Raw genomic sequence first — 115,343 nt, 5'->3', positions numbered from 1 at the left:
CTGGCCGCCGCCCATCCTCATGTCTGCGCCCTGGCCAACAATCATGTGCTGGACTACGGCCGCCGCGGCCTTGAGGAGACCCTCGACGCCCTGGCGGACGCGGGGCTTCGCTCGGCAGGGGCGGGGCGCGACGCCGACGAGGCCCGGCGTCCCGCGATCGTGCCCGTCGCAGGCGGCCGGCGCGTCCTGGTCTTCTCCATGGGGATGGCCTCCAGCGGCATACCCCGCAGCTGGGCCGCCACGGCACAGCGCAGCGGGGTCGACTTCGTCGCCGAGCCGTCGGAAGCCGCCGCGGCCGGGATCGCCGCCCGGCTGCGCCCGGCCAAGCGGCCGGGCGACATCCTCGTCGTCTCGGTCCACTGGGGCTCCAACTGGGGCTACCTCGTCCCGCGTGACCGGATCCGCTTCGGCCACGCGCTCATCGACGGCGGCGCGGACGTCGTGCACGGGCATTCCTCGCACCATCCACGGCCGTTGGAGTCGTACCGGGGAAAGCTGATCATCCACGGCTGCGGCGACCTGATCAACGACTACGAGGGCATCGGAGGCTACGAGGAGTACCGGGACGAACTCCGGCTGCTGTATTTCGTCACCGTCGACCCGGACGACGGCAGTTTCCACGTGCGTATCGCCCCGATGCGGTCCCGGCGGATGCGGCTGGAGCGCGCGACGGCCGAGGACTCGCGGTGGGTGCAGGGCGTTCTGGGCCGGATCAGCCGGCCCTACGGCTCACGCGTCGAACGGAACCCGGACGACACCCTCACCGTCCGGCCGTCCCAGGGGCCGCCGGTGCGAGCGGGACCATGCCGACGGGCGGATCACGGCGATCATCGCAACGCGTGATCATTACAGTCACCCAAGGTCTCGCCAGGTGGGGAGCATCCCTCGGGCGGGCCCTGGCCACTCGGGATCGCCGGTGCTAGAAAGGTTTGCATGGCGAGTTTTTTCGCCCATTTTCGACGCCTATCGTTCCGGCCGCTGGTCAGCAGGAGCCCGCGAAGCGTAGCCGGGCAGGTGTTCGTGCTCCAGGTGGCCGTGGTCGTGATGCTCGTGGCCTGCGCCGTGTTCGCCCTCGTCCTGCAGTCCGAGCGGGACACCAAGACCGAGGCCACGCGCCGCTCCGTAGCCGTGGCGCAGACCTTCGCGCACTCTCCCGGTGTCCTGGCGGCACTGCGGAGCCCCGACCCGACCAGGATTCTCCAGCCGCTCACCGAGGCGGGGCGCAAGACCGCCGGCGTCGACTTCATCGTGGTCATGGACACCAAGGGCATCCGCTACACCCACCCCCTGCCGGACCGGATCGGCAAGCGGTTCGTGGGCACCATCGGACCGTCGCTGGCAGGGAAGGTCTACACGGAAAGCGTCCACGGCCCGCTCGGCCGCGAGGTGCAGGCCACCGTCCCTGTCGAGAACGCCAACGGCAAAGTGGTGGCCCTCGTCTCCGCCGGGCTGACGGTCAAGAACGTGACCGTTCAGATGGACCGGCAACTACCGATCATCCTGGGCGCAGGGGCCGGGGCGCTCGTGGTGGCCACGGGCGGGACGGCGCTGGTGGGCAGGCGACTGCGACGGCAGACCCACAGCCTGGCCCCGGACCAGATGACCAGCATGTACGACCACCACGACGCGGTACTGCACTCCGTGCGCGAAGGGGTACTCATCGTCGCCGGCGACGGACGGCTGCTGCTGGCGAACGACGAGGCCAGACGGCTGCTGGAGCTGCCCCCTGACGTCGAGGGACGGTTCGTGTCGGAACTGTCGAACCTCGACCCCGAGACGGTGGCACTGCTCGCCTCCGGACGCGAGGTCACCGACGAGGTGCACCTCGCCGGAGAGCGGCTGCTGGCGGTCAACCAGCGGCCGACGGATCGCGGCGGAGGTCCCAAGGGAACGGTGGTGACGCTGCGCGACTTCACCGAGCTGCGGGCCGTGACCGGCAAGGCCGAGATCGCACGGGAACGGCTCAAGCTGCTGTACGACGCCGGACTCGGCATCGGCACCACCCTGGACGTGCTGTACACCGCCCAGGAGCTGGCGCGGGTCGCCGTCCCTCGCTTCGCCGACTTCGTCACCGTGGACCTGGCCGACGCCGTACTGCATGGCGAGGAGCCGACCCCGGCCACGACGATCATGCGACGCACGGCCGTGCGCGGGATCCGGGACGACCATCCGCTCTATGAAAAGGGCCGGCTGATCGACTTCCTGCCCTCCACCCCCCAGGCGCGCGGCTACGGCAGCGGCCACTCCGAGCTGGTGACCGACCTGTCGACCGCCACGGGCTGGCACGCCCAGGACCCGGTGCGCACCAAGGAGATCATGGACTACGGCATCCATTCCCTCATCGCGGCCCCCATCAAGGCCCGCGGCGTCGTGTTGGGCATGGCCAACTTCTGGCGCTCCGGGCAGCACGAGCCCTTCGACGAGGAGGAGCTGTCGCTGGCGGAGGAACTGGTGGCCCGTGCCGCGGTCAGCATCGACAACGCCCGCCGCTACACCCGCGAGCACGCCGTGGCGGTCACCCTCCAGCGCAGCCTGCTGCCGCGGGCCCTGCCCGAGCTGAGCGCCCTCGACATCGGCTACCGCTACCTCCCCGCCCAGTCGGGCGTGAGCGGAGACTGGTTCGATGTGATTCCCCTGCCGGGGAGCCGGGTGGCGCTGGTCGTCGGCGATGTGGTCGGCCACGGCCTCCACGCCGCCGCCACGATGGGGCGGCTGCGGACCGCGGTGCACAACTTCTCCACGCTCGATCTGCCGCCCGACGAGCTGCTGAGCCACTTGGACGACCTGGTCGGCCGCATCGACCAGGACGAGGACCAGGACGAGGTGGGTGCGGACGGTGTCACGGGCGTCGTGGGGGCCACCTGCCTGTACGCGATCTACGACCCCGTGACGCGCCGCTGTGTCATGGCGAGTGCGGCGCACCTGGCGCCCGCGCTCGTCCACCCCGACGGCACCGTCACCTACCCGGACCTCCCGACCGGGCCTCCTCTCGGCCTCGGGGGCATGCCGTTCCAGACCGCCGAGCTGGAGCTTGCGGAGGGCGCCCAGCTCGTCCTCTACACCGACGGCCTCATCGAGGACCGCAGGCGCGACCTGGACGTGGGAATGGAACTGCTGCGTGATGCCCTCGCGGGCCACCCCGACCGGACGCCCGAGGAGAGCTGCCAGGCCGTGCTGGACGAGCTACTGCCCGGGCGTCCCCAGGACGACGTCGCCCTGCTCATCGCCCGCACCCGGGGACTGCCGCCCGACCGGATCGCCGACTGGGATGTGCCGCTCGACCCGGCCGCCGTCGCGGGGATGCGCGAGGCCGTGTCCCAGAAGCTCGACGAGTGGGGCCTGTCCGAGCTCGCCTTCAGCATGGAACTCGTCCTGAGCGAGCTCATCACCAACGCCATCCGCTACGGCTCCGAGCCGATCCACGTACGGCTGATCCGCGACCGTACGCTGATCTGCGAGGTGGCTGACGGCAGCAGTACCTCACCGCATCTGCGGTACGCCGCGACGATGGACGAGGGAGGCCGGGGCCTGTTCCTGGTGTCGCAGATGGCCGAGCGCTGGGGGACCCGGTACACCCCCCAGGGAAAGGTGATCTGGGCCGAACTGGCACTGCCGGAGGACAACTTCACTCCCGGCACGAGCAGCTCGCCGTACCCCCTCATGTAGCCCCAGCCGGGATTTCCGCGCGCCAGGCGCAGCAACGCCGCCAGGAACACTCGGTCGGCCGACTCGAACTGCGGCCTGTTCCCGCCCAGTTGTCGCTCCAGCACCGTGACCTGATGGCGCAGCGCCAGAGTCTCCACGGTCTTGTCCCGGTCCGTCGCCACTGCGTCGTCCCACCGCCGGGCCCTTCACAGAGGCCGCTCAGTAACTTGCCGCCTACTTCGCCGGTGCACGCAGACGCAGTTCCCGCTGCCGTCACTCCGTGTTGGCGTGGGCCTTCCGTGCCGTCTCGTTGTCCACCGACAGCAGTCCGGCCAGCCGCAGCGCCACGACATCCAGGGCGATGTGGGTGGCCTGGTCGAAGAGGCTGGACAGGGGCTGGACGCTGGCGGCCTCGCCGGGGCGCCGGTACTTGGTCGCCGCCGGGACCACCAGCGTGGTGGCGGCCGACCGGCCGAGGGGGGAGTCGGGTGCCGTGGTGACGGCGTGCACCCGGGCGCCCGCCCCGACCGCCTGCTCGGCGACGCGGACGGTGCCCGCGGTGGTGCCGGAGCCGGAGACCGCCACCACGGTGGCGCCGGCGCCGACCGCGGGCGTCGTGGTCTCACCGACGACGTGCACGGGCAAACCGAGATGCATCAGCCGCATGGCGAAGGCCTTCGCCATGAATCCCGAACGCCCTTCCCCGGTCACGAAGATCCGCTCGGCGTCGAGCAGGACCTTGACCAGGGACTCCAGGGCGCTGTCGTCGAGGGCCGCGAGGACTCCCTCGATCTCGGCGAGGATCCGCGTCTTGAGGGCATCGGTGGTGGTGTGGTCGGTCATGATCGTGCGACTTCCGTTCCTGTGTCGTGCAGTGCTGTGCGCGTGCTGTGCCGGTGGGGTGTCGTACGTGTCCTGTGTCCTGTGTCGTGCGCGGTGCGTACGTCAGTCGCGGCCTGCCGCCCGTGCCAGGCGCTGGGCCGCGGCGGCGGGGTCGGCGGCGCCGGTCACGGCTGAGCCGACGATCGCCCGCAGGTCGCCCGCACCTGCGAGGCCGGGCAGGTCCTCGGCGGTCAGTCCACCGGCGACCGCGAGCCGTCGGCCGGCGCTCCACGCGCCGAGCAGGGAGGCGGGGTCGGTGCCGGCGTGCTGGGCGTCCTTGCCGATGTGCGCGGCGAGTACCACGGACGCGGGCAGTCGCGCTGCGAGTTCGGTACGCCGTGGCCCGGTGGTCTCCATCAGGTCGACCACGGCCTCCTTGCCGTGCTCGGCGGCGAGTTGCACCGCCTTGTCGAGGGTCGCGTCGGCGGCGATGCCGAGGACGGTCGCCGAGGAGGCGCCCGCCTCGTAGGCGAGGGCGAACTCGAAGACCGCGTCGTCGGCGGTCTTGAGGTCGGCGAGGACGGGCACGCCGGGGGCCGCGGCCACGACCTGCCGCACCGACTCCATACCGAACTGCTTGATCAGGGAGGTGCCGACCTCGATCCAGTCGGTGTGCGGGGCCACGGCCGCGGCGATCCGCACCGCGCGCTCCAGCGGGATGCGGTCGAGGGCGATCTGCAACTGCAGGGCCATGTAAGGGTTCTCCTGAAGGTGAGGGCTGAGGGCTGAGGGCTGAGGACTGAGAGGTGAGGGGTCGGGGGGGGGGTGGTTCAGGCGGCGGCGTGGGTCTTGAGGAATTCATCGAGTTCCGCGCGGGTGGGCAGGCCGTCGCTGTCGCCGCGCCGCGTGGTGGCGAGCGCGCCGACGGCGGCGGCACGGCGCAGCGCCTGCGGTGCGCCGAGCCCGTCGAGGTGGGCACTGATGAGCCCGGCGGCGAAGCCGTCGCCGGCGCCGACGGAATCGACGGACCGTACGGTGAAGAGGGGCTGGACCCAGCAACCGTCGTCCTGGAACAGCCGGGTCGCGCCGAGCCCGCCGTCCTTGACGACGACGCGGCGGGCTCCGGCCGCCAGATAGTGGCGCGCCACGCCCTCGGCGTCGTCCCGGCCGGTGAGCAGCCGGCCCTCGCCGAGCCCGGGCAGCACCCAGTCCGCCCGGGCCGCGAGGTCGCCGACGACCCGCACCATCTCGTCCCGGTCCGGCCACAGCGCGGGGCGCAGGTTCGGGTCGAAGGAGATCGTGAGGCCCGCGGCACGGGCGGTCTCCATCGCCTCGTACGTGAACTCCCGCGCCATCGGCGACAGGGCGGGCGGAATGCCGGTGACGTGCAGATGCCGGGCGCCCGTCAGCCGGGCGGTGGCGGCGGGGGAGGAGGCCAGGCGGCTGCCCGCGGAGCGGCTGCGGAAGTACACCACCTCGGGGTCGCCCACGTCGGCGCGGCCCTTGAGCTGGAAACCGGTCGGAGCGTGCGGATCGACGTCGACCGCGCCGGTGTCGATGCCCTCGCCGCGCAGTGCGGAGACGACATGGGCGCCCAGCGGATCGTCGCCGACCCGGCCCGCCCAGGCCGTGGCGTGGCCGAGGCGGCTCAGCCCGATGGCGACGTTGACCTCCGCCCCGGCGAGCGCCCGGGTGTAGCGGTCGGCCTGGGAGAGGGGGCCGTTGTCCTCCGCGCGGAACATCACCATCGCCTCTCCGAAGGTGACCGCGTCCAGGCGGGACGGCAGTTGGGCGGGGGGCGTCAGGGGCACGGGGTCTCTCCTGGGTGGGACGGGTGGTTGCTGTGGATCACCGGGTTGGCGAGGGAGCCGATCCCCGCGACCGTCGCCTCGGCCTGCCCGCCCGGACGCAGCGGTCCGAACTCGCCGGGGGCGCCGGTCAGGACGACGTCCCCGGGGCCGAGCGGCAGATAGGCGGCGAGGTGGCAGAGGATCTCGGTGACGCCGCGGGCCAGGTGCGCGGTGGAGGCCGGGCGCAGCGGCCGGCCGTCGATGCTCAGGCCCACCTGGACGTCGGCCGGGTCGAGGTCGGTCTCCACCCAGGGGCCGAGGGGCGTGAAGCCGTACTGCCCCTTGGCGGTGGTCCACAGCGGGTCGGAACGTTGCAGATCGCGGGCGGTGACGTCGTTGGCGACGGTGTAGCCGAGGACCGCCTCGTGCACGGTCTCCGGGGTGTGCCCGGTGAGCGGCGCGCGCAGGACGACGGCCAACTCGGCCTCCGCGTCGACACGTTCGGACATGGATGGCAGCGGGATGGGCTCGCCCGGCCCGACGACCGAACGGGCCGGCTTCAGGAAGGCCTGAGGCGGCAGCCGCCGGTCGTCGGGGCCGGTGTTGTGCGCCATGCCGACCACCGTCCTCGGGACGACCGGGGCGAGCAGCCGTACGTCGGCCAGGGCGATCCGGCGGCCCAGCGGGACGGGGTGCGGGGTGGCGAACGGGTCGGCGACCAGTTCGGCGACCGCGCCGTCCGGGGCCAGTACGGCGTAGTCCACCCCGTCGGCATGGGCGACACGAGCGATGCGCATGGGGTTGCTCAGGCCTTTCCCGGTTCCGGCAGGGTGTCTGCCTCTGCCTCTGTCTCTGCCCTCACCGGCGCCGGCCGGACGGCGAGGGTCAGTGCGGCGGCGCCCGCCAGGCATGCGGCCATGGTCAGGAACGAGGCGGCGGTGGAGCCGGTGACATCGTTGAGCATGCCGATCAGATAGCTGCCCGCGAAGCCGCCAAGCGCGCCGAAGGAGTTGATGAGCGCGATCGCCGCGCCGCTGACGTTGCTGGGCAGGAACTCCGGGATCGACGCGAAGAACGGGCCGTACGGCGCGTACATGGCGGCACCCGCGACGCACAGCAGCGGGAACGAGAGCCAGAAGTCGTCGCCCAGCAGGTAGGAGCCGTAGAAGGCGAGGGCGCCGGTCAGCAGCCACGGCCACACGAACCGGGCGCGGCGCCCGGCGCGGTCGGAGGCACGGCTGTTGAGCAGCATGGCGATGCAGGCGAAGAGGTAGGGCGCGGCGGAGATGAGACCGGTGGTGCCGATGCCCTCGTCACTGCCCTTGGCGACGATCGACGGCAGCCAGAACACGAAGCCGTACACGCCGAGGCTCCACAGCAGGTACTGCGCCGACAGCAGCAGGACGTTGGCCGAGCGCAACGCGGTGCCGTAGCCGGTGACGGGGCGCAGTCCGCGCTGTTCCGCCTCGAGCGCGCCGTCCAGGTCGGCCCGTTCGGTCTCGGTGAGCCAGGCGGCGTCGGCGGGCTTGTCGTCGACGAAGCGGTGGAAGACGAAGGCCCAGGCGACAGCCGGGACGCCCTGCGCGATGAACATGCCGCGCCAGCCGACCCACTCGACGAGGTAGCCGGAGAGGACGGTCAGCCACAGGACGGTGGCCGGATTGCCGAGGATCAGCCAGGTGTTGGCCCGGCCGCGTTCCCGTGCGGTGAACCAGTGCGTGATGTAGATGACCATCGCGGGCAGGACGGCGGCCTCGGACATGCCGAGGACGAACCGCACCGCCATCAGGGCGTGCACGTTCGGGATCAGGCCCTGGGCGGTGGCCAGCACACCCCAGACGGCCAGACAGCGCACGATGAGCCGCTTGACGCTGCGCCGCTGGGCGTAGAGGGCTCCGGGGATCTGGAAGAGGAAGTAGCCGAGGAAGAACAGCGAACCCAGCAGGGCCGAGACCGAGCCGGTGATGTGCAGGTCGTCGGCCATGCCTCCGGCGGTGGCGACGGAGAAGTTGGAGCGTTCCAGGTACGCGAAGCTGTAGGTGACGAAGACGATCGGCATCAGCCGGGTCCAGCGCCGGGGACTGAGTGCGACGGCGGGTGATGCGGGAGCGGTCGGGACCGCGGAGGGTCGGGGCGACATCGGGGCCTCTTTCTTCCGGGCGTCGTTGCCATCGGAGGTGCCACATGGGGGTGCCATCGGGGGTGCCACACAGGGAAAGCACGGCTTTCCGCGATGTGGCAAGTGATGCCGTAATTCGAGAAGAGTGTGAAGTTGAGTCGACGGGCATGTCAATGATCGATTTCAAATGACGGCAATTCTTGCCACCATGCGGAAAAACTGTGGGAGGATGGGCTCATGACAGCCCCAACTCCGGCCTCCGACATGGTCGGCAAGGCCCTCGATGTCCTGAAGCTGCTCGGTGAGCACCCCTCGGGTGTCACCCTGTCCGAGCTGGCCCGCGTGTCGGGCTACCCCACCAGCACGTGCTACCGGCTGCTGAAGTCGCTGGGCCGCGACCACTTCGTCGAGTTCGACGGACGTACCAAGCACTACACGCTCGGACTGCGGGTGTACCAGCTTGGGCAGCGGGTCTCGCAGGCGCACGGGTTCAGCGGCGTGGCCCTGCCCGTGATGCGCCGGCTCGCCGAACTGTCCCGCGAGGCCGTGCTCATGTCGGTGCTCGACGGGGACAGGCAGCTCTACATCCACTATGTGCAGGGGCCGCAGCAGGTCAGCGTCCGCGGCGAGCCCGGCAAGCACGGGCCGGTGCACTGCACCGCGATGGGCAAGGCGCTCGTCGCCTTCGCCCCGCGCGAGGTGCGCGAGGAACTCCTCGAGACCCTCGAACTGGAGCCGCTGGGCCCCAACACCATCACCGACCGCGCGCGTTTCCGGGCCGAGATCGAGAAGGTGCGGGCCGACCGGTACGCCGTCGCGGACGAGGAGCACGAACCCGGCATCCGCGCGCTCGGCGCCCCCGTCCTGGGCCCCGACGGCGTGGCCCGCGCGGCCCTCTCCATCGCCGCCCCCGCCTTCCGCACCTCGCTTCCCGACCTCGTCCGCCTCCACCCGGCCCTCACCGGCGCGGCCCAGGAACTGTCGTTCGCGCTGCCCACCGGGACGTACTGACGCTCCGTCATGAACGGACGGGGTACCGGGGGTCGCCGGGGTGCGGGGGCACCGGCAGGAACCTGGCAAGCGTTCGAGCCACCCCTTCCCCGCATCGCCCGCCGGCGCGACAGCGCAGGGTCTTGCCGGATGATTCCGAACGGGCCCTGCGCTGGAAGGCATGTCTGGCCGAAACGTGCCCAGATCCCGCTTCGTGGCAGGCGTAGGTGGAACGCGGCGCCGCCGTCCGGTCCGTCGGTCACGATGAGGACGCTTCCGTGGCGTTCGGCGAGAGTCGGGCGATGGCGATGGCGATGGCGATGGCGATGGCGAGGCGCGCCCCCTCGGCCCGGCAGCAGGCCGGCGTGTCGGGCCGATGAGTTTGCTGGTTGCCTGAAGTCTTCCCCGTGACAATCCCGCCCCGTCGGCGGATCACGAAACGCCGGATCCCGGCGTCATGGAGGGGAGAGGGAGGCCAGGATGAACAATCCGATTCGGCTGTATATGTCGATGTCGCTCGATGGCTTTATCGCCGGCCCGGACGATAGGCCGGGGCAGGAACTCGGACGCGACGGTGGACGGCTCTTCAACTGGCTGGACGACCGGGAGTCCGACGGTCCGAGCGGCCAGGTCTACCGCGAGGCGTTGGCGACCGGCGCGTTGATCTCCGGCCGTCGGACCTTCGAACTCGCCGGGCGCTGGCAGGGCGATCACCACGACGGCGTGCCGATCTTCGTCCTCACCCACCAGGTGGATGACGGGGACGTGCCACCCGGCCACGCGCGTTTCGTCACCGATGTCGAGGACTGCGCCCGCCAGGCTCGCGCGGCCGCAGGGGACCGGCCGGTCATGGTCCATGGGGCGGGGGCCGCCCAAGCACTTCTCCGCGCCGGGCAGTTGGACGAGATGGAGATCCACCTCGTGCCGGTCCTCCTCGGGGACGGTCGACGGCTGTTCGACCACTTGGGCGGCGATCACATCGAACTCGACCTCGTCCGACGGCTCGAGGACCGAGACGTCACGCATCTCCGCTACCGGGTGCACCGCCCCGAGGGGGCCGCGTGAAGACGCTCTTCGTCTCCTATCGCGTCACCGACCTGGACCGCTCGCTCGGTTTCTACACCGCCTTGGGGTACGCCGAACTGGGCAGGGTCGACGTCGGCGACGCGGCTCGCCTCGTGATCCTCAAGTTCCCCGGCGAACCGGCGGCCTCGCTCGAACTGGTCCACCGCCCCGGCGACGGACCGGTCGACGTGGGCAGCGGTTTCGACCACCTCGCGATCCAGGTGGAAGCGTTGGCCACCACCCTGGAGACGCTGACCGAAGCCGGCCTGGAGCCGGAGCCTGTCCAGTATCCGGGTGGCCCTCACGGCCCGAAGACGTCGTGGCTCACGGACCCGGACGGTTACCGGATCGAGTTGGTGGAGTGGCCGTCCGGACATCCCGACGGCATCACCGCAGCAGACTTCTCCTGAGGGCGTCACCGACCGACCCGAAGCCGCTACCTGTACCAGTCGTCCCCGCCGCTCCCGAGTGCGCTGCGCAGATACCGCTCCAAGGACGGTGCGACCCAGATGCGGCTGTCGGTTTCGTGGTCCCAGACGAAGACGTCGTCACGGTCCGGGGTGCGCACGAACGCGAACTGGTCTCCGCCACCGTTGTCTCCGAAGAACATCAGTGCGTCGAATGGCATGTAGAGGCTGCGGAATTCTTCGTCGCTGCGAAAGGAGCGATTCTCTTCGAGGATCTTCTCGGCCGTCCAGGCCACCTCGGTTCCGTAGTCCGCCTCGATCCCATCGGTCTCCAGCAGCAATTGGCGCAGAGCTTCGGGCAGTGGCTGGCCGAGTTGTTCCTCGATGGCCGCCAGGGAGTCGGGAGCGGCCGGGTCCTGCAGCTCGACGTCCGGGAATTCTGAGGCCAGTTCACGCCACATCTCGGCCTGTTCTCCATTTTCTGTCGATCATCTGATGCGAGGATTGAACCAGTTGCCCAGGCTATCATCCACGTGTGTGACGTGGTCCAGTACCTCTTGCCGCGTGGGGTTGGGATGGGTTCTGTAAAACTCGTTCCAGGACACGCGGATCTCACTGAGATGGATTCTGCTGTTGATATCCCCTTTGGGGATCCCGCGCAAGTTCTCGAGCGAGTGTATTTCGTTCGGGGAGAACAGGCCCGGGTAGCGTTTCAGGACCTGCTGCTCGATGGCGTGATGGACAACCACCTTGCCTTTGAGTTCCGGGTGTTCGTCGAAGAACGTCTGCTTGTAATTGTGGTTCGTCGTACTGCCGACAGACGCCTCGTCACGGGTTGGTATTTCCTTTCCGAGAGGGGTCGTCTTGTCCGCCTGGGCGTTCTTCGCCGCGTCTTCGCAGGGCGTCAGGCCCAGCGGATCGGCCCACAGGTGCGGGTTGTGGACGTATACGGACGGGTTGGGGGCCGGGGCGAGTCCGAGCGGGTCGGAGGTGAGATAGCGAGCGGTTTCCGGGTCGTACTGGCGGAAGTGGTTGTGGTGCAGGCCCGTTTCGGGATCGAAATACTGTCCTGGGAAGCGCAGCGGGGTGTAGGCCGAGTTGCCGACGGCCCACGCCGTCGTGCCCCACAGGGTGCGCCGGGTCCGCCAGGCGATGTCGCCGTCTTCGTCCACGAGCGTCGTGGGGGTGCCGACCAAGTCGGTGATGATGGCGAAGAACCGGGCGTCGATCTCGCTCTGCCGCGTCTCCGCATTGATGACTCTCTCGGTCTGTGTGATCGGGTGCAGGCCGCGGTGGTCCCAGGTGAGGATTACTGGGTGGGGGGCGTGTGCGGAGACAGTGGTCTGTTCACACAGGGTGGTGCCGTCCCAGGTGAAATCGGTGCGCTCGATGACGGTTTCGCCGTCATCGGCCAGGCGTACCTTGCTGGTGCGGCGCCCGAGCGGATCGTAGGTGTAGCGCCAACGGGTGCCGTCCGGCGTGACGGTGCCGATCAGTCGGTCCTCGGGATCCCACTCGTAGCGCCAGGTGTCCGGCTTGCGGGACAGCCGGGGCTTCTGGCGCAACGTGACGCGTCCCTGAGCGTCGTGCTCGTAGCGGACCGTGCCGGCGCCTGTGAGCCGAGTCCCGGTGTAGGAGCGGGGGCCGGTGGCCTCGTGGCCAGGGTGGTTCGGCGGCCACGAGGCGAAGACCTGATTGCCGGCCTCGTCATAGGCGTAGGTCTCGCTCCAGTCGGTGGCCTGGATGGCCGTGACGCGGCCGGACGGGTCGAGGCTGATGCGCCGTGGTCCGTCGGATTCGTCATCTATGCCCGTGAGGTGGCCGTCGGCCCGGTAGGTGTAGGAGTGCTGTTGGATTGGGCGGCTGCGTGTGCTCGCCGCGACGGTCCGGGCCGTGAGGCGTCCGACCTCGTCGAACTGGCTGTTCCAGGAGAGGGATTCGCCGATGCGGCGGGAGACTTCGCGGCCGGCCGCGTCGTAGGCGAAGTCGATGGTGCGGCCCGCGGCGGTCATCCGGGTCGGACGGCCCACCGCGTCGTACTGCCAGGTGGTGGTGGCGCCGGACGGAGTGGTGCGGCCGATCTGCCTGCCCCACTCGTCGTACGTATAGGAAATGGTGCGCCCGTTGACGGTTTCGGAACGCAGACGGCCGAAGCGATCACGCAGCAGTGTCAGCGTGCAGTCCGGGCTGGTGGCCTGGGCCAGCTGATCGGTGAGGTCGTAGGCGAATTCGGTGACATGCCCCTCGACATCCTTGCGGGTCACCTGTCCGAGGAAGTCCCGTTCGTAGCGCACGGTCTGCCCGGAGGCGTCGGTGCTGGACGTCAGGTGGCCTGCCGCGTCGTACGTGTAGTCGAGGCGACGGCCGTCGAAGTCGGTCTCGGACATCAGATTGCCCGCGGGGTCGTAGACGTAACTCCACGTCAGACCCTGTGGGTTGACCACGGCGGTCAGGCGCAGCTCCGTGTCGTGGCGGAATTCGTGGCGGGCGCCGTCCGGGCCTGTCCGAGCGGAGAGCAAGTCGAAGTGGGTGTACTCCGATCGCGATGTGCCGCCCAGTGCATCGGTGTGGCTGGTGCAGTTCCCTTCCCCGTCGTAGGTCCAGGATTCGACTGCGCCGTCGGGCGCGGTGTAGCGACTGAGGTGGCCCTCGCGTGTCCAGGCCAGCTGTGCCGAGGCTCCGACCGGGTCGGTGATCGTGGTCGGCCTGCCGAAGGCGTCACGCTCGTAGCGTGTCACCGCTCCCAGCGGGTCGGTCACTTCCACGGCCAGACCGGCCCGGTTGGAGTGGATCGTGTTGCGGTGCCCCATGGGGTCCGTGACGGAGGTGAGCCGCCCGGCCTCGTCGTAGGTGTAAAGCTTCTCCTGACCGGGCCCGCTGCCGACGGAGGTGCAGTTGCCGCGGTCGTCGTAGGTCTGCCGGGTGACGGTGCCGTCCGGACCGGTGACCTTGACCGGAAGCCCCACGTCGTTGTACTCGGCGCGGGACGAGCGTCCGTCGGGGCGAGTCACGGTGACGAGGTTGCCGGCCTCGTCGTACTCCAGTCTCATCGTGTGGCCGAGTGGGTCTGTGTGTTCCAGGAGGCGGTTGCGGGCGTCGCGTGCGAAGCGGGTGGTATGGCCCGATGGATCGATCCGCGCGACCACCTGGCTCCGTTTGTTGATCACGAACTGTGTGTCGTGGCCGAACGAGTCGGTGATGGTGGTCGTTCTCTGCCCTGTCGCGGCATCGACGGGACTGTAGGTGAAGACCGACCGCTGGTGTCCGGCCTCCCCGGATTGGGAGCTGCAGCGATTCTGCTCGTCGTAGGCATAGGTGAAGGAACGGCCGTTGGTGTCGGTCCAGGTGGTGATCCTGCCGCGCTCGTCGTAGGTGAACTCCGTGGGGTGAGCGCAGGAGTTCACGATCCCGGCGAGGTGCCCGCCGGAGCTGTAGCTGTAACTCAGGAGCTCTTGATCGCTTCCCGCGGGCCCGGCACCGACGAGGTAGAGCGCTGTCACACGTCCTTCGTCGCACGACATGGTGAGGCGATAGCCGGCGCTGTGTTCCAGGGCGCGAGGAGTGCCGTCCTCGTCGTACTCGAAGCGGATCCAGTTCCCGTTGCGATCGTCGAGCTGTTGGAGCAGCGCGGTGCCGTGCGTGGTGTCCTCGAAATGCCACGTGCGACCGCCGGCAGAGTCGGTGATGGTGTAGGTGTCCGCCTCGCGATCCAGAGGCCAGCGTGAGCTGCCGTGTCGAGGCATCGTGGGTACGCCCGGAGCAGGATGAGGGTAGGTCAGGAGGAGGCCGTCCTCACCGACGAAGGTGATCCCTTCCGCGTCGATTTCCAGGCGTTGGTCGATGGTGGAGGACCAAGACGGGCCGAACCATCGTCCCGAGCGGTAGGCGGAGGAGAACTCGCGCTTGAGGACGAGCGGCAGAACCGCGGGCAGGCTGACATCGGTCTGGGACAGCAACACGCAGCCTGTGGCGACATCCACCGGGTCCTTCTCGCAGGTGCGCTCCCCAGGATGCCGCGAGGTGGCGTGCGGACTGCGTTCGGCGGCGTCGCGCGCCTCGCGGCGCACCGCGTTCTCGGCACCTTTTTCAAGGCCTTCCTTCGCCGCGGTCTTGAGCCCGAGCCGCAGTCCGCTGCGGGCGAGACCGGCGCCCTTGGTGCCGATGAGTTCGGGGATGAGGCGGCCGACGAATTCGGAGGGGTCCTTCTTGAAGCCCTCGATGGCGGTGGTGACGATGCGTTCGGGGTGGGCGGCGGTGGAGACGAGGCCGGAGAGCGTCATGGAGACGTTCTGCATGTACGCGGCGGGGTGGGTGAGGTTGTAGGGGTCGGTGGGGTTGAGGCCGCGGGCGAAGTTGAGCAGACCCGCGGTGCCTTTGAGGGCGCCGCCGACGACGTGGGCGGTTTCGATGTTGTAGGCCTGGTAGGCGTCGAGGACGGTGTTGCCGAGCCGGTCGAGCGGCGGGGGTTCGGCGGGGGCGTGGGCGAGGGCGGCCTTGACCTTGCCCTGGGCGTCGGACGCGGCGGTGTTGCGCTGCTTACGGGCCTCGGCGAGGGTCTCGTGGGCCTTCTTGATGTCGGCCTTGCCGGGATCCTGGAACGGTTCGGGCTTGGGCCCCGGGTCCTCGTTCGCCGTGATCTTGGCGTTGTAGGCGTCGGCCTTCTTGTTGTACGCGTCGACCGCGTCCTTCGACGCCGTCCGCCCCTTCTTGTAGAGCGCTACGGCCTCCTTGGCCTTGCCCTGAGCCCACCTCACCGCGTCGGCGTACGCGTCCAGGGCGCCGGCCGCCTGCTCGCAGGCGTCGGCGGCCTCGGCCCACTTGGTGGGGTGCACGCCGAACTTCTTGCGGAACGCGTCCCCGCCCTCGCCCGCCCAGCCGGACGAGTCGACCCTCTTCATCCCCTGAGAGACGTGGTCGAAGGCGGTGTGGAAGTCCTTGAGGTGCTGGGCGGACTCGCGGATCTTGTCCGGCTTGCCGTGGACGAGCTCGTCGGCCTCCTCCGTCTGCCCGAGCTGCTGCTCACCGGGGGTGGCGCCGAGGTCGGAGGCGACGTCGTCGCCCCAGTCCTCCACCGCGTCGGCGGCGTCGTGCAGGCCGACGTGGTCCAGACCGTCGCCGACCTTGTTCGTGGCGTAGTCGACGCCCTCGCCGACCTTCTTCTTGCCCTCGTCGATGAGGTCCTCACCGACCGAAAGCCCTTTGTTGATACCGCCTTTGACGCCGTCGACGATGTCGCCGAGCCCCATCAGCCCTCGCCCCCGCCCTGCTGCTGCTCGGCCGCCTTCGCCCGTTCCTCGGGGGAGGGGCCGAAGGTGTCGTCGAGCCACTTGTTGTACTCGTCGTCGGAGACCCCGGCGGCGCCGTGCAGGTTCTCCGGGTTCAGGCCCCCAGGGCCGACGGTGTGCGAGGTCATGACGTCGCGCCCGGCGTCCTTCCAGCCCTGCGCACTGTTGGTCATGGCCTGGTCGAAGGACTCCTTGCTGTAGTCCACACCGCCGTACGCCCCGGACTTGGCGATGTCGCCCCAGCCCTGCTGGGTGACCTCTTCCTCCGTCGCGTAAGGGTTGCCGATCGCCGAGTTGGCGACGACCTTGAAAGAGCCCTCCACGTACTGCTCGGTCTCGTGGTAAGTGCCCGCCGACAGGCCGGTCTTCACGGCGAACGCGTTGCCCTCGTTCACCAGGGAGCGCACACCCCACTCCCAGCGCTCGCAGAACGACTTGAAGTCCCCGGTCATCCCCTCGTGGCCCAACTCCAAGCCGGACAGGGCGATGTCGGAGAAGCCGCGCCCGGCCCCGGCCTCGCCAACCATGCCGAGCTCCTTCAACTCGGCCAGCGCCTCGGTCAGTCCCTTGGCGATCAGCCCCAGACCGGCTGCCTTCAGATCCTTGCCGCCACCGCCGCTGCCGGTCATGCGACGTCCCCCTCGCCCTCGTCGATGTCACGGTCGACCGCCGCCTCGTCCGGAACGATTCCCCTCACTGGCGGGAACACCATCCCGTCGGGTCCGTCCGCACAGTCAAGGGCCACACCGCACGGCACACCCGCCGCCGGCACCGCCACGTCCAGCAGCCTCGCGCCGAGGACCGTGCGACAGGACCACTCGCGGGAGAACTCGCCACGGGCCCGCGCGTAACGGGCCAGCGCCTGCTCGTCGGAGAACGCGAGGATGAACCGGATGCCGTTGAAGTCGGCGGTCAGCAGCCCGCGTTCCTCCTCCGGGCCCGGTTCGTCCGCCAGCGGCACGAGTACCGCCGTCCGCCGGAACTCGCCGAGTATCCGGGCGAACGCCCTTCTGCGCGCGGCCACTTCGGACTCCTCGGCCGCCGGATGCGGGCCAACCGGCTCGGGGGCCGGGTCGGGCGCCGCCTGTGCGGGCGAGGGTGGCTGCGGTAAGCGATCGGGCTGCCCTGGCGTCGCGCCCGAGCCTGTGGCAGGTGCCCCGCTCATCTCCGCGTAGTCCGCGAGACGCGACCTCGGTACGCGCCGCGGCTCGCCTGCCGCACCCCCGTGCTCAGCCATGCCATCCATCATCACCACCGCATATCGCCCATCGCAACGGACTCTGCGTCACACCCCTGTCACAGATTGAGGCCGTGCTCGGCACGCCGGTGACCTCCTTCTGATCGGCAACACGGCAAAATATGGAGGAAAATATGAACATGCATGCGTATTTCCCCTACTTCTCCTTGATGCCGTCCTCCCACCTGGTGACCGGTTGGGGTGCGCGGCGTCGGCGTGACGTTCCGTATCGGGGAACTGGATGATGACTCGGCCCAAGGACGAGCAGGAGGCTCAGCACCGGTCGCCGGGGCGGCGCCTGGGATCCCTGCTGAGTGCGCGCACCGTCGCCGGCCAGGTGTTCCTGCTGCAGATCGTGACCGTGCTGCTACTGGTCGCCGCCGCAGTGGTGGCGCTCGTGGTGCAGGTCCGGCACGACACCACGCAGGATGCCCGCCACCGGTCGATCGCCGCCGCCGAGGCGTTTGCGCACGCCCCGGGGATGGTGCCGGCGCTCCACAGCCCGGACCCGACGGCGGTGCTGCAGCCGCTGGCCGAAGAGGCCCGTAAGGGGGCCGGTGTCGACGCGATCGTCGTTTCCAGCACAGCCGGGATCCGTTACACCCACCCCGACCCGAACCTGATCGGAAAGCACATCGTCGGCCCCCGCAAGCTCTTCGAGGACGTGGTGGCCGGCAAGACCGTCACAGCGACCTTCTCCGGTAGTCAGGGCCCCTCGGTGATCGCCGCCGTCCCCGTCACCAGGGCCGACGGCTCGGTCGCCGGGGTCGTGTCCGCCGGGGTCAAGGTCGAGACCATGAACGAAGCCCTCGTCAGGCACCTGCCGGTCATGTTCGCCTCCGCCGTCGGCGCGCTGGCCCTGGCCACGGGCGGGTCGGCGCTGGTCGGCCGACGGCTGCGCCGGCAGACTCACGGCCTGGACCCGGCGGAGATGACCCGGATGTACGAGCACCACACCGCGGTGCTGCACGCCGTGCGGGAGGGAGTGCTGATCATCGGGGGTGACGGGCAGCTGGTGCTGGCCAACGACGAGGCGCGGCGCCTCCTCGACCTGCCGGCGGACGCGGAGCGGCGCCAGGTCGGCGAGCTGGGCCTGGAGCCGGAGATGGCCGGTGTGCTGGTCTCGGGGCGCTCGGCCACCGACGAGGTCCATCCGGCCGGGGATCGGCTGCTTGCGGTCAACATCCGGCCCACCGAACCGCACGGGGGCGGGCCGGGCATCGTCGCGACGCTGCGCGACACCACCGAGCTACGGGCGCTGGCAGGCCGGGCCGAGGTGGCCCGGGAGCGGCTGCGGCTGCTCTACGACGCCGGGGTACGGATCGGCACCACGCTGGACGTGACACGCACCGCCGAGGAACTGGCCGAAGTGGCGGTCCCCAGATTTGCCGACTTCGTCACCGTCGAACTCCTTGACCCGGTCCTGCGCGGCGACGAGCCGGCCGGGGGGTACACCGAAATGCGCCGCACCGCCTTCCGCGGCATCCGCGACGACCCGCCCCTCTACCCCGTGGGGGAGCTGATCCGATTCCTGCCCACCAACCCCATAGCCGCCGGCCGCGCGGTCCTCATGGCCGACCTGGCCACCTCCGACGGCTGGCACGCCCAGGATCCGGAACACGCCCGGAGGGTCCTCGACTACGGCATCCGTTCCCTGATCTCGGTGCCACTGCGAGCCCGCGGCGTGGTGCTGGGGATAGCCGATTTCTGGCGCTCGGACCATGAACCCTTCGAGCACGACGACCTGTCCGCCGCCGAGGAGCTGGCCGCCCGGGCGGCGTTGGCGATCGACAACGCCCGCCGCTACACCCGCGAGCACAACATGGCCGTCACCCTCCAGCGCAGCCTGCTGCCCCGCGCTCTGCCCGAGCAGTCCGCCCTGGAGGTGGCCCATCGCTATCTGCCCGCCCGCGCCGGGGTGGGCGGCGACTGGTTCGACATCATTCCGCTGCCGGGCGCGCGGGTGGCCCTGGTCGTCGGGGACGTGGTCGGGCACGGCCTGCACGCCGCGGCGAACATGGGGCGCCTGCGCACCGCGGTGCACAACTTCTCCGCCCTGGACCTGGCTCCCGACGAGCTGCTCGGCCACCTGGACGAGCTGGTCGCCCACATCGACAGCGACCAGGCCGCCGCCGATCAGGACGGACCGGGGGTCACCGGCGCCACCTGCCTGTACGCCGTCTACGACCCCGCCACCGGGCGGGCCGCCATCGCCACCGCCGGCCACCTGGGCCCAGCCCTGGTCCGCCCCGACGGCACCGTCACCTTCCTGGAGTTGCCGGTCTCCCCGCCGCTGGGCCTGGGCGCCAACCTGCCGTTCGAGACCGCCGAACTGCAGCTGCCCGCCGACTCCCGGCTGGTGTTGTACACCGACGGGCTCATCGAGGACCGCGACCGCGACCTCGGCACCGGCCTGGATCTGCTGCGCACCGCCCTGGCCGGCCACCCGGAACGCACACCCGAGGAGACCTGCCAGGCCGTACTCGACGCCCTGCTGCCCGAGCGCCCCCGCGACGACGTGGCGCTGCTCGTCGCCCGCACCCGGCTGCTGGACCCCGAGCGGGTCGCCGCCTGGGACGTGCCCTCCGACCCCGCGGCTGTCGCCACCGTCCGGGCCGAGGCCGCACGTCAGCTGGAGGCCTGGGGCCTTGCGGAGATCGGATTCACCACGGAGCTGATCGTCAGCGAGCTGGTCACCAACTCCATCCGGTACGGCACCCAGCCCATCCGGCTCCGCCTGCTGCACGACCGCAACCACTTGATCTGCGAGGTCGCCGACGGCTCCAGCACCTCGCCCCACCTGCGGCGGGCCAAGGCCACCGACGAGGGCGGGCGCGGACTGTTTCTCGTCGCCCAGTTCGCCCGGCACTGGGGTACCCGCTACACCACCCGCGGCAAGATCATCTGGACCGAACAAGCCCTCGGAGCCACCGAACCCGGCACCGACATGGCCGACGTCTTCCTCGGCCAATGGGACGAATGAAGTGACCCGTCGAGCAGACCGAGCGTGACCGGCCCGGCTCACCGGTCACAGATCCGGATGCTTCGTCGCCACGTGGCAGTACCCCGAGTGGAACACCAGTGGGGCGCCGCCGTCGGACTCGCACTGTTCGACCTCGCCGAGGAAGATGATGTGGTCACCGGCGTCGAGGCGTTGGACGGTGCGGCATTGGAAGCGGGCGACGGCGCCGTCCAGCCTGCTTCAGCTCGCCGATCAGCATCCGCTCCGACACCGGCTGGAAGAACCGGGCCTCCGTCAGAGCGTTCAGCCGCTCACGCACCCACCGGGAGAGCAGCAGCCGGGACGCGGCGTACCCGGCCGGCCCTCGCGTCCCCTCCTCGACGGCAGGCGGCACCGCGTCGTCGATCTCCACCGCCCGGCGGCACCACGCGTCGAGGAGTTCGGCCTCCAGTCCGTGCTCCACATCGCGCTCGTTCCACGCCGGGAGATCACCCGACAGCGTCCCTGGCTCGACGAAGAAGTACCCGTAGCACGCGCACGCCACGGCCTCCGCCTGCAGAGCCGTCCCGGTGGCCAGCCTCACCCCGTCACGGAGCGCGGCACCCAGACGCAACGACAACAGCTCCGGCCCCTCGAACTGCTGAGCCACCCCGTGCACCAGCACCACCCGCGCCACAACAGCCCTCCCCCCCCCGGGTCCCTGCCCAACTACCCCCTCGGACCAGGGGGCACGCCCGTACCGTTCACCGGTTGATCGTGAATTCGACGACCGGCACCCCGGTGAACGCGGTGCAGTCTTCGCCTTGAGGGGCCAGGGGGAGCCCCGGTTCCTTGACATGTCCAGGTTCAAGGAGCACCCTCACGGCAGCCTCCCCCCATGCTGGCCAACCGCCGAAGACAGGGGATTTGCCGTGGGCACGAGCACCGCACCCTCGCCCGACACACGCAGCCACCGCAACCGAGCCGTCGTCGCCAGCACCGTGGGCACCGCCATCGAGTGGTACGACTTCTTCCTCTACGGCACGGCCGCGGCGCTCGTCTTCCCGCATCTGTTCTTCCCCGGCCAGTCCGCGTACACCGGTGTTCTCGCCTCCTTCGCCACACAGTTCGTCGGCTTCGCCGCCCGCCCCGTCGGCGCCGCGATCTTCGGACACTTCGGCGACCGGGTCGGCCGTAAGTCCACCCTCGTCATCACGCTCGTCATGATGGGCGTGAGCACGGTCCTCATCGGCTGCCTGCCCACGTACGGGTCGATCGGTCTCGCCGCGCCGGTCCTGCTCGTCGTCCTCCGGGTCGTCCAGGGCATCGGTGTCGGTGGCGAATGGGGCGGCTCGGTCCTGCTCGCCATGGAGTGGGGGACGAAGAAACGCCGTGGCCTGATGGCCAGTTGGCCGCAGATGGGTGTGCCGCTCGGACTCCTTGCCTCGACCGGCATGGTGCGCTGGATGACCTCGGCCACCGGCGACGGCTTCGAGAGCTGGGCCTGGCGCATCCCCTTCCTGGCGAGCGCCGTCCTCGTCGCCGTCGGCCTGTACGTCCGCCTGCGGGTCGTGGAGAGCCCCGACTTCGCGGCGGTCAAGAGCGCCCAGGCTGTCGTGCGGATGCCGGCCTGGGACGTGCTGCGCCACCAGTGGCGCGAGGTCCTCACCTCGGCGTTCGTCCGCCTCTCCGAGCAGGCCCCGTTCTACCTCTTCATCACCTTCGTGCTCACCTACGGGACGGAACACCTAGGCCTCGAGCGCGGCGAGCTCCTCGACGACACGCTCGTCGCGGCCGCCGTCGGACTCGTCTCCATCCCCGTCTTCGGCCACCTCTCCGACCGCATCGGCCGCCGCCTTATGTACGGCATCGGGATCGCCTGCGTCGCCGCCTTCGCGTTCCCGTACTTCGCGCTCCTGAACACCGGGTCGGCGGGCCTGGTCCTGCTGGCGATCGTGCTGTCCCTGGCCTTCCACGACATGCAGTACGGCCCCCAGGCCGCGCTCATCGCGGAGGGCTTCGGCACCAACGTCCGCTACAGCGGCGCCGGCCTCGGCTACCAGCTCGCCTCGGTCATCGCGGGCGGCCCCGCACCACTGATCGCCGCGGCGATCCTTGAGGACACCGGATCGAGCATCGGTATCAGCGTCTACATCGTGGGCTGCTGTGTGCTCTCCTTCGTGGCGCTGCTGCTCATACCGCGACGTACGGGTTCCGATCCGGAGCCGCGGAACCAGGAGCGGCAGGCGGCGCAGAGGGAGCAGACCGGAACCTGACCAACACCTGCCCTGCGAACGGGGGCGTGTCCGGATCGGCTGATGCACCGACCTGGCCTCGGCAACGCCGCGTGGCGCTGCCGAGGTCAGGGCGTGGAATTCCCTGGGTTCGGATCGGTGCGGAGCGACGTGTCACGCTCGCGCGGCGCTGCGTCCTGCTCGGCGGCCGAAGAAGCTGCCGTCGCCGAGCGAGGCGCCACTGGCATAGCCCCAGGCGGCGATGCCCGCGGTCGCCCGCCCCGCTGCGAACAGGCCGGGGATCGGCTCCCCGTTCACATGCAGTACCTCGGAGTCCGTACTGGTGGTGAGTCCGCCGAGGGCGAAGCCCGAGGTCATCCCTCGCAGGTCCACGGCACCCAACGGGCCGCGCAGCGGCCGCACCCAGCGCGAGGCCTTGTGCAGCAGCGGGTCCTGGCCCCCTTCGGCGTGCCGGTTGTAGACCTCCAGCGTCGCCTCAAGGGCGCCGGGCGGCAGCCCCATCTCGCTCGCAAGCTCCGCCGCCGACTCGCACACCCATTTAGGCTGCAGTTGCAGGATCTCCGGCGCGGCGGAGGCCTTGCGGGCCTGCTCGAAGCCTTCCTCGTCGAGGACCAGGAAGGTCTGGTTCTCCTGCTTGTACAGGGCGGCCTGGCCGATCCGGCCGGGGTAGGTGTCCTCGTTGATGAACCGCTGGCCGCGGTCGTTGACCACGATCCCGCGGATCAGGTACTGCGGGTCCATGTGGATGGCGACCTCGCAGGCGTCCATGTGCGCGATCCCGGCGCCGAGCGCCTGCGCCAGTCGGACCGCGAGCCCGTCGTGCTCCTCCACCGCCGAGCCGGGGCGGTCAAGGAGCAGTGGGGCGTGGGCCGCCAGCATGTCCTCGTTGTAGGTGAAGCTGCCAGAGGCGAGCACCACGCCGCGCCGGGCCCGGACCGTGACCCGCTGCCCGTAAGTACGGGCGACGACGCCGCACACGCGGCCGTCCTGTTCCACCACCAGCTGCTCGACCCTGGTGTCGTAGCGAGCTTTGACGCCGAGTCGCTCGGCTGTCTCCACCAGTGGCTTCATCAGCATGTACCCGCCGCCGCGCTCGCCGGTGCGCTTGTCGCTCATCTGCGGGAGGTGGCCGCGCGGGGCGGGCTGGGCGATCTCGTCGAACGGGTGGGCGTTCTCGCCGCCGGAGTACATCAGGCCCTCGTCGGCGGCGGGCTCCCACGCGGGCTCGCCGTAGAAGACCGGCTTGAACGGCACGCCGCACTCGACCAGCCAGTCGAAATGCGCGACGCTGCCCTCGCAGTAGGCGGATATCTTCGCCGCGTCGGCCCCGGGGCCCATCGCCGCCATCAGGAACGCGGACATCGCCTCGGGTGAATCGTCGAACCCGCAGGCCTTCTGCAGGGCGGTGCCGCCGCCCAGGTAGATGAAGCCGCCGGCCAGGGCGGCGGCGCCGCCCCAGCCGCCGGCCCGCTCCAGGACCAGCACCTCGGCCCCCTCCGTCGCGGCCTCCACTGCGGCCGCGGCTCCCGCCACGCCGTACCCGGCGACCACCACGTCCGCGGTGAGGTCCCAGGTCCCGATGTCCCTTGCTGCGCACGGGCGGACCGTACCGGTGGCACTCATGTCGTCGTCCCCTTGCCGTCGGCGGATGAGAGCAGGACCGTAGGGCGGCCGTGCCGGGCGACACACGCCGGATCTCCCGGTAGCCGGGAAAACGCCACTCGCGGAGCGAAAGGAGCGTTCCCGGCGGATTGACGCCCTGTGGCCGGAACCTTACGTTCCCTCATCAAGCAAACGTTTGGTCGGTCGAGCGCGTCGGCGCGTCCCATCCCGACCACTGTGGCCACCCCCTGTCTCTCACCGCTCGCCGAAAGGTCTGCCCGATGAGCAGTCAATCCACTGACGTGGCACGACAGAACGAAGGCTGGTCGCTCCGCCTCGTACTCTCCCTCGTCTCGATGGTCGGAGTCCTGGAACTCCTCGCCGTCAACTACCAGATGATCTCGACGGCCCTACCGCAGATCAGCGCTCACTTCCGGACCACCCAGGGGGCATGGCTGCTCACCGCCTTCCTCCTCGCCGGGGCGGTGCTCAGCCCACTGCTCGGCAAACTCGCCGACATGTACGGCAAGCGCAGACTGCTGCTCGTCGCGGTCGCCGGGGCCGCCCTCGGCGCGCTGCTCTCCGCCGTCGCACCGAGCTACGGCGTCCTCATCGCGGGCCGGGCTCTGCAGGGTCTCCTGGTCCCGTGCATGTTCCTGTCGTACTCGCTGATGCGCGATGTGTATCCGCCGCGCACGCTGGCGATGTCGGTCTCCATCGTGACCAGCGGAATGGGCCTGATCGCGATTCCGTCGCCGTGGCTCACGGGCTGGCTGCTGGGCAGTTGGGGGTACAGCGGCGTCTTCTGGTTCTTTGTGATCTGCCTGGCCGTCCTGCTGGTGCTCATCGTCGTGACGACCGAGGAGAGTTCGGTCCGAGCCCACTCGCGGCTCGACTTCCTCGGTGCGCTGCTGCTCGGGACCGGTCTCGCCGGCCTCCTGGTCGGCGTCAGCTTCGGTCCGACCTGGGGATGGGGCGCGGGGCGGACGCTCGGTTGCCTCGCGGGTGGCGCGGTGCTGCTCGCCGTATGGGCCGGGCAGGCCCTCGCCGGCCGCGAACCACTGATCGACCTGCGGTTCTTCAAGCGGCGTCCGGTGATCCTCACCGCACTGACGGCGGGTCTGTCGACCGGGAGCACCGCTGTCTTCACCACGCTGCTGCCGATGATGTGCATGACGCCGGCCGTCCTTGGGCTGGGTTACGGCTTCGGCGTCGACGCCAAGGGGTTCGCGCTCTTCCAGGCCCCGGTCGGGATCGGCGCGGTCGTCGGCGGGCTCGTCGTGGGCCTGACGGTCCGCCGTATACGGCCCGGACTCCTGATGGTCGCAGGTCAGTTGCTGCTGACGGCCGGCGCCGTGCTGACCGCCGTGTCGCACGACGCGAAGGCTCCGCTCATCACCTGGGCACTCATCGAGGGCCTGGGCCTGGGGATGGCCTACGCCGCCGTCCCGAACCTGGTCATCGATGCGGTTCCCCGTGACCTGCAAGCCTCGATGTCGAGCATGGTCCAGGTGTTCCAGGGCGTGGTCCCCGCGATCCTGCCGGTCGTCGCGTTCACCGTCCTCAACTCACACATCGCGACTGTCGCGCACGGCTTCGTCTTCTACACCGACGGCGGCATCCGGGTCGGCTTCCTGGTGGCCGCCGGCGCCTCCCTCGCAGGCCTGCTGCTGGCGCTCGCCCTGTCGCCGGCACGGCGTACCGAGCAGCCGCAGGACGATCTGGTCGCGGAGGCGGTGGCCTGACGCGGCGCGCCGAGCAGTCAGAACCGACGTCCAAGGGGACGCCGTGTCCGACGTCGTACTGATCACGGATGCGGGGCGCCGGGCGGGGAATCGGCCGGGAGATCGCGATCCGTCTCGGCGGGCGCAGCATGGTTGAACCGCGCCCGGAGTTCGCTCACTTCGGACTGCAGGCCCTGCACCATGCGGTACAGGGCCTGCACCGCGACCATGGAAACGCCGTTCACGTCGACGAGGTGGATGGAGCGATCGTCCGGACCCAGGCCGAATGCGGCGTGCCAGTCCTGTGCCATCGGGCCGAGGTGCTGGACGTGCTCCTCGCCCCGGTAGCTCCACCTGCTGACCGGCATGGAGGCGATTGCCTGGAGGATGGCGAATCCGTCCGGCTGGGTGAGCGTTGGGTTCGGGTCGTCGCCCGGCGGAATCGGGACATGGAGTGTCGTCTCCGGCCCGGAGGGCCAACTGACCGGGGTGATCCGGCATTTGAGGGCTCGATCGCTCGCCGAGCCTCCGCCGGGGTCGGAACTGCTGGAGTATCCCGAGTCGGACCACGATGATGGTTCCGGGCGCTGTTTTTTCGGCGTCGAGGCCGGCCGCGTCCACGTCGCGATGGTCGCCAGGAGTTCCCTCCCCGCGAGAGTCTCGGGGTGGTCGTCGCCCAGCACCCTCCGGAGCGAGGCGACGGTCTGCTCGCAGAGCCGCTGGGCTGCCCGGGCACCCTTCGTGTCCAGGGTGGCGACGACGACGTTCATGCGGATCCGGAGCGTGTCGGGATGCTCGTCCCCGAGGGCTTGGCTCATCCGTTGGGCGAGATCCTTGAAGACTGGGAGGACAGGCTCCGGTCCCTCGATGACGGCCCGGGCTGCCGCGTGGTTGGACGCCGCCTGCAGTGTCTGGGGGTGCGTGACCCCGAAGCTCAGCTCTGTGCGCGCTGCGACGTCGGAGAGGGCGGTGAGTGCCGTGTCCTGGTCGGACTCCAGGAGACAGAGCGCTTCGACCTCGGCCGCGTGGATGGTCAGGTGATGGTCCCGGCCCAACAGCATCTCGCACTGCCTGTTGATGGCGGCGGCCATCGGCAGCGACCGGTCGACCTCGCCGGCGACACGGGTCCAGTGGGCCAGGGAAATACGAAGACGCAGACTGGCGGGATGAGCGGGACCCAGGACGCTGTCGGCCTGGTCCGCGAGCCCCGCCAGTAGAGCGGATGCCTCCTGGGACCTTCCGGCGCGCCCGGCGGACCAGGCGTAGGCGTGTCCCGCGTCGAGCGAGGCCGGATGGTCGGGCCCGAAGTGCTCGGTCACGGACGGCAGCAGTTCGCCCAACTCGACGTATGCGTGTGTCCAGTTGCCCTTGCGCCCGCCGGAGCGCGCCATGCCCCAGCGTGCGAGGAGCCAGGTGCCCGGGTCCCGGTCCGCGCGGTTCGCCTCCGTGCGGGCCGCTTCGACGTAGAGCCGGTTGGCTTCGTGCCAGCGACCGGTGTAGCCGGTCCACAGCGCTTCCCGGAGGGCGGCCAGTCGGCTGAGGACGTGGTCGTCACCCAGATGCGCCCGGCAGTCGGCGCGCAGGCTCGACGTCAGGGACAGCGCGTCCCGCACCGATCCGGAGTGTCCGGTCCAGAAGGCGAGCGCGTGCCGGGCCGCAAGCGTTTTGGCGCTGGCCTCGCCCAACTCCGCCGTCGCGCCGTCGACAAGCCGCTGGGCGGCCTCCTTCGCCAGCTGGGGTTCGTAGGCCGAGCCGAGGCGCGCCACCGCTTGCGACAGAAGGTCGAGTCGGCTCTGCCCCGGGGGCCAGTCGGTGAACTCCTGCGCCGAGGACTGCGCGAGGACGGCGTCCGCCTGGCCGTCCCAGCTGCCGATCCAACAGCCGGCGGGGATGCTCGGCCGCCGGGCCGCCTTCTGGTCCACCAAGCGCTGCCAGGCACTCTGCCAGGAGCCGTAGTCGATGGTGAGCCTTCTGCCGTTGGCCTCGGCCACGAAGGCGATGCACCGCAGAAGGTTGTCGATGACCTGCCAGTCCCCGTTGCCGACCCGTTCGTCGTTCTCCTTCAGATAGCCGTAGAGGGTGGAACGTCTGATGGCCGGGAAGGACGGTACGTCCCTGCCGGCGGGCGCACGGGGCGGGACCGCGGCGGCCTTCACCATCTGCCCCGGTGTGACACCCCCGTCCCGCATGAGCCCGACCAGCGCCGACCTGAACTGCCGCCACGTCTCCACAGCGTCCTCTCCACGGTGCCGTTCGGAACCGGCGTCCAGGATGTGCGAGCGAGTCCGGCACTGTCCAGGGACGTCCAGAACACCCTCGCCATCCTTCCCGGACGTCTGAGCACCTTCAACCGATGTCCAGGAACTCCGGCCAGGCGTCCGGGAATTGACGGTGGATCACCGTATCGGGGTGCACTCGGAGCAGTCACCTGGTCTGAAACCGACGTGGTCCCGGGAGGTCCTTCATGCCCTTCGTCCCTCAATGGCCGGACGGTTCGACGCCGGTCGGCATCCTGGCCCTCGTCGCGTTCACGGTCCCGGCGCTGCTGAGGCAACTGTTGCTCTTCGTCGGCTTCACATGGTCGCTGCGCGGAACCCGCACCGACGAGGCCCGCGTGTCACTGTTCACCGCGTTCTCGGCGGCACTGACCCCGCGCCGGCACCCGGTCGACGGCGGCCAGGCGGACGCGTTCCCCGGCGAGCAGGCCGGCGGCCGGGAGGGGACGTGGCCGCGCTGAGGGGGTCGGTCGCCCCGAGGTCACCCCTGCCCGGACCTGGCAGAGCGAGGTGTCGTGCCGATACGATCGCGCAAAACATGAGGACTACTCACGTTTAGGGGAGTCGTGTGCGGGAGCCGTGGTGGCACAGGGTCGTGGTCCCTCAGGTCTGCCCATGTCCGCGGCGGGCCACCGTCGACCGGCTCAGCCGAACCGGTCCTCCAGGTAGCAGCGCAGGACGCGCTTGCACTCGGTGATCAGCACGGGATCGCCGTCGGGGTCGTTGCCGAACGCCAGCTTGAGCACGGCGTCGGCGCATTCAAGGGCCACCCGTCCGGCCACGTCGAGGTCCGGCCGGTCCTCGCCCCCGAGCAGGCCACCGGCCGCGGCGCGCAGCCGCTCGGTGACGGCGGTGTTGTTGTCGACCGAGGCGTCGAGGACATGGGCGACTCCGGCGAGACCGACGTCCGCGCGGCCACCCGCACCGAAGTCCACCACCCCGAATCCGGGCACGGACCGCTTCATCGCGACGAATTCGTCGACCGTGAGATCGACCGCCCCGGCCACGCTGTCGGGCGACTCGGCCGCGAACCGCCGTTCGAGCCGCTCGAGATAGAGGTCGAGATTCCGCGCCGCGAGCGCGGCGATCAGGCTCTCCTTGCCGGCGAAGAACTGGTAGAAGGTGCCGATCGGCACGCCCGCCCGGCGCGCGACCTCCTTCGTCGTCAGACCGGGGTAACCGGTCTCGTCCAGGAGCCCCGCGCAGGCGTCCAGAATCCGCCCGAACCGCTCGGCACTGCGCTGCTGCACCGGCATCCGGCGCAGCTTTCCCATCGATCCCGAGTTCGCACTCACGCCTCCATCATGCCGTTTTGCCATGATCACCACCAACTGACATGAGTACTGCTCACCTTCTGAAGGAGACCGCATGACCACCCGTCTGAAGCTCCCCTCGTCGTTCGTCTGGGGCGTGTCCTCGGCGGCCTTCCAGGTCGAAGGGGCGACCGGGGAGGACGGCCGGGGCGCCTCGGTCTGGGACACGTTCACGGCGCGGCCCGGCGTGATCCGTGACGGGCACACCGCCGAAGCGGCCTGCGACCACTACCACCGCTACGCCGAGGACGTCGCGCTGATGGCCGGCCTCGGCCTGACCGGATACCGGTTCTCGATCGCCTGGTCCCGGATCCAGCCGGACGGCCACGGACCGGTCAATCCCAAGGGCGTCGCGTTCTACGACCGGCTGGTCGACGCACTCCTCGAGCACGGGATCGCGCCGACCCCGACCCTGTTCCACTGGGACCTTCCCCAGGCGCTGGAGGACGAGGGCGGCTGGCTGAACCGCGACACCGCCGAACGCTTCGCCGACTACGCCGAGATCATGGCCGACGCGCTCGGCGACCGCGTCAGGCGCTGGATCACCCTCAACGAGCCGTTCGTCCATACGGTCTGGGGCTACGGCACCGGCCAGCACGCGCCCGGCCGGGCCCTCATGTTCGACTGTCTGCCCGCCGCCCACCACCAGTTGCTGGGGCACGGCCTCGCGGCGGCGCGGCTGACCGATGCCGACGAGGTCCTGCTCGCCAACAACTGCACCCCCGTACACGCGGCCACCGAAAGCCCCGAGGATCGCGCGGCCGCCGACGCCTACGACACCCTGCACAACCGCCTCTTCCTCGACCCGGTCCTCCTCGGCCGCTACCCCGACCTGAGCGCGTACGGCGTCCCGGACGATCTCGGCGGCGCCGTCCGTCCCGGCGACCTGGAGATCATCTCCACCCCGCTGAGCGCACTCGGCATCAACTACTACAACCCGTCCCGGATGGCGGCGCCCACGGCCGACCTCGGCCTGCCCTTCGAAGAGGCACCGATCGACGGCGTACCGAAGACCGCGTTCGGCTGGCCGGTCGTCCCCGACGGCCTGCGCGAGCTGCTGGTGCAGCTGCGGCAGCGGTACGGCACGAAACTCCCGCCGGTCTACATCACCGAGAACGGCTGCTCGGTCGCCGACGAGGTGGTGGACGGCCGGGTCGACGACGCCGACCGGATCACCTACCTCGACGGCCACATCCGGGCCATCGCGGACGCCGTCGGGCAAGGCGTCGACGTACGCGGCTACTTCACCTGGACGCTCACCGACAACTTCGAGTGGGCCGAGGGCTACCACCAGCGGTTCGGCCTGGTCCATGTCGACCACGCCACGCAGGTCCGCACCCCCAAGGCCTCCTACGCCTGGTACCGGGACCTGATCGCCACCCAGCGCGGCTGACCCGCACCGCGCGGGTGCGCAGGGTGGCCCAATCGGCCCGATCGACCGGGCCCGGCCGGATCAAGGGAGTTGATCCGGCCGGACCCGGCCGTGGGTGCCGTCACGCCGGCCGTTCAGTCGGCGTAGACGCCCACCTCCCGCAGTGAGTAGCCCCACTGAGTGCCGCGCTCCAGTCCCTTGATGCGTACGTAGCGTGCCTGGGTTCCGGCGAAACGCGCCGTGTCCAGGCCGCCGTCACCGGTATCCGTGGACCACACCGTCCTCCAGTTCGTGCGGTCGTCCGACAGCTCGACGCGGTACGACTTCGCGTACGCCCGCTCCCAGTCGAGGGTGACGCGGCCGACCGGCTGAGTCGATCCGAGGTCGATCCGCAGCCACTGGTCGTCGTTCCACTCGCTGGCCCAGCGGGTGCCGGTGTCGCCGTCGATCGCCCTGCCGGGCTGGAAGCTCTCGATCGGGTTCCACCACTCCGACGAGGACGCCCAGGCGCCCACGGCGTCCGCGGCGAGGTTCTTGCCGGGCTTGTACTTCTCGGTGTTCCCCCAGGTGCGGAGGTAGGACTCGGCGCCCGAGAAGAGGTCGTCGACGACCTTCTGGCCCCCGACGATCCGGATGTCCTCGATCCAGTCCGGGACCATGCCGTAGTGCGCGCCGCCGTCGGTGTTGAAGTCCCAGGTGCGCTCGCCGGTGATCTGCTTGTCGATCAGCGAGCCGCCGTCCGTGCTGCGGAAGGGGTACTTCACCGGGTTCGGGGTGTCCGCGCCGCGCGGGGCCGGCCAGCCGCCGACGCCGTTCATGTCGGTGCCGTAGCCCAGGCCGACGTGGTACTTCTCGCGCAGCGCCTCCTTGCTCCTGGCCTCCCCGGAGAACCCCGCGGAGCCGCTCATGTACTGGGCGGCGAACCCACCGAGCTTGTAGAGGCGTTCGGTCCAGCCCGCGTCCATCCAGCTGTGCGAGGAGATGACGCCCGGGTACGACTCCGACTCCATGATGTCGAAGGCCTGATCCGCGGCCTTGACGCTCATGTGGTCGAGCTCCAGCATCATGTTGCGCTTCATCATGCCGCGCACCGCGTAGGCACCCAGGTCGGTCAGGCCGCGGGTGTTGCACTGCGCGCCCGAGGCGTACGTGGGGACCTCCTCGCCCTTGGGGAGCTCCTTCTCCGCCTGCGGTGCCGGCGCGTTGCCGATGGGGTTGTCGTGCTGCGGGCCGCGGCAGTCCTCCGTCTTCCAGAACGTGCCGGTCGACAGGAACTGGCCGACGTTGATGGCCGTACCGAGGGCACCGGAGTCGAAGCGCACCCCGCACAGGGCGTTGTCGAACTTGTGGCACAGGAACATGCTGCGCACACCCAGCTTGTACAGCTCGTCGAGGCCGCGGTCGATGTCCTCCTTGCTGCACTGCGCCTTGTCCAGGACCTGCTTGCAGCCGAACGGTTCGGAGGTCTCGACTCCCAGGACGACGGCCAGTTTTCCCTGCTTGATGACCTCCCGGGCCTGGGCGCTGTCGGTGACGATCCGGAACCAGCCCTTGCCCGGCCCTCCATACATCTTGTCGATGAAGGCCTGCATGTCGTACGACTTCTGCGCTTCGAGGCGGATGGCCGTCATCTCGTCGCAGCTGCGGTCCTTGAAGAAGTAGACCGAGCAGATCACGCCGTTGGTGACCAGGTCGTTGACCAGCACGCGCTGGCCCGCACGCCAGGCCCGCTCGATTCCCGCGTAGTAGTTCTGCTGGTGGGTCAGCGAATCGTGGGCGGGCCAGTCCTTGAACGTGGGCCACCCGACCGGGTCGTGCCTGCCGTCACCGCCCTTGGTGATCATGTCGAAGATGGCGAGTGAGCCGTCGGGGTAGTGCTCGGGGCAGTCCTTGAGCGCGTCGGCCACGCCCTGTTCCGAGAACGGCTTGCCGCAGATCAGACGGCCGCCGAAGCCCTCGTTGGCCATGATGTGGTCGTGGGCGTCGACGTAGCCTCGTACGTTCCCCTGGGCGTCGGTGCCCTTGAAGGGCTCGCCCGTGACGTTGATCTGGGCGTCGGGGGTGGGGCGCGCGGTCGGATCCCACCAGTTCTGGTCCGCCGCGGAGCTGGGCACCGGGCCGAGCACCAGGGCCATCGCGGTGAGGAGCAGAAGGACCACCGGGAGGGATCTGAGTCTGTGGCGTGGAGGGTGAGCAAGGGTCATCGCCTTGATCCTTAAATGTGAGGGCGACTCATGTTCTACTCAACGGTAGGGGTGAGAGCCCGCAACGCCAACCCCCTGAACGGGGCTGTAGTTTGATCAGGCCGGGCGGCGAAGCCGGTCCGCCAGTCTGGTGGCGTTCATGTACGCGATGGCCTCGATGGAGATCATCGGGTTCACGCCGGACGAGGTGGGGAAGCAGGAGGCGTCGGCGACCACGACGTTGGGCACCTCCCAGGTCGCGCCGTCCGGGTCGGTGGCGCTCGTCCTGCGGGAGCCGCCCATGCGCGCCGTGCCCATGATGTGCAGAGCGGCGATAGCGCAACGGCCCGGCTGGTAACCGGAGTTGCGGCAAGCGGCGGTGAACTCCTCGTAGGAACCGCTCCGGCCGGGCTCGTAGGACGGCCCTGACTGGTGGGCCGAGGAGATGCGGCGCGCTCCCGCGGCGGCCAGGATCCTGGCGGCGCCCTCGACTCCCGCGTGCAGGTGTGCGGCGTCGTGGTCCGAGAGGCGGTAGTGCGGGACCGGTTCGCCGTCGCGTGCGACCTTGACGACGCCGCTGTCGCGGTCGCGGGTGATGACGCCGACTCCCGCGGTGTGGCCCAGGTCCTTGAGGGCGGTGAGGTGGGCGGCCGCACCACGCCAGTTCATGAAGCCCTGAAGGGCGGCGGGATTGCCGGGCCCGGTCTCGTAGATGACCCCGTGGCCGTGTCCGTCGAGATCGCTGTGTTCGCGGGAGTAGCGGGTCTGCAGCCCGCCTTCCCAGGGGCGGATCTCCTCGTCGAAGACGCCCCACACCGCCGTTGCGGGATGCAGGCGCAGGTACCGCCCGATGGCCTGGTCCGTGAAACCGGAGCGACGCAGCAGGGCGGGGGTCTGTACGGCGCCCGCGGCCACGACGACGGCGCGGGCCCGCACCGTGACGGAGTGCCCGGCCGGGGTGACCCCGCGGACGCCGACGGCACGGCCCTGCTTCAACTCGACCGTACGGACAGTGGTGTTGACGACCAGGCGCGCGCCGGCGGCCTCGGCGTCCGCGAGCCAGGTCTTCGTGACGGACTGTTTGGCCCCGAGCCGGCAGCCGTATCCGCAGCGGCCGCAGTCGGTGCCCATGTCGCACCCCACCACGTTGCGCGGCATCGCGTCGACGTGCCAGCCGAGGGCGCGCAGGCCGCGCTCCAGCACGGCGTCGCGGGCCGACGCGGTGCTGTGGTCGTTGTTCACGGACAGCCGGCCCATGACGGCCTCGATCGCCTCCGTGTACTCCTTCTGCGCGAACTGCGGGGCGCCGAGGGCCGCCCACTCGGCGCGGATCCCGTCGGGAGTGGGGAAGGACGTCGTCCAGTTGACGACCGTTCCGCCGCCGAGGCAGGACCCCGCGACGAGTGCGATCTGGCCCTCCGCGGTGGCCGAAGGACCGGACGCGTACAGGTTCTTGAGGCCTGACTGTTCGCCGCCGTCGAAGTCGGCGTCGTCGAAGTACCCGCCGCGTTCCAGCACGACCACGCCGAGACCGGCGCCGGCGAGGACCGCCGCCGCGGTACCTCCTCCGGCGCCGGAGCCGACCACGACGACATCGCAGTCGAGCGTGGTGTCGGCCGCCGGTGACAGCGGTGTGAGATGCGGGCGTGGGGCGTCCGGCCGTTTGCCCAGGGGGCCTGGGTAGCCGATGGCCTCCCAGACCGGTGAGGTGCCGCTCGCCCCCGGGGCGAGCAGGTACGCCGAGGTCGCCAGGGAGCGCAGGGCCTGGAAAAGGACGCGCTTGCGTTCCGATGACGCGTCGCCCATACGGAGCATGAGTTCCTCGCGGGCGCGCGGCGTCAGGTCTGAGAACCGGCGTCCGCCCGCGCCCAGGAACAGTCCCGTCAGCCTCGAATCCCACAGGGAGAGCAAGGTGGCGAGCTGTTTGCGGTCGCGGGCGCGCGGCAGGTCGCGTACGAGGGACTCGGCGACGGATGCCGCCCCGATCGCGCCGGCGGACGGGATCGCCGCACCGTCCCCCGGGGCGAAGGTGTCGCAGATCGCGGTGAGCGCCGCCTGCTGGCGGGGGTCGAGCTGCATGGGACCGTCCTCAGAGATGGGGTTCGGCTAGGGCATGTCCGGCGGATCAGGGTCGGACAGGCCCTAGGACGTTTCGTCGCGCCGGCTCTCGTCCTGGGTGCGCAGCGCGTGCTTGACGACCTTTCCGCCCGCGTTGCGGGGGAGCCCTTCGGTGGTCACGAGGTCCTTGGGCATCTTGAAGGACGCGAGCCTGCCGTCGAGGAATCCGGTGAGCTCCGGCAGGGACAGACCGGCTCCCGGTGCGAGGGTGACGAACGCGACCGGTATCTGGCCCCAGCGCTCGTCGGAGCGGCCGATCACCGCGACCTCCCGCACCGACGGGTGATCGGCGATGGCGTTCTCCAGCTCGGCGCAGTAGATGTTCTCGCCGCCGCTGATGATCATGTCCTTCTTGCGGTCGACCACCCAGACGAAGCCCTCCTCGTCCATCCTGACCAGGTCGCCGGAGTGGAACCAGCCTCCTTCGAAGGCGTCCGCGGTCTCCTGCGGCTTCTGCCAGTACCCCTGGGTCACCGTCGGTCCGCGGTAGACGATCTCGCCGACTTCGCCCAGGGGTACGTCGTTCATGGCCGCGTCGACGATGCGGTACTGGATGGTGGGGATCGGCCGGCCGACCGAGCCGAGCTTGCGCAGGGAGTCCTTCCCCCGCAGGACACAGGTGATCGGCGAGGTCTCGGTCTGGCCGAACACGGCGACGTTCAGGGCGTTCGGGAACGCCTCACCCATGGCGCGCAGCGTCGCGTCGCTCGCGGGCGCGGCGCCCCAGCTGATGACGCGCAGCTTCAAGTCCCGCTTCTCGATGCCGGGTTGGGCGCAGAGAAGGTCCCACTGCTGCGGCACGTTGAACACCACGGTGGCGCCCTCGCGTTCGTACGCGTCGAGGACGGCCCGCGGGTCGAAGGCCCCGAGCGGGTGGATCACGACGGTGCTGCCGACCAGGATGTTCGCGACGATGGAACCCAGGCCCGCGATATGGAAGAAGGGTGCCGTCAGGAAGGCGACGTCGGAGTCGTCGAAGATCTCCATCGCCCGGATGCAGGTGATCGCCTGCACCTGCAGGTTGCGGTGGGACAGCAGCACCCCCTTCGGCTGCCCTGTGGTGCCCGAGGTGTACATGATCAGCGCCGTGGACTCCTCGGCGATGTCGGGCAGCTCGATCGGCTCGTGTGCGGCGACAAGGTCTTCGTACGCGAACTGCCCTTCATAGGCGCTCAGTTGCCCCGCCTCGACCTGCCCCTCGTCCGTGCCGGGCTCGCCGATCACGATGACCGTGCCGATGGCTGCGGCGGCCGGGACGGCACGGAGCAGTGGCAGGAGGCGGGCGTCGACGACTATGGCGGACGGGGTGCAGTCGGCCAGGATGTAGCCGAGTTCGAGGGGCGCGAGCCGGAAGCTGAGCGGGACTGCCATGGCGCCCAGGCTGTTCGCCGCCAGCACGCTCTCCACGAACCACGGATGGTTGAGCGTCAGCATGGCCACCCTGTCGTCCTCGCCGACGCCGCGGGCGGAGAGCGCGGCAGCCAGTCGCAGCGACCGCCGCGAGAGCTCGGCCCAGGTCGTGGTGGCCCCGAGGTGACGCAGCGCGGGCTTGTCGGGTCGCATGGTCGCGTGGGTGGCCACCTGCGCCATCCAGTGGTGCCGGAAGGACCAGGCGGGAGCCGTGACGGTGGACATGCCACTCCTCGGGTTCCGGATGGGGCGGGGTGAGGTGAGGTGGGAAGCGGTGGCCATTATGCCTGCGGCGGCACCGCCCAAGAAGCCCTTTGTTAATGAAAAATCACATGGGATGTGAACGGCGAGTCACGTGAGGACGGAGGCGCGAGACGGGTTCGGGCCGTCCGGCGCCGTGTGATTGACTGGTGGGCATGGTCCTGTCTCTGCGTCCTTCCTCCAGCCGGTGACGGCCGAGTCGATCGCGGCCACGCGCCCGCGCAACCGCAAGCAGCTGATCGTCGGTGCGGCCGGCCGGGTGTTCAGCGAGCGCGGCTACCACGCGGCGTCCATGGAGGAGATCGCGGCCGCCGTGGGCATCACCGCCACGGCCCTCTACCGGCACTTCCCCAACAAGTACGCGCTGTTCGCCGAATGCGCGAACGTCATGGTGGACCGGCTCGTCGCCACGCTCGAAGAGGTGCCGTCCGACGCGGACCTGGCGGAGGTGCTCGGCGCCGTCACCCGGGTCGCCGTGGAGCATCGCGCGTCGGGGGGCCTGTACCGCTGGGAGGCGCGCTACCTCGAAGCCGGGGACCGGCGGCTCCTCAGGGGGAAGTTCGCCCGTGTCGTCGGCCGGGTGACCGAGGTGGTCCGGCGCGAACACCCGCTGCCTGACGCGCAGTTGCGTGCCGTGGCGGCGCTCGGCGTGATCGGCTCCATCACCCAGCATCACAACGCGATCGCCAGGCGGCGACTGGAGGAGGTACTGCTGGCCTCCGCCCTGCGCGTCGCGGCGACCGCGCCCGCGGTGGCCGTACGCGCCCCGCACTCCGTCGAGTTGCCCGCCCGGCCCGTGCCGCGTACGCGACGGGCGGAGATCCTGGCCGCCGCGATCCCGCTGTTCGCCCGGGACGGGTTCGCCAAGGTCACCAACGGGCAGATCGCGGAGGCGGTGGGGCTCGCCCCGTCCGCGCTCTACCGTCACTACGCCACCAAGGTGGACATACTGGTGGCGGCCTGTCTGCAGGCGGCGGGACTCCTCGCGCAGGCCGTGGACCGGAGCCTCGGCGAGGTGACCGACCCGCGCGACGCGGTGGTCGCGCTGGCCGCGGCGTACGTCGGTTACAGCTTCGAGCACACCGCGCTCATCAGCGTCGCCGAAGCCGAGGTCGCCGGCCTGCCGGAGGACCTGCGGCAGCCCCTGATCCTCGCGCAGCGCGAGCACATCGCCGTATGGGAACGGCAACTGCGCCTTGCATGCCCGGAGTTGGACCCACGTCAGGCCCGGGTCCTGCTGCACGCGGGGTTCGGCGTGGTGGTCGAGGCCGGCCGCAGGCTGCACTGGCAGGACACGCCGGAGCATCGGAGCGGAGTCACCACACTGGTCGTTCAGGCGCTGGGTCTGTAGCTGGGGTTCGTAGCGGGGGCTGTAGCTGCGTCCGTAGCTGGGTCTGTAGCTACCTCCGTGGCCACCTCCGTAGCGACGCCCCACGCCGCGGGGCGGGTGCGGGGCGTCGTGCGGGTGGGGTCTCGGCTCAGGCGCCGGGCCTGTTCGCGGCCGGGAGCGTGACCGGGGTCTGCGTGGCGGAGGTGCCGTTGCTGAGGTACAGCATCGCGATGCCGCGCAGGGCCTGGTCGAACAGGTAGCCACTGCCGGGCAGCACACTCGACGTCCCCTCGCGGAAGGCGACGTACAACGGCCATTCGACCCGGATCAGGGCCGCCTGCGCCCAGTCGCGGCGAAGCCCGAGCCAGTCGCCGATCTCGTTGCCGAGCAGATAGCGCACGAACTCGTGGACGAACCCGGTGTCCAGACCCAGGGTGGGGTCGGTGATGTAGCCGAGCAGCGTCTCGGCCAGGCTGGTTCCCTCGTCGGTGGGGGAGAGGTCCGGCCACAGCAGCTGTGTCGCCTGGTCCTGCGCGGCGGCCCAGCTCGCCGGGATGAACTGCTTCTGCACACCGAGCAGATGGAGGGCGACCTGCCAGGCGTGCAGGTCCGCCTCCTGCTCCGCCGCCGAGAGACGGATGCCCCACTTGAGCAGGTTGCTGTGCGCGAACGTGGCCACCGAGTGGAAGGTGCGCAGGATGTCACCGTTGCTGATCGGCTTCGGCTGGTCCGCGGTCGCCATGAAGCGCGCCGAGGTCGGCAGCAGGTTGCGTACCACCGAGTGCACGAGGCGGGTCTTGTTGGCGGTGACGATGAAGTGCCCGGTGGGCTGCCAGGCGGTCTCCGAGTTGAGGTCGTAGCCGAAGGTGAACGTCTTGGCCGCGCGTTCCTTCATGTCGGCGCCGCCCGCGGACCAGTAGACCGCCCTGGCCTCCCGCGGGATCACGGTGCTCATGATCCCGCTGCCCAGGCTCTGGGAGACGAACAGGTACGAGGCCAGACGTTTGTAGTAGCGCTCGGACGCGGCGAGCAGGTCGGCGTCGGCCCACGACGGCAGTCGGTTGACCTGTTGCAGGTAGCTGGTCAGATAGCCCGGCATGCCGGACGGCAGAGGGTCGGAGTTGTCAACCCAGGAACGCCAGGCAGTGTTGACCGCCGGGATCACCCCGTCGGCCAGGAGCCGCGCGGCGACCTGGTCCGGCTCGGGGTCCCAGACCTGGAACGGGTCGGTGACCGCGTCGGTGCCGGCGAGCGAGCCGAGGGACGACCAGGCCCACGCCTTGGGCGCGGACGCCACACTCGCCAGGCCAAGCGCGGCACCCAACGACAGAGCCCTTCTTCTGCTGATATTTCCCATGCACTTACCCACTTCCAAGCAGGTCGGACTGTCCTTGACTCACCTACTCTGCTTGCGAGTTGGACGATCGAGAAGGTAATCAAGGTTGTCCATGGGTGTGATTTTTGATTAACATATCGACGCGTGCCACGGTCGGCAAGGCTTCTGTACGGCCTTCAGTCACTGTCAGGAGTGGTGTCCGGATGACGAGTGCGATCTCCGCCCAGCGGTCCCTCTACGACGACGAGCACGAGCTGCTGCGGGACACGGCCCGCGCGTTCGCCGACAAGCACGCCGCGCCGCACGCGGAGCGGTGGCGGGCCGAGGGCAAGGTCGACCGTGAGCTCTTCCGGGAGGCCGCCCGCGCGGGCATCCTCGGCTTCAGCATCCCCGAGGCGTACGGAGGCGGCGGCGTCACCGACTTCCGCTTCAACGCGGTGATCGGCGAGGAGTTCTCGCGCCATCCCGCATCGGACGGACTCGCGGGGGTGGGCCTGTCCAACGACATCGTCGTGCCCTACTTCACCGACCTGACCGACGACGAGCAGAAGGCCCGCTGGCTGCCCGGGATCGCCACCGGGGAGCTCATCGTCGCGGTCGCGATGACCGAACCCGGCACGGGCAGTGACCTGGCCGGCATCGCCACCACCGCCCTCCTCGACGGCGACGACTACGTGGTCAACGGAAGCAAGGTCTTCATCTCCAACGGCCAGAACGCCGACCTCGTCGTCACCGCGGTACGGACCGGCCCGGACCGGCACGGCGGGATCAGCCTGCTGGTCATCGAGGCCGACCGGCCCGGCTTCTCCCGCGGCCGCAACCTGGAGAAGGTCGGCCTGCACGCCCAGGACACCAGCGAGCTGTACTTCCAGGACGTCCGTGTGCCCGCCACCAACCTGCTCGGCGAGGAAGGCGCGGGCTTCAAGGCCCTGATGCGCAACCTCCCCCAGGAACGCATCTCGATCGCCGCCAACGCCCTGGCCTCCATCGAGGGCGTCCTCGAACGCACCCTGGACTACGTCAAGCAGCGCAAGGCGTTCGGCAAGCCGATCGGCTCCTTCCAGAACACCCGCTTCGAGCTGGCCGACATGGTCACCACCGCCCGCGTGGGCCGTAGCCACCTCGACGACCTGCTCAGGCGGCACTCCCGCGGCGAACTGACGGCCGTGGACGCGGCGGCGGCGAAGTTCTGGGCCACCGAGAGGTACGTGGACATCGTGGGCCGCTGCCTCCAACTCCACGGCGCCTACGGCTACATGCTCGAGTACCGCATCGCCCACGACTACCTCGACTCACGCATCAGCACCATCTACGGCGGCACCACCGAGATCATGAAGGAGATCGTCGGCCGCGACCTCGGCCTGTAGCCCGTCGGAACGAGATGTTCGAGTTGGCGTCCCCCGGCCCCCGGGGGGACGATGGTAGTGAGCCCTTGGGCTCGGGCCGGGACGCGGATCATCAGGTTCAGGTGAGCTTCACCGCATCCTCAGGGGGCGACATGGCCATCTCCGATGAACAGTTGGCGCAGGCCAAGAACATCAGGGTCGAACAGGTACAGCTGCTGCGCAGGAGCCGCGGCGCGACGAACGAGACCCTCCAGGGACTGCCGGACACGGCGATACGGCGGGCGCTGCGCCGGCTGAACTATCCCGATCTGCCCAACGCGCGACGGCTCTTCAGGCTCGAACAGGAGCGTAGCGACGACGGCACCATTCCGGCACACGCCCAGGGAACCGCGCGTGACCGGATGCGCACACTCCTGACGGCCAGAGAGGCCCCGCCCCAGCACACCGCGGGTGTGCCCACCGGTCTGACCGCGGAGGGAATCGCGGGACGCCCGACCCCGACGGCCGGGATGCAGCTCGCCCGATGGGAGTGGCTCGGCCCGGGCAACATCGGCGGCCGCACCCGCGGCATCGTGATCGATCCCCAGGACGCGCGGAAGATCTGGGCCGCGAGCTCCGGCGGCGGGGTGTGGCACAGCAAGGACGGCGGCGGAGCGTGGACTCCCGTCGACGACTTCCTCGGCAACCTGGCCTGCTCCTGCCTGGCCATGGACCCCAGCGACCCGACGACGCTCTACGCCGGCACCGGCGAGGGCTTCTCCAACGCCGACGCCCTGCGTGGCAACGGCGTCTTCCGCACCACTGACGGCGTCAACTGGGAGCCCCTCACCGCCACCCAGACCGACGACTTCCGCGCCGTGACCCGGATCGCGGTCTCCTCCACCGGCGAGGTGGTCCTCGCGGCCACCGCGAGCGGACTGTTCCGCTGCTCCGACGCGGAGCGCAAGACGTGGACACAGGTCCTGGACGTCCCCCTCGGCACCGTCCTGTTCGACCCCACCGACGGCAGCCGGGCCGTCGCCGGCGCGCTGGAGGCCGGTGAGGCCTTCGTCAGCGCGGACGGTGGGCGCACCTGGAAGGCGACGACGCACGGTCCGTGGTCGGGCCGGGTGGAACTCGCCTACGCGGCCAGGAACCCCGACGTCGTCTACGCGTCGGTCCAGATGACCAGCGGCCGCATCTACCGCTCGACGGACGGCGGCGCGACCTATCAGCCCCGTAAGACCCTCGATTCCAGCGGCCATGTGGCCGACTACCTGGGAGACCAGGGCTGGTACGGCAACTCGGTGTGGGCCGGTGATCCGACGGACGAGAACCTCGTCGTGCTCGGCGGCGTCGATCTGTGGCGCAGCACCGACGGCGGCGACCACATCGCCGAGATCAGCACCTGGTGGGACGCCCGGTCGGTGCATGCCGACCACCACGCGATCGTCTCGCACCCCTCCTATGACGGGACCGGCAACCGGACGGTCTTCTTCGGGAACGACGGCGGAGTGTTCAAGGCGGACGACCTGGCACGGACCGGCACCGAGCAGGAACCGCCGTTCGTCAAGGGCTGGACCGAGCTGGACAACAACTACGGTGTCACCCAGTTCTACTCCGGTGCCGGCAACCGGCTCAGCGGAAAGATCGTCGGCGGTGCACAGGACAACGGCACCATCTGCTTCGACCCGGCCCGGGGCACCGAGGGCTGGCAGCAGATCTTCGGCGGCGACGGCGGCTGGTGCGCCGCGGACCCGGCCGACCCCGACGTGTTCTACGGCGAGTACGTCTTCCTGAACATCCATCGCAACACCGACGGCGGCACCAGTGACGACACCGGGGGCGACCGGTACATCAGCGGTCAGTTCTGGAACGGCGACCTCAGGGAGTGGGACTGGAAGCCGCCGCCCTTCCGCATCTCCGACGCCATGACCAACAAGGCGCTCTTCATCGCGCCGTTCATGATGGACCCGAACAACTCGGACCGACTGCTCGCCGGCGGTCTGTCGCTGTGGCGGACGAACAACGCCAAGGAGACCAACACGCCGACGTCGGGGCCCAGTTGGCAGTCCGTCAAACCCAGCGCCGGAGCCAACATCAGCGCGCTCGCGGTGGCACTCGGCAACTCGGACCTGATCTGGGTGGGACACGTCAACGGCATGCTGTTCCGTACCGCCAACGGCACGGCGGCGACGCCGACGTGGAGCACGGTCGGGGCGACCGGACCGAGCCCGCTGCGGCCGCGGCGCTATCTCACCTGCATCACCATCGACCCGGTGGACCCGGACACCGTCTACGTCGCCTTCGGCGGGTTCGAACCGGACAACCTCTGGGTGACCCACAACGGCGGCGCCCAGTGGTCCCAGCTCGCCGAGACCTTGCCGGACGTTCCGATCCGGGCCGTCGCCATCCATCCGCGCCGTACCGAACTGCTCTACTGCGGTACGGAGGTCGGGCTCTTCGCCAGCGAGGACGGCGGAGCGAACTGGTCGGCGACCAACGAGGGGCCCACCAACTGCTCTGTCGACCAGCTGTTCTGGATGGACGAGACCCTCGTCAGCGCCACGCACGGCCGCGGCATGTTCCGGATCGACCTGTCGGCGGTCTGACCCGTCCTCGACCTCGACCTGGCACTCATCGAAGGTGACGGTGATGCTGTGTTTGCCTCAAAGATACGAGACGTGCGTTTGCGGGGACGGATCGAGTCCGTGGCCGCCGGCTTGTGCGGACTGCTCTTCCTGGTGACGCTGATCTGGCCGAACTGGATCGAGGCAGTCTTCGGAGTGGACCCTGACCAGCACAGCGGAGCACTGGAGTGGACCGTCGTCGCCGTGGCGCTGTGCGCCACACTGACGTTCTCCCTGCTAGCCCGCGGCGAATTCCGCAGGGCCCGGACGCTGTCGACCCGGTGACGTCCCCGGAGCACGAGAGGCTCCCTGAGGCGTGTCACTGTCGGAGGTGTCTGGCGGCCCAGCAGAAGAGGCCGGTGACGATGAACTCCAGGCCGAGAAGCACAGCCATACCCGCCGCCGCGGTGGCCAGCTGCAACGTCCAGCTCCAGTCGCTCTCCCACAGGTACCGGACGAGGACCGACAGTCCGAAGGCGCCGGCCATCGCCGAAACCAGGGCCAGCATGGCCGCCCACAGAGTGGTCCGCATGGCGGTCGCCGGATCCCTTCTGACCCTCCACCACCACAGCCACCGCGCCGGGGAGCAGACCAGGCGTGAGGGCCCCGACCACTGCCATGCCTCGACCCGGCGGCCGAACGCCCGCCGGAACATGACCTTGCCGGCCTCGGCCTTGACGCCGCTGTCCGAAGATCCCTTGCCCACGACGATGCCCAGCACCGCCTCCACCATCCGGCCGGCCGTGTGCCGCCCGTTCCTGGTGTCCAGGTAGCGCTGGAACAGCAGCGAGTCGTCGGGCTCCGCCAGCTCGTCGAGATTGCGGCCCATCTGCTCCTTGCCGATCTCGGCCCGGAGGATGGCCTCGTGCAACTCGGTCTCGACGAGCCGCCGTTCCTGGTGGTCCGGGATGAACAGCCGCAGCAGATGGTGGGAGGCGTCGAGCCGCCCCCAGGTGAAGTCGGAGGCACGCCACTCGGGCCTGACGAACGCGCCGAAGTGGTTGAGCCGGATGCCGTAGAGCTTGCGGTCGCCGAGAGGCGCGTACTTGTCCAGCGGGAAGACGGGGCTGTGGTCGTCCGGGCCAAGGCGCAGGAACTCGAACTGCGGAGTGTGCTCCACCAACTCCTCCGGGGAGGAGAACGCCCGCGCCACCACCTCCGCGATGAGACAGAAGCGCAGGATCTCCACTTCCCCGAGGCCCGACACTGCGGGGCCCTTGACCTTGCGCAGGGCGTCCGCGTACGCCTTGACGGCGCTGTGCACCTGCTCGCCCAGCACATCCTCGAGCCCGAGCTGCTCATAGACGGCGTTGAGCAGAGCGACGGGACCCTGCTCCGGGTCGAGCCGGTCGGCCGGGGCTCCGCCGGCCTCCGTCGCGTTGCGGATCAGGGCGAAGACGGTGTCCTGGACCGCCCGCACCGTCCGGACGCAGGAACTCAGCCCGTTCAGCGCGTCGGTGAGGGCGGACTGGTCCCTGCGCCGGGCGTCGGCCACGTCCTCGTCCGGCGCGCACCGCGGGGAATCCTGCCCCGCGGCATTGGCCCTCAGGCGTCGTTCGATGTCGCCGACGAGGGTCCACATCAGGCGTTCGGCCACGCTGACGCCCCACACCCACGGCCGCCACGCCGGGTTCTCCAGGGCGCTCTTGGATTCTGGTACCCAGGAGGGCCGGCGGCCGTGGCGCAGAATGTCGTCGATGTCCTCCGCCTGCGGGATGCCCACCAGGGAACGTACGCCGCGTCCCTCCTCGCGCAGTTGCCGCACCTTCCACACCGCGCCGCTGATCCGGCTCCTGAGGTACTCGGGGAAGAGGGTCTCGGACAGCTTGTGCAGTTCGACGCGGGGGTCCGTTTCAGGCTCGTGGGTCGGCTCGATCTGGCGGACGTAAAGCTCCAGATGCCGGTCGAACGACTGCCGGTTCATCAGAGCGAGGAGTTCGGCCGTCCCGTTGCGGAAGTCGGCCTCCCGCGGGTAGCTGACGGCCGTGCCGAGCACCGACGGCCACTCCGTCGCCTTGCACGGCGGCCTGGTCTCCGTGTGCCGCTCGGCGACTCCGGTGGAGGGCACGATGTAGACGACGATGCGCCGCACGGGCCCGTCCACGCGCCGGTCTCCGATGGCACCCAGGACCGGTTCGAAGGGGGCGTTGTTCAGCAGCCCACCGTCGACGATCCAGCTGGCGCGGTCACGGCCCTGGCTCGGGATCTCCGGGGCCGGCCGCACGCGCTGCCCAAGGAGCGGTGACTCGTCCACCGGCGCGAAAGCCACCGGGAATCCGGCCGAGGCACGCGCGGCGAGCCGGAGCCGGTCCAGGACCTTCTCGTCGAGGAAGTCCCTGCGCGCATGGGTCTCCGGTTTCCACACATCGCACTCGGCACCGGCCTTCCGGAAGACCACGGCACACGGATCGTGCTGGAACTTGTAGATCCGGCGGTGGTCGGCGACCTGGAACTGGCCTCCGAAACCGTCGCGGAGATACTCGGGCAGGCCGTCGAGCGCGGTCGCGGTGACGAAGAGCGTCACCGGCTCGGCGTCGCCCTGGTTCCCGCTCATCCCGTGCAGGATCTTCCCGATCTCGTCCTCGAAGTACCGTCCGTCGAGAACGCTGTTGTACGACGGATGCCCGAGCAGCCGGTCGTCCGTGAGCGCCGCCGCCTCCTGCCAGGTCTTCCGGAGATCAGGCAGTGCCGTACCCCGGCCGATGGCCGCCGCGAGCAGTGATCCGTTCAGCCCGCCCGCGGACGTGCCCGCGATGACATCCACAAGGACCTGTGTGTGCGCCTGCCGCATCACCCGCTGCCACGTCTCGAAGCACGCCTGGTCGGCCGGGGCGACGGACTCCGGCCGACCGGACCGCAGCCCGCGGGACGCCCGCCGCAGCAGGTCGATCTCGTGCGTCACGCCCCCCATCCAGACGGCGAGGCTGACGCCGCCGTTGAGGACCAGTGCGAGACGCGTCTGCTCAGGAGTCGCCATCCACGCACCGTAATCAGACCAGGCCTCCGGCCCCGGAATTGCGCGCGTGCCCGGGCGCCAGGCCACCTGACTGGAGGCACACCGGCGCGCCGTGCGGCCGGTGACCGGGAACCGAGCCGGGGGCGAGGCTCAGCGCACCGGGAAACCGAAGGTGTATCCCTGTTCCTTGAGTTGGGGGAGAACGCGGCGCAGGGCCTCGACGGTCTGGGTGCGGTCGCCGCCCGCGTCGTGGAAGAGGAGCGTCGGCCCGTTGGGCAGCTCCCGCTCGACGGTGGCGACGATGGTGTCCGTACCCGGACGTTCGAAGTCCTTGCTGTCCACGTTCCAGCCCAGCGGGCGCATGCCCCGGGAAGCGGCGAGCTTACGGCTGTAAGGGGTGAAGGCTCCGCCGGGGGCCCGGTAGTACATCGGCCGTACGCCCCCGGAGGCCTTGGTGATCATGCGTTCGGCGTCGAGTATCTGCTGCGACTGGTAGGCCTCGGACTTCTTGTCCATGGTGGTGTCGTGCGACACCGAGTGGTCGCACAACCGGTGCCCCGCCGCGACGACCTTCTTCACGAGGTCCGGGTGTGCCTGGGCCTGCGGGCCCACCATGCAGAAGGTGGCCTTCACTCCGTACTCCCGCAGCACGTCGAGTACTTGAGGGGTCCACCTGGGGTCAGGGCCGTCGTCGATGGTGATGTTGACGCCGCGGGTCCCCGCGTCCGAGGCGTGTGCGATGGTCACCGCGGTCGGTCGCATGTCACCGGCCGGTGTGGCCGGGGCCGCCGCCTCCGGTGACGGACCGTCCGCGGCACCGGCCTGCGCGGTCCACACCGAGGCGCCGGTGGCGAGCAGCGTCACCCCGAGCGCGGCCCCGACCAATGTGCTGTTCCAGCCCCGCCTGCTGCTCCGCCGCCCCATGCCCGTCCCCTTCGCGCAGTGCCTCACCGGCCCCGACCACCTTGCGTTCACAGGGCAGGACGAGACGTTCGGCGCCATGGATGCGTCCGTTACCGATCACGGACAACTCCGGGATGGTTCACGGACAACGCGGGGAAGGTTCACGGACGACTACGGCGGCCCGGCGGCAGAGTGCCGTCTATTCCTGGATCTGCCTCGGATCGATCGGAATCTCCCGTGCCCGGTTCTCGGCGCGCTCCTCGGAGCTCAACTGCCGTGCCACGGTCCCGCAGCAGTGGTCGTACTGGCTCTGCCAGTCCGTCATGAACGTGTCGTAGCTGGACCGGCCGGTCAGCTTCAGGTCCGACTCGTCGTTGTGCCAGACGCCGTTGGTCGTCCAGTTCGAGGAACCGACGAACACGAGTCTGGAGTCGGCCGTACCCGCGTAACCGCCGCTGACCATCATGTACTTGTCGTGCGTGTAGTGCAGGGCGTTGCCGTTCGCGTCGGTGCCGTGGGTGGTGTCGTGCACGTCGATGTTCGGCCGGTTCTTGAGGTAGTTCTGCACGCTGTCGTCGACCTGGCCGGCGGTGATCAGGATGTGGATCTTGACGCCGGTCTGCGCCAGGCTCACCAGCTTCTTCGGCAGTTCCAGATAGTTCCGGTCGCCCGGCTGCCCGTGAGAGGTCCACTCGAACATGGCGATGTTGATCGTGGCCGGCGCCTTGATGTTGTTCAGGAAGTCGACCCAGGTGTCGCTCTTGGTGCGCGCCTTGGGCCACTGGTAGGAGGGCGGGGACAGTGTCGTCCGTGCGGCCGTGGCGCTGGTGGAGTTGTAGTAGTCGGGTGCCAGCGGGCCCGGGCCGTAGATCGCGCCCTTGGACATGGCGGTGAAGTAGCGGACGTAGGAGTTGTACAGGTCGACGTTGCCCTTGACGGTGGCGCTGCTGTTCCACGCGGTGTTGGCCTGGGCGGACGTGGGGTTGGCGCTGCTGACGGTCACCGTCCTGTTCGCCTCGAGCCCGCCGCTGAGCATGTAGTATTTCGCGTGCAGGGACGAGCCGCCGAAGTGGGACAGACAGGCGCCGGGGCACAGCGCGGCGAAGCTGGAGGCCTTCGGGTCGTTGCCCAGCTCGGTGACCAGCGACTGCCAGATCGCGTTGTCGCTGTGAGCGTCCATCAGCGCCTTGACGATGACGCCGCGCTGGTGCGCGGCGATCAGGGCGTTGGCGAAGTCCGGACCCGGCTGTGCGGAGCTGATCGAGTACATGGCGACGCGGATGGTCTGCCCGCAGCTTGCGCTGTTGATCGAGTCGATGATCGGGCCCATGATCTTCATCTGGGCCGCGGGGTCCTCCGGATTGTTGAAGCGCGGGCCCGGGCTGGAGGTGAACGTCCGGGACTCGCAGCTGAGTGGGGGCTTGGCCTTCTTGACCGCTGCGTGCGCCGGGGTCATCGACAGCGCGGTGACGACCAGTGCGGTGGTCAACGTGAACGTTCGCTTCATGGGCGGCCTTTCGCTGGGCTGCTGATGACGAGGAGCCGGGCTGCTGCAAGAGCCCGCAGGGCGATGCCGCCGTCTGCGGAATCTACTACTGTTTCACCGAATCTTCCCATAATCGCGTGAAGTCCCTGCATGGCGCATCGATGTGTCCGATGCCAAGCCTGCGGCGAACTCCCGAATCCCAACAGACCGCCTACGTCGGCGCGTTCAAGCACCGGCAGAACCTCGTGACCGCCGTTGCTCATCGAACCGAACTCAACTGCCCAGGGTGGGCCGGCCGGTTGCGTCCCGACCGTCGCCGACGGTCAGCGGCGTTGCGCCATCGCACCAGAGACAGCGAGGCCGGTCTCGCTGCCTTCCGGCTTCCTCTCGTCCGTGGACGCCTGCTCAGCGGGAGCCTTTTGGCCGCTGTCCTTCGGGATCAGCCATCGAGGGAAGCGCGGTTCGACGAGCGGCCTGGTCAGCCTGCGAACCGGCGGTGTGGACAGCAGGAACACGGCGGTGATCGCACACAGGCTCAGGAGCGCCTCGCCCGGCAACCCGTGGGCCTGCAGAGGCGGGAAGGCGCCCGCCCCCTCGCCCAGGCGGATCAGCAGGCCGTGCAGCAGATACGGATAGAGCGTGACCGCACCCAACGTGGTGAAGAACGTCCTGCGATGCGGCACGAGCGCGAAGAAGGCCGCGACCAGAACCGCACTCACGGCGAACAGGACAAGCCGCACCGCGAGGTATGTGCCCGGCGAGACGCCCAACTCGCCGTAGCCGACGAACATGGACAGCCAGTTGTCGTCCGGGCCGGGCGCGAGGACGTACGCGACCGCGAGGGCGACCAGGATCGCGGGCAGCGCGCAGACGCGGGCGGTCCTGGTGCGCAGGAGCGCGAAGTGCTCGGGGCGCATCCGCAGCCCGAGCACGAACCACGGCAGAAACATCAGCACCCTCGGCAGCGCCAGGTCGTAGCTCATCTTGGTCATGCCGGCGGCGAGCGAGATCACCACGGCGACGGCGACAGGGAAGCGCACGGCCTTCCACATCGGCGCGGTCAGCCGCCACACGAACAGGGCGATCAGGAACCAGAGCAGATAGAGCGGCGCCGTGGGGGTGATCGAGAACGGGGTGCCGCGGACCTCCGCGTACACGGCACAGTAGATCGTCTCGAAGATCAGGTAGGGGGCGAGAACACCTGATGTCAGTCTGCGCACCTGGCCGGGCCGGAAGCTGAAGCTCCGGGAAAAGTATCCGGAGAGCAGGACGAACGCCGGCATGTGAAAGCCGTACACAACCGTGTGCAGGGCGCGCAGTGCGTCCGTGCCGGCGATCTGGTCCCAGCTGTGCCCCAGGGCGACCAGGACGACCAGCAGGAACTTGGCATTGTCGAAAAATGGATCACGGTCCGACGCGGCACTCATCGATCTGACGGTACGGGTGCGTGGCCCACAAGGAAAATCGGTGCCCGTCCGCGGGCGCGTCGCGGTCACACGGACCGCTCCCGCCCGGCGCCGGTCCCGGTTCCCGCCGGGTCAGTAGAGCTCGGGGCGGGTGTCGGTCCAGAGGGCGGAGCTGTGGGTGTCGGCGTCGGCGATCCCCGCGGCGAGGTCGACGGTGCACGTCACGACGTTCGGCCCGCCGGCGTCGTGGCGGGGTGCCTCGCAGACCACGGTGCCGTCGGGCGCGATCACCCTGCTGCGCCCGAACATGGCGGCGTCGCCCTCGCCACCGGCCTGGTTGACGGTGATCCACCACTGGCCGTTGGCGAGGGCGTTCGCCGGGTGGAGCAGGTCCCACCAGCGCTCGGCGCCGGCCTCGTAGGCGGCAGGCATCACGACGACGCGGGCGCCGCGCTCGCGCAGCGCCCGCGCGTACCCGGCGTGGTCGCCGTCGAAGCAGGTCGCCATGCCGATCCGGCCGAAGCGATCCGTGTCGACGACGGAGGCCTCGTCGCCGGCGGCGAAGACGGCGTCCTCGGCGGTCGGGCGGTAGAGGTGGGCCTTGCGGTGGCGGCCTGCCACGGCGCCGTCGGGGCCGTACACCACCGTGGTGTTGTACGTCACCCCGTCGGCCAGCTCCGGGACCGAACCCGCGAACAGCCAGATCCCGTACGTGCGCGCGGCCTCGGCGAGCCGGTCGCTGCGCGGCCCGGGGACCGGCTCGGCCGCCGCGGCCACGATCGCGCCGAGCCGCGGGGCGTCGTACCCGCTCGCCCACAACTCGGGCAGGACCACAAGGTCGGCGCCCTGGCCGGCGGCCTCGGCGACCAGTGCGAGCGCGGTATCGAGGTTGGCGGCGGGGTCGCCGGGCACGGCGTGCCACTGGACCAACCCGATGGTGACGCGGTCCTGCATGAGACGTGCTCCTCACAGATGTGGGTGAACGGCCTCATCAAGGGGTCTCGGCGAAGGTGATGTCAATGCGCCCGAACATCTGATTTGGCGATGCAGTGCAACGAAAACCGCTGTTGGTCGGCGACCGGCGCGCGGGCCTACCGTGACCGGCATCACGACTGCGGCGCCGACCGCCGGAGCCGGCAGGCCTGAAGGGAAATTCCCATGCAGCACGACGCAGCCGAGACCACGCAGGCGGCCGAGACCACGATGCCGGTCGAGACCACGACGGCGGTCGAGACCACGACGGGGGTCGAGACCACGCTGGGGGTCGAGAAGCGCACCATCGACCACATCCCCGTGACCGAGCGGCACGGGCGCGCCCGCGACCTGTTCACCATCTGGTTCGGCTCCAACATCATGCTGCTCACCGTGGCCACCGGCGTGGTCGCGACGGCCGTCTACGGAATGCCCGTCTGGGCCGCGCTCATCGCCCTCGTCGTCGGCCACGCCGTCGGCGGCGTGGTGATGGCGCTGCACGCCGCACAGGGCCCACAGATGGGCGTCCCGCAGATGCTGCAGACGCGCGCGCAGTTCGGCTCGTACGGGAGCCTGCTCGTCGTCATCCTCGTGATCTTCATGTACGTCGGCTTCTTCGCCTCCAACATGGTCCTCGGCGGCCAGGCGGTCTCCAGCCTGTTCGGGATCGACGAGACCTTCGCGATCATCCTGATCGGACTGGTCAGCGTCGTCGGCGCGATCGTCGGCTACCGGATGATCCACGCGCTGACGGGCCTGATGAGCCTCGTCTCCGGCGTGGTGATGGTCCTCGCCTTCGTCTGGATGCTCGGCGTCCACCACCTGCCCACCGGCGCGCTGCACACCGGCGGCGCCACCGTGGCCGGCTTCATGGGCACGGTCTCGCTGGCCGCGCTCTGGCAGATCGCCTACGCGCCGTACGTCTCCGACTACACCCGCTACATGCCCCGCGACACGGGCGTGCGCCCCGCGTTCTGGGCGACGTACGCCGGCGCGGTGCTCGGCTCGCTGTTCCCGATGATCCTCGGCGTCCTCGTCGGCGCCGCGCTGCCCAAGGCCGACACGGTCTCCGGCCTGCAGGAGCTGACCCACGGCGTCGGCGGCGTCGTCATCGCGGTCTTCGGTATCGGCATCGCGTGCACCAACGCGATGAACCTCTACTGCGGCGCGCTGTCCACCATCACGGTCGGCCAGACGATCTTCCCGAAGTGGGTGCCCGGCGCCTCGGCCCGCGCGGTGGTCTCCGCCGTCCTCTTCGCCGGCGCGCTCGTCATGGCGCTGGCCGGCAAGGACAACTTCCTCGTCAACTTCACCAACTTCATGCTCCTGCTGCTCTGCGTGCTCGTGCCGTGGACAGCCGTCAACCTGGTCGACTACTACGCGCTCAAGCACGGCGAGTACGACATCGACTCCCTGTTCGAGCGGGACGGCGGCCGCTACGGCAAGTTCAACCTCATCGCGGTCGCCTGCTATGTCCTCGGCATCCTCGTCCAGATCCCCTTCCTGAGCACCGCGATGTACACCGGTCCGATGGCCGAGAAGCTCGGCGGCGTCGACATCTCCTGGATCATCGGACTCGCGGTGATCTGCCCGCTCTACCTGTTCCTGATGAAGCGCTTCGCCCGCTTCGCCGGCCACAGCCCGGTGGTGGCGGAGGCGGCCACGGAAGGTGTCGCGTGATGGCCGACGCCACGGCCTTCGACTACCTGATCGTCGGCGGTGGTACGTCGGGCAGCCTGCTCGCCGCGCGCCTGAGCGAGGACGCCGACGTCACCGTCGCGCTCCTCGAATGGGGCCCCGACGACGAGCACGAGCCGCGCGCCCGTGAGCTGCGGCGCTGGGCGGAGATGCTCGAGGGCGAGTACGACCTCGACTACCGCAGCGTCCCGCAGGAGCGCGGGAACTCGGCGATCCGCCAGGCCCGGCTGCGGATTCTCGGCGGCTGCTCCGACGGCAACACGATGATCTCCTGGCGCACCCTGGCCGCCGACCTCGACGAGTGGGTCGAGCGCGGCGCCGCCGGCTGGGAGCCGGCCGTCGTGCAGCCGTACTACGACCGGCTCCCGACGCCGATCCAGCCCGTCGCGACCGCGGACCGCAACCCGATGGTCGCCGACATGGTGGCCGCCGCGGCGACCGCGCTCGACGTACCCGTGCAGGACGCGTGGAACGACGGCCGCCTTGACGAACGCGCCGAGGGCGCCGGCTTCTTCGAGGTCGGCTACACGCCGCAGGGCAACGTCCGTTCGTCGACGTCCATCCACTACCTGCACCCGGCGCGCGCCACGCGCGCCAACCTCAGCGTCGTGCTCGGCGCCCGCGTGGAGCGCGTCGAGGTCGTCGACGGCCGCGCGACCGGGGTGCTCGCGCGCGTCGTGGGAGAGCAGGTCCGGTTCGCCGCGCGCCGCGAGGTGATCCTCTGCTGCGGCGCGATCGACACGCCGCGCCTGCTGCAGCTGTCCGGCATCGGACCGCGCGCCGTCCTGGAGGACGCGGGCGTCCCCGTCGTCGTCGACCTGCCCGGCGTGGGGGAGAACCTCATGGACCACGCCGAGGGGCTCGTCGTCTGGGAGTTGCGGACCTCGCCACCGGCCACGTGTGCGAGCGGCTGGGACGCCGGCGCCCTGGTGAGCCTCGCCGAGCCGCACGACCGGCCCGACGTCCTGATGCATTTCCCGGTGGAGCCCTGGGCCGTCCACGCCGAGGCGTACGGCGCCCGGCTGCCGGAGCGCATCGTGTCCATCGCGCCCAACGTGGCCCGGCCGGCCTCGCGCGGCCGCGTGTGGATCACCTCGGCCGACCCCGAGGCGGCGCCCTCGATCGACTACCGCTACTTCACCGACCTCGAGGGCCGGGACGAGGCGGTGCTCGTCGCGGGCGTCCGGCTGGCCCGGCGCATCGCGGAGGCGGAGCCTTTCGCGTCGTGGCTCGTACGGGAGGTCTTCCCCGGCCCGGACATCCAGACGGACGAGCAGATCAGCAAGGTCGCGCGGGCGACCCATCAGACGGTCTACCACGTCAGTGGCACCTGCAGGATCGGCGCGGACGACGACCAACTCGCCGTACTGACACCGGAACTCGCGGTCCGAGGCGTCGACGGACTGAGTGTCGTGGACGCCTCGGTGTTCCCCCAGCTCGTGGCCACCAACCCGGTGGTCACGATCATGATGGTCGCCGAGCGCGCCGCGGACCTGATCAGGAGCCGCTGAGCACCTCGGCGAGCTGGGCCCGTTTTGAACGCGTTCAAGTAGGGCGTACGCTCCTGCCATGAGCGACAGTGGTGACAGAGCCGCCCTTCTCAAGGGCATCCGTGCGTGGCTGGTCCTCTTCGTCGTCTGCCTCGTGCTGAGCGGGGCGACTGCCTTTCCTCTGGTGCACGAACTGCACTGGACCGAGGACCTGTTGAGGTCCTTGTCCGTGCCGGAGCATCTGCCCGCGCTCATGGCCTGGATCGAGCGCGTACGGCAGGGGCTCGACGTCGCCGACGCGAGGTACCCCTTCCTGCTGTACGGCACGGACTGGCTGGCGTTCGCGCACCTAGTGATCGCCGTCGCCTTCTACGGGCCCTACCGCGACCCGGTCCGCAACATCTGGGTCGTCGAGTTCGCGATGATCGCCTGCGCCGGCATCGTCCCGCTCGCCCTGATCTGCGGACCGCTCCGCGGCATCCCCTTCTGGTGGTCGGTCATCGACATGTCCTTCGGGGCCTTCGGGGTGATCCCCCTGTACGTCGTCCGCAGGAAGATCAAGCGGCTGGAGGCCCTCACCTCGCCGGTGCCGCTCGCCATGGCTACTTGAGCGCCGCCGGTGCCGGGAACTTCTGGCCCGGAGACGGGCCAGGACCGGACTGACGGGCCGCGTCAGGGGCATCCTCGTCGCCCGGCTGTCCGAACCCGGCCCGGGACGGGAGTCGCGCCTTCAGCGATTCGCGGAGTTGTCCTCCTCGAGGATCTCGCCCGTGTGGGCGTTGAGCTCGATCCACCACACGACCCCGGCGGCGTCCTCGACCTCTACGGCGAACCGGTAGCGGCCGGGCGCGGTCTCGTCCTCGCCGTACTCGAACCCGAGGACGTCCTTTCTCGCCGGGTGCCGCGCGGCGGCGATCCGCTCGAGTTCGTCGCGCGGCATGACCTTGCCTGCTTCGACGATGTGCCGCGCCTGTTCGCTGTCGATGCGTCTCATGCCGCCACGGTATGGCGGCGCCCCTTCCCCGGCGACCGGTGCGCGCCCCTTGGCTTACGGGGTGGGGGTGCCGGGCGTGACGGAGCAGGCCGCGAAGCGTTGAACCCAGCGGTCGTGGTGCCGACGGAGAGTGTCCAACGACATTGGACGCCAGTCCCTCGTAGCACCTGATGGCAAGCCGTTCAACTGTGTTTGCTCAACCGCCTTGCCGACAGGGAGAATCGATCTCGTGGCCAACGCACTGCAGGAATTGGTGAAGAGCCGACTGGAGCAGCAGGGCTGGTCCTACGGTGACGTGGCCCGGCGCGGCGGCATCCCGCGATCCACCGTCCACCACCTCGCGACCGTCGCACAGGTGGCCCGTATGCCACAGCAAGCCACCCTCGAAGGCCTCGCCCGAGGACTGGAACTCCCCCTGGACTCCGTACGCAGAGCCGCCGCCGAAGCCTGCGGCATCCACCTCTACTTCGAAGACCCCGCCGACACCACGTCCGACCCGGAGATCGCCACCCTCATCGCCAGCGTCCAACGCCTCTCCGAAGCCGACCGCCGCCACGTCACCGCACTCGTCGAATCCCTCCTCCGCAGCACCCCCGACGGCCCCGGCTAGGGGCTTCCGTGCGCGGACGTTCCTTGTGCGGCGAAAGCGTCAGATCGCCGTAAAAATCCTTCCATCGCGGCTATCCTCTCGTCGCACGGGCCGCGTCGAACCGCCCGAAGCCTCCGGGGAGAGGGGGGTCCACGTGCTTGTCGTCCATGGGGTGTCCGCGACCGCCGTCGTGCGGGGCAGGACGGGAGAGCCGGTCGTCCTGCTCTCCGGTGAACTCCCCGAGGCGCTCACCCCCGCAGCCCTCGACGTGCTGTTGAACCTGGCCGCCGCGGTCCTCGACGCGCAGGAACTGCGGCTGTTCCGGAGGTGCCTGTCCGCGCTGCGCTGTGGCGAGAAACTCGACGAGCGCCGGATCGAAGTGAGCGGAGCGGTCCTGACCGTCTACCGGAGTTGATCCCGGACACGGCCGCGGGGCTTCCGGGAGTTGCCTCCCGGAAGCCCCGCATCGGGTGCGCCCCGCGTCGGATGCGCCCACATCGGGTGCCGCCCGATCAGACCGGATCAGAAGTCGCGGTCACAGTTCCTGTAGTCGTCGTAGCCGTTGTGGTCGTCGTAGTCACGGTAGTTGGCGTGGCGGTAGCCCCTCCAGCCCCAGCGGTAGCCGCAGTTGTCGTCCCACCGGCTCCAGTAGTGCCCGCGGTGGTGCCGGTGGTACCGGTAGTCCCCGCACCAGCCGTCGTTGTGGAGGGCCGGCTTGTGCATGAGCCGGTGGGCCTGGATCGGGGCGGCCGTCGCGGTGGAGGCCATGGCCGTGCCGGTCAGGGGGATGGCGACCGCTGCGACGGTCAGGGCGGCCGTCGCGGTGGCGCGTGCGAGTTTTCTCATCGCGTTTCTCCTTGATTCGATGAATTGCCGGATGGCGTGCCAGACATTACTCGGCAATGGCTCATTGCTCATTCATCGAACCGGCTGTGGGCGACTTACTGGACCAGCATCGGCGGAGGGTTCTGTGGCGCCCGAATCATGCTCTGACCTTTGCTTACCTGGCAATTCCGGGCTCGCTCCCGCAGCGGCCGGAAACACTCTTCAGGGTGAAGCAACTCCGGTATGTCGTAGTCGTGTTGCGGGTCGCCGTGATTTATCAAAAACAAATCCGGGCCGCCCCGGGTAATGCGTTGAAGAATTCTCTGCCGTTTTCGTGAGTGGGAGTTCTGTCCTGCGGAAACGGAAATCTGGCGCGGTGTATTCGCCCCGTGTTGTGCGCAGTCAGTTCGGCGCGGCCGGCTTCGGTGGACGGCCGGTTTCGGTAGACGTTCAGCTTCGGTAGACGGTCAGGACGGCTCCGCTGACCTCGATCCGGCGTTCGTCGAGTTTCTCGCCGCAGCGCAGCGCGGACAGGCACTTCCGGAACAGCCGCAGCTCCTGCGCGTCGAGGACGGCGGCGGCCAGGTTCAGAAGTTCGGCGAGGGCGGCCGGGGTGAGTGCCTCGGGGAGTTCGCCGGAGAGCAGGACGACCGGTTCTCCCGTTCTGTCGCGCACGACGGCGGTCGCGGGCACTCCTTGGACGACAAGCACGTGCGCCCCTCTCGCAGAGGTTTCGGGCGGTTCACCCGTCCTGGGGGTCGAGAGGATAGTCATGGGGGAGCCGTACAACATGGGCCGAACGGCCCTGAGTTGAGCCATTCGGGTGGGAACGCGAAGCGTGTCGGGCGGAGTTCGCGTCCGGCCGTTCGCGCTCCCACCTGCCGTTTCCCCCGTTGGGCGACATGTCCGGTGGCGGGCGATGTGCGTGAAGTGGTTGTCCGAGGTTCTTGGACGGTCTACTGTCCAACCTCGTCAGACAGATCGTCCGGCATGAATGGACGTCCGGGATCGGACGTGACCGTCCATGCCCATTCAGTAAAGGAACCACCATGCTCGGCATGCGTGAGCTGGACGCGGAATCCGCAGAGCTGCTGCCCGGCCGTGAGGCTCTGGGCCGGCTGAAGTTCAGCTTCGTCAAGACGACCAACGTGACGCGGCACGTCGCGTACGTCCAGGCCCAGAACAACTCGCTCGCGGCGAACGTCTGCTCGCCCGAGGCCATCGCCGCCTCCGAGGCCAACCAGACCATCAACGTCTCTCAGTAACCGACCCATCATCCCGAAAGAGGTTTCACCATGAACAACGAACAGCTCAACGAGGAGTCCGCGGAACTGCTGCCCGGCCGTGAGGCTCTGGGCCGGCTGAAGTTCAGCTTCGTCAAGACCACCAATGTGACGCGGCACGTCGCCTACGTCGACGCCCACAACAGCTCGGTGGCGGCGAACATCGACTCCCCGGAGGCCATCGCCGCCTCCGAGGCCAACCAGACCATCAACATCCACCAGTAACGGCACCCGACGCGTGCGGACCGTGTTCGAGGCGAGCGACGCGGTCCGCACCGGGGAGGGAGGGCAGGACGATGGCCGACGGCCAGGGGGCCCATGACCCCGCTCCTATGGGGACGGCGGTCCGGGACACCGACAGCACGTTGCCCGGGGACGTGGACGAGAAACCGCTCTTCCCCGTCCCGCGAATCGGCGCGGGGCTTCAACGCCTGGGCGAGTACCAGGGATCCGGTTTCACGGAACGCAAGTATCTGGTCCGCCGCGCGGACGGACAGGTGGTCCAGCTCTCCCGGCTGCTCTATCTCGTGATCGAAGCCATCGACGGTGTACGCGACACCGAGGGCATCTCCCACCGGGTCAGCGGCCGCTTCGGGCGCGAGCTCAGCGCGGACAACATCCATTACCTCGTGGAGCAGAAGCTCGAACCGCTCGGCCTCACCGTCCCGTTCGGGCAGGTGGACGAGCAGGTCGTCGCCGTTCCCCGGTCCGATCTCCTCCTGGTCCTCAAGGGTCACCGGGTGATCTTCCGCGAACGGCAGGTCGCCCGTATCGCCACGGCACTGGCCTGGCTGCACCGGCCCCCGGTGGTGGCCCTGGTGCTCGCGGCGGTCACAGTGCTGGACGTCTGGCTGTTCGGCTACCACGGCGCGATGCAACCGGTGCTCCAGGTGCTGGAGCAACCCGTCCTGATGCTGGCCGTCTTCGCGCTGATCGTGGCCTCGCTCGTGTTCCACGAGTTCGGCCACGCCTCGGCCTGCCGGTACGGGGGCGCGCGCCCCGGAAGCATCGGGTGCGGCCTCTTCCTGATCTGGCCCTCGATGTACACCGACGTCACCGACGTCTACCGCATCAACCGGGCCGGCCGGATCCGCACCGACCTGGGCGGCGTCTACTTCAACGTCGTCTTCGTGCTGGGCCTTGCCGGCGCCTACCTCCTCACCGGCCAGCCCTTCTTCCTCGGCGCGGTCTACCTCGTGCACTTCGAGATCCTCGAACAGCTGATGCCGGCGGTCCGCCTTGACGGCTACTACATCCTCGGTGACCTCGCGGGGATCCCCGACCTCTACGGCAAGATCAGACCCATCCTCCTGAGCATGCTGCCGGGCCGGCCGCTCCCCCCGGAGGTGGCCGACCTCAAGCGCTCCGCACGGGTCATCGTGACCGGCTGGGTGCTGACCATGGTGCCGCTGATCCTCGGCGAGCTCGGTTACGTCCTGTGGAACCTTCCGCGCCTGCTCGCCACCGGGCTGCGTTCGCTGACGGAGCAGGCGACCGGAACCTGGTCCGCCTTCGCCGACGGGCAGATCGCGGCCGGACTCGTCGGCGTCGTCGGCGGGTTCATGATCCTTTGCCCCTTGGCCGGCGCGGGGTATCTCACCGTGCGCCTGACCGGGCGCCTCGTCCGGGCGACCCTCCGCGCCACCGAGGGAAACCTCCGGCTGCGGCTGGTCATCTGCGCCGGTGTACTGGCCGCGGCCACCGCGCTCGGCGCGGCATGGGCGGGCGGAATGACGCCCAAGCCGCTGCCGCCGCAGCCGCCCATCGTCCCCATTCTCCAGCCCGGTGTGCCCACGCTCCGCGCGGCGGCATCGCCGTCGGCCTCGGACGAGGCGCCGCGCGACGACGTCCGGCCGGACTCGCCCGACCTCACCGGCCCGTCGCCGGAGGCGAGCCTGCTCTCGCCGACGCCCGACGCCAGCCCGTCCGGCGAGGCCGGCACGGCGAGCGCTTCCCCCTCGGCCGAGGGGGAGACCAAGGCGGCGGCCCCGACACCCAGGCCGGCGACTTCGAGCACGGCCCCGAGCCGCAGTCCTGGTCCGACGCCGTCCGGTCCCAGCCCCCCGGCCGGTACGCCGAGCGCCTCACCGTCGGCCCAGCCCTCGACGAGCCCCACCTCGCCACAGCCCACGGAGAGCTTCCCCGACCCCTACGCCTGGTGAATCCCGCACCCGAACCCGCACCCGTACCCATGCCCGTACAACAAGGAGAACTTCAGTGAGCCACCGAAAGCCACGCACCGGCACAGTCGGCCGGACGGCCGTACGCCTGGGCCTGCTGACCACCGTCTGCCTGACCGGACTCGCCACCATGACCCCAGCGGGTGCGGTGACCGGATCCCGCATCACCGGCGGCGTCGGCATCGCCGTGGACGAGGCGCGGTCCCTGGCCAACCCCAGGCACCGCGTCGACCACGACGAGGAGTTCACGATCCATCAGCTCGGCACGGTCGTGGGCGCCGGCGTACGCAACCGGGCGATCGCCCGCTCCGTCGGCTGTTCGATCGACGCGCCCTGCCGGTCGATCGCGCTGTCCTTCCAGGTCGTCACCACGAACGGGGTCGCCGGCCTCAACGCCTCGAACACGAGCAAGGCCGTCAACGACCACTGCGAGGGGTGCGAGACCTTCGCCGGCGCCTACCAGTTCATCGTCTCGACCCCGTTCCGGTTCACGCTGAGCCCCTCGACCAGGGACCAACTCGCCGGGTACGAAGGGCGGCTGGCCGCGCTGGAACGCAGTGGCGAGCCGATCGACGTCGTCAAGGGCCACGCCGACGCCCTGGCCGCCGAGGTCGTGAGCCTCCTCCGGCAGGGGGTGGCGGCCGCGCCGCATGGCGAGACCGTCGACCCGCTGGGCTCGCGGCCCACGGTCACCCTCCGGCGCCACATCGACTAGCCCCCTCCGGCGCTCCGTACCCACGGAGAGCCCACCGCCTCCCCGGGCCCGGGCCCACTCTCCCGGGCCCGGGGGCCGACCTTCCCAGGGACGACGCCCATGCGACCCATGCGATACCCGCCCGAACTGCGCCGCAAGGCCCTGGACCTGCTCGCCGACGGCGAGCCCGTGAAGAAGGTCGCCGTCGCTCTCGGCCTCAGCGACCAGACGGTCTACCAGTGGCGGCGCCGGCATCTGCCGCACCTCAGCAGAGGCGGGCGGCCCGAGCCTTCCACGGGGTTGGACCCCAGGGCCGCACGCCGGCGTATCGCCGAACTGGAGTCCGAGCTCGCCGTCCTGCGGCGCGCGATCGAGCTCCTGCGCGATGTGGTGTCCCCAAAAGGCGATTCGAGGCCGTGCACGTGATGGCCGGCGAAGGACTGCCCGTGCGGACCGCCACCCAGGCGCTCGGGGTGACCGAGTCCGGCTACTTCACCTGGCGCACCCGGCGTCCGTCCGCCCGGTCGATCCGTCACACCTGGCTCACCGAACTCATCATCACCCTCCACGCCGCCTCCGGCGCCACCCATGGATACCGGCGCATCCACAGCGAACTCACCGGGACGTACGGGATCGCCGTCAGTCACGGGACGGTGGAACTACTCATGCGCAGGGCCGGTATCCAGGGCCGCACCGGTGACGGCACCCCTTCCTGAGAGGAACCGGAACATGGCCCTGGAACACCCCGCACACCCCACGCCCCCACTGCCCATCTCCGCGCTGCTGCGCCCCCACATGCGCACGGAGGGCGACCTGCCGGCCACGCAGGCGCACCAGGTGATGCTGCACTGTGCCCTCGACGCGGCCTGTGTCACGGTACGGACGACCGACCTCCGCGCCGTCACCCGGATCGCCGAGCTCGACTACCAGACGGTGGCCGCGGTGATCAGATGGCTGCGGATCCTCGGTGACGGGCGGTGAACGCCCCGACACCCCACATCAGTCACCGGATCCCGAGCCGGAGTCTGTCCGGGCGTCGCCGTCGGGGGTGCTGCGGAGGAGGGATTCGACGAGTGCGGTGACGTGGCGGCGGTCGGCTTCGGAGAGGCGTTGGACGCTGGCGATGAGGGTGGCGATCTCCGGGTCGGAGGCGGTGTCGGCGGGGTCTTCGAAGTAGAGGTGGATGCCGCAGGCTTCGGCGGCGGCTCTGCGTACGGAGTCCAGGGGGAGTTCCAGTCCTCGGGCGAGGCCTTCGAGGGTGGCTTGCTGTGGCATACGGGCCACCTGTGCGACGGTCGCGAGGTGGTGGACGGTGGATCGCGGGATGCCGCCGCGCCGGGCCACGTCACCGTAGGACCAGCCCTGCTGCTCCAGCCGGCTCTTCACCAATTCCTGCAGTGCGTTGGCCACGAGATCCATTCCCCCTGCTAGCGACAAGCTGACGCGTCCGGGCGAGATCGAGTCTATGTCGGTGCGTGCGGGGACGATCACGCGAAGGGGGTTTCTCGGTGCACCGGGCAGCGAGGTGAGCCGCTCCCAGGCAGCGCACCAGGCAGCGCTCCGGCACCGCACAATTCGACCGATCCTCCCAACCATCGGACAATGGGTTCATGGCCCAGAGCTCCACGCAAGGGCATGGCCCGTCCACCGTGACCGTCAAAGGGCGCGCCATGCGGCTTCGCACCCTTGGTTTCCTGATTCTCGCCGTGGCGGCGATCTGGTTCATCGCGGCCAATACGGGTTCCGTCACCGTCAGGCTGTGGATCCCGACAGTGACGCTTCCGCTCTGGAGCGTTCTCACCGTCACCCTCGTCGTGGGCATGCTGCTCGGCCTGTACATCGCGCGCCGGCGCGCGCGGCCCCGACGCGAACGGTTCTAGAGTCGAAGGGAGGTCGGATCTGGTTGTTCGGTCGACATACACGGACCCCCGCCCGAAAATCGCCAGGAGGCTATTCGGTATGGCCACTGCATCTGAAACCCCCGTCCTGGACACGATTGTCGCCATGACGGCCGATTCGATCGACCGGTGCGGCCTCTCGCAGGACACGCTCCTTCTTACGCGTATCGCGGCGCTCGCCGCCTCGGACGCCCCGCCCATTTCCTACGCGGCCCACATCGAGCCCGCGCTCCGGACCGGTGTCACCGCCGAGCAGGTGCAGGACGTCCTGGTCGCCATCGCGCCCATCGTGGGCACCGCCCATGTCATGACCGCAGCGGGCAACATCGCCAAGGCGCTCGGCATCGCCATCGCCGTCGCGGACGCCGAGCTCGACGCGGGCTGAGATCGGACGCGCCGGTCCGCGCTCCGGCGTCGGGCGTTCCAACGGCCGCAGGGCCAGGGAGGAGGGCTCCGATGTCCCGGAGCGCGACCACGGCGATGCGTACGTCGCCCCACATCACCCCCGAAGAACGCGCGGCCCTCGGCAAGCAGGCGCGTCGCCGCTGTCCCCGGTCGGATCACGCCGTGTACAGGCCGTCCCCGGACCGGCCGGACCCGCTGGCGATCCTGGAGGAACAGTCGGCGGCGAGGGTTCCCGAGCTCGTCCCGATCCGCTACGGCCGCATGATGGAGTCCCCGTTCCGCTTCTACCGGGGCGCCGCCGCGATCATGGCGTCCGACCTCGCCGACAGTCCACGCTCGGGTTTCAACGCCCAACTGTGCGGAGACGCACACATGTTGAACTTCCGGCTGCTCGCCTCGCCGGAACGGAAGCTGATGTTCGACATCAACGACTTCGACGAGACGCTGCCCGGCCCCTGGGAGTGGGACGTCAAGCGGCTCTCGGCGAGTCTGGTCATCGCGGCACGGGCCAACGGGTTCGACGACGCGGAGCGCGCCCGCATCGTGAGTTCCACGGTGCGCTCGTACCGCGAGGCGATGATCGGCTTCGCGCGGGCGGGCAATCTCGACGTCTGGTACGCGAAGATGGACGCCGACGTCCTCGAGTCCCTCGCCGCGGGCGAGCTCCACAGGCACGGTCAGCGGAACCTGGCCCGCGCGATGGCGAAAGCCCGTACTCGCGACAGCCTGCAGGCGTTCGACAAGCTCACCGAGACGGTCGACGGCCGCCCCAGGATCGCGGCGGACCCCCCGCTGCTCGTCCCGGCCGGCGACCTGATGCCGGACATCGAGCGCAGTGCCTTCGAGCGCCTGTTCCGCGGCCTGATCGAGCGCTACGGCAGCACGCTGGCCTCCGACCGGCGTGCCCTCCTGGAGGACTACCAACTGGCCGATGTCGCCCGCAAGGTGGTCGGCGTCGGCAGTGTCGGCACCCGGTGCTGGATCATCCTCCTGACCGGCCGTGACGCCCGGGACCCGCTCTTCCTGCAGGCCAAGGAGGCGGACACCTCCGTACTCGCCGCACACCTCGGCGCGAGCCGCTACCGCAACCAGGGCGAGCGGGTCGTCTCGGGCCAGCGGCTGATGCAGGCCGCCAGCGACATCTTCCTCGGCTGGGAACGGGTGGACGGGTTCGACGGAAAGCAACGCGACTTCTACATACGCCAGTTGCGCGACTGGAAGGGCATCGCCATGCCGGAGAGGATGCTGCCGGAGGACATGAAGGCCTTCGGCGGGGTGTGCGGGGTCACCCTGGCCCGGGCGCACGCGCGTTCCGGCGACCGCATCGCGATCGCCGCGTACCTGGGCAGCGGTGAGGTGTTCGACCGCGCCCTGGTGACGTTCGCGGAGGACTACGCCGACCAGAACGAGCGCGACCACCAGGCCCTGCTGGACGCGGTACACGCGGGCCGGCTCCACGCGGAGGAGCTGCCGGCGGCCTGACCCTGTGACGCCGGAACTCAGTCGTCAGGCTGACCCTGTGACGCCGGAACTCAGTCACCGAGACGGAAGGGGCGGCTCGGTTCACATCACCGTCCCGATGTGCCACGGCACGAACTCCTCCTCGCCGTACTCCATCGCCTCGCTCTTCGTCGGCTCGCCCGAGGCGACGGCGAGCACCCGCTCGAAGATGGCCTCGCCCAGCTCCTCGACCGTCGTCGTGCCGTCGATGATCCCGCCCGCGTTGATATCCATGTCCTCGGTCATGTGCTCGTACAGCGGGGTGTTGGTGGCGAGTTTGAGGCTGGGCACCGGCGCGCAGCCGAACGCCGAGCCGCGCCCGGTGGTGAAGCAGACCAGGTTCGCGCCGCCCGCGACGATGCCGGTCACCGACACCGGGTCGTAGCCGGGCGTGTCCATGAAGACGAAGCCCTTGCCGGTGACCGGCGCCGCGTAGTCCACGACGTCGGCCAGGGTGGTCGTGCCGCCCTTGGCCACCGCGCCGAGCGACTTCTCCAGGATGGTGGTGAGACCGCCCGCCTTGTTGCCGGGCGACGGGTTGTTGTCCATGGAGCCGCCGTTCTTGGCGGTGTACTCGCGCCACCAGTCGATGCGTTCGAGGAGCTTCTCGCCGACCTCGCGGCGCGCGGCGCGCCGTACGAGCATGTGCTCGGTGCCGTAGATCTCCGGGGTCTCGCCGACGATGCCGGTCCCGCCGTGCCGGACGAGCCGGTCGACGGCGTTGCCGAGCGCCGGATTGGCGGTGATACCCGAATACGAGTCGGAGCCGCCGCAGTTCGTGCCGAGGATCAGCTCGCTCGCCGGTACGGTCGTCCGCCGCGCCCTGTCGGCCACCGGCAGCATCTCGGTGAGCCGCTCGATGCCGGCCGCCACGGTCTTCTTCGTCCCGCCGATCTCCTGGATCGTGCTGGCGAAGACCGGCAGGTCCGGGCGGAGGGTGAGATTCCCGCCGTCCGTGAGCGCCTTGATCTGGTTGTCCTCGCAGCCGAGCCCCAGGACCACGAACCCGGCGAAGTTCGGGTGGGTCAGATAGCCGCGCATCACCCGGCGCAGTACGTCGATGCCCTCGCCGTCGGCCGCCATGCCGCAGCCCTGGCCGTGGGTGAGCGCGACCACGCCGTCGACGTGCGGGAAGTCGTCGAGGACGCCGGAGTACCGCAGCCGCGCCGCGATCTGTTTCGCGGCGGTCGCCGAGCAGTTGACGCTGGTGAGGATGCCCAGGAAATTACGGGTGCCGACCTTGCCGTCCGAACGGACGTAGCCCTGGAAGGTGGCCTGCTCGGCGACCGGCAGCACCTCCTCCTTCCGCGCGTCGACCGCGAACTCGTGCGCGCGCTCGAACTCGCGGTATTCGAGGTTGTGCAGATGGACGTGGTCGCCGGCGGCGATGTCCGTACCCGCGAAGCCGATGACCTGGCCGTACCGCAGGACGGGGGTGCCGCGCCCGAGATCGCGCAGTGCGACCTTGTGGCCACGTGCGACATCGGCCCTGAGCCGGACGGTCAGCCCGTCCGCGTCGGCCACGGTGCCGGCCGTCAGATCCACGGCCGCGATGGCGACATCGTCCTCGGGGCGGAGCCGGATGGCGCGGGAAGGGGTGGGCGCGGATACGGAAGTGTGCGGAGCCATGAACACCTCTGTTCGAGATTTCGGATGGCGTTTGATATCTTGCGCAAGGTAGAACCGGGCCCGATCCGGTGTCAATGAGTTGGCCGACAAGTGGGGCGAGAGGGCGGACGATCATGCCGAGACTGACGCCGGCGCTGGTGCGGGGGCTGGACATCCTGGAGCTGTTCCTGGACGCCCGCGCGATCGACGGATATTCCGCTCCCGAGGTCGCCACGGTGACGGGCCTGCCCCGCGCGACCGTGCACGAACTGCTTGCCACCCTCGTCGCCAAGTCCTACCTCCGCAAGGAGAAGGTCTCCGGCCGCTTCCATCTCGGGCTGCGGGTCTTCCAGTTGGGCAACGCGTACGGCGAGCGGATCGACCTGGTCACCAGCGGGCGGCTGATCGCCGAGGAGATCGCCGCCGAGTGCAACGAGACCGTCAATGTCGGCATGCTCGACGGCCCGGACGTGGTGTACATGGCCAAGGTCGAGAGCCGGCAGGCCGTACGGATGGTCTCGGCCGTGGGGCGGCGGCTTCCCGCGAGCTGCACCGCCGTCGGCAAGGCGTTGATCGCCTTCCTCTCCGAGGCGGAGCTGGAGGCTCTGTACCCGAGCGCCGCCGGGCTGCCCTCGCTCACCCCGCGCTCGATCGTCGACCGGGCCGAACTCCTCGCCCAGCTCGCCGAGATCCGGCGGTCCGGCCTGGCCTTCGAGGCGGGGGAGTCCACGCCGGACGTCAGCTGCGCGGCGGCGCCGGTCCGCGACCACCGCGGCGCGGTCGTCGCCTCCGTGAGCGTGTCCGTCCCGGACATCCGCTGGGGTCAGCGCGCGCCCGGGGAATGGGCCGACGTCGCCCGGCGCGGCGCGCAACGGCTCTCGTCCGTGCTCGGCGCGCGCTGAGCCGGATCTCACTCCTCCGCTTCTGACGCCTCGTCATGACGTAATCGCTTCCTGGCCATTGACGGCGCGGAAAACCCGGCCCTAGCCTCCACCCGGTACTTCAGACAACGTCTGAAATTTCGAACGTACCGATCGAGCGTACTCATCGACGAGCACGAGCGGGCGGAGCAGCGATGACAGCGGTAGCACAGACGAAGGCCACGAAGACGGCCAGACCACGGACGAGACTGCGCTGGGTCATGGCCTGGCTGGCCCTGGCCGGCACGGCGATCAGCTACGTCGACAGGGCCAACCTGTCCGTGGCGATCCCCTTCATGGAGCAGGACCTGCACATCGACAAGGGGCTCACCGGCGTCCTGCTGGCCTGCTTCTTCTTCACCTACGCGCCGGGGCAGCTGCTCGGCGGCCGGGTCGTGGACGCGGTCGGCCCGCGGCTCGCGGCCGGCTTCGCCACCATCTGGTGGTCGTTCTTCACGGCCGTCAACGCCGTTGCGGGCGGGGTCGGTTCACTGATCGCCTTCCGCCTCGGCCTCGGCGTCGGCGAGGCCGTCGGCCCCTCGGCCTTCGGCAAGGTCATCGGGCGCTGGTTCCCGCTGCGCGAGCGGGCGCTGGCCGCCGCGGTGTACGACTCGGGCTCGCGCCTGGGCACCGCGCTCGCCTTCCCGATCGTCACCTCGATCATCGCGCTGTGGGGCTGGCGGGCCTCCTTCGCCGTCTGCGGCTGCCTCGGCCTGGTCTGGGTGGTCGGCTGGTTCAGGCTGTACCGGGACCCGCGGCAGCACGAGCGCCTGGCCCCCGAGGAGCTGGCGTACATCGAGAAGGGCGGCGCGCGGATCGTCGAGGAGGGCGGCGCGGCGACGGCCGGTCCCACCGTCCGCTGGGTGGACCTGCTGCGCTACCGCACCATCTGGGGCATGATGCTCGGCTTCTTCGCCCTGAACTTCGCGTTCTACTTCTTCGTCACCTGGTTCCCGAGCTATCTCGTCGAGGCCCGCGGCATGGACCTCATCAAGATCGGGTTCGTCGGGATGATCCCGCCGCTGGTGGCGTTCGGCTGCGAGTTCCTCGGCGGTATGTGGTCGGACCGGCTGACCATGAGGTTCGGCCCGACCAAGGGCCGCAAGATACCCATCGTGCTGTCCATGGCGCTGGCCTCCACCATCGCGCTGGCCGCCCTCGTGCCCAGCCCGGCACTGGCCGTCGCCCTGCTGTCCTTCGCCATGGGCTGCCTCGCGGTCGCCGCCTCGGCGATCTGGTCGCTGCCCTCGGACGTCGCGCCCACCGAGGGCCAGGTCGGCTCGGTCGGCGGACTCCAGAACTTCGCCTCGAACCTCGCCGGCATCATCAGCCCGCTCTTCTTCGGCTTCTTCGGCGGCAGCGGCGCGTCGGCGTTCGTGCTGCCGCTCGTCGTCACCGGCGGCATCGTGGTGGTCGGCGCGCTCTCGTACCTGTTCCTCTGCGGCAACTTCGAGCCGCTTCCCGTACCGGAGAGGAAAACCGCATGACGACCGATCCGACCGATCCGACCGATCCGACCGATTCGACGCCTCCCTTCGATCCCGCCGACTGCCCGCCCGATTCGCTCCTTCGCGCCGCCGACGGACAGGGCGCGATCCACTGGTACGTCCGTACGGAACGGGGCCTGGCGGCGCTCGACGCGACCTGGTCGCTGGGCTCGCTGCTGGCGCTGAAGGCCGCGGAGCTGCACGAGGTGATCGACGCCGCGCCGGACGCCGACCCCGGCCGGCTGACGCTGCTCGCGCCTCTCGACGACGACACCGAGGTCTGGGCCTGCGGTGTCACCTACGAGGTCTCACGTGCCGCGCGCATGGAGGAGAGCACCGAGGCGGCCGACGTGTACGCGCGGGTGTACGACGCCGAGCGGCCCGAGCTCTTCTACAAGGCGACCGGCTGGCGGGTGTCGGGCCCCGGCGGGCCCGTCGGCGTACGCGGCGACTCCGCCTGGAACGTACCCGAGCCCGAACTGGCCCTGGTCTGCGCCGCCGACGCCACCGTCGTCGGCTACACCATCTGCAACGACATGAGTTCACGCTCGATCGAGGGCGAGAACCCGCTCTACCTCCCGCAGGCCAAGATGTACCGGCACTCCTGCGCGGTCGGCCCCTGGATCCGGCTCGCCCGGTCCGTACCCGAGCCGCGCGCGCTCGGCATCACGGCGACGATCGCACGGGGCGGTGAGCCGCTGTGGTCCGGAGCCACCTCGACCGCCCGCCTCAGGCGCGACTACGAGGAGTTGGTGTCCTACCTCTACCGCGCGCAGACGTATCCGCGCGGCGCGGTCCTGGCGACCGGGACCTGCGCCGTACCGGACGAGTCGGTCTCGGTCGCGGAGGGGGACGTCGTCGAGATCGCGATCGAGGGCGTCGGGCGACTGTCCAACCCGGCCGTCAGCGTTTGATCGTCGCCCTGTCCATCTGGACCGACTGTCTGTCTGCCTGCCTGGCTGCCTGACGTAACGTCAATACATCACATTTTCAAGGGAGTTCGTGTGACAGTGCTCAGCGGAGTGATCCCCGTGGTCCCCACCGTCTTCCACGACGACGAGGAGCTGGACCTCGGGGGTCTGGCGCGGGTGGTCGACTACCTCATCGACGCCGAGTCCGACGCGCTCTGCGTCCTCGCGAACTACTCCGAGCAGTTCTCGCTCACCGACGACGAGCGCGACCGGGTCGGCCGTACGGTCCTGGAACGTGCGGCGGGCCGCGTGCCGGTCGTGGTGACGACCAGTCACTACAGCGCGCGCGTTGCCGCGTTGCGCAGTCGGCAGGCGCAGGACATGGGCGCCGCGATGGTGATGCTGATGGCGCCGTTCTTCGGCGCCACCATGGGTGTCCCCGAGGCGGCCGTGCTCGACTACTTCACGACCGTCGCCGCGGCGATCGACATCCCGATCGTGATCCAGGACGCGCCGTTGTCGGCCACCCCGCTGTCCGCCGAACTCCTCGTCCAGCTGGTCAAACACGTACCGCAGGTGAGCCACGTGAAGATCGAGGTGCCCGGCACCGCCGACAAGCTGCGCACACTTCTCGCGGCACTCGGTGACCGGCTCGCCGGCCCGTTCGACGGCGAGGAAGCGATCACCCTCATCCCCGATCTGGACGCCGGCGCGGTCGGCACGATGTGCAGCTCGATGGTCCCCGACCGGCTCGGCCGCATCGTACGGCGGTACCGGGCGGGCGACCGTACGGGCGCGGTCGCGGACTGGGAGGCGCTGCTGCCGCTCATTCACTTCGAGAACCGGCAGTGCGGGCTGCGCGCGCAAAAGGTCCTGCTCGCGGAGGGCGGGATCATCGGGTCCGACCGTACGAGGGCGCCGTTCGGCCCGGTGACCCCGGCCACGAGGAACTCACTGCTCGAACTCGCCCGCAGACACGATCCGTTGGTGCTGCGCTGGGCCGACTAGCCGCGGGGCTCGCCCTGCGTCCTCAGCCGGCCAGGCGTTCCACGAGAAGCAGGGCGCCGATGGCGATCATCATGGCGCCGCTGATCCGCGTGACGGCCCGGGCGGCCGCTGGCCGGGTCTTCAGGACGGTGCGGGCCAGCACGCCGACGCCCAGGTAGACCACGGCGCACGCGGTCAGGTGCACGGTGCTGAGCAGCCCGGTCTGCGCGGCGACCGGCCAGCCGTGGCCGGTGTCGATGAACTGCGGGAACAACGAGAAGTACAGCAGCAGCGCCTTCGGGTTCAGGCCGCTGATCCCCGCCCCCCTGAGCATGACCCGCACGCGGGAGGCGGCCACGGTCCCACCCTCCGCCCCGGGTACGGCCGGCTGCCTGAGCACGCCCCAGCCCAGCCACAGCAGGTAGCCGGCACCCGTCACGGTCAGGGCGGTCAGCACGGCGGGGGAGCTCGCCACGATCACCGCCAGGCCCGCGACCGCCACCAGCGCATAGGCGGCGTGGCCGGCTATCAGACCCGTGACCGCCGGGACGACCGAGCGCTGGCGCATGCCGGCGGAGATCGCGTAGGCCCAGTCCGCGCCAGGGGTGAACACCAGCAGCAGGTCCACCGCCACGAAAGCCGCCAGCGTTGTCGTATCCATCGATCGTTCCCTCTCACATTTCTTGCTATGGAGGGAAGGCTAGGCCGGATACGCCCGAAAGTGTTTGCGTATGTACCCCTGCGTCGGCTGATGTGGGGGAGAATCTTCTTCATGGATGCCCTGGACCGGAAGATTCTTGCCGAGGTACAGCTGGACGGTCGCCTGACCGTCACGGAGCTGGCCGCCCGGGTGCAGCTCAGCGTCTCGCCCTGCCACCGCCGCCTGCGTGACCTCGAACGCGGGGGCGCGATCCGCGGCTACCGTGCCGTGGTCGACCCGGCGGCTGTCGGACTGAGCTTCGAGGCGCTCGTCTTCGCCACCCTGCGCTGGGAGGACGCCGACACCGTCACCTCCTTCGAAGAGGCCGTGAGCGCGGTTCCGCACGTCATCCAGGCCCAGCGCCTGTTCGGTGAGCCCGACTACCTGCTGCGGGTCGCGACCGCCGACCTGGCCGCGTTCCAGGCGCTGTACGACCAGCAGCTCGCGCGTCTGCCCGGCGTCCAGCGCCTGACCTCCACCCTCGTGATGAAGAACGTCATCGACGAGCGTCCTCTGCCGGACTGAGGTCGTCGGAGCGCCCGGCCTCGATGCGGGACCACTGGGGGATGGGGCGCCCGTTGCTCCGCAGGCCGATGTGGTCGACGGGGGTGCCCTGGACACGCGGCCGGCCGCGGGGCGAGTCCTCCCACAGCTCCTGGCGTCCGTACGCGGTCAGGTCCATGAGCGCGTAGCTGTAGTCCATCGCCTCCACGCCGCGCAGCGTCGTCCAGTACGTCTCGTAGACGCGGTCGCCGTCGCGCAGGTAGCAGACCAGGTGCATCATGCCGACGTGGCGTCCGACCAGGAGCTCGTCCTGCGACGGGAGGGCCGAGTACCACGGCACCTCCCAGCCCATGAAGTCCCGGTAGCGGCGGCTTTCCTCGTACGGGCCCTGGCAGAAGACCGCGTACGTGATGTCGCGGGAGTGCAGGTACGACAGCTCCTGCACCTGGGTGGTGACCCAGGTGCAGCCCTCGCACTGACCGGCCGCGTCGTGGCCGTCGTGCCACATGAAGTAGTAGGCGATGAGCTGCCGGCGTCCCTCGAACGCGTCGAGCAGGGTGACCGGCCCGTCCGGCCCGGTCAGTTCGAGGTCGGCGGCCACCTCGACCATGGGCAGCCGGCGCCGGGCCGCGGCGATCGCGTCGCCTTCCCGGGTGTGCGCCTTCTCGCGGACCCGCAGTTTGTCCAGTTCGGCCTGGAAGGCGGCCCGGTCGGCCACCGGCGGCGGCGCCGGCGCGCGGTCGAGGCCCGTAGTCCTGCTGTCGTTCTCGGTCACGATCGTCTCCAATCGTCGTGAGTCGTCTCGTCGTGAGTCGTCCGACTTCAGTCGGAGGCTTCGGGAGCTTCGGGAGCTTTGGGGGTGTCCGGGCCGGGGCGCTCGGCCAGTTCCTTGATCCGCAGCAGACGGGTCTCCCAGGAGCGGCCGATCCGGTCCAGTTCCCGGGCCAGGGTGCCGAGCCGGGCGCCGATGGCGAGGTGGACGACCTCGCGCCCGCGCTGCTCGGACTCGACGAGGCCGACCTCGCGCAGCACCTCCAGGTGCTTGCCGATCGCCTGACGGCTCACCGGCAACACCCTGGCCAGCGCGGACGCCGACATCGGGCCCTCGCCGAGCCGGGTGAGTATCTCCCAGCGCATCGGATCGCCGAGCGCGGCACACACGACGGGGAGGGTGGCGGTGGCGGTCACGGCTGTGTCGCCGGGGCCGGCGCGGACTTCTCGACGAACACCTTCGCGGCCTCCAGCTCGGCGAGCCACCCCTTGTCGTTTCCCTCGCGCTCCTTCAGCCACACGGCCGGGTCGTCGGCGAGGCCGGAGAACCCGCTCTCGAGGACGCGCAGCGTCACCCCGCCGCCCTCCCGCTCGTCGATCCAGAACTCGACGAGGGTCGAGGCCGTCGACTGATCCCTGTACGGGGTGCCGATCCAGCGGAACGCGGCATAGCGCGGCTTGTCCAGCGTCACCGTACGGAACCGGAACTCGCCCAGCGTCGGATGGCGCACCACGGCCACGTCGCCCTCGTGGCGCAGGTCCGGGTCGGCCTCGACCGTGCCGTCGTTGATGTACCAGCCGGGGCGAGCGACCAGCTCCCAGACCTGCTCCGCGGGGGCGTCGATGTCGATCTGCCGGGCGATCCGGTCGAGCTCGTCGAGCTCGGTGTCGGTGTAGGTGGTCTCGTTCATGGCTTTCTCCCTCGGGCGGTTGTCTCACGCGCATCGACCTGCAACTCAACGATTGCACATCGAGACCCATGACTGCAACCCGTTGGTTGCAGGAGCGTCGCGCCGTCGGGTACTGTCCTGCCGAGCCCCTGCCCTAGCCCACCCGCCGCTGCTGCAGGCGTGAGAACAGTGCCCTCTGCGCTTCGCCCGCGAGATCGCGCACGAGCGGGGCCAACTCCTTGAAATCCACCGCCTGATGGTTCCCGCAGACCGAGAGTGCGGCCGTGGCTGGGCCGCCGCCGCGCAAGGGGGCGGCGACGCAGCGGATGCCCGACAGAGTCTCCTCGTTGTCGAGGGCCAGGCCGTCCCGCTGACGGATCCTGGCCAGCTCGTGGCGCAGGTCCGCGGCCGTGCGAAGGGTGCGCGGGGTGCTGAGGGGGAGCGGCCCGCGATACGCCGAGTCGACCAGGCCGGGGTCGAGGGTGGCGAGGATCGCCTTGCCGACCGCCGTCGTGTGCGCGGGCAGGCGAACCCCGAGCCCGGTGGGCAGCTGGGCGGCGCACCGGCCGCCCGCCTTGTCCAGGAAGACCACCTCACGCCCGTCGAGCACGGCGAGGTGGCCGGCCAGACCGGTGCGCCGGCACAGCTCGTGCAGCAGTGGCGTGACGACATCCCTGATCTCGCTGTGCCCCGCCGCGCGCCCGCCGAGCTCCAGCGTGCGCAGGCCGAGCCGGTAGCTGCCGGTCGAGTGGGTGAGCCAGCGCAGCCGGATCATCTGGTCGAGGATGCGGTGCAGCGTCGAGCGGGGCAGTCCCGTGCGTTCGGCGAGGTCGAGCAGGGAGAGGCTGGGCGTCTGGGGGTCGAACGCGTCGAGGATGACCGTCATGCGTTCGATCATGGAGATCGGGGCGGGGGCGTTCCCCGGGGTTCCGCCGGCCGTCGCCGTTACCGTCATGGCAGCCTCCACCGAGAGAGCGAGAGAGTGAGAGAGCGGGCCGATCGTTCTGAGCGGGCCGGTTGTTCTGTGCGGGCCCATCGTTCTGTGCGGGCCGAATCGTGTTGTGCAGGCCGGTTGTTCTGTGTGGGGACGGCCCAGTGTCGACGGTCCGCCCGCCAGGGGCGAGACCCTTGCGGCGACCCTGCCTCGCATATACAGAATCCTCACCTTTTGTTCTCGCGTTCTGTTCCCGACCGCGGCTCCCCCGTCCGTCGGTGAGTCTCACTGAGCGGGAGTGGCGGCTCCGTTGAGTGGGATGTGGCCGCCGCGCCCCTTCCGCGTCGGCGTGCGCAGCCACAGAGTGCGGCGGGTCAGGCATATCTGACGACCTGTCACATCTCACTGACCCGGCTACGTGAAGGGCGTCGATGTCCGTGCGAGGACCACTCTCCACCCTCTGGCGACCCCGCGCCCTCTGCGGGGCGGGCACGGTCGCCCTTCTGGTGTTCCTGCCGGCGTCGGCCGGTGCGGCCGGTGCGGCCGGGCAGGACGACGCGGCGGGCGGCGACTGCCCGGTCACCGCGACGGCGCAAGGCGTGCAGGTGACCGTGAGCGCGAGTAACGACACCCTGCTGTCAGCGCCCGCCGGGGTGGGCGTCCCGGCGGCCGAGTCCTGCGTGGACTACGCGGTCGGCGAGTCGTCGGGGTGGGCCGGCAGCCCGTATCCCGGCGAGACCGTCATCTCCGCCCCCGCGCTGCTCGGCGGCCAGACCGGGCAGAAGTTCCCCGGCTATCCGCTGTACGCGGCCTCCAAGTACCCGTCCGACGGCAGCGCGCAGGCCGGTCAGGATCCGCACGTCATGCGCGCACACAGCACCAAGACGTCCACCCGGGCGGAGGCCAGTACCGTCCTCGGGCAGGACGGCACGGGGGCGTCCACCAGGGTGGTCGCCGATACGTCGGTCGACCCGGGCACTCTCACCGGGACGGCGAAGGCGACGGCGGACACCCGGCCGTGGTCGGTCAACGGGGTCCTCGAACTCGGCCGCGTGCTCAGCTCCGCGAGCGCCACCGCCGACCGCCACGGCAAGCTCGTACGCCACTCGGAACTCACCGTCGGCCGCACCCGGATCGCGGGCCAGACCGTCGAGATCACCCCCGACGGCCTCAAGGCCCTGGGGCGGACCACGAAACTGCCCGGCGTGCCCGGTGTGCCCGGGGGCGATCCGGCCGCCGCTCTGAACAAGGCCCTGTCGGCCGCGGGCGTCAGGATCCGCTACCTGGACGAGAAGCGCACCGCGCACGGTGTCGAGTCGGCGGGGATCGAGGTGCAGGCCCGTCAGCAGGACACCCAGTCCGGGGCGGTCTACACCCTCACGTATGTGTTCGGCCGTGCCTCCGCCGCCGCCGGCCGCGTCGAGCCGCCTCCCCACAGCGGGGGCCTGCCGCCCGTGGGGGCACCGCAGGCACCCTCCGGCGCGGGCGGCGGCGGTCACGAGGCGCCCGGTGCGCAGGCACCCGCGGGTGGCGGTGCGCCCGCCCCGAAGACACCGTCCGGCGACGCAGGCCCTGCCGCGCCGCCCAAGGACACCCCACCCGTCCAACTCGCCGCGAACCCCACCGACATGGGTGTCACCGGCCTCTACATCGTGCTCGCGTTCGGCGCCGTGGCCACGTTCGCCGGCGGCACCCTGCTGCGCCTGTTGGGAGTGAAGACTCGATGGACCTCTTGACCCGGATACGCAGTCAGTGGGACCGGGTGACCGCCGCGGTCACCGCACTGGCGGGCGCCGTGACCCTCGTCCTCGGCTGGCGCGGGGTGAGCGGCACGCCGTATCCCGCCGAGCAGTTGCCCTACGTCGTCAGTGCCGGGCTCGGCAGCCTGTTCCTGCTCGGTGTGTCGAGCGCGCTGTGGCTCTCGGCGGACCTGCGCGACGAGTGGCGCAAGCTCGACCGGATCGAGCAGGCGCTGCGGGCGGCCGGTGAGACGGCGGTTCCCACGCCCGGGCCCACGTCGTCCGCGCCAGCGCCCGCGCCCATACCGGCATCCCAGGGTCCCGCGCAGACCCCCGCAGCGGAAGGCACGGTTCGATGAGTGGCGTGGACGGGCGCACCGTGCCCTGGCGCGACCGGGACGTGATGACCGTCTGCGGCACCAGCCTGGCCGGGCTCGCCCTGCTCGTCACCTCCTGGTTCGGCGCGAGTGCCGAGGTGTCGACCGCGCGGCAGGCGGCCTGGCTGAACCTGGGCGTCGCCGGGTTCGCCGTCTGCGCGGGCGGGTTCTGCCTCTGGCTGCTGCGGGCCCGCCGCACGCTCGGCGAGCGCCGCGTCGCGCTGATCGCCCTGGCGCCCGCGGACGACGAGGACACGTCCGCGGGGGACACGTACGCCGGGGACACGTCCGCCAGGGACACGCACGCGCACACGACCCGCACCCCTCGCCCCGGGCCGGCGGACGACACACTCGCGCTCCCCTTGGTGCGAGCCCAGGGCATGGACCGTGTGCACCACCCCGACTGCCCGCTGGTGGCGGGCAAGGACGTGACGCCCGCCGCTCCCGGCGCGGGAGAGCCGTGCGGGGTGTGTGCACCGTGAACGACCTGCTGCCGTTCCTCGTCGTCGGCGTCACCACCGGATCCGTGTACGGCCTCGCCGCCATGGGCCTCGTCCTCACCTACAAGACGTCCGGCATCTTCAACTTCGCGCACGGCTCCATCGCCGCGGTCTCCGCGTTCGTCTACTACGACCTGCGCACCCTGCGCGGGCTGCCCTGGCCCGTCGCGCTCGGCGTGGCCGTGATCGTCGTCCCGCCGCTCATCGCCCTCCTGATGGAGCGCGTCACCCGCTCGCTCGCCGCGGGCACCGTGGCCACGAAGATCGTCGCCACGATCGGCCTTCAGCTGATCGTCATGAGCGCGCTGCTCGCCGGCTACGGCGGCGCGGCCCTCGACTTCCCCGGCTTCCTGCCCACTCGCACCGTCACCGTGATCGGCGTCAACGTCGGCATAGACCAGTTGACCTCGGCGATCGTGGCGGCGGCCTGCGCGCTCGGGTTCTTCGCCTTCTTCCGGCTCTCCGCGATGGGCGTACGGATGCGGGCCGTCGTCGACAACCCGGACCTCCTGGAGCTCTCCGGCACCAGTGCGTTCGCGGTACGCAGCCGGGCCTGGCTCATCGGCTGCTGGTTCGCCGCCGCGTCCGGCGTCCTGCTCGCACCCCAACTCGGCCTGGACGTCCTCCTGTTGACCCTCCTGGTCGTGCAGGCGTACGGGGCCGCGGCGGTCGGACTCTTCTCCAGCCTCCCGCTGACGTACGCGGGCGGACTGCTCATCGGCGTGCTCGCCGCGCTCGCCACCAAGTGGGTCTCCCACTCCGAGACGTTCGCGGGTCTGCCGCCCGCGATGCCGTTCGTCGTGCTGTTCGCGGTGCTGCTCCTCGTCGGCCGCGGCAGACTCGCCGAGATCGGCGGACACCGTCCGGCGCCCGCGTCGAAGCCACTGATGAGCCGTGCCTCCGCGCGGATCACCGCGGTCGTCGCGGTGCTGCTCGCGGCAGGCGTCCCGCTCGTCGCCGCGTCCAAACTCCCCGTTTATTCCTCGGCGTTGGTGTTCGTGCTGATCTTCGCCTCGCTGCATCTGCTCGTCCGCACCTCGGGCCAGGTCTCGCTGGCGCACGCCGCCCTGGTCGCGGTGGGCTCCTCGACGTTCTCGCATCTCGTGGTCGGCGCCGGGCTGCCGTGGCTGCTCGCCGTGCTCCTCGCGGGTGTGGTCGCCGTGCCGGTCGGCATGCTGGTGGCGATCCCCGCGATCCGGCTCTCGGGGCTCTATCTCGCCCTGGCCACCTTCGGGTTGGGGCTGCTCCTGGAACGGGCGGTCTACGGCACGTCGTGGATGTTCGGCGCCACCAACACGCTGCCCGCACCACGCCCCGCCCTCTTCGAGAGCGACGAAGCCTTCTACTACGTACTGCTCGCCTTCGCCGTCGCCGGATCCCTCCTCATCGCACTCGTCGGCCGCAGCCGACTCGGGCGACTCCTGCGTGCGATGGCCGACTCGCCCACGACGCTCTCCACCCTCGGCCTCGGGGTGAACGTCACCCGTGTCACCGTCTTCGCCATCTCCGCGTTCGTCGCCGGAGTCGCGGGCGCCCTGTACGCGTCCCAGGGCCGCTCCGCCACAGGCGCGCCCTTCCTCTCGTACACCTCGCTGACCTGGCTGACCGTCCTGGTGCTCTGCGCGGGGCTGCGCGCGGCGGGCCCGTCCCTCGCGGCGGTACTCGTCGCCGTGGTCCCGGCCTACCTGACCGACGGCACCCTCGCCCAGGCGCTCCCGGTGCTCTTCGGGTTCGGCGCGCTCCTGGTCGCGCTGTACGAGGCGAGGGCGGCGAAGCGCCGCGGAAGCGGGCAGCCGCTCGACGAGCTCGACGCGCCACAGGGTTCGCGCTCGGGCGAGCGCCTCGGCGTACCCGGCCCGGCGGCGCAGCGGCTCACGGTGGCCAGGCGGGCGCGCGTCGCCCGATCGGCACCCGCGCGGGTCCGCGTGGGCACCGGCCTGGCGAAGGGGGCGACGCGATGAGCGAGGAAGGAGGCGATGCGATGAGCGAGGAAACGGACGGCGCGATGAGCGGGACGGATCCCGAGAGTTCCGCTCCTGAGAGTTCCGCTCCTGAGAGTTCCGCACACTCGACCGGCCTCCAGATCAAGGACCTCACCATCCGCTTCGGCGGCAACACCGCCGTCGACTCGGCCGACTTCGCCGCTCCGCTCGGCCGCGTCACCGGCCTGATCGGTCCCAACGGTGCGGGCAAGACCACCACCTTCAACGCCTGCTCCGGACTGCTGCGCCCCTCCCAGGGCGAGATCCGCCTCTTCGGCAAGGACATCACGGGCCGCCCGCCCGCCGCCCGCGCCCAGCTGGGCCTCGGGCGGACCTTCCAGCGGATGGACCTGTTCGACTCCCTCACGGTCGAGCAGAACATCGCGCTAGGGCGCGAGGCGGGTCTGGCCCGCAGTCACCCCCTCAAGCAACTCCTGTCCACACCCGCCGAGATGAGAGCGGTACGGGCCGCCACCGAAGAGGTGATCGAGCTGTGCGGACTGCGCGCCCTGCGCCACGAGATCGCGGGCTCGCTCTCCACCGGGCAGCGGCGCCTCGTCGACCTCGGCCGGGTGCTGGCCGGTGACTTCCAGATGCTGTTGCTCGACGAGCCGTCGTCCGGCCTCGACACCGCCGAGACGGAGAAGTTCGGCGAGATCGTCACCAGGGTCGTGGCCCAGCGCGGCTGCGGCGTGCTGCTCGTCGAACACGACATGGGCCTCGTCATGTCGGTCTGCGACTACCTGTACGTCCTCGACTTCGGCCAGATGATCTTCGAGGGCACGCCGGCCGAGGTGCGCGCGAGCTCCGCCGTGCGCGCCGCCTACCTGGGATCGGAGGCCGCGTAGTGCTGCAACTCGACGGCATCAGCGCCGGATACGGCGGTGCGCGCGTCCTGCGCGACGTCAGTCTGTGGCTCCCGCCGAAGTCCGTGGTCGCCCTGCTCGGCACCAACGGCGCGGGCAAGACGACCCTGCTCCGGGTGGCCTCCGGCCTCCTGGCGCCGACCTCGGGACGCCTGAGCGTGGACGGCGAGGACCTCACCGGCAAGCGTGCCCACACCCTGGCCAGGAGCGGCGTCTGCCATGTCCCCGAAGGGCGCGGGGTGTTCCCGACCCTGACCGTCAAGGAGAACATCCTCATCCAGGCGGCCGGCGGTGATGTCGGGGAGGCCGTCGAACGCGCCGTCTCCGTGTTCCCGGTCCTCGGACAGAAGCTCGGCCAGCTCGCGGGCTCGCTGAGCGGCGGCCAGCAGCAGATGCTGGCGCTCGCCCACGCCTACGTCACCGAGGCCGACTACGTACTCCTCGACGAGGTGTCGATGGGGCTCGCGCCCGTCGTCGTCGACGAGATCTTCGAGTTCCTCGGCAGGCTCGCCGACGACGGCCGCGCACTGCTCCTCGTCGAGCAGTACGTCTCCCGCGCCCTCGAACTGGCCGACTACGTCTACCTGATGAACCGGGGCCGCATCGAATTCGCCGGGGAGCCCGGCGAGTTGGACAGCGACCGCCTGGTCGCCCAGTACCTGGGCGCACACACGTGACCATGGAGGAGAGACCCCATGACCCCCATTCGTAGGCGCGCCACCCTGGCGGCCGTGGGTGTGCTGAGCCTGGTGCTCGCCGCCTGCGGCAGCCGGGTCGATCATGACACCGTCGTGCGCTCCGTCGGCAGCGGCGGGAACGTCGCCACCGGAGCCGCCGGTGCGGACAGCGCTGTCGGCGCCGACGGGTCGTCCGACTCCGCGGCGGGCGGCGGCACGAAGACCGACGGGTCGTCCGGGAGCGGGTCGGGAACCGGCGGCGGCGGTGGTGGCGGCGGTGGCGGGGGCTCCGCCTCCGGCGGCGGCGGAAAGCCGGGCGCCAAGGGCGGGGGCGGCCCCATCGTCATCGGCAGTGTCGGCACGACATCGGGACCCGGCGGCGTTGCCTTCGCGCAGGGCCCGCGCGCGCTGCAGGCCTGGGCGGCGACCGTCAACGCGGGCGGCGGCATCAACGGCCGCAAGGTCCAGGTGATCGTCATGGACGACGGCGGCGACGCCTCCAAGGGACGCAGCCAGATGCAGGAGCTGGTCGAGCAGCGCAAGGCCGTCGCGATCGTCGCCTCGTTCACCACCACCCAGACCATGAACGCGTGGCGGAGCTACGTCGAGCAGAAGAAGGTCCCCGTCATCGGCGGCGACTGCTCCACCACGGCGTGGAACGAGAGCCCGATGCTGTTCAGTGAGTGCCCCGGCACCAACTCCGTGCTCGACGGCCTCGCCCAGGTCGGCGCGAAGTACGGCAAGGGCAAGAAGCTCGGGGCCCTCATCTGCACCGACTCCGACGCGTGCACCCACGTGTACGAGCGCTTCTTCGGCAGTGGCAACGCGGCCAAGCGCTATGGCCTCGACCCCGTGTACAGCGCGAAGATCTCGGTGACCCAGCCCGACTTCACGGCCGAGTGCATCCAGGCGCGCAACGCGGGCGTCCAGCTGATGCTGGTCGCGGGGGACCCCAACACCGTGAGCAGAGTCGCCTCGTCCTGCAGCCGGCAGAACTTCTCCCCGCAGTTCCTGCAGCCGGGTGCGACGGTGGACGGCGCCACCGCCTCCAAGCCCGGCCTCAAGAACGTACTGGCAGTGACCCCCGTGTTCCCCTTCAAGGGGTCGTCGGCGCCCGGCTCGGCCCCGTTCACCTCCGCCTGGAGCAGGTACGGCGACGGGAAGGCGCCAGGACCCGCGGCCGCGCAGGGCTGGGCCTCGGCGAAGGTGTTCGAGAAGGCGGCACGCGGCGCCGGGGAGATCACCAGGGCCGGCCTGATCAAGGAGCTCACCACCTTCCGGGGCCAGACCTTCGACGGGCTGACCGTCCCGCTGACGTACGTCGCGGGCCAGGGCTCCAAGGACACCAGGTGCGCCTTCGCCATGCGGGGTGCGGGCGGCGGGTGGATGGCGATGTCCGGTGGAAAGGCGTTCTGCTGGTGAGCCGCATGAGCATTCCCCTCGCGAAGGACAACGGCAAGCGGCGCCGGTCCCTGCTCTGGTACCGGATCCTCACCGGGGCCATCGCCGTGGCCGCGACGGGCGGCATGGCGACGGCGACGGTCTGGCAGCTGGCGGTCATGTCGCCCGCGGCGGCCACAAGCCCGTCATTTACGCGGTCCCAGCCGGGCGGCGGCAGCCCGCCGCTGTATCCCGACGCGCCGACGGTGATACCGGACACGCGCCCGGTGCCCTTCGAGGACGCGGGCGGGAAGGGACACAAGAACAGCGCCGCCGAACCTCTGCTGCGGAGCGTCCCCGCGGTGTACGGGATACCCGGCCGCGTCCTGGAGGCGTACCGGGGTGCCGTGCGGGCCCTGGCATCGGAGTCTCCGCAGTGCGGAATCCCCATGCCCCTGCTCGCGGCGATCGGCCGCGTGGAGTCAGGACATGCCCGGGGCGGCGCCCTGGACGCGCGGGGCCGCACGCGAAGTCCCATACTCGGTCCGCGACTTGACGGCAGTCCGGGCGTGGCGGCCATCCACGACACCGACAACGGCGCCTGGGACGGGGACCGCACCTGGGACCGTGCCGTGGGCCCCGCCCAGTTCATCCCCTCCACGTGGCGCCGCTGGGGCAGCGACGGCAACCACGACGGGGTGGCCGACCCGCACCAGATCGACGACGCCTGGCTGGCGGCGGGCCGCTATCTGTGCCAGGCGGGCGGCGACCTGACGCGGGACGAGGGCATCCGCAGGGCCGTGCTCGCCTACAACCACTCCGACGCGTACCTGGAGTTGGTGCTGAGCTGGATGCGGGTCTACTCGGACCAGGCGGTGCCGACGACGGGAGAGCCGGCCGCAGACATTCCGTCGACGCACACGCCGGACAGGAAGGAGAAGGGGAAGGAGAGCGGCAAGGGGAGCAAGGGCGCCAAGGAGGGGAAGGGTGGCAAGAAGCCGAAGCCCTCCACCATCCCCTCGCCGGACAGCAGCCCCTCCGACGACAAGAGCTCCCCGAAGGCGCCGCCGCCGGGAGCCCCGACCAAGCCCCCCAACCCACTGCCCACGTTGACCCTGCACCCGCCGGGCTTCACACCTTCGGCCCCGTTTCCTTCGGCCCGGACGTCGTAAGTCGTAAGGGGGCAGGTGTGGTCCCGTCGCGGCGCCCTCACGGACCCCTCCGTCACCCCGCGCCCGACTCGATCGCCAGCACCGCCGCCTCGCTGTCGTGCAGCGACTCCGGCACCGGCGCCCTTCCGTCCCTGTCGATCGTCGCGGGCGCGTGGCCGCCCGGGGTCAGCCAGGCCGCCGGACGCCCCGCCGCGAGGGCGGTGATGTCGGCGGGCAGGGGTGTCCCGCCCGCGCCAGGGTCGAGGTCGGTGACGAACAGGGTGCCGCCGGCCGTGGTGTAGCGGACGGGGTGCCCTGCCGGTTCCGCGTGCCGCCGCCACGGCCGGGTGCCGTGGATCGCCGCCGTGTTGACCGCGAGCCAGCGGCGCAGCGCGTGCAGCCGCTCCACCTGGTTCTCCGGCAGTGAACCGTCCGCCCGCGGGCCGACGTTGAGGAGCAGGTTGCCGTTCTTGGCGACGGTGTCGACGAGCAGGTGCACGAGTTCCGTGCCGCTGATGAGATGCCGGTCGTCCTCGACGGCGTTGTGGCCGAAGGACTGCCCGAGCCCGCGGCACGCCTCCCACACACGCTCCGACCGCCGCTCCTCGCTCACGTACTCCCGGGTGGGAACGGTGAAACAGGGCACTCCCCAGCGGTCGTTGACCAGACCGTCCGGCACGTGTTCCAGATAGTGGGTGAACAGTGCGGCGAGGTCCTTCTGGCCGCGTCCCTTGCCGCTGTCCGGCCAGTCGATGTCGTTCCACAGGTAGTCGGGGCGGAACCGCTCGATCAGCTCGGTGAGCTGTGCGTGGGCGTAGTCGGCGAACGCGCGGTCGTTGCGGCGCAGTTCGAACAGGTCGGTGAGCGAGCGGATCGGCGGGAACGTGCCGGCGTGCCAGTCGAGCGCCCCCGAGTAGTACACCCCGAACCGCAGCCCGCGCCGGCGCGCGGCCCCGCTCAGCTCCGCCATCAGGTCCCGGCGGGGGCCACGGCGCGCCGCGGTGAACGGGGTCGTCGCCGAGTCCCACAGGCAGAACCCGTCGTGGTGCTTGGCCGTGGGCACGACATAGCGTGCCCCGCACTCGGCGAACAGGGACATCCACGCGTCGGGGTCGAAGCGCTCCGTCGTCCACCGGTCGGCCAGATCCTCGTACGAGGTCCCCACGCCGTAGGTGCTCTCGTGGAAGCGGCGGGTCGGTGACGACGGGATGCGCACGGTGTTGGCGTACCACTCCGCGTAGGGGTGGTGGACGAACTCGAGCTCGACGGGGGTGTGGGCGCCGGGTTCGAGGGGGGTGCCCCAGGCGGGCACCGAGTAGATCCCCCAGTGGACGAACACACCGATCTTGGCGTCGGCGTACCACTTCGGCACCTCGGTGGACGGGTAGACGGGCGCCTCGGTGCCGAGGTCGGGGCCGGTGCGGCGGTCGAAGAGCAGCAGGAGAGCCTCCTTGAGGAAGGGCCGGGTCGGCGGGCCGGTTCAGCGGCCGGCGATACCCGTGGCCGCGATGCCCTTGACCAGGTGCTTCTGGAGGGCGATGAGCAGCAGCAGGGTCGGTACGAGCGAGATCACCGACGCGGCCATCACCAGATGCCAGTGGTCGCCGTTCTGGCCGAAGAACAGGGAGAGGCCGACCGGGACGGTGCCGAGCGAGTTGATGTCGTTCACGGTGATCAGCGGCCACAGGAAGCTGTTCCAGTAGTTGATGAACGTGAAGACGGCGAGCACGCCGAGGGCGGGACGGGCGATCGGCAGCATGACGGACAGGAACGTCCGCAGCGGGGAGCAGCCGTCGAGCGTGGCGGCCTCCTGCAGTTCGTACGGGATGCCGCGGAAGAACTGCCGCAGCAGGAACGTGCCGAACGCGGTGAACGCCCACGGGAAGATCAGCGCCTGGAAGCTGTTCACCCAGCCGAACTCCTGCATGAGGATGAACATGGGGACCACCAGGACTTCCTGAGGGACCATCAGCGTCGCCAGAAAGACCACGAACAGGCCCTCCCGGCCCCGCCACCTCAGCCGGGCGAACGCGTAGGCGCCGAGGGAGGAGGCGGCCAGCACCACGACCGTGCCGACCGTGGCGACCAGCAGACCGTTCAGGATGAAGCGCTGGAACGGCAGATAGTCGAAGACGTCGGCGAAGTTCCGCCAGCGCAGTTCGGAGCCCATCAGCGACGGGGGACTGGTGAACGTCTCCCCGGGCGGCTTGAGCGCCGTGGCCACCGCGTACAGCACCGGCGCGAGGAACAGCAGGGCCACCAGGCCGAGCAGGACATGGGACACGACGGTGCGCACGGTGCGACCCGGTCGGGCAAGGCGGGCTGTGGACTCAGTGCTCATAGTGCACCCACCGCCTCTGGGCGAGGAACTGCACGGCGGTGATCAGCAGGATGACGGCGAAGAGGATCCAGGCGCCCGCGGCGGCGATGCCGAGGTCGCGGGAGACGAAGCCGTTCTCGTACACGTTCTGCACCATCGTCACGGTCGAGTCGCCCGGCCCGCCCTTGGTCAGGATGTAGGTCTGGGTGAAGACCTGCATCGACGTGATCATGGTCATGGTGGTGACGAAGAAGACGGCCGGGGACATCAGCGGCAGCTGGACGCGGAGGAACTTCCGGATCCCCACGGCCCCGTCGATCTCGGCCGCTTCGAGCACCGACTGCGGCAGTTCGTCGATGGCGGCGGAGAACACGATGATGTTGTAGCCGATGCCCTGCCAGACGCTCATGGCGACGACGGCGAGCATCGCCGTGCCCGGATCGGCGAGGAAGTTCGGCGCGTCGATGCCGAACCAGCTGGCGGCATAGTGGTCGATGACACCGCCGGGCTGGTAGAGCAGCTTCCAGATCACCGCGTTGACCACCATCGGCGTGATGGCCGGGACGAAGAACAGGACGCGGAAGAAACCGCGCCACCGGCTCTTCGAGATCCAGAACGCGAGGCCCAGCGAGAGCAGCACGTTCAGCGGCAGGAACAGTGCCGTGAAGACGAACGTGTTGCGCACCGAGACCAGGAACGTGGGGTCCCCGGACAGCAGATACCGGAAGTTGTCGAGCCCGACGAAGGACCGTTCCCCGAAGACCGGCCAGTCGTACAGGCTCATCACGACCGCCATGGCGACCGGGAACAGGGTGAAGACGGTGAGCCCGATGATCCCCGGGGAGAGGAACCCGTAGGCGTACCAGCGCTCCCGCTTGCGGGGGCTCCCGCCGTCGCGCCCGGCGGGCCGCGGCGCGCCGGCCCTCGCGGGCCGGCGGATCTCCTGAATCGCCACGGTCAGTGAGCCGCCTTCTGCTGGATGGTCGTCAGGGCCTGCTTCGCGGTCTTCGAGCCGGTGTAGGCCTCCAACAGGTACTGGCTGAACAGGGTGTTGACCTCGTCCCAGTTCTCCGTGCCGACGAAGGGCTCACCGCCCGCCAGGCCGTCGCGGACAGCCTTCATGCCGGCCTTGACCGTGCCCGCGCTGCCCGCGTCCTGCCCGGTGAGGAACTTCTCGTAGTCGGCCTTGGCGTCGGTCCGCGCAGGGAAGACCCGGCCCTGGCCGGCGAGGTACTTCTGCGCCTCGGGTCCCGTGAGCACGCCGATTGCCTTGGCCGCCTCGTCCTTGTACGCACACGCCTTGGAGATCCCGAAACCGGAGTTGGCCACATACGTCTTCGAGCCGCCCGGCCCCGCGGGGATCGGCGCCACACCCACCTTGAACTTCGCCTCGCTCGTGTGCGATCCGAGGTTCCACGTGCCGTCGACCGCCATGGCGGTGTTGCCGTTCACGAACTGGGTCTCCGCCCAGCCGCCGTCGCTCGAACTCGCCGGCACGCTGGCGGCCTTGTCCTTGGTGGCGAGCGAGGAGTACCAGGTGAAGGCCTTGACCATCGCCGGGTCGTCGAGCTGCGGCTTGCCGCCGGCGGTGACCGGCCGGGCACCGTTGTACGTCAGCGCCATGGTCAGCGAGTTGAGGTCCGAGAAGGACAGACCGAACCCCGTTCTGCCCTTCCCCGTCAGCGACTTGGCGTCCTTCTCGAAGTCCTGCACGGTCCAGCCGGCGCCGGGCTCGGCGACGCCCGCCCGCGCGAACGCGTCCTTGTTGTAGTACATCAGCATCGTGGCGAGGTCCATCGGCAGGGCGTACTGCTTGCCGTTCCGCTCCAGGGCCTTGAGCGCGGCCGGTTCGATGCCGTCCGTCGAGACGGCCGCCTTGCCCAGATGACTGTCGAGCGGTTCCATGAGTTCGGCGAAGCCGGGCAGCCGCAGGCTCTGCATGCTCACGATGCACGGCTCGTCCCCGCCGGCGGCCTGCGTCTGGAGTTTGGTGAAGTAGTCCTTGAACGGGACCGTTCTGAGGTCGACCTTGATGTCGGGGTGTTCCTCGGTGACCAGCGACGCGAGGTGCTTCAGCTGCTTCTCCTCGTCCGAGCCGCTCGCCCACATCTGCCAGCTGAGCGTCACCGATCCATCGGAGCTCTTATGGCCTCCGCCGCCTCCCGATGACTGTCCACCGCAGCCGGCGAGTGCGACGAGCGCCCCCGCGACCGAGACGCTGACCAGCTGAGCGGCACGCTTTCGCATCCTCTGACCTCCATAAGTACCGCCGTACGGCGGCCGGTTGGGCTGGTGCGGTGGTGCGTGGCGACTTTCTTCGGCACCGAGTAAAGCCGGACAGTAGGATCGCCAAAGGTCGGACGTCAAGGTCCTTCGCACGGTGAGTGCGGCGGCACGATGGGGGATGAGATGACGAGACGCCAGGTCCGCGGGGATCTGACCAGGACCGAGATCCTCGCCCTCCTCGGGGCGGCCGGGCCCCTCGGACGGGCCGAGATCGCCCACCGGCTAGGCCTCGGCGCGGCGACCGTCACCGAGCACACGCGCCGGCTGCTCGCCGAAGGGTTCCTGCGGGAACTCCCGCCCCGCACGTCGGGCACCGGACGCCCGCGCGTGCCGCTCCAGTTGGTGCCCGACGCGGCCCATGTCCTCGGTGTGCGCATCGCGGTGGACCATCTCGCCGGTGTCGTCGTGGGGCTCGACGGGCAGATCGTCGACGAGTTCCGACTGCCGCTGCGCATCGCGGACGCGCCCGTACCGCTGCTGGTCGAGACCCTGCTCCGGGAGATCGACGCGCGGCGGCACACCACGCCCGTACGCGGGATCGGAGTCGCCGTCCCCGGCATGACGGACCCGGAATCGGGCGTCGTGCGGCTCTCCGGAATCATGGGCTGGCGCGAGCTGCCCCTCGGCCGGGAACTCGCCCGCCGGCTGCCCGTACCGGTGCTCGTCGACAACGACCTGCGGGCGAGCACGACCGCCGAACTGCTCTTCGGCATGGGCCGGGAACGCGACGACTTCCTCGTCCTCGGCATCGGCGACGGACTCGGCCTGGGCGTCGTCCTCGGGCGCAGCGTCCAGTGCGGGGCGGACGGCTCGTCCGGCGAGTTCGGCCATCTGCCCGTCGACCCCGCCGGACCCCGCTGCACCTGCGGCAACCGCGGGTGTCTGCAGGCCCTGGCCGGGCAGTCGGCGCTCGTCGAACAGGCCCGACGCGCGGGCGTGTCGGGCCTGGGCGAGGGGCTGCCCGGCCTGGTCGGGGCCGCGGAGCGCGGTGAGCCCGCGGTGCTCGCCATCCTCGCCGAGGCCGGCGCGCTGCTCGGCCGGTGCGTCGCCGGCGTGGTGAACGTCCTTGCGGTCAAAGCGGTCAAGGTCATCGGCGAGGGGCATGTGCTGTGGCCGTTCCTCGGCCCGTCCTTCGAGGCCGCGGCGGCCGCAGGGGTGATCGAGCCGCTGCGCGACCCGGAGATCACCGTGGCGCCCTGGCGGGACATCGAGCACGCCCGCGGCGCCGCCTGCCTGTTGCTGGCCCGCGGCAGCTCAGAACTAAAGCGCTTCAGTTCTGTTGACTAAAGCGCATTAGTTTGCGAGAAATGCCCCGAAGCAGGGCCTGTGGCCTGCGAGTTCACCGTTCTCGATGAGAAAGTGAAGGGGTGATCCGCACATGGATCGCAGAACGTTCATCGGCCTGCTCGGAGCGGCCGGGGTGACGGTCGGACTCGCCGGTCCGGCCGGGCTGACCGTGGCGCCCGCGTACGCCGCCACCGACCCGGCCCCGGGCCGCGCCCCGCACCAGCCGTTCATGCACGGCTACAACGCGGCCTCCATCAAGAACTGGAGCCCGCAGACCGACCGTTACGCCAAGTACTTCCGCTCGCGCGTCCCGCTGGCCACCCGTATCGCCCCGTTCGCGGCGACCCAGGCGAACCCGGCGCTCGCGACCGGCCCGCAGCTGATGAACCTGAGCTACGACTACGACAACTCCTTCTTCACCGCGTACAAGTACAACGACGTCTTCGCCCGCCGCCTCCTCCGCTTCTGGCAGTACACCGACCTGTACGCCTCCTGGCACGGCATGCCCGTCGACGGCTCACCGACGAGCAACCCCGAGCACGGGCTGATCAACCTGCCCAACCCCGCCTACACCGACGCCGCCCACCGCAACGGCGCGAAGAGCCTGGGCTGTTGGTTCTGGCCGCGGTCCGGCGCCTTCTCCGACTACCTGGAGCGGCGCGCCGACGGCAGCTTCCCGGTGGCGGACAAGCTGATCGAGATGGCCGATTACTTCGGCTTCGACGGCTACTTCATCAACCAGGAGGCCACCACCGCACCGGCGGACGCGGCCGAGCTGATGGAGATGCTCACGTACCTGCGCGCCCACGCGCCCGAGGGCTTCCACCTCCAGTGGTACGACACGATCATGGTCGACGGGAAGCTGGACTACCAGAACCAGCTCAACGACAAGAACGCCCCGTGGATCCAGAACGGCGAAACCCCGGTCAACAACAGCCTGTTCGCCAACTACTGGATGCCGGACGACGAGCAGGTCGAGACCTCCCGCCGTACCGCGGAGAAGCTGGGCCTCGACCCGTACGAGGTCGTCTTCCACGGCACGGAGAACGAGAAGTACGGCTACAACCCGCCCTACGACACCCGCCTCGTCTTTCCCGAGGGTAAGCCGGCGCGCACCAGCTGGGCGCTGTTCGGCTCGCAGTTCGTCTGGGACCGCTACCCGGACCGCGACAACCCCGACGCGCAGGACGGCGTCTTCCAGCGGGAGCGCCGCTACTGGTCAGGACCGAACGAGGACCCGACCCGCACCGGCCGCACCGAGTACGTGCCGTGGCCCTACGAGGACGACGGCAAGCCGCGCGACGCGGACAATCACAAGAAGTGGGACGGCGTCGCCCGGTACATCACCGAGCGGTCCGTCATCGGCTCGTTCCCGTTCGTCACCCGCTTCAACACCGGCCACGGCCGCGCCTTCTTCCTCGACGGCCACCGCGCGGGCGACCGGGACTGGAACAACGCGAGCATCCAGGACATCCTGCCGACCTGGCAGTTCTGGACGCGCAGCGCGGGCAGCGGCGCGCCGCTCACCGTCGACTACGACTACACGCTCGCCCACGACGGGGGTTCCTCCCTGCGCATCGCGGGCGACCTCGGCCCCGACAACACCACCACGGTGCGGCTGTTCAAGACCGCGCTGAAGGTGACCGGCGGCGAGCGGCTGTCCGTCACCTTCACGACGGGGCGGGCCGGCGCGGACAGCGGCCTGGAGGTGGGCCTGATCTTCGCCGACGCTCCCACCCGCTTCGTGTGGCTGCCGGCCGGGCGCACCACGAACCGTTCCTGGAACACGGTCGTCCGCGGCCTCGGCGTGTTCGAGGGCCGGACCATCGCCGCGATCGGCGTCCGGGTCTCCTCCCCCCGCCAGGGCACGTACGCGGTGAACCTCGGCGAACTCGCCCTCCTCGCCGGCGAGCGCCCCGCCCGCCCGCAGACCCCCTCGGGCTTCACCGTGGACGCCGCGCACGTCCAGGACGGCACCGCCGAGGTGTTCCTGTCCTGGCGGTTCCAGGACCGGGGCGTCTGGTACTACGACGTGTACCGCGACCTGCCGGACGGCCGGCGCGAGGTGGTCGGCCGGGTACGCGACGAGGTGTATTACGTGAAGGCCCTCGCGCGGACCGAGGGCGAGGCCACCACGACGCTGCATCTGGTGGCGGTCGCCCCGGACGGCACCCGCAGCGCCCCGGCCCACGCGCAGGTCCACTGGGCCTGACGGCGTTCAGCAGGACCGGTCTTCCGCGTCAGCGCTCGCTGACGCGGAAGTCGAAGGGCACCGCGCCCGGGTCCACCACGGTGGTGCCGCCGTCGACGGTGAGCGTGGCGCCGTTGACGTACGAGGACTGCGGGCCGAGCAGCCACAGGACGGCGTCCGCGATCTCGCGCGGCTCGGCGGGGCGGCGCTGCGGCACGAGGGCGGTCACCTGCGCGTAGGACTCCTCGACGCCGAGACCGAGCGGCCCGCCGAACTCGCGCATCTCCTCGTCGGCCATCTCGGTGCGGGTCCAGCCGGGGCACACGGTGTTGGCGCGTACCCCACGCGGCCCGAACTCGGCGGCGAGGGTGGTGGTCAGCATGGCGGCTCCGGCCTTCGAGGCGGCGTACGCGGACATGCCTCCCGAGGCGCGCAGCCCGGCGATGGAGCCGACGGTCACGAACGCCCCACGGGACTCGACGAGATGGGGAAGTCCGGCGCGGGCGAGCAGGAACACGGACGTGAGGTTGGTGCGCAGGGTCGTGTCCCAGTCCTCGTCGCTGAGGTCGAGCACGCCGCCGGGGCGCATCACTCCGGCGTTGGCGACGATGCCGTCGAGGCGCCCGTGGTCCCGCAGGACGGCGGCCACCAGGTCCTCGACCTCGTCGCGGGCGGTGACGTCCGCGACGTAGGGAGTGGCTCCGCAGTCCTCGGCGACCTTGCGCAGGGCATCGGGCCGCCGTCCGCAGATGGCGACGCGGGCTCCGGCGGCGGCCGCCTGAGCGGCCACGGCGGCGCCGATGCCGCTGCTGGCGCCCGCCACCAGGTGGACGGGTGCGGGTGATGAGGATCCGGTGGGGTGCACGAGTAACTCCGTGGGTGAGGGGGTGGGCGGGGCCCGGGGTGTGCGCTCGGGCCGGCCGGATGTCGGTACCTGCGTGTCAGGCCTCGGCGGCCTCGGCGAGGGCGGGCGACGGCGCCGTCCCGGTGCGTGACGCCGAGCCTGAGCGGCGCGCCGCGAGGAAGGCCGCCGGCAGGGCCACCACGATGACGGCGACAGCGGCGTCCGCGGCCCAGATGGTCGGCGCCGGCACCCGGTAGACGGCGCCGAACAGCGCGCCGCCGGTGATCACCAGACCGACGAGGGAACTCGCCCACACCAAAGGCTTGTTGGGGTGATCGCGCAGTCCCCGCGGCGCCCCGAGGCACATGGCGAGATAGATGGCGGCCAGGCTGAACACCCCGAAGGCGGACAGCCAGGCGAACCAGCCGACGTGGTCGGGAAGTCCGGGCACCGCGACCGCGGCCGGGAGGACCTGGCTGATCAGGATGACGGCGAGATAGCCGGCGCCGACCAGGACGGTGCCGACGACCGGGGTGCCCCGCCGTGCGCTGAGCCTCCCGAGAGGCTTCGGCAGCCAGCCGTCGCGGGACATGGTCAGCACGCCCCGGGTCACCGAGACGGAGATGCCGATGTAGACGGCGAACATGTCGAGCAGGATGACGAGTTCGACGAGCCTGGCCACCCAGGTCGTACCGAACGCCTCGGGTGAGGCGAGGGCGACGAGCGGGGCACCGGCGTTCTGCGCCACCGCGTGGACGCTGAAGTGGAAGCCGGCGATCTGCGCGTAGGCGCCGAGCAGGAAGAACACGGCGGCGGCGAGCATGGAGATCAGTACGGCCCGGGGGATGGCGCGCCGGGGCTCGGCCGTCTCCTCGGCGAGGTTGGCCGCGGCCTCGAAGCCCGTGAAGAGGAGGACGCCGTAGATGACCGAGAAGGCGATGCCGCTCCAGCCCTGCGCCGAGCTGGCGGGGGAGAAGGCGGACAGGCTGTTGTCGGCGCCCACCGCGACGATGACGTGGACGAAGAAGACGGCGAGCACACCGATGGAGATCAGCGCGAGCACCAACTGGGCCTTGACCGAGACCTGGACGCCGAGGTGCACGATCGTGAGGAGCACGCCGAGCAGGCACAGCTGCCACGCCCACACGGGCACCGCCGCGAACCCGAACTCGGTCTTGAGATCGTCGTGCAGCGTGCCCCCGACGAGGACGGCGATGCCCGCCCCCAGGACGAGTACGCCCAGGTAGTAGACGTAGCCCGCGGCCGCGCCGGCCCGGGCGCCGAGGCCCTCGGTGACGTAGTTGTACAGCGAGCCCGCGGTGTGGATGCGGCGCGCGTAGGCGGAGACGATCCAGCCGATGCCGAGCATGCCGATGGTGCCGAGCAGTACGGCGAGCGGGGCGGCTCCGCCGGCGCCGTTGCCCGTGGCGGTCGTGACGCCGACGAGCATCGGCAGCAGTACGGACACGGAGAAGACCGGGCCCATGAAGCCGACGGACTGCGCGACCACGTCGACCAGGGTGAGCGGCCGTGCGGGTCTGCGTGCCGAGTTCTCGGCTGCAGCGGGAGAAGTGTTGTGCGGCATCGATCGCTCCATGCGGGAGGAGGCGCGGCGGGGCGGGGCGGCGCCTGAGTGACGGCCGAGGCGTAGGCCACGAAGGAGGGGAACGCCGAAATCTCGTTTGAGGCCGTACGTTATGTCGCGGCCGTCGCCCGCACAACACCTGGCCCTGATCGAAGTCGGGCATCCCGGCCCCTTGCCGGTCCGCACCCCCGCTCCTAATGTTTGACCTCAAACGAATCAGTCTCGAACGAACCCACCACCCGAACGAACTCTTTCCGCCCGGACCACAAGGACCCATCCGATGCCCACACCCCGCATGCAGCTCGTCCTCAGTGAGAACTGGACGATGACCAAAGGCCGCGCGGATCTGCCCGTCCTGGTCCGCTGGGCCCGCGAGGCCGAGGACGCCGGCTTCGACTCCGTCATGATCAGCGAGCACGTCGTCCTCGGCCCGGACGCCGGGGCGAACGGTGTCATGGGCAATCCGCGCGACTACGCGCTCCCGGGCAACCAGGACCCGTACATGCCCTGGCCCAGTTCCCTCATGCTGCTCAGCGCCATCGCCTCGGTCACCGAGCGGATACGGCTCGCCGCGTCCGCCGTGATCGCGCCGCTGCGCCACCCGCTCCTGCTCGCCCGCGAACTGGGCACCCTCGACCTCCTCTCCGAGGGCCGGCTCATGGTGCTGCCCAACGTCAGCTGGAGCCGCGACGAATACGCCGCCCTCGGTGTGCCGTTCAGCCGGCGCGGCAAGCTGCTGGACGAACACCTGGAGGTCTGGGCCAAGTTGTGGGGCCCGTCCCCCGTCTCGCACCACAGCGAGCACCACTCCTTCCAGGACGTTTACTTCGAGCCGAAGGCGCACCGCCCCGACGGCCCGCGGCTGTGCTTCGGCGGCGCCGGGATGCACGACGCGATGGTGCGGAGGATCGTCCGGTACGGCCATGCCTTCAACCCGCTCGGGCGTCCGACGCCCGAGGAGATGAAGAAGCTCGCGACGGCGATGGCCGACGCCGGGCGCGACATCGCCGACCTGGAGATGATCGGCGGCACCCGGGCCGTCTTCCCCGACGACCATTCGTGCGCCGACCTCGCGCAGGCGCTGGAGTCCGTCCCCGAGCAGCTGGCCGAGGGCTTCACCACCTTCTGTGTCAAGCCGTCCCAGTTCACCGACGACCCGAACGCCGTCGGAGCGTTCTGCCGCGACGTGATGCGCCGCGTGGAGTCCCTCGGGACGTGACCTTGCGGCGACCGGCCGGTCACGCCAAGACCTGATGCACCGTCAACTCACCTCACCCGTCAGAGAGGTCAACCATGTCCGAGACAGCCGATCTGATCCTCACCGGCGGCGATGTGCTGACCGTCGACGACGCCTTCTCCGTCGCGCAGGCGGTCGCCGTGCGGGGCGACCGGATTCTCGCCGTCGGGAGCAGCGCCGAGATCCAGGCGCTCGCCGGACCGGACACGAGGACGATCGACCTGGCCGGCCGCACCGTACTGCCGGGGATCAACGACTCCCACCTGCACGGCGCGACGTGGGGGCTGACCCGGCCGCCGTTCGCGCTCGGCGTCGGCCATCCGGCCGTGCGGTCGATCGCGGACATCGCCGAGGCGGTGCGGCAGGCCGCGGCCGGCACCCCCTCCGGGGAGTGGATCACCGGTCTCGGCTGGGACGTCGGCTACCTCGCCGAATGCGTCGCCGATCCAGCCCGCCGCCCGCACCGCCGCGACCTGGACGCCGCCGCTCCGGACCACCCGGTCTGCCTGACCGACTTCTCCGGACACATGACGTGGGCGAACTCCAAGGCGCTCGAACTCGCCGGGATCAAGCGCGGCACCACCCCGCCGGCCGGCGGCGTCATCGAGACCGACGACGACGGGGAGCCCACCGGCATCCTCAAGGAGGCGGCGCAGGCAGCCGTCCAGGAACTCGTCCCGCCCGCGACCGTGGCGCAGCGCAAGGCGGCGATACGGTCGGCGGTGGCGGCGCTGCACGCCGAGGGCATCACCAGCTACACGGAGCCGGGCCTCGGCCCCGGCGGCACACGGATCCTCGGCGGCGGCCTCGGCACGGACACGCTCCGGGCCTACGTCGAACTGGCCCGCGCCGGTGAACTGGCGTCCCGGGTGAGCGTCCTGCTGCTGCCCGCGCCGATGGGCGGCTCGGCGGCCGACGTGCACGCCGGTCTGGCCGGCTTGGCCGACCTCGCCGTGCCGGACGACGTGGACGCCGGTCGCCTCGCCGTCATCGGGGTCAAGGTCTTCGCCGACGGCGTCCCGCCGAACGAGACCGCCTGGATGCGCGACCCGTACCTGGCCGGCGGCCACGGCGCGCTCTGCGTCCACGGCGCCGACGCGGGCCTCCAGCAGGCGGAGCTCGCCGAGATGGTGCGGATCGCCCACACGGCCGGATACCAGCTGGGTGTGCACGTCACGGGGGACCGGGCGATCGACGCCGTGGTGGACGCCTTCGTCGCCGCCGACGCCGCCCATTCCCGGCCCGACGCCCGCCACTACGTGATCCACGGCGACTTCGTGTCCGCCCGGAGCCTGGCCGCGCTGGCCGCCCACGGGTACGGCGTGAACATGAACCCGGCCATCAAGTGGACCATCGCCGACCTGATGGAGGACATCGTCGGCAAGGAGCGGTCGGACTACCAGTGGCCGGTGCGCTCCGCGACGGAGGCCGGGGTCGCCGTGTGCGCCAGTTCCGACGCCCCGATCACCGAGCCCAACTGGCGCCGGGGCGTGAGCGCGATGCTGCTGCGCGAGTCCAAGGCCACGGGCCGGGTGAGCGGCCCGGAGGAGTGCGTCCCGCTGGAGGTCGCGCTGCGCGCCTACACCGTCAACGCCGCCCGGCAGGACTTCGCCGAGTCCTGGAAGGGCACCATCGAACCCGGCAAGGTCGCCGACCTGTGCGTCCTCGGCGGCGACCTGCGCGCCACCGACCCGCACGACATCCCGTCGCTCCCGATCGACCTCACGGTCTTCGACGGCGAGATCGTCTTCGAACGCGAAGGGCTCGTGCGTACGGCACCGAGCCGTACGCACGAGCCGGGGTGAACACTCAGCCGTCCGCGCCCGCAGGCGTCGTCGTGGTGGTGAAGCCCTCCGTCTTGTTGGCCTTGAGGGCGAACTCGTTGGTGAACGTCGGGCCGAGCTTCACCGACGACGTCGCGTGGCCGACCTGTATCTCCGTCGCGAGGACGGTCTTCGGGCCGCCGGCCGGCATGATGCCGTCCGGGAGGAACTGACCCTTGTCCTCGGTCAGGGCCTTGATGTAGTCGGCCTTGGTCACCAGCTGGTTCTGCACGTACGACTGCGGCAGCTTGTTCGCGATGTCGGTCGCGCTGTGCGTGCTGATCCAGTGCATGGTGGCCACGAGCGCGTTGACGACCCTCTGCACCGCGTCCTTGTGCGAATTCACCCAGTCGGTACGGGCGATGACACTCGCGGCCGGCCAGGCGCCGCCCATCGCCGCCTTGGCGCCCTGTGTGGTGGCCAGGTCGATCGCGGAGGCGCCGACCCCCTTCTTCTCGATCGCGGCGACCGTCGGCTGCGTCGTCATGACGCAGGCGGCCTTGCCGTTCTGGAGCGCGGCGACGGCGGTGGAGCCCGCGCCGACCGCGATCCGGTTGAATGCCTTGGTCTTGACGTGCTTCTGCGCGGCCAGGAACTGGGTGAGCGTGTCGGTGCCCGAACCCAGGTCGGTGACACCGAGGGTCTTGCCCTTGAAGTCGGCGGCCGACTTCACGCCGCTCTTCGTCGTACACATCTCCCGCTCGCCCGGCGCGCCGGACAGCTGGACGACGTCCTCGACCGCCTTCCCCTTCACCTGGAAGTCGATCGTGTGCTGGTACCAGGCGCCGGACATGTCCACCTGCCCCGAGGCCATGGCGTCCTCGGCGCCGACACCGCCGTCCTGCTCGGAGCTCAGCTCGACGTTGACGCCGTACTTCTTGTAGAAGCCGAGCTGCTGGGCGAGCTCGTACGGCAGGTAGATCTGCTTGTCGAGGCCGCCCGCCATGAGCTTGACGGTGGGCGTACCGCCCGAGCCGCCGGACTTGGCGGAGCTGCCGGAGTTGCCGGAACAGGCGCTGACGGTTCCGAGGGCGAGAACGGTGAGGAGAGACGCGGCGACGGCGACGGGTCGTCTGGACATGGCGAACCACATTCCTTTACTGGGGTGGGGCGTGCGGAGGGGAGAGGGGGCTGTTTCAGAGGGAGTTGGCCTCGGTCGGCGCCGGCGGGCGCCAGGACAGCAGCCGGTGTTCGAGCTTGCCGATCAGCCACTCGGCGCCGAGCACGATCACCGAGATGACGAGCATCGTCGCGAACACACCGTTGGGGTCGAACTGGTTCTGCGCGGTCTTGATCACCAGGCCGAGGCCGCTCTGCGCACCAAGCACCTCACCGACGAGCGCGCCGACGATGGCGAAGCCGAAGGCGCTGTGCAGGCTGGCGATGATCCAGGTGAGCGCGGAGGGCACGATGACGTGCCGGATGATCTGCAGCTGCGAGGCGCCGAGCACCTTGGCGTTGGCGAGGATGTTGCGGTCGACCTCACGGACGCCCTGGAAGGCGTTGAAGAAGACGATGAAGAACACCAGCACCGCGGCGAGCAGGATCTTGGGCAGGACCCCGATGCCGAACGCGACGATGAAGATCGAGCCGAGGACGATACGCGGGATCGCGTTGACCATCTTGATGTAGGGACCGAGCACGTCCGAGAGGTAGCGGCTCTGGCCGAGCGCGACGCCGAAGACCACTCCGGTGGCGGCCCCGAGGGCGAAGCCGGCGAGCGCCTCCTGGATCGTGGTCCACACGTTCGCGTAGAAGGATCCGAACTCGGTGCCCTTCTGCAGGAGGTCGACCAGCCGCTGGGCGATGCCGGACGGCTGCCCGAAGAAGAACGGGTCGACGATCCCCCAGGTGGTGAACGCCTGCCAGCCGCCGATGACGACGGCCGCGAGGCCGATGCGGCCCGCCCACACCAGCGCGATGCGCCGCCGGCCGGCGCGCCTGGCGGCGGCCGCCGCCGAGACCTGTGCGCCGTCCCCGACCAGAGCGGGGGAAACAGTGGACGTCGTGCTCATGTCTGACCTCCTGCGGTGCGTGCGTAGGCGCGCTCCACCTCCTCGCGCAGCGTTTCCCAGATCTGGTGCTGAAGCTCGATGAAGCGGGGCTGGAAGCGGATCTCCTGGACCGCGCCGCGCGGGCGCGGCAGATCGATGTCGAAGACCGCCTTGACCGAACCCGGGCTGGACGTCATGACGACGACCCGGTCGGCGAGCGCCACGGCCTCGTCGAGGTCGTGGGTGATGAAGATGACCGACGGACGGATCTGCTCCCACAGGCCCAGCAGCTCAGTCGACATGATGGCCTTGGTCTGGACGTCCAGAGCGCCGAACGGCTCGTCCATGATCAGGATCCGGGGTTCGTTGATCAGCGCCGCGGCCATCGCCACGCGCTTGCGCATACCGCCGGAGAGCTGGTGAGGGTAGCGGTCCTCGAACCCGGACAGGCCCACCCGGCGCAGCCAGTCGTGCGCCGAGGCCTGAGCCTTCTGCTTGGGGACGCCGCGGAAGACGGGGCCCATCAGCACATTGCCGAGGACGGTCTTCCAGGGCAGCAGCGCGTCGGTCTGGAACATGAAGCTGACGCCGTCGGCGACGCCGTCCACCTCACGGCCGCCGACCTTGACCGAGCCCTCGCTGGGCCGGTCGAGCCCGGAGACCATGCTCAGGGTCGTCGACTTGCCGCAGCCCGTCGGGCCCACGACCGCGCAGAACTGGCCCGGCTCCACGGTGAACGAGACGTCCTGCAGTGCGGTGAACACCTCGCCGGCGGGAGTCAGAAATCGTTTGGTGAGCCCGGAAATCTCGACTCGTGCGCTGTCCTGCCCGCTCTTCTCGGCGACCGGACTCGACGCGACATTGTTTCGCGAAGTCATCTGAGGCCGTCTCCTTCCTGACCTCGGGGGTGGAGGAAGGCAGACGCTAGAGGCCGCCGCGCGTTACGTCGCTGTTTCAGACGTATCTCGCGTTAGCCGTGTTATCCCGGGTTTTGAACGTTCTGCTCAGCGGACGAGGGGTGGGCAGCGCGTCCCCGGTGGGGCACAATCACGCCACCACGGGTCACGGCGAAGGGGCTGGGCCCGGCTGCACGACAAGGGCGAAGGCACCTGTGATGCCCCTCCGTATACGGATCGGCCGCGGCGGGAAGGGGAGGCTCTCCGCGCGGATCCTGGCCAACCAGCTGGTCATCCTGTCTCTGACCGGAGCCATCGGCTTCGTACTGTTCGCGTTCGCCCAGCGGGACGAGATCGACCGCACCTACGAGCAGCGGGCGCTGGCCATCGCGCAGACCGCGGCCGCCGAGCCGCAGATCCGGCAGGCCATGGCGCACGGCGGTGGCCGCGGCATCGTGCAGACCGTCGCCGAGCGGATCCGGAAGGCGTCGGGGGCGTCGTACGTGGTCGTGATCGACCTGCACGGCATCCGCCACTCGCACCCGAGCCCGGAGCTGATCGGCGACCCGGTGGGCGATCCGATCGTGGTCCTTGACGGCCAGCCTCATGTCGGCTCCGACCAGGGCGCGACCGGGCGGTCCGCCAACGGCAAGGCCCCGCTGTACGGGCCCACCGGCACGCTGGTCGGCGAAGTGTCGGCCGGCATCCCGGAACACGACGTGCTCGGCGAGCTGTGGCGGGAGCTGCCCACCTTCGCCCTGTACGCCGCGATCACCACCGCGCTCGGTTCGGCGGCCGCGTTCCTGCTGGCCAGGCGCCTGAAGCGGACGACGTTCGGGCTTGAGCTGGAGGAGATCGCCGGTCTGCTGCAGGACCGCGAGGCGATGCTGCACGGCATCCGGGAGGGCGTGGTCGCCTTCGACCCCGAGGGCCGGGTCACCGTCGTCAACGACGAGGCCCGCCACCTGCTCGGTCTGGGTACGGCACTGGGCAGGCGACTGGACGAGATCCTGCCCGACGGGCGGCTGCTCAGGGCGCTGGACGGCACACTCACCGGGTCGGACATCGCGGTCCTCACCGACGACCACTGCCTGGCCGTCAACCGGATGCCGGTGACGTTGCGCGGCCGCGCCCTCGGCGCGGTCGTCACCGTCCGCGACCGCACCGAACTGGTCGGACTGCTCCGGGAGTTGGATTCCGTGCGCGGGCTGACCGACGCGCTGCGGGCCCAGCAGCACGAGTTCACCAACCGGATGCACATCCTGGCCGGACTCCTCGAGGTCGGCGAGTACGAATCCGCGTACGAGTACGCGGTCGAGCTGGCCGGCGAGGATCAGGCGCTGGCCGAGTCCGTGCGCGAGCGGATCGGCAACGCGCTGATGGTGGGGCTCCTCGTGGCGAAGACGACGGTCGCCGCGGAGCGCGGTGTGCGGCTCGTGCTCGGTGACGACTCCACACTCGGCGAGCAGCCGCCGCATCTGCACCGGCTGCTGACCATCGTCGGCAATCTGCTGGAGAACGCGGTCGACGCGGCGGTCGGCGGACCGGCCCCGGCGGGCGGCCGCGAGGTGCGGCTCTCCGTCGTCGAGGCCGCCACGGAGGTGAGGGTGAGTGTGGCCGACACCGGTCCGGGCATCCCGCGCGGCGCTCACGAGTCGATCTTCGAGGACGGCTGGTCGACCCGGCCGGACCGCGGCACCGCCCGCCGTGGCCTGGGTCTCGCCCTTGTCCACCGCCTGGTGCAGCGGCACAGTGGAACCATCACGGTCAGTGAAGGGCCCGGCGCGGTCTTCACCGTGACCCTGCCGGTGCCGGACACCGCCCCCGCTCCGCGAGGCGCCCTGTTCACGGCCGGATTTCCGGTGCCGACCGGCGCCACGGCAGCGGCCGACGGAGGTGAGAGCTGGTGATCGGGATCCTGGTCGTGGACGACGACTTCCGGGTCAGCGGGCTCCACTGCTCCTTCGTGGCCGGAGTCGAGGGCTTCGAGGTCGTCGGCCAGGCGGCGAACGTGGCCGAGGCGCTCGACGCCGTACGCCGGCTCAAGCCGGACCTGCTGCTGCTCGACATCTTCCTGCCCGACGGGAGCGGCCTCGACGTGCTGCGCCGGCTGACCAGGGACGAGGGAGGCACCCGGCCCGACGCCATCATGATCACGGCGGACCGGGACATCACCTCGGTACGGACCGCGATGAAACTCGGAGCGGTGGGATACCTCGTCAAGCCCTTCGGCGCCGCCGCCCTCGCCGAGCGGCTCACCGCCTACCGCGCACTCCAGCACAGGGTGGACGCCCTGGGCCCGAAGGCGGAGACCGACCAGGCCGACGTGGACGCCCTGTTCAGCGTCACCCGGCCCACCCCGCTCCCGACGATCCCGGCCAAGGGCCACTCCGCGCCGACCCTCGCCCTTGTCCACGAGGCGGTCCGTACCGCCCGACGCGACCTGTCGGCGGCCGAGGCCGCCGAACTCACCGGCGTCTCCCGCGCCACGGCCCAGCGCTATCTCTCCTACCTCGTACGGGAGGGCGTGGTCCGCCTCGAACTCCGCTACGGCGCGACGGGCCGCCCCGAACACCGCTATCGGACCGTGTCCTGACGTACGTACCGCCGGCTGCCGTCACGAGCGGCGTGGCTCGGGCTCCCGCTCCCGGACCGGAGCGAGGCCCACCGCGGGGGTGGTGGCACGCACCCGGCACCGGCCGCGATACGCGCGGATCCCGTACGCCCCCAGGACCACCGCGAGTGTCAGGATGCTGGCGGCGAAGTCGGAGCGCGTGGACGGCAGGACCACCATCGCGAGGATCACCGCGGTCATCGCGGCGATCGTGAACCAGCTCAGATACGGGAAGCACCACATCTTCAGCGTGAGTGCCCCCGGATCCTCCCGCTCGAGGCGCCGCCGCAACCGCACCTGGGAGAGAGCGACCAGCAGATAGACGAAGAGCGCGACCGCGCCGTAGGAGTGGACGATGAAGGAGAACACGGCGTCCGGCGAGACATACGCGATGATCACCGACACATAGCCGAGCACGGTCGCGAGCAGGATCGCGCGCCTCGGCACGCCCCGCCCGCTGAGCTTGGTCAGGCCGCGCGGCGCGTCGTTGTTCCGGGTCAGCGCGAACACGATCCGGGAGGCGCTGTAGAGACCGGCGTTGAGCGAGGACAGCACCGCGACCAGGATCAGCACCCGCATGAGGGTGCCGGCGCCGGAGATCCCCATGCGCTGCAGCGTCGCGACGTACGGCCCCTGCGCCACCGACGGATCGTTCCACGGCACGATCGCGATGACGAGGAAGATCGAGCCGACGTAGAACAGCAGCACGCGCAGGACGACGGAGCGGGTGGCCCTGGCCACGTTGCGCCGGGGGTTCTTGGACTCGGCCGCGGCCAGGGCGGCGATCTCGGCACCGGTGAAGAAACCGACCGCGGGAATGACGGCGGTGAGTACCGCGCCGATGCCGTGCGGGGCGAATCCGTGATGCTGCGTCAGATTGCTGACATCGGCGTGGGCGCCGGGCCACAGGCCGAGGACGAAGACGAGGCCCACGACGAGGAAGACCGTGATGGCCGCGACCTTGATCGAGGAGAACCAGTACTCGAACTCGCCGAACGAGCGCACCGAGAACATGTTCACGCCGGTGAGCAGAACCATCAGGCAGAGGCTGACCACCCACAGCGGTATCCCGGGGAGCCAGGCGTGGATCTGGCTGGCGCCCGCCACCGCTTCGAGGGCGACCACGTTGACCCAGAAGTACCAGTAGAGCCAGCCGATCGTGAAGCCGCCCCAGTTGCCCAGGGCGAGCCGGGCGTACGCGTAGAAGGAGCCGACCTCGGGGCGGGCCACCGCCATTTCGCCCAGCATCCGCATGACGAGGACGACGAGCCCGCCGGCCAGCAGGAACGAGATGATCGCGGCCGGGCCGGTCTCGTCGATCACCACTCCACTGCCGACGAAGAGCCCGGCTCCGATCACCCCGCCCAGGGCGATCAGTGTCATGTGCCGCTGTTTGAGTTCGCTCCGGAGTCCGGCCCCTCCGGTTGTTTCGCGCGCGTTCTCGCCGGACTCGTTCTTCTCTGCCACAGGGACCCCCTGTTTCGGGAAATGCGTGGAACTGCCGTCGGGAAACCGGCAGTGCCCGAAATGGTGGCCGAAAGGTGAATGGGTGAGGAAGAACCAGGGCGGGACATTGGCCGGGTACCAGGGTTCAGGGCCCACATCTCCCGTCCGTTCCATGGGAATTGACACCCTGTATCAATCGATGAGGGAGGGTGGAGGAATTGCGCTTTTGGGCGGTGACAAATGCATAGGCGGCCTCGCGCGGGGTCGCCGATGTGGGGGAGGGGGTGATGCGCTTCCCCTCCCCACACCGGCGTTCGGCCGCCGTCCCCGTACCGGCTCCCGTCAGCCGGTGACGCTCGCCTCGACATCGCCGATCATCACATCGACCGCCGACACCAGTTCGTCGAGCACCGCCCGGTCGGCGACCAGCGGCGGCGAGATCATCAGCATCGTCGCGCCGCGGTCGTCGGGGCGCAGGATGACCCCGGTCTTCCTGAACGCCTGCGGGAGCACCTCGCGCAGCACCTTCTGGGCCTGCTCCGCGCCGAGTTCGCGTCCGCTCTCCCGGTCGGCGGTCAGTTCGACCGCGTAGAAGAAGCCCATGCCGCGGACGTCCTTGACGACGCGGTGGCGCCGCTTGATCTCCTCAAGGCCGGCGTGGAGTTCGGGCCCGAGCGTGTTGACGTTGTCCAGGACCTTCTCGTCCCGCATCGCGGTGATGTTGGCGACCGCGACGGCCGTGGACACCGGGTGGCCGCCCCATGTGGCGCCGTGGGTGAACGTCCCGCCGCCGGGGGAGTCGTACAGCTCCCTGACCAGGGGCTCGCGGGCGATCATGCCGCCGAGCGGGGCGTAGCCGGACGTGGCGCCCTTGGCGAAGGTGATCATGTCCGGCACCACACCGAAGTAGCCGCTGCCGAACCAGTGGCCGAGCCGCCCGAAGGAACAGATGACCTCGTCGGCGACGAGCAGGATCCCGTACCGGTCGCAGATGCGGCGCAGTTCGCGCCAGTAGCCGTCCGGCGGGACCAGCGCGCCGCGCCCGTTCTGCACCGGCTCGGCGAAGACGGCGGCGACGGTCTCGGGTCCCTCCTCGATGATCGCCGCCTCGATCGCCCGCACACACTCCAGCTCGTCGGCAGGGCCGCAGTCGCCGGTGTGGCCAAGGGTGTTGGGCACATGCCTGATGCCGGGGAGCAGCGGCAGGAACGGCTCGCGGATCTTCGGAAGCCCGGTGACGGACAGCGCGCCCAGGGTGACGCCGTGGTAGGCCATGTCACGGCTGATGATCTTCGTACGCTCCGGCCGGCCCTGGCTGCGGTGGTACTGCCGGGCGAACTTGATCGCCGTCTCGACGGCCTCCGAGCCGGAGTTCACGAACCAGGTGACCTCCAGGTCACCCGGGGTCAGTTCCGCGATCAGGCTCGCCGCCTCGACGGCCGGCGGGTGCGCCGCGCCCCAGTTGGTGGAGTAGGGCAGCGTCTCCATCTGCTTGGCGGCGGCCGCCACGATGTCTGCGCGGCCGTGTCCCATGTTCACGCAGAACAGTCCGGCGAGGCCGTCGAGGAAGCGCCGGCCCTGCTCGTCGTACAGGTGACAGCCCTCGCTGCGGACGAAGACCGGCAACTCGGCGCTCTGCCAGACGTCCTGGCGGGTGAAGTGCTGACCCAGATGGCGCTGCGCCCTGGCGCGGAACGCGGATTCGGTGGTCACGACGGGTCTCCCCTCCGGCCCGGCGGCCGCCGGGCGGGTGTGTGCGGTGATGGGCTGTTTCGCGTGGGTGTGGCGGGGTGAGTGCCCCGACGGGCGCCTAGAGCAGCGCCTGTGCGGCGTCGGCGTACTTCAGGCCGTGTGCCTCGGCCACCGGGCGGTAGGTGACCTGGCCGCCCACGATGTTGACGCCGCGACAGATGGCGGGGTTCGATGCCGCGGCGGCCGCGATCCCGTTCTCCGCGATGTTCATGATGTACGGCAGCGTGACGTTGGTCAGCGCGTAGGTGGAGGTGTTCGGCACCGCGCCCGGCATGTTCGCGACGCAGTAGAAGACCGAGTCGTGCACGCGGTAGACGGGGTCGGCGTGCGTGGTCGGCCGGGAGTCCTCGAAGCAGCCGCCCTGGTCGATGGCGATGTCGACGAGCACCGACCCCGGCTTCATACGCGAGACCAGTTCGTCGGAGATCAGCCGGGGCGCCCTCGCGCCCGGGACGAGCACCGCGCCGATGACGAGATCGGCGTCCAGAACCGCCGACTCCACCTCGTACGCGTTGGAGGCGACGGTGGTGATCCGGCCCCCGTACATCCGGTCGGCGGCCCGCAGCTTGTCGATGTTCTTGTCGAGCAGGACCACGTCGGCCCACATCCCGGTCGCCACGGCCACCGCGTTCATCCCCGACACCCCGGCACCGATCACGACGACCTTGGCGGGCCGGGTACCGGAGACACCTCCCATGAGCACACCGCGCCCTCCCGCCGCCCGCGTGAGGTGGTGGGCGCCGGCCTGAGGTGCAAGCCGGCCGGCCACCTCGGACATCGGGAAGAGCAGCGGGAGCGAGCCGTCGGGAGCCTGCACGGTCTCGTACGCCACCCCGGTGATCCCGGAGTCCAGCATCGCGTCGGTGCACTCCCTGGAGGCCGCCAGATGCAGATAGGTGAACAGCGTCTGGTCGGCGCGCATGCGGTGGTACTCCTCCGCGACGGGCTCCTTCACCTTCAGTACCAGCGCCGACTCCGCCCAGACCTCGTCGGCCGTCGGCAGGATCGTGGCGCCCGCCCGGACGTAGTCGGCGTCCGTGATGGACGAGCCGACGCCGGCGTCCTTCTCGACCTGGACCGTGTGTCCGGCCCGGACCAGTTCATTGACGCCGGCGGGAGTGATGGCCACCCGGTACTCGTGGTTCTTGACCTCGCGCGGAATCCCGATCTTCACGACGATCTCCCCTCGATGGTGCGGGACATGGGTGCCCCGGCGGGGCACACCGTGGTGAGTGCGCACCCAGACTGCCGACCGGCTGGTCCGGGGAATAGCTCCAGTTCCGCACGGTCCGACGGGTCCAGCGAGGAATCGCGTTCCCGGCCGGCTCACCTTGTCCGGCCTATGGAGCAACGGCTCCCGGGCCGCTACGCTCCCGGACAGCTGGTACCCCGTGGCGGCGCGGAAGCGGCCCGCCGGACGGGGACAGCGGAGTACCGCGCCCGGGGCCCGGCCCGGTGGGCCGCGCGCCGCCCACGTCATGCGCAGGAGGCGCCCATGCCACGCACATTGATCGAGATAGACAGGGCGTCGGAGGAGCCGCTCTACCGTCAGATTCGCAAAGCGCTCGAACACGGCATCGCGGTCGGCACGATCGACGCCGAGCGCAGACTCCCCTCGTCACGGGAGCTGGCCCGGGAACTGTCCCTGTCCCGGAACACCGTCAACGCCGCCTACCAGGAACTGATCGCCGAGGGGTTCGTCGAGAGCCGCGAACGGCAGGGCATCTTCGTCAACCGCGAGATGCGCCCCCACTGCGCGGTGGAGGAACGCCCGCCGACCGAGCGCTTCGACTGGGGGCCGCGGCTGCGCGGCCACCCCGAGGACCGGCTCCCGCACATCGAGAAGCTGCCGGACTGGGCCGACTACCCCTATCCGTTCCTCGCCGGGCAGGTCGACCTGCGGGCCTTTCCCGCCCGTGACTGGTCCCGAGCGCTCAACGAGGCGCTCTTCCAGCCGCATGCCCAGTACAGCCTCCAGGACAGCATCGCCGCCGACGACCCCCTGCTCGTCGACATGCTCTGCCGGCAACTGCTGCCCGCGCGAGGGGTGGAGGCCACACCGGACGAGGTCCTGGTCACCGTGGGTTCCCAGCAGGGCCTCGACCTGCTGAGCCGGGCACTCCTCGGCACCGGCTCCACCGTGGCCGTGGAGGACCCCGGCTATCTCGACGCCCGGCACATCTTCGTACGGGCCGGGGCCCGGCTGCTGCCGCTGCCGGTCACCTCGGCCGGAGTGGTCCCGCCCGCCGGTCTGGCCGGTGTGGACCTGCTGCATGTGACACCGTCCCACCACCATCCGACCAACGTCACCCTGAGCATCGGGCGACGCCGTGAACTCCTGTCGCTGGTACGGGAGAGCGGAACGGTCATCGTCGAGGACGACTACGACAGCGAGTTCCGCTACCAGGGCAGTCCGACGCCCGCGCTGAAGGGACTGGACACCACCGGCCAGGTCGTCTACCTCGGGACGTTCTCGAAGTTCCTGGCCCCGGGCCTGCGCCTGGGGTACGTCGTGGGATCCCGTGAACTCATCAGGACACTGCGCGACTTGCGTCGCTACTCGGTGCGGCATCCGTCCGGACACATCCAGCGCGCCCTCGCCCTGCTGATCGGGTCCGGTGAGTACCACCGTGCCGTACGGCGCTACCGGGGACAGCTGATGCGTAAGTGGGAGGCGGTCACCGAGGCGGTCAACACCCATCTGCCCTGGCGCACCACCCCGTCGCCCGGCGGGGTGAGCCTGTGGATGACCGGGCCCGCGGAACTCGACTGCCGCAGGCTCGTGGATCTCGCGCAGCGGCGTGGAGTGCTCATCGAGCGCGGTGACATCTACTTCCTGTCGGGGCAGCCACCGCTGAACCACTTCCGGATCGGCTTCGCGGCCCCACAGGTCCGGGTGATCGACCCGGGCATCAGGATCCTCGGCGAACTGGTGGAGGAGATGCTGGCGGGCTAGGACGTGCCCGGGCGGCCCGGTCAGCCGATCAGGCCGAGAACGTCCCGGAACACACTGTTGTCAAGCCCCTGCGAGAGGTCCAGGACGCGTGAACGGCGGTAGTAGGGGCTCAGGTCGAGACCCAGGCCCACCCCGAAGATCTCGACCTCCCCGGACTGTTCGCACCGCGCCACCACGTCCTTGAGGTGCTGGTCGAGAAAGTGGCGGTCGTTGGCGTGCTGTGTGGCGGTGTCCATGGGGCCGCCGTCGGACAGCACGAACAGCAGCCGCCGGCTTCCGGGCCCGCGCTCCGCCGCCGGACCCCGCGCGCGGTCGGCGGCCCAGGCCACGGCCTCGCCGTCCACGCCCTCGCGGAAGAGGTCCGGCTTCAGCAGCGCGGCGATGTCCCGCCGCGCGGCACGCCACGGCGTCGCGGCGTCCTTGAACACCAGGTGGCACTGTTCGTTGAGCCGCCCCGGCCGGGCCGGCCGTCCGGCGCGCAGCCAGTCCCGCCGGGCCCGGCCGCCGTTCCACGCGCCGGTGGTGAAGCCCAGGACCTCGCAACGGGCCCCGGCACGGTCAAGGGCCCGGGCGAACACCTCGACGAGCAGGGCGAGCGACTCGCCGTGCTCCTTCATCGAGCCCGAGCAGTCGATCAGGAACGTCACCGTCGCGTCGGTCGCCGGCTCGGTGCGCTCGGCCCTGAACACCCGCTGATCGGTGGGGGAACTGATCAGCCGGGCCAGCATCCGGCCGTCGACGTACCCCTCTTCCTGCGCGCCGTCCCAGCCCCGGGCCGCGGGAGAGGCGAGCCGCGCCGTCAACTCCCTGGTGATCCGGCCGATGTTGATGCCCTGTGAGGCGATACGGCGGTCGAGCCGCTCCCGGTACTCGGTCAGTGCGGCGGGGCGCACCAGCGTGCCGGCCCGCCGCTCCCGGTCGTAGGCGGTGGTGAAGACGCGGTAGCCGTCGTCGGGGTCGCCGTCGTCGTGATCGCCGGATTCCCGGCTGTGCGGCGGGACTTCGACGCCTCCGGGCCCCGCGGCGTCGAACTCCGTCAGCAGGGTGAATCCGCTCCGTGCGGGAGCGGGCCGCTCGTCGTCATCGCGCTCCGCGCGTCCCTCCCGGGCGGCCGCCTCGGCGCCAGCGGTCATCTCGGCGACGGCCCGGGCAACGGCCAGCGCGTGTACGGCGAAGCGCGCCTGGTCGCCGCGTTCTGCGCGCAACCCGGCCAGTTCGTGGCCGATCACCGGAGCGAGCGCGCCACGGGTGACCTCGATGATCCCCTCGGTCTCCTCGACGACCGGGCGGCCGGTGATCCGGGCCCGGCACACCTGCGCGACCGTGTGGAGGAGGAGACCGCTCGCGGTCTCGGTCAGGCCCGAGTGGTGGAAGGCGAGCGACCACATCTCGTGGCGGTGCCGGAGGTTGCGCCGCATCCCGGGCAGATGTGCGGGCGCCAGCGACTCGACCCGGAACTGCTCCAGCATCTCGAAGACGAGGCGGGCGGTCCGGCCGACCGGGCACAGCCGCCGGTGCAGCTCCTGGTCGGAGTACGCAAGGCGCAGCGCCAGGCCGTCCGCCGCACCGCGGAACGAACCGAAGTCGTCCTGCGCGGACGGATACAGATGCGGCGCGAACACAGGGAGCGCGCGCCGCCCGCGGTACGGCCGGTCGCCGCGGAAGTGCAGATCAGGGACACCGCCGAGGGCGCGGACCGCTGCCGCGCACAGCTCCTGGACGCGTTGGCGGTGGCGGACCACGGCCCGTGTGGTGCCCACGTCAGTGGCTCCGGACCGGCTCGCCGGCGAGCGGCCCGTGGCCGGAGACCCGCCCGGGCTCCTCGGGCTCGTGGCCGAAGCAGCGCTGGAAGTACTCGGCCACGACGTGCCGTTCCTCCTCGTCGCAGCGGTTGAGGAAGGACAGCCGGAACGCGGCGGCGCAGTCACCGAAGATCTCGGTGTTCTCCGCCCAGGTGATGACCGTACGAGGTGACATCAGCGTCGAGAGGTCGCCCGCGCGGAATCCCGCTCGCGTCAGTGCGGCGACCGCCACCATCGCGGTCACCAGGTCGCGCCCCGCCTCGTCGGCGAACGCCGGCACCCGGGCCCGCACGATGGCGGCTTCCTCGTCGGCGGGCAGGTAATTGAGGGTGGCGACGATGTTCCAGCGGTCGATCTGCGCGTGGTTGAGGCGCTGGGCCCCGTGGTAGAGCCCGTTGAGGTTGCCCAGGCCCACGGTGTTCGCCGTGGCGAAGAGCCGGAACTGCGGATGCGGGCGCAGCACCGTGTTCTGGTCCAGCAGGGTGAAGCTGCCCTCGCGTTCCAGCAGGCGCTGGATGATGAACATGACGTCCGGGCGCCCGGCGTCGTACTCGTCCAGGATCAGGGCGACCGGCCGGCGCAGCGCCCACGGGATGATGCCCTCCTGGAAGGCGGTCACCTGGCGGCCTTCGCGCAGGACCACCGCGTCCTTGCCGACGAGGTCGAGCCGGCTGAGATGGCCGTCCAGATTGACCCGTACACAGGGCCAGTTGAGCCGGGCCGCCACCTGCTCGATGTGGGTGGACTTGCCGGTGCCGTGCAGGCCCTGGACCAGCACCCGCCGGTTGTGCGTGAACCCGGCGAGGAGCGCCAGGGTGACATCGGGGTTGAACCGGTAGGCGGGGTCGGTCTCGGGCACGTGCTCGGACGACTCGCTGAACGCGGGGACCGTGAGGGGAGAGTCGATGCCGAACGCGTCCTTCACGGCCAGCCTGATGTCCGGCCCGGGCTCCGGCGGGGGCTCCGGCGGGGGAGCGCAGCCCGGACCGGCCGCCGCCACGCCGTCGGTGCGGCGGGCGGTGGCGGTACTGGTCGTCATGGGAATTCCCTTCATCAGGGGAAGTCGGGGGAACTCAGGGGGAGTCGGTGTCGCCGTCGGGCGTTCCCTCCGCCTCGATGCGGCTGATGGCCGCGGCGGCGCGCTGGAGCGCGGGCAGGACCTGCAGGGCCTTGTCCGCGGTCAGCCGTACGGCGGGTGCCTGCACGGCGACGCACAGGTTGGACCGGGCGCCGGCCCTCGGCACGAGGACCGCCACGCAGACGAGGCCGGGCAGGAACTCCTCGTCGTCCAGGGAGAATCCGTCGCGTCGCACGCGCCGGAACTCCTCCTCCAGAGCGTCGAGATCCGTCACGGTCTTCGGGGTGCACTGCTTGAGCGGAGCGTGGGCGAGGAGCTTGCGCCGCTGCGCCGGGAGCATCTGGGAAAGGATCATCTTGCCGCTCGCGGAGCAGTGGACGGGCACCCGGGAACCGGGCCGCAGATAGAAACGCAGCGGCTCGGGGGTCTCCACCCGGTCGAGATAGACGACCTCGTTGCCCGAGAGCGTGGTGATGTTGCAGCTCTCGCCCAGCTCGTCCACCAGATTGCGCAGCACCGCATGGCGTGCGCCGTGGTGGGTCGCGTTGAGCAGCAGGTTCTCGGCGAGGCGCCGCAGCCGCGATCCGGTGCCGTAGTGCCTGCCGTCGCTCTGGCGGACGAGCAGACCCGCGCTCTCCAGCTGCTGCAGCATGCGGTGCAGCGTCGGCTTGGGCATGCCGGTCTCCTCCACCAGTCCCTGGAGCGAGACCAACTGGTCCTTGGAAGCGATCAGTTCGAGCAGCGCGAAGAGCCGCAGGGTCGGCGTATCACCGTTCAGCGCGGTGGGGTCGGGTTCGCGTGACAGGTCCACGGTAGCTCCAGATCGATCCAAATTCCGGAAACTAGCTTAGCAGGTATCGGTTTTCGGAACGCGGCGTTGACGGGGTGGGTGCAGGCTCCTATGGTCCACTCAGATCCTGATTTCAGGAACGCCACGTACCGATTCTTCGTAAGTTCCGGTGTACTGAAGGAGTGGAACCATGAGCGAGAACCCCGCGGACACCAGCCGTACTGTCGCGGCCGGCCCGCAGCGGATGACCCCGTCGGAGGCGTTCGTCGAGACGCTGGTGGCCAATGACGTCACCGATATCTTCGGCATCATGGGCTCGGCGTTCATGGACGCCATGGACATCTTCGCGCCGGCCGGCATCCGCCTGGTGCCGGTCGTCCACGAGCAGGGCGCCGCCCACATGGCCGACGGGTACGCCCGGGTCAGCGGCCGCCACGGCGTCGTCATCGGCCAGAACGGCCCCGGCATCAGCAACTGCGTCACCGCCATCGCCGCCGCGTACTGGGCGCACAGCCCCGTCGTCATCGTGACCCCGGAGACCGGCACCATGGGCATGGGCCTGGGCGGCTTCCAGGAGGCCAACCAGCTGCCGATGTTCCAGGAGTTCACCAAGTACCAGGCCCATGTGAACAACCCGAACCGCATGGCCGAGTTCACCGGCCGCGCCTTCGACCGGGCCATGTCCGAGATCGGCCCGACCCAGCTGAACATCCCGCGCGACTACTTCTACGGCGACATCACCACCGAGATCCCGCGCCCCAACCGGCTCGACCGCGGCGCCGGCGGCGAGAAGAGCCTGAACGAGGCGGCCGAGCTGCTGGCCACCGCCGAGTTCCCGGTCATCATCTCCGGCGGCGGCGTCGTCATGGCCGACGGCGTCGACGCCTGCAAGGCACTCGCCGAGCGGCTCGGCGCCCCCGTCGTCAACAGCTACCTGCACAACGACTCGTTCCCGGCGAGCCACCCGCAGTGGTGCGGACCGCTGGGCTACCAGGGCTCCAAGGCCGCGATGAAGCTGATAGCCAAGGCCGATGTCGTCGTCGCCCTCGGCTCGCGCCTCGGCCCGTTCGGCACCCTGCCCCAGCACGGCATGGACTACTGGCCGAAGAACGCGAAGATCATCCAGATCGACGCCGACCACAAGATGCTCGGCCTCGTCAAGAAGATCACCGTCGGCATCTGCGGCGACGCCCGCGACGCCGCGGCCGCACTCACCGAACGCCTCGCCGGCCGGACCCTGGCCTGCGACGCCACCCGCGAGCGCCGCGCCGCCGTCATGAAGGCCGAACAGGATGCCTGGGAAGAGGAACTGAGCGCCTGGACCCACGAGAAGGACCCGTTCAGCCTCGACATGATCGCCGAGCAGGAGGAAGAGGAGGGCGACTGGCTGCACCCGCGTGAGGTGCTGCGCGAGCTGGAGCGCGCCATGCCCCCGCGCGTCATGGTGTCCACCGACATCGGCAACATCAACTCCGTCGCCAACAGCTATCTCCGCTTCGAGGAGCCCCGCTCCTTCTTCGCACCGATGAGCTTCGGCAACTGCGGCTACGCCCTGCCGACCATCATCGGAGCCAAGGCCGCCGCGATGGACCGTCCGGCGATCGCCTACGCGGGAGACGGCGCCTGGGGCATGAGCATGGGCGAGATCATGACCGCTGTACGGCACGACATCCCCGTCACCGCCGTCGTCTTCCACAACCGCCAGTGGGGCGCGGAGAAGAAGAACCAGGTCGACTTCTACAACCGGCGCTTCGTCGCGGGGGAGTTGGAGAACGAGAGCTTCGCCGCCATCGCCGAGGCCATGGGCGCCGACGGCATCGTCGTCGAGAAGCTCTCCGACGTCGGTCCGGCCCTCCAGAAGGCCGTCGACGCCCAGATGGACGAGGGCAGGACGACGGTCATCGAGATCATGTGCACCCGCGAGCTCGGCGACCCGTTCCGCCGCGACGCGCTGTCCAAGCCGGTGCGGTACCTGGAGAAGTACCAGGACTACGTCTGACGAACCCGGGTCGGCGGGTCCTCGCGCTCCAGCCGCCGACCGTGACCGCGGGGATCCCGGCCCCGGCTGCCCTGCCCGGGGCCGGGACCCCCGCTCCCGGTGCGCCGTGCGCGACCCTCACGCGCACGGCGCACCTCACCGATTCCGGCGCGGGTGCTGTCGGGGCCGACCCATGTGCCGCGCCCGAGCCCAGTGCCCCGATCCGCCCCGCCCCGCCTCGCCTCGCCCACGTCAAGGGAACACCCCCATGCTCATTGACCCGCTCGACCCGGCGCGCCCCCCTGCGGGACCGGCCGGAGCCGCAGTGCAGCACCTTCTTGACACCTGGGCACAGCGGCTGCGGCCCGCGACCCGCCGCCCCCGCGTCGCCCTGGCCGAGGGAACCGACCCACGGGCGCTCTGGGCCGCGGTCCGCCTCGCCGAGCAACACGCCATCACCCCCGTCCTGGTGGGCGACCCGGCACGCATCCACGCACGCGCGGCCGAACTCGGTCTGAAGCTGCCCGACGACCCCGACCGGCTCGACCTGCTCGACCCGGCGGCGCTCGCCGCCGACGACCACTGCGCCGACACCCTCGCGAAGGCGCTCGCCGCCCGGCGCGGTCTCCCGCTCGCCGGGCGCCGCGACCTGGCCGCCGATCCCCTCTATCTCACCGCGACGGCGCTGCGCCTGGGAAAGGTCGACGCGTGCGTCGCCGGGAGCAACCGTCCCACCGCCGACGTCCTGCGGGCCGGCCTGCACGTCGTCGGCCTCGCGCCGGGAATCCGTACCCTCTCCAGCAGCTTCCTCATGGTGATGCCCGGCGGCGACCTTCTCGGCTACGGCGACTGCGCCGTCGTGGTCGACCCGACCAGCAGAGAACTCGCCGACATCTCCCTCGCCACCGCCGCCACGTACCGGGCCCTCACCGGCGAGACACCTCGGGTGGCACTGCTGTCCTTCAGTACCAAGGGCAGCGCGGCCCATGTGCAGGTGGACCGGGTGCGGGAGGCGCTGAGCCTCGTCCGCGCCACCGCGCCGGACCTCGTCGTCGACGGCGAGATGCAGTACGACGCGGCGGCCGTCCCGGCGATCGGCCGATCCAAGGTGCCTTCGTCGAAGCTCGCCGGACGGGCCAACACCTTCGTCTTCCCCGGCCTCGCGGCGGGCAACATCGGCTACAAGATCGCCCAATGGGCCGGTGGGGCCGCCGCCGTCGGCCCGCTGCTCCAGGGACTGGCCGCGCCCCTGCACGACCTCTCGCGGGGCTGCACCGGACCGGACATCGCGGCCCTCGCCCTGGCAAGCGCCCTGCAGGCGGAGGCCGTCCTCGGCTGAGCGACACACCCCTCCCGCGCTTTCCG

Annotated in this window: 99 protein-coding genes (1 of these 99 running past the window's edge); 51 read left to right on the top strand and 48 right to left on the bottom strand. The window is 70.2% G+C overall.

Annotation, left to right across the window (positions count from 1 at the left end):
• A protein-coding gene (locus EOT10_RS18695) for a CapA family protein (RefSeq protein WP_127829376.1) crosses the window boundary here: on the top strand, positions 1-843 show its 3' portion. It extends 330 nt beyond the left edge of the window; only the last 843 of its 1,173 coding nucleotides appear in the window; the start codon falls outside the window, past its left edge; the stop codon is at positions 841-843.
• Between the two features lie 90 nt (positions 844-933).
• Entirely contained in the window at positions 934-3,666 is a 2,733-nt protein-coding gene (locus EOT10_RS18690; protein WP_127829375.1) for a SpoIIE family protein phosphatase, read from the top strand.
• Between the two features lie 252 nt (positions 3,667-3,918).
• On the opposite strand, the gene hxlB is transcribed toward EOT10_RS18690, so the two are convergent.
• From hxlB to EOT10_RS18660, 5 genes are all read right to left on the bottom strand, one after another.
• On the bottom strand, positions 3,919-4,488 hold the full coding sequence (gene hxlB / locus EOT10_RS18680; RefSeq protein ID WP_127829374.1) for a 6-phospho-3-hexuloisomerase: 570 nt from the start codon (positions 4,486-4,488) through the stop codon (positions 3,919-3,921).
• Positions 4,489-4,590: 102 nt separating this feature from the next.
• Entirely contained in the window at positions 4,591-5,220 is a 630-nt protein-coding gene (locus EOT10_RS18675; protein WP_127829373.1) for an orotidine 5'-phosphate decarboxylase / HUMPS family protein, read from the bottom strand.
• A gap of 77 nt (positions 5,221-5,297) precedes the next feature.
• Positions 5,298-6,278, bottom strand: coding sequence for a sugar kinase (locus EOT10_RS18670; RefSeq protein WP_223281058.1), 981 nt, complete (start codon positions 6,276-6,278; stop codon positions 5,298-5,300).
• On the bottom strand, positions 6,269-7,054 hold the full coding sequence (locus EOT10_RS18665; protein ID WP_127829372.1) for a fumarylacetoacetate hydrolase family protein: 786 nt from the start codon (positions 7,052-7,054) through the stop codon (positions 6,269-6,271). The genes EOT10_RS18670 and EOT10_RS18665 overlap by 10 nt, the downstream gene beginning before the upstream one ends.
• An 8-nt stretch (positions 7,055-7,062) precedes the next feature.
• On the bottom strand, positions 7,063-8,397 hold the full coding sequence (locus EOT10_RS18660) for an MFS transporter (protein ID WP_127829371.1): 1,335 nt from the start codon (positions 8,395-8,397) through the stop codon (positions 7,063-7,065).
• Positions 8,398-8,613: 216 nt separating this feature from the next.
• Between EOT10_RS18660 and EOT10_RS18655 the strand changes: the two genes are divergently transcribed.
• The 3 genes from EOT10_RS18655 (at position 8,614) to EOT10_RS18645 (ending at position 10,841) form a co-directional block, all read left to right on the top strand.
• Entirely contained in the window at positions 8,614-9,387 is a 774-nt protein-coding gene (locus tag EOT10_RS18655; protein ID WP_223281057.1) for an IclR family transcriptional regulator, read from the top strand.
• Between the two features lie 459 nt (positions 9,388-9,846).
• The gene (locus EOT10_RS18650; RefSeq protein WP_127829370.1) at positions 9,847-10,431 is read left to right on the top strand and encodes a dihydrofolate reductase family protein; all 585 of its coding nucleotides are present in this window, start codon (positions 9,847-9,849) and stop codon (positions 10,429-10,431) included.
• The gene (locus EOT10_RS18645) at positions 10,428-10,841 is read left to right on the top strand and encodes a VOC family protein (RefSeq protein ID WP_127829369.1); all 414 of its coding nucleotides are present in this window, start codon (positions 10,428-10,430) and stop codon (positions 10,839-10,841) included. Before EOT10_RS18650 ends, EOT10_RS18645 begins: the two co-directional genes overlap by 4 nt.
• 26 nt (positions 10,842-10,867) lie before the next feature.
• On the opposite strand, the gene EOT10_RS18640 is transcribed toward EOT10_RS18645, so the two are convergent.
• From EOT10_RS18640 to EOT10_RS18625, 4 genes are read right to left on the bottom strand one after another with little or no spacing between them, the layout of a single operon-like run.
• Positions 10,868-11,299, bottom strand: coding sequence for an SMI1/KNR4 family protein (locus EOT10_RS18640; RefSeq protein WP_127829368.1), 432 nt, complete (start codon positions 11,297-11,299; stop codon positions 10,868-10,870).
• Positions 11,300-11,326: 27 nt separating this feature from the next.
• A complete protein-coding gene (locus EOT10_RS18635; protein ID WP_127829367.1) occupies positions 11,327-16,084 on the bottom strand; it encodes a putative T7SS-secreted protein in 4,758 nt (1,585 codons plus the stop codon).
• Positions 16,084-16,752, bottom strand: coding sequence for a hypothetical protein (locus EOT10_RS18630; RefSeq protein ID WP_127829366.1), 669 nt, complete (start codon positions 16,750-16,752; stop codon positions 16,084-16,086). The genes EOT10_RS18635 and EOT10_RS18630 overlap by 1 nt, the downstream gene beginning before the upstream one ends.
• Positions 16,749-17,372 (bottom strand): hypothetical protein, encoded by a 624-nt coding sequence (locus EOT10_RS18625; protein ID WP_431313301.1) that lies wholly within the window; start codon positions 17,370-17,372, stop codon positions 16,749-16,751. The genes EOT10_RS18630 and EOT10_RS18625 overlap by 4 nt, the downstream gene beginning before the upstream one ends.
• Positions 17,373-17,604: 232 nt before the next feature.
• Here EOT10_RS18625 and EOT10_RS18620 point away from each other — a divergent pair, with 232 nt between their 5' ends.
• A complete protein-coding gene (locus EOT10_RS18620) occupies positions 17,605-20,343 on the top strand; it encodes a SpoIIE family protein phosphatase (RefSeq protein WP_127829364.1) in 2,739 nt (912 codons plus the stop codon).
• Between the two features lie 45 nt (positions 20,344-20,388).
• Here EOT10_RS18620 and EOT10_RS43155 read toward each other — a convergent pair whose 3' ends face one another.
• Positions 20,389-20,556 carry a flavin reductase family protein gene (locus EOT10_RS43155; protein WP_223281099.1) on the bottom strand — a complete coding sequence of 56 codons (168 nt, stop codon included), beginning with the start codon at positions 20,554-20,556 and terminating at the stop codon, positions 20,389-20,391.
• Positions 20,498-20,998, bottom strand: a complete 501-nt coding sequence (locus tag EOT10_RS18610; RefSeq protein ID WP_127829363.1) for a hypothetical protein — start codon at positions 20,996-20,998, stop codon at positions 20,498-20,500. The genes EOT10_RS43155 and EOT10_RS18610 overlap by 59 nt, the downstream gene beginning before the upstream one ends.
• A 235-nt stretch (positions 20,999-21,233) precedes the next feature.
• Between EOT10_RS18610 and EOT10_RS18605 the strand changes: the two genes are divergently transcribed.
• Positions 21,234-22,577, top strand: a complete 1,344-nt coding sequence (locus EOT10_RS18605) for an MFS transporter (RefSeq protein ID WP_223281056.1) — start codon at positions 21,234-21,236, stop codon at positions 22,575-22,577.
• A 132-nt stretch (positions 22,578-22,709) separates the two neighbouring features.
• Here the strand turns inward: EOT10_RS18605 and EOT10_RS18600 are convergent, their stop codons facing one another.
• Complete coding sequence (locus EOT10_RS18600) at positions 22,710-24,179, bottom strand: FAD-dependent oxidoreductase (protein ID WP_127829361.1); 1,470 nt, start codon at positions 24,177-24,179, stop codon at positions 22,710-22,712.
• 281 nt (positions 24,180-24,460) lie between these two features.
• On the opposite strand from EOT10_RS18600, the gene EOT10_RS18595 reads away from it, so the two are divergent.
• Positions 24,461-25,903 (top strand): MFS transporter, encoded by a 1,443-nt coding sequence (locus EOT10_RS18595; RefSeq protein WP_223281055.1) that lies wholly within the window; start codon positions 24,461-24,463, stop codon positions 25,901-25,903.
• Between the two features lie 62 nt (positions 25,904-25,965).
• Here the strand turns inward: EOT10_RS18595 and EOT10_RS18590 are convergent, their stop codons facing one another.
• Positions 25,966-28,113, bottom strand: a complete 2,148-nt coding sequence (locus tag EOT10_RS18590) for a tetratricopeptide repeat protein (protein WP_127829359.1) — start codon at positions 28,111-28,113, stop codon at positions 25,966-25,968.
• A 233-nt stretch (positions 28,114-28,346) separates the two neighbouring features.
• On the opposite strand from EOT10_RS18590, the gene EOT10_RS18585 reads away from it, so the two are divergent.
• Complete coding sequence (locus EOT10_RS18585) at positions 28,347-28,619, top strand: hypothetical protein (RefSeq protein ID WP_127829358.1); 273 nt, start codon at positions 28,347-28,349, stop codon at positions 28,617-28,619.
• Between the two features lie 183 nt (positions 28,620-28,802).
• On the opposite strand, the gene EOT10_RS18580 is transcribed toward EOT10_RS18585, so the two are convergent.
• Positions 28,803-29,432, bottom strand: a complete 630-nt coding sequence (locus tag EOT10_RS18580; RefSeq protein WP_127829541.1) for a TetR/AcrR family transcriptional regulator — start codon at positions 29,430-29,432, stop codon at positions 28,803-28,805.
• Positions 29,433-29,526: 94 nt separating this feature from the next.
• On the opposite strand from EOT10_RS18580, the gene EOT10_RS18575 reads away from it, so the two are divergent.
• Positions 29,527-30,864 (top strand): GH1 family beta-glucosidase, encoded by a 1,338-nt coding sequence (locus EOT10_RS18575; protein ID WP_127829357.1) that lies wholly within the window; start codon positions 29,527-29,529, stop codon positions 30,862-30,864.
• Between the two features lie 113 nt (positions 30,865-30,977).
• Here EOT10_RS18575 and EOT10_RS18570 read toward each other — a convergent pair whose 3' ends face one another.
• From EOT10_RS18570 to EOT10_RS18560, 3 genes are all read right to left on the bottom strand, one after another.
• Positions 30,978-33,047, bottom strand: coding sequence for a galactose-binding domain-containing protein (locus EOT10_RS18570; RefSeq protein ID WP_189491756.1), 2,070 nt, complete (start codon positions 33,045-33,047; stop codon positions 30,978-30,980).
• A gap of 96 nt (positions 33,048-33,143) precedes the next feature.
• Positions 33,144-35,105 (bottom strand): GMC family oxidoreductase N-terminal domain-containing protein, encoded by a 1,962-nt coding sequence (locus EOT10_RS18565; protein ID WP_127829355.1) that lies wholly within the window; start codon positions 35,103-35,105, stop codon positions 33,144-33,146.
• 63 nt (positions 35,106-35,168) lie between these two features.
• Positions 35,169-36,779, bottom strand: a complete 1,611-nt coding sequence (locus tag EOT10_RS18560; protein WP_127829354.1) for a long-chain-fatty-acid--CoA ligase — start codon at positions 36,777-36,779, stop codon at positions 35,169-35,171.
• A gap of 223 nt (positions 36,780-37,002) precedes the next feature.
• On the opposite strand from EOT10_RS18560, the gene EOT10_RS18555 reads away from it, so the two are divergent.
• Positions 37,003-38,166 (top strand): TetR/AcrR family transcriptional regulator, encoded by a 1,164-nt coding sequence (locus EOT10_RS18555; RefSeq protein WP_127829353.1) that lies wholly within the window; start codon positions 37,003-37,005, stop codon positions 38,164-38,166.
• Between the two features lie 127 nt (positions 38,167-38,293).
• Here EOT10_RS18555 and EOT10_RS18550 read toward each other — a convergent pair whose 3' ends face one another.
• Complete coding sequence (locus tag EOT10_RS18550; RefSeq protein WP_431313300.1) at positions 38,294-39,469, bottom strand: oxygenase MpaB family protein; 1,176 nt, start codon at positions 39,467-39,469, stop codon at positions 38,294-38,296.
• A 215-nt stretch (positions 39,470-39,684) separates the two neighbouring features.
• On the opposite strand from EOT10_RS18550, the gene EOT10_RS18545 reads away from it, so the two are divergent.
• The 3 genes from EOT10_RS18545 to EOT10_RS18535 all read left to right on the top strand — a co-directional run bounded on the left by EOT10_RS18545 (position 39,685) and on the right by EOT10_RS18535 (position 43,721).
• Positions 39,685-40,848, top strand: a complete 1,164-nt coding sequence (locus EOT10_RS18545) for an acyl-CoA dehydrogenase family protein (protein WP_127829351.1) — start codon at positions 39,685-39,687, stop codon at positions 40,846-40,848.
• Positions 40,849-40,979: 131 nt separating this feature from the next.
• Positions 40,980-43,418 (top strand): WD40/YVTN/BNR-like repeat-containing protein, encoded by a 2,439-nt coding sequence (locus tag EOT10_RS18540; protein ID WP_127829350.1) that lies wholly within the window; start codon positions 40,980-40,982, stop codon positions 43,416-43,418.
• 99 nt (positions 43,419-43,517) lie between these two features.
• Positions 43,518-43,721 (top strand): ABC transporter permease, encoded by a 204-nt coding sequence (locus EOT10_RS18535; RefSeq protein ID WP_223281054.1) that lies wholly within the window; start codon positions 43,518-43,520, stop codon positions 43,719-43,721.
• Between the two features lie 34 nt (positions 43,722-43,755).
• Here EOT10_RS18535 and EOT10_RS18530 read toward each other — a convergent pair whose 3' ends face one another.
• From EOT10_RS18530 to EOT10_RS18510, 5 genes are all read right to left on the bottom strand, one after another.
• Positions 43,756-46,413: a DUF3376 domain-containing protein gene (locus EOT10_RS18530; RefSeq protein WP_127829348.1), complete on the bottom strand. Its 2,658-nt coding sequence runs from the start codon at positions 46,411-46,413 to the stop codon at positions 43,756-43,758.
• Positions 46,414-46,542: 129 nt separating this feature from the next.
• Positions 46,543-47,316, bottom strand: coding sequence for a polysaccharide deacetylase family protein (locus tag EOT10_RS18525; RefSeq protein ID WP_127829347.1), 774 nt, complete (start codon positions 47,314-47,316; stop codon positions 46,543-46,545).
• 178 nt (positions 47,317-47,494) lie between these two features.
• Positions 47,495-48,802 (bottom strand): phospholipase D-like domain-containing protein, encoded by a 1,308-nt coding sequence (locus EOT10_RS18520; protein ID WP_127829346.1) that lies wholly within the window; start codon positions 48,800-48,802, stop codon positions 47,495-47,497.
• A gap of 302 nt (positions 48,803-49,104) precedes the next feature.
• On the bottom strand, positions 49,105-50,208 hold the full coding sequence (locus EOT10_RS18515) for an acyltransferase family protein (RefSeq protein ID WP_127829345.1): 1,104 nt from the start codon (positions 50,206-50,208) through the stop codon (positions 49,105-49,107).
• Between the two features lie 111 nt (positions 50,209-50,319).
• Positions 50,320-51,141: a carbon-nitrogen hydrolase family protein gene (locus EOT10_RS18510; protein ID WP_127829344.1), complete on the bottom strand. Its 822-nt coding sequence runs from the start codon at positions 51,139-51,141 to the stop codon at positions 50,320-50,322.
• Between the two features lie 204 nt (positions 51,142-51,345).
• On the opposite strand from EOT10_RS18510, the gene EOT10_RS18505 reads away from it, so the two are divergent.
• The 3 genes from EOT10_RS18505 to EOT10_RS18495 are packed head-to-tail and all read left to right on the top strand — an operon-like array spanning position 51,346 to position 54,957.
• Positions 51,346-52,839: a purine-cytosine permease family protein gene (locus EOT10_RS18505; RefSeq protein WP_223281053.1), complete on the top strand. Its 1,494-nt coding sequence runs from the start codon at positions 51,346-51,348 to the stop codon at positions 52,837-52,839.
• Positions 52,839-54,368 (top strand): GMC family oxidoreductase, encoded by a 1,530-nt coding sequence (locus EOT10_RS18500; RefSeq protein WP_127829343.1) that lies wholly within the window; start codon positions 52,839-52,841, stop codon positions 54,366-54,368. Before EOT10_RS18505 ends, EOT10_RS18500 begins: the two co-directional genes overlap by 1 nt.
• A 58-nt stretch (positions 54,369-54,426) precedes the next feature.
• Complete coding sequence (locus EOT10_RS18495; protein ID WP_127829342.1) at positions 54,427-54,957, top strand: hypothetical protein; 531 nt, start codon at positions 54,427-54,429, stop codon at positions 54,955-54,957.
• A 120-nt stretch (positions 54,958-55,077) separates the two neighbouring features.
• On the opposite strand, the gene EOT10_RS18490 is transcribed toward EOT10_RS18495, so the two are convergent.
• Positions 55,078-55,341, bottom strand: a complete 264-nt coding sequence (locus EOT10_RS18490) for a PepSY domain-containing protein (RefSeq protein WP_127829341.1) — start codon at positions 55,339-55,341, stop codon at positions 55,078-55,080.
• A gap of 229 nt (positions 55,342-55,570) precedes the next feature.
• Between EOT10_RS18490 and EOT10_RS18485 the strand changes: the two genes are divergently transcribed.
• On the top strand, positions 55,571-55,951 hold the full coding sequence (locus EOT10_RS18485) for a helix-turn-helix domain-containing protein (protein WP_127829340.1): 381 nt from the start codon (positions 55,571-55,573) through the stop codon (positions 55,949-55,951).
• Positions 55,952-56,084: 133 nt separating this feature from the next.
• Positions 56,085-56,345: a hypothetical protein gene (locus tag EOT10_RS18480; protein ID WP_127829339.1), complete on the top strand. Its 261-nt coding sequence runs from the start codon at positions 56,085-56,087 to the stop codon at positions 56,343-56,345.
• A gap of 107 nt (positions 56,346-56,452) precedes the next feature.
• On the opposite strand, the gene EOT10_RS18475 is transcribed toward EOT10_RS18480, so the two are convergent.
• Entirely contained in the window at positions 56,453-56,776 is a 324-nt protein-coding gene (locus tag EOT10_RS18475; RefSeq protein ID WP_127829338.1) for a hypothetical protein, read from the bottom strand.
• Positions 56,777-57,205: 429 nt separating this feature from the next.
• Positions 57,206-57,466, bottom strand: coding sequence for a hypothetical protein (locus EOT10_RS18470; RefSeq protein ID WP_127829337.1), 261 nt, complete (start codon positions 57,464-57,466; stop codon positions 57,206-57,208).
• A 338-nt stretch (positions 57,467-57,804) separates the two neighbouring features.
• Between EOT10_RS18470 and EOT10_RS18465 the strand changes: the two genes are divergently transcribed.
• From EOT10_RS18465 to EOT10_RS18435, 7 genes are all read left to right on the top strand, one after another.
• Complete coding sequence (locus EOT10_RS18465; RefSeq protein ID WP_189491753.1) at positions 57,805-58,020, top strand: hypothetical protein; 216 nt, start codon at positions 57,805-57,807, stop codon at positions 58,018-58,020.
• A gap of 30 nt (positions 58,021-58,050) precedes the next feature.
• Positions 58,051-58,263 (top strand): hypothetical protein, encoded by a 213-nt coding sequence (locus tag EOT10_RS18460; RefSeq protein WP_127829335.1) that lies wholly within the window; start codon positions 58,051-58,053, stop codon positions 58,261-58,263.
• Between the two features lie 71 nt (positions 58,264-58,334).
• Positions 58,335-60,200 carry a zinc metalloprotease gene (locus EOT10_RS18455; RefSeq protein WP_431313299.1) on the top strand — a complete coding sequence of 622 codons (1,866 nt, stop codon included), beginning with the start codon at positions 58,335-58,337 and terminating at the stop codon, positions 60,198-60,200.
• Positions 60,201-60,255: 55 nt separating this feature from the next.
• Positions 60,256-60,933, top strand: a complete 678-nt coding sequence (locus tag EOT10_RS18450; protein ID WP_127829334.1) for a hypothetical protein — start codon at positions 60,256-60,258, stop codon at positions 60,931-60,933.
• Positions 60,934-61,032: 99 nt separating this feature from the next.
• Positions 61,033-61,338, top strand: a complete 306-nt coding sequence (locus EOT10_RS18445) for a helix-turn-helix domain-containing protein (protein WP_223281052.1) — start codon at positions 61,033-61,035, stop codon at positions 61,336-61,338.
• 20 nt (positions 61,339-61,358) lie between these two features.
• Positions 61,359-61,628, top strand: coding sequence for an IS3 family transposase (locus EOT10_RS18440; protein ID WP_189491749.1), 270 nt, complete (start codon positions 61,359-61,361; stop codon positions 61,626-61,628).
• A gap of 13 nt (positions 61,629-61,641) precedes the next feature.
• Positions 61,642-61,893: a hypothetical protein gene (locus EOT10_RS18435; protein WP_127829332.1), complete on the top strand. Its 252-nt coding sequence runs from the start codon at positions 61,642-61,644 to the stop codon at positions 61,891-61,893.
• 18 nt (positions 61,894-61,911) lie between these two features.
• Here the strand turns inward: EOT10_RS18435 and EOT10_RS18430 are convergent, their stop codons facing one another.
• The gene (locus EOT10_RS18430; protein WP_127829331.1) at positions 61,912-62,322 is read right to left on the bottom strand and encodes a helix-turn-helix domain-containing protein; all 411 of its coding nucleotides are present in this window, start codon (positions 62,320-62,322) and stop codon (positions 61,912-61,914) included.
• A 200-nt stretch (positions 62,323-62,522) separates the two neighbouring features.
• On the opposite strand from EOT10_RS18430, the gene EOT10_RS18425 reads away from it, so the two are divergent.
• The 3 genes from EOT10_RS18425 (at position 62,523) to EOT10_RS18415 (ending at position 64,697) form a co-directional block, all read left to right on the top strand.
• Entirely contained in the window at positions 62,523-62,792 is a 270-nt protein-coding gene (locus EOT10_RS18425) for a LapA family protein (RefSeq protein ID WP_223281051.1), read from the top strand.
• A gap of 79 nt (positions 62,793-62,871) precedes the next feature.
• Positions 62,872-63,195, top strand: coding sequence for a carboxymuconolactone decarboxylase family protein (locus EOT10_RS18420; RefSeq protein ID WP_127829330.1), 324 nt, complete (start codon positions 62,872-62,874; stop codon positions 63,193-63,195).
• Between the two features lie 71 nt (positions 63,196-63,266).
• On the top strand, positions 63,267-64,697 hold the full coding sequence (locus EOT10_RS18415) for a DUF2252 domain-containing protein (RefSeq protein ID WP_127829329.1): 1,431 nt from the start codon (positions 63,267-63,269) through the stop codon (positions 64,695-64,697).
• Between the two features lie 81 nt (positions 64,698-64,778).
• Here the strand turns inward: EOT10_RS18415 and EOT10_RS18410 are convergent, their stop codons facing one another.
• On the bottom strand, positions 64,779-66,344 hold the full coding sequence (locus EOT10_RS18410; protein WP_127829328.1) for a UxaA family hydrolase: 1,566 nt from the start codon (positions 66,342-66,344) through the stop codon (positions 64,779-64,781).
• A 113-nt stretch (positions 66,345-66,457) separates the two neighbouring features.
• Between EOT10_RS18410 and EOT10_RS18405 the strand changes: the two genes are divergently transcribed.
• From EOT10_RS18405 to EOT10_RS18390, 4 genes are all read left to right on the top strand, one after another.
• The gene (locus tag EOT10_RS18405; RefSeq protein WP_127829327.1) at positions 66,458-67,225 is read left to right on the top strand and encodes an IclR family transcriptional regulator; all 768 of its coding nucleotides are present in this window, start codon (positions 66,458-66,460) and stop codon (positions 67,223-67,225) included.
• A gap of 173 nt (positions 67,226-67,398) precedes the next feature.
• A complete protein-coding gene (locus tag EOT10_RS18400) occupies positions 67,399-68,730 on the top strand; it encodes an MFS transporter (protein WP_127829326.1) in 1,332 nt (443 codons plus the stop codon).
• On the top strand, positions 68,727-69,644 hold the full coding sequence (locus EOT10_RS18395; protein ID WP_127829325.1) for a fumarylacetoacetate hydrolase family protein: 918 nt from the start codon (positions 68,727-68,729) through the stop codon (positions 69,642-69,644). Before EOT10_RS18400 ends, EOT10_RS18395 begins: the two co-directional genes overlap by 4 nt.
• A 90-nt stretch (positions 69,645-69,734) precedes the next feature.
• Complete coding sequence (locus EOT10_RS18390) at positions 69,735-70,649, top strand: dihydrodipicolinate synthase family protein (RefSeq protein ID WP_127829324.1); 915 nt, start codon at positions 69,735-69,737, stop codon at positions 70,647-70,649.
• Positions 70,650-70,671: 22 nt separating this feature from the next.
• On the opposite strand, the gene EOT10_RS18385 is transcribed toward EOT10_RS18390, so the two are convergent.
• Positions 70,672-71,289: a LysE family translocator gene (locus tag EOT10_RS18385; RefSeq protein WP_127829323.1), complete on the bottom strand. Its 618-nt coding sequence runs from the start codon at positions 71,287-71,289 to the stop codon at positions 70,672-70,674.
• Between the two features lie 111 nt (positions 71,290-71,400).
• Here EOT10_RS18385 and EOT10_RS18380 point away from each other — a divergent pair, with 111 nt between their 5' ends.
• Positions 71,401-71,853 (top strand): Lrp/AsnC family transcriptional regulator, encoded by a 453-nt coding sequence (locus EOT10_RS18380; RefSeq protein WP_127829322.1) that lies wholly within the window; start codon positions 71,401-71,403, stop codon positions 71,851-71,853.
• Here EOT10_RS18380 and EOT10_RS18375 read toward each other — a convergent pair.
• From EOT10_RS18375 to EOT10_RS18360, 4 genes are all read right to left on the bottom strand, one after another.
• The gene (locus EOT10_RS18375) at positions 71,825-72,607 is read right to left on the bottom strand and encodes a DUF899 family protein (RefSeq protein WP_127829321.1); all 783 of its coding nucleotides are present in this window, start codon (positions 72,605-72,607) and stop codon (positions 71,825-71,827) included. The two genes, EOT10_RS18380 and EOT10_RS18375, sit on opposite strands and share 29 nt — an antisense overlap.
• Positions 72,608-72,654: 47 nt before the next feature.
• Positions 72,655-73,020, bottom strand: a complete 366-nt coding sequence (locus EOT10_RS18370; protein WP_127829320.1) for an ArsR/SmtB family transcription factor — start codon at positions 73,018-73,020, stop codon at positions 72,655-72,657.
• Entirely contained in the window at positions 73,017-73,514 is a 498-nt protein-coding gene (locus tag EOT10_RS18365) for an SRPBCC family protein (protein WP_127829319.1), read from the bottom strand. Before EOT10_RS18365 ends, EOT10_RS18370 begins: the two co-directional genes overlap by 4 nt.
• Positions 73,515-73,647: 133 nt before the next feature.
• Positions 73,648-74,448: an IclR family transcriptional regulator gene (locus tag EOT10_RS18360; protein ID WP_127829318.1), complete on the bottom strand. Its 801-nt coding sequence runs from the start codon at positions 74,446-74,448 to the stop codon at positions 73,648-73,650.
• Positions 74,449-74,864: 416 nt separating this feature from the next.
• On the opposite strand from EOT10_RS18360, the gene EOT10_RS18355 reads away from it, so the two are divergent.
• From EOT10_RS18355 to EOT10_RS18320, 8 genes are read left to right on the top strand one after another with little or no spacing between them, the layout of a single operon-like run.
• Complete coding sequence (locus EOT10_RS18355; protein ID WP_189491746.1) at positions 74,865-76,163, top strand: hypothetical protein; 1,299 nt, start codon at positions 74,865-74,867, stop codon at positions 76,161-76,163.
• Positions 76,151-76,525: a hypothetical protein gene (locus EOT10_RS18350; RefSeq protein WP_189491743.1), complete on the top strand. Its 375-nt coding sequence runs from the start codon at positions 76,151-76,153 to the stop codon at positions 76,523-76,525. Before EOT10_RS18355 ends, EOT10_RS18350 begins: the two co-directional genes overlap by 13 nt.
• Before the next feature lie 5 nt (positions 76,526-76,530).
• Positions 76,531-77,025, top strand: a complete 495-nt coding sequence (locus tag EOT10_RS18345) for a hypothetical protein (RefSeq protein ID WP_127829316.1) — start codon at positions 76,531-76,533, stop codon at positions 77,023-77,025.
• Positions 77,022-79,004 (top strand): branched-chain amino acid ABC transporter permease, encoded by a 1,983-nt coding sequence (locus EOT10_RS18340; RefSeq protein WP_127829315.1) that lies wholly within the window; start codon positions 77,022-77,024, stop codon positions 79,002-79,004. The genes EOT10_RS18345 and EOT10_RS18340 overlap by 4 nt, the downstream gene beginning before the upstream one ends.
• A 20-nt stretch (positions 79,005-79,024) precedes the next feature.
• Positions 79,025-79,873, top strand: a complete 849-nt coding sequence (locus tag EOT10_RS18335) for an ABC transporter ATP-binding protein (RefSeq protein WP_223281050.1) — start codon at positions 79,025-79,027, stop codon at positions 79,871-79,873.
• Positions 79,873-80,568 (top strand): ABC transporter ATP-binding protein, encoded by a 696-nt coding sequence (locus tag EOT10_RS18330; RefSeq protein ID WP_127829313.1) that lies wholly within the window; start codon positions 79,873-79,875, stop codon positions 80,566-80,568. Before EOT10_RS18335 ends, EOT10_RS18330 begins: the two co-directional genes overlap by 1 nt.
• Positions 80,569-80,586: 18 nt before the next feature.
• On the top strand, positions 80,587-81,990 hold the full coding sequence (locus EOT10_RS18325) for an ABC transporter substrate-binding protein (RefSeq protein ID WP_127829312.1): 1,404 nt from the start codon (positions 80,587-80,589) through the stop codon (positions 81,988-81,990).
• A 5-nt stretch (positions 81,991-81,995) separates the two neighbouring features.
• Positions 81,996-83,120, top strand: coding sequence for a lytic transglycosylase domain-containing protein (locus EOT10_RS18320; RefSeq protein ID WP_127829311.1), 1,125 nt, complete (start codon positions 81,996-81,998; stop codon positions 83,118-83,120).
• Positions 83,121-83,172: 52 nt separating this feature from the next.
• On the opposite strand, the gene EOT10_RS18315 is transcribed toward EOT10_RS18320, so the two are convergent.
• The 4 genes from EOT10_RS18315 to EOT10_RS18300 form a co-directional block, all read right to left on the bottom strand.
• Positions 83,173-84,471 (bottom strand): alpha-L-fucosidase, encoded by a 1,299-nt coding sequence (locus EOT10_RS18315; protein ID WP_223281049.1) that lies wholly within the window; start codon positions 84,469-84,471, stop codon positions 83,173-83,175.
• A 108-nt stretch (positions 84,472-84,579) separates the two neighbouring features.
• Entirely contained in the window at positions 84,580-85,395 is an 816-nt protein-coding gene (locus tag EOT10_RS18310; RefSeq protein WP_223281048.1) for a carbohydrate ABC transporter permease, read from the bottom strand.
• 34 nt (positions 85,396-85,429) lie between these two features.
• Positions 85,430-86,374, bottom strand: a complete 945-nt coding sequence (locus EOT10_RS18305) for a carbohydrate ABC transporter permease (protein ID WP_223281047.1) — start codon at positions 86,372-86,374, stop codon at positions 85,430-85,432.
• 2 nt (positions 86,375-86,376) lie between these two features.
• Positions 86,377-87,666, bottom strand: a complete 1,290-nt coding sequence (locus EOT10_RS18300) for an ABC transporter substrate-binding protein (protein ID WP_127829308.1) — start codon at positions 87,664-87,666, stop codon at positions 86,377-86,379.
• 162 nt (positions 87,667-87,828) lie between these two features.
• On the opposite strand from EOT10_RS18300, the gene EOT10_RS18295 reads away from it, so the two are divergent.
• Both EOT10_RS18295 and EOT10_RS18290 read left to right on the top strand, forming a co-directional pair.
• Entirely contained in the window at positions 87,829-88,992 is a 1,164-nt protein-coding gene (locus EOT10_RS18295; protein WP_189491739.1) for an ROK family transcriptional regulator, read from the top strand.
• Positions 88,993-89,083: 91 nt separating this feature from the next.
• Positions 89,084-91,204, top strand: coding sequence for an endo-beta-N-acetylglucosaminidase (locus tag EOT10_RS18290; RefSeq protein ID WP_127829306.1), 2,121 nt, complete (start codon positions 89,084-89,086; stop codon positions 91,202-91,204).
• 28 nt (positions 91,205-91,232) lie between these two features.
• On the opposite strand, the gene EOT10_RS18285 is transcribed toward EOT10_RS18290, so the two are convergent.
• Positions 91,233-92,048 carry an SDR family NAD(P)-dependent oxidoreductase gene (locus tag EOT10_RS18285; protein ID WP_127829305.1) on the bottom strand — a complete coding sequence of 272 codons (816 nt, stop codon included), beginning with the start codon at positions 92,046-92,048 and terminating at the stop codon, positions 91,233-91,235.
• 76 nt (positions 92,049-92,124) lie between these two features.
• The gene (locus tag EOT10_RS18280) at positions 92,125-93,612 is read right to left on the bottom strand and encodes an APC family permease (protein ID WP_189491736.1); all 1,488 of its coding nucleotides are present in this window, start codon (positions 93,610-93,612) and stop codon (positions 92,125-92,127) included.
• Between the two features lie 280 nt (positions 93,613-93,892).
• Between EOT10_RS18280 and EOT10_RS18275 the strand changes: the two genes are divergently transcribed.
• A complete protein-coding gene (locus tag EOT10_RS18275) occupies positions 93,893-94,831 on the top strand; it encodes a TIGR03619 family F420-dependent LLM class oxidoreductase (protein WP_223281046.1) in 939 nt (312 codons plus the stop codon).
• A gap of 74 nt (positions 94,832-94,905) precedes the next feature.
• On the top strand, positions 94,906-96,654 hold the full coding sequence (locus tag EOT10_RS18270) for an amidohydrolase (protein WP_127829303.1): 1,749 nt from the start codon (positions 94,906-94,908) through the stop codon (positions 96,652-96,654).
• Between the two features lie 4 nt (positions 96,655-96,658).
• On the opposite strand, the gene EOT10_RS18265 is transcribed toward EOT10_RS18270, so the two are convergent.
• From EOT10_RS18265 to EOT10_RS18255, 3 genes are read right to left on the bottom strand one after another with little or no spacing between them, the layout of a single operon-like run.
• Positions 96,659-97,753: an ABC transporter substrate-binding protein gene (locus EOT10_RS18265; RefSeq protein WP_127829302.1), complete on the bottom strand. Its 1,095-nt coding sequence runs from the start codon at positions 97,751-97,753 to the stop codon at positions 96,659-96,661.
• A 55-nt stretch (positions 97,754-97,808) separates the two neighbouring features.
• A complete protein-coding gene (locus EOT10_RS18260; protein WP_127829301.1) occupies positions 97,809-98,687 on the bottom strand; it encodes an ABC transporter permease in 879 nt (292 codons plus the stop codon).
• Positions 98,684-99,544 carry an ABC transporter ATP-binding protein gene (locus tag EOT10_RS18255; RefSeq protein WP_127829300.1) on the bottom strand — a complete coding sequence of 287 codons (861 nt, stop codon included), beginning with the start codon at positions 99,542-99,544 and terminating at the stop codon, positions 98,684-98,686. The genes EOT10_RS18260 and EOT10_RS18255 overlap by 4 nt, the downstream gene beginning before the upstream one ends.
• Positions 99,545-99,780: 236 nt before the next feature.
• Between EOT10_RS18255 and EOT10_RS18250 the strand changes: the two genes are divergently transcribed.
• Together EOT10_RS18250 and EOT10_RS18245 are read left to right on the top strand one after the other, a co-directional pair.
• Positions 99,781-101,472 (top strand): ATP-binding protein, encoded by a 1,692-nt coding sequence (locus tag EOT10_RS18250; protein WP_127829299.1) that lies wholly within the window; start codon positions 99,781-99,783, stop codon positions 101,470-101,472.
• Complete coding sequence (locus EOT10_RS18245) at positions 101,469-102,158, top strand: response regulator transcription factor (protein WP_127829298.1); 690 nt, start codon at positions 101,469-101,471, stop codon at positions 102,156-102,158. Before EOT10_RS18250 ends, EOT10_RS18245 begins: the two co-directional genes overlap by 4 nt.
• 21 nt (positions 102,159-102,179) lie before the next feature.
• Here EOT10_RS18245 and EOT10_RS18240 read toward each other — a convergent pair whose 3' ends face one another.
• From EOT10_RS18240 to ald, 3 genes are all read right to left on the bottom strand, one after another.
• A complete protein-coding gene (locus EOT10_RS18240) occupies positions 102,180-103,643 on the bottom strand; it encodes an amino acid permease (protein ID WP_223281045.1) in 1,464 nt (487 codons plus the stop codon).
• A 321-nt stretch (positions 103,644-103,964) separates the two neighbouring features.
• Positions 103,965-105,335, bottom strand: coding sequence for an aspartate aminotransferase family protein (locus tag EOT10_RS18235; protein ID WP_127829297.1), 1,371 nt, complete (start codon positions 105,333-105,335; stop codon positions 103,965-103,967).
• Positions 105,336-105,432: 97 nt separating this feature from the next.
• Positions 105,433-106,548, bottom strand: coding sequence for an alanine dehydrogenase (ald, locus tag EOT10_RS18230; RefSeq protein WP_127829296.1), 1,116 nt, complete (start codon positions 106,546-106,548; stop codon positions 105,433-105,435).
• A 321-nt stretch (positions 106,549-106,869) separates the two neighbouring features.
• On the opposite strand from ald, the gene pdxR reads away from it, so the two are divergent.
• Positions 106,870-108,330 carry a MocR-like pyridoxine biosynthesis transcription factor PdxR gene (pdxR, locus tag EOT10_RS18225; protein WP_127829295.1) on the top strand — a complete coding sequence of 487 codons (1,461 nt, stop codon included), beginning with the start codon at positions 106,870-106,872 and terminating at the stop codon, positions 108,328-108,330.
• A gap of 20 nt (positions 108,331-108,350) precedes the next feature.
• Here pdxR and EOT10_RS18220 read toward each other — a convergent pair whose 3' ends face one another.
• Genes EOT10_RS18220 through EOT10_RS18210 form a run of 3 tightly spaced genes read right to left on the bottom strand, consistent with a single transcriptional unit; the run spans position 108,351 to position 112,021 of the window.
• Positions 108,351-110,090, bottom strand: coding sequence for a cobaltochelatase CobT-related protein (locus tag EOT10_RS18220; protein WP_127829294.1), 1,740 nt, complete (start codon positions 110,088-110,090; stop codon positions 108,351-108,353).
• A gap of 1 nt (position 110,091) precedes the next feature.
• Entirely contained in the window at positions 110,092-111,171 is a 1,080-nt protein-coding gene (locus EOT10_RS18215; RefSeq protein WP_127829293.1) for an AAA family ATPase, read from the bottom strand.
• Positions 111,172-111,205: 34 nt separating this feature from the next.
• Positions 111,206-112,021 (bottom strand): IclR family transcriptional regulator, encoded by an 816-nt coding sequence (locus EOT10_RS18210; RefSeq protein ID WP_127829292.1) that lies wholly within the window; start codon positions 112,019-112,021, stop codon positions 111,206-111,208.
• A gap of 169 nt (positions 112,022-112,190) precedes the next feature.
• Here EOT10_RS18210 and xsc point away from each other — a divergent pair, with 169 nt between their 5' ends.
• Positions 112,191-113,999: a sulfoacetaldehyde acetyltransferase gene (gene xsc, locus EOT10_RS18205; protein ID WP_127829291.1), complete on the top strand. Its 1,809-nt coding sequence runs from the start codon at positions 112,191-112,193 to the stop codon at positions 113,997-113,999.
• A gap of 304 nt (positions 114,000-114,303) precedes the next feature.
• Positions 114,304-115,317, top strand: a complete 1,014-nt coding sequence (locus EOT10_RS18200; RefSeq protein WP_223281044.1) for a phosphate acyltransferase — start codon at positions 114,304-114,306, stop codon at positions 115,315-115,317.
• Positions 115,318-115,343 lie beyond the last annotated feature (26 nt).

Origin of the sequence: Streptomyces antnestii, from assembly GCF_004005495.1 — a bacterium.
Lineage (GTDB): Bacteria > Actinomycetota > Actinomycetes > Streptomycetales > Streptomycetaceae > Streptomyces > Streptomyces antnestii.
Note: the sequence above shows the minus strand (reverse complement) of the source record. Positions and strands in the feature narration are given on the sequence as shown.

Excerpts from the sequence above, each read along its gene's own strand:
- EOT10_RS18690 (WP_127829375.1), top strand. The coding sequence starts at position 934 with ATGGCGAGTTTTTTCGCCCATTTTCGACGCCTATCGTTCCGGCCGCTG.
- hxlB (WP_127829374.1), bottom strand. The coding sequence starts at position 4,488 with ATGACCGACCACACCACCACCGATGCCCTCAAGACGCGGATCCTCGCC.
- EOT10_RS18675 (WP_127829373.1), bottom strand. The coding sequence starts at position 5,220 with ATGGCCCTGCAGTTGCAGATCGCCCTCGACCGCATCCCGCTGGAGCGC.
- EOT10_RS18665 (WP_127829372.1), bottom strand. The coding sequence starts at position 7,054 with ATGCGCATCGCTCGTGTCGCCCATGCCGACGGGGTGGACTACGCCGTA.
- EOT10_RS18660 (WP_127829371.1), bottom strand. The coding sequence starts at position 8,397 with ATGTCGCCCCGACCCTCCGCGGTCCCGACCGCTCCCGCATCACCCGCC.
- EOT10_RS18655 (WP_223281057.1), top strand. The coding sequence starts at position 8,614 with ATGACAGCCCCAACTCCGGCCTCCGACATGGTCGGCAAGGCCCTCGAT.
- EOT10_RS18650 (WP_127829370.1), top strand. The coding sequence starts at position 9,847 with ATGAACAATCCGATTCGGCTGTATATGTCGATGTCGCTCGATGGCTTT.
- EOT10_RS18640 (WP_127829368.1), bottom strand. The coding sequence starts at position 11,299 with ATGTGGCGTGAACTGGCCTCAGAATTCCCGGACGTCGAGCTGCAGGAC.
- EOT10_RS18635 (WP_127829367.1), bottom strand. The coding sequence starts at position 16,084 with ATGGGGCTCGGCGACATCGTCGACGGCGTCAAAGGCGGTATCAACAAA.
- EOT10_RS18630 (WP_127829366.1), bottom strand. The coding sequence starts at position 16,752 with ATGACCGGCAGCGGCGGTGGCGGCAAGGATCTGAAGGCAGCCGGTCTG.
- EOT10_RS18625 (WP_431313301.1), bottom strand. The coding sequence starts at position 17,372 with ATGATGGATGGCATGGCTGAGCACGGGGGTGCGGCAGGCGAGCCGCGG.
- EOT10_RS18620 (WP_127829364.1), top strand. The coding sequence starts at position 17,605 with ATGACTCGGCCCAAGGACGAGCAGGAGGCTCAGCACCGGTCGCCGGGG.
- EOT10_RS18600 (WP_127829361.1), bottom strand. The coding sequence starts at position 24,179 with ATGAGTGCCACCGGTACGGTCCGCCCGTGCGCAGCAAGGGACATCGGG.
- EOT10_RS18585 (WP_127829358.1), top strand. The coding sequence starts at position 28,347 with ATGCCCTTCGTCCCTCAATGGCCGGACGGTTCGACGCCGGTCGGCATC.
- EOT10_RS18580 (WP_127829541.1), bottom strand. The coding sequence starts at position 29,432 with ATGGGAAAGCTGCGCCGGATGCCGGTGCAGCAGCGCAGTGCCGAGCGG.
- EOT10_RS18575 (WP_127829357.1), top strand. The coding sequence starts at position 29,527 with ATGACCACCCGTCTGAAGCTCCCCTCGTCGTTCGTCTGGGGCGTGTCC.
- EOT10_RS18570 (WP_189491756.1), bottom strand. The coding sequence starts at position 33,047 with ATGACCCTTGCTCACCCTCCACGCCACAGACTCAGATCCCTCCCGGTG.
- EOT10_RS18565 (WP_127829355.1), bottom strand. The coding sequence starts at position 35,105 with ATGCAGCTCGACCCCCGCCAGCAGGCGGCGCTCACCGCGATCTGCGAC.
- EOT10_RS18560 (WP_127829354.1), bottom strand. The coding sequence starts at position 36,779 with ATGTCCACCGTCACGGCTCCCGCCTGGTCCTTCCGGCACCACTGGATG.
- EOT10_RS18545 (WP_127829351.1), top strand. The coding sequence starts at position 39,685 with ATGACGAGTGCGATCTCCGCCCAGCGGTCCCTCTACGACGACGAGCAC.
- EOT10_RS18540 (WP_127829350.1), top strand. The coding sequence starts at position 40,980 with ATGGCCATCTCCGATGAACAGTTGGCGCAGGCCAAGAACATCAGGGTC.
- EOT10_RS18530 (WP_127829348.1), bottom strand. The coding sequence starts at position 46,413 with ATGGCGACTCCTGAGCAGACGCGTCTCGCACTGGTCCTCAACGGCGGC.
- EOT10_RS18525 (WP_127829347.1), bottom strand. The coding sequence starts at position 47,316 with ATGGGGCGGCGGAGCAGCAGGCGGGGCTGGAACAGCACATTGGTCGGG.
- EOT10_RS18520 (WP_127829346.1), bottom strand. The coding sequence starts at position 48,802 with ATGAAGCGAACGTTCACGTTGACCACCGCACTGGTCGTCACCGCGCTG.
- EOT10_RS18515 (WP_127829345.1), bottom strand. The coding sequence starts at position 50,208 with ATGAGTGCCGCGTCGGACCGTGATCCATTTTTCGACAATGCCAAGTTC.
- EOT10_RS18510 (WP_127829344.1), bottom strand. The coding sequence starts at position 51,141 with ATGCAGGACCGCGTCACCATCGGGTTGGTCCAGTGGCACGCCGTGCCC.
- EOT10_RS18505 (WP_223281053.1), top strand. The coding sequence starts at position 51,346 with ATGCAGCACGACGCAGCCGAGACCACGCAGGCGGCCGAGACCACGATG.
- EOT10_RS18500 (WP_127829343.1), top strand. The coding sequence starts at position 52,839 with ATGGCCGACGCCACGGCCTTCGACTACCTGATCGTCGGCGGTGGTACG.
- EOT10_RS18495 (WP_127829342.1), top strand. The coding sequence starts at position 54,427 with ATGAGCGACAGTGGTGACAGAGCCGCCCTTCTCAAGGGCATCCGTGCG.
- EOT10_RS18490 (WP_127829341.1), bottom strand. The coding sequence starts at position 55,341 with ATGAGACGCATCGACAGCGAACAGGCGCGGCACATCGTCGAAGCAGGC.
- EOT10_RS18475 (WP_127829338.1), bottom strand. The coding sequence starts at position 56,776 with ATGAGAAAACTCGCACGCGCCACCGCGACGGCCGCCCTGACCGTCGCA.
- EOT10_RS18465 (WP_189491753.1), top strand. The coding sequence starts at position 57,805 with ATGCTCGGCATGCGTGAGCTGGACGCGGAATCCGCAGAGCTGCTGCCC.
- EOT10_RS18460 (WP_127829335.1), top strand. The coding sequence starts at position 58,051 with ATGAACAACGAACAGCTCAACGAGGAGTCCGCGGAACTGCTGCCCGGC.
- EOT10_RS18455 (WP_431313299.1), top strand. The coding sequence starts at position 58,335 with ATGGCCGACGGCCAGGGGGCCCATGACCCCGCTCCTATGGGGACGGCG.
- EOT10_RS18445 (WP_223281052.1), top strand. The coding sequence starts at position 61,033 with ATGCGACCCATGCGATACCCGCCCGAACTGCGCCGCAAGGCCCTGGAC.
- EOT10_RS18435 (WP_127829332.1), top strand. The coding sequence starts at position 61,642 with ATGGCCCTGGAACACCCCGCACACCCCACGCCCCCACTGCCCATCTCC.
- EOT10_RS18425 (WP_223281051.1), top strand. The coding sequence starts at position 62,523 with ATGGCCCAGAGCTCCACGCAAGGGCATGGCCCGTCCACCGTGACCGTC.
- EOT10_RS18420 (WP_127829330.1), top strand. The coding sequence starts at position 62,872 with ATGGCCACTGCATCTGAAACCCCCGTCCTGGACACGATTGTCGCCATG.
- EOT10_RS18415 (WP_127829329.1), top strand. The coding sequence starts at position 63,267 with ATGTCCCGGAGCGCGACCACGGCGATGCGTACGTCGCCCCACATCACC.
- EOT10_RS18410 (WP_127829328.1), bottom strand. The coding sequence starts at position 66,344 with ATGGCTCCGCACACTTCCGTATCCGCGCCCACCCCTTCCCGCGCCATC.
- EOT10_RS18405 (WP_127829327.1), top strand. The coding sequence starts at position 66,458 with ATGCCGAGACTGACGCCGGCGCTGGTGCGGGGGCTGGACATCCTGGAG.
- EOT10_RS18400 (WP_127829326.1), top strand. The coding sequence starts at position 67,399 with ATGACAGCGGTAGCACAGACGAAGGCCACGAAGACGGCCAGACCACGG.
- EOT10_RS18395 (WP_127829325.1), top strand. The coding sequence starts at position 68,727 with ATGACGACCGATCCGACCGATCCGACCGATCCGACCGATTCGACGCCT.
- EOT10_RS18385 (WP_127829323.1), bottom strand. The coding sequence starts at position 71,289 with ATGGATACGACAACGCTGGCGGCTTTCGTGGCGGTGGACCTGCTGCTG.
- EOT10_RS18380 (WP_127829322.1), top strand. The coding sequence starts at position 71,401 with ATGGATGCCCTGGACCGGAAGATTCTTGCCGAGGTACAGCTGGACGGT.
- EOT10_RS18365 (WP_127829319.1), bottom strand. The coding sequence starts at position 73,514 with ATGAACGAGACCACCTACACCGACACCGAGCTCGACGAGCTCGACCGG.
- EOT10_RS18360 (WP_127829318.1), bottom strand. The coding sequence starts at position 74,448 with ATGACGGTAACGGCGACGGCCGGCGGAACCCCGGGGAACGCCCCCGCC.
- EOT10_RS18350 (WP_189491743.1), top strand. The coding sequence starts at position 76,151 with ATGGACCTCTTGACCCGGATACGCAGTCAGTGGGACCGGGTGACCGCC.
- EOT10_RS18335 (WP_223281050.1), top strand. The coding sequence starts at position 79,025 with ATGAGCGAGGAAACGGACGGCGCGATGAGCGGGACGGATCCCGAGAGT.
- EOT10_RS18325 (WP_127829312.1), top strand. The coding sequence starts at position 80,587 with ATGACCCCCATTCGTAGGCGCGCCACCCTGGCGGCCGTGGGTGTGCTG.
- EOT10_RS18320 (WP_127829311.1), top strand. The coding sequence starts at position 81,996 with ATGAGCATTCCCCTCGCGAAGGACAACGGCAAGCGGCGCCGGTCCCTG.
- EOT10_RS18300 (WP_127829308.1), bottom strand. The coding sequence starts at position 87,666 with ATGCGAAAGCGTGCCGCTCAGCTGGTCAGCGTCTCGGTCGCGGGGGCG.
- EOT10_RS18295 (WP_189491739.1), top strand. The coding sequence starts at position 87,829 with ATGACGAGACGCCAGGTCCGCGGGGATCTGACCAGGACCGAGATCCTC.
- EOT10_RS18290 (WP_127829306.1), top strand. The coding sequence starts at position 89,084 with ATGGATCGCAGAACGTTCATCGGCCTGCTCGGAGCGGCCGGGGTGACG.
- EOT10_RS18280 (WP_189491736.1), bottom strand. The coding sequence starts at position 93,612 with ATGCCGCACAACACTTCTCCCGCTGCAGCCGAGAACTCGGCACGCAGA.
- EOT10_RS18275 (WP_223281046.1), top strand. The coding sequence starts at position 93,893 with ATGCCCACACCCCGCATGCAGCTCGTCCTCAGTGAGAACTGGACGATG.
- EOT10_RS18270 (WP_127829303.1), top strand. The coding sequence starts at position 94,906 with ATGTCCGAGACAGCCGATCTGATCCTCACCGGCGGCGATGTGCTGACC.
- EOT10_RS18265 (WP_127829302.1), bottom strand. The coding sequence starts at position 97,753 with ATGTCCAGACGACCCGTCGCCGTCGCCGCGTCTCTCCTCACCGTTCTC.
- EOT10_RS18260 (WP_127829301.1), bottom strand. The coding sequence starts at position 98,687 with ATGAGCACGACGTCCACTGTTTCCCCCGCTCTGGTCGGGGACGGCGCA.
- EOT10_RS18255 (WP_127829300.1), bottom strand. The coding sequence starts at position 99,544 with ATGACTTCGCGAAACAATGTCGCGTCGAGTCCGGTCGCCGAGAAGAGC.
- EOT10_RS18250 (WP_127829299.1), top strand. The coding sequence starts at position 99,781 with ATGCCCCTCCGTATACGGATCGGCCGCGGCGGGAAGGGGAGGCTCTCC.
- pdxR (WP_127829295.1), top strand. The coding sequence starts at position 106,870 with ATGCCACGCACATTGATCGAGATAGACAGGGCGTCGGAGGAGCCGCTC.
- EOT10_RS18215 (WP_127829293.1), bottom strand. The coding sequence starts at position 111,171 with ATGACGACCAGTACCGCCACCGCCCGCCGCACCGACGGCGTGGCGGCG.
- xsc (WP_127829291.1), top strand. The coding sequence starts at position 112,191 with ATGAGCGAGAACCCCGCGGACACCAGCCGTACTGTCGCGGCCGGCCCG.